The sequence below is a fragment of the Gordonia sp. UCD-TK1 genome (assembly GCF_001691435.1).
Taxonomy (GTDB): Bacteria; Actinomycetota; Actinomycetes; order Mycobacteriales; family Mycobacteriaceae; genus Gordonia; species Gordonia hongkongensis.
The window spans coordinates 1-115343 of record NZ_LZMP01000068.1; the positions used below are offsets into that span (position 1 = coordinate 1).

The 115343-nt window shown below is 68.0% G+C and carries 111 protein-coding genes and 3 pseudogenes (1 of these 114 running past the window's edge); 67 read left to right on the plus strand and 47 right to left on the minus strand.

All coding sequences use genetic code 11. From position 1 onward, the window contains the following. Positions 1–94: 94 nt before the first annotated feature. Positions 95–1450, plus strand: coding sequence for an IS110 family transposase (locus A9310_RS22275; protein ID WP_175401197.1), 1356 nt, complete (start codon positions 95–97; stop codon positions 1448–1450). Between the two features lie 277 nt (positions 1451–1727). On the opposite strand, the gene A9310_RS22280 is transcribed toward A9310_RS22275, so the two are convergent. Further along, positions 1728–3881: an acyltransferase family protein gene (locus A9310_RS22280; protein WP_254661319.1), complete on the minus strand. Its 2154-nt coding sequence runs from the start codon at positions 3879–3881 to the stop codon at positions 1728–1730. Positions 3882–4019: 138 nt separating this feature from the next. Here A9310_RS22280 and A9310_RS22285 point away from each other — a divergent pair, with 138 nt between their 5' ends. The 3 genes from A9310_RS22285 (at position 4020) to A9310_RS22295 (ending at position 7069) form a co-directional block, all read left to right on the plus strand. After that, a complete protein-coding gene (locus A9310_RS22285; protein WP_065632434.1) occupies positions 4020–4580 on the plus strand; it encodes a dihydrofolate reductase family protein in 561 nt (186 codons plus the stop codon). A gap of 127 nt (positions 4581–4707) precedes the next feature. Further along, positions 4708–6066 carry a styrene monooxygenase/indole monooxygenase family protein gene (locus A9310_RS22290; protein WP_065632435.1) on the plus strand — a complete coding sequence of 453 codons (1359 nt, stop codon included), beginning with the start codon at positions 4708–4710 and terminating at the stop codon, positions 6064–6066. Between the two features lie 70 nt (positions 6067–6136). Further along, a complete protein-coding gene (locus tag A9310_RS22295; protein WP_065632436.1) occupies positions 6137–7069 on the plus strand; it encodes an oxidoreductase in 933 nt (310 codons plus the stop codon). A 128-nt stretch (positions 7070–7197) separates the two neighbouring features. On the opposite strand, the gene A9310_RS22300 is transcribed toward A9310_RS22295, so the two are convergent. From A9310_RS22300 to A9310_RS22310, 3 genes are all read right to left on the minus strand, one after another. Then, positions 7198–8283: a dihydrodipicolinate reductase gene (locus A9310_RS22300; protein WP_065632437.1), complete on the minus strand. Its 1086-nt coding sequence runs from the start codon at positions 8281–8283 to the stop codon at positions 7198–7200. 27 nt (positions 8284–8310) lie between these two features. Beyond that, on the minus strand, positions 8311–9408 hold the full coding sequence (locus A9310_RS22305; RefSeq protein ID WP_065632438.1) for a Rieske 2Fe-2S domain-containing protein: 1098 nt from the start codon (positions 9406–9408) through the stop codon (positions 8311–8313). 64 nt (positions 9409–9472) lie between these two features. Then, positions 9473–10498, minus strand: coding sequence for an alpha/beta fold hydrolase (locus A9310_RS22310; RefSeq protein ID WP_065632439.1), 1026 nt, complete (start codon positions 10496–10498; stop codon positions 9473–9475). 392 nt (positions 10499–10890) lie between these two features. On the opposite strand from A9310_RS22310, the gene A9310_RS22315 reads away from it, so the two are divergent. The 7 genes from A9310_RS22315 (at position 10891) to A9310_RS22345 (ending at position 15986) form a co-directional block, all read left to right on the plus strand. Further along, positions 10891–11445, plus strand: coding sequence for a TetR/AcrR family transcriptional regulator (locus A9310_RS22315; RefSeq protein ID WP_223258919.1), 555 nt, complete (start codon positions 10891–10893; stop codon positions 11443–11445). Between the two features lie 113 nt (positions 11446–11558). Then, positions 11559–12101, plus strand: coding sequence for a hypothetical protein (locus tag A9310_RS22320; RefSeq protein WP_139104720.1), 543 nt, complete (start codon positions 11559–11561; stop codon positions 12099–12101). Positions 12102–12105: 4 nt separating this feature from the next. Beyond that, the gene (locus tag A9310_RS22325; RefSeq protein ID WP_065632442.1) at positions 12106–13335 is read left to right on the plus strand and encodes an Nramp family divalent metal transporter; all 1230 of its coding nucleotides are present in this window, start codon (positions 12106–12108) and stop codon (positions 13333–13335) included. Continuing rightward, positions 13332–13703: a PRC-barrel domain-containing protein gene (locus A9310_RS22330; protein WP_065632443.1), complete on the plus strand. Its 372-nt coding sequence runs from the start codon at positions 13332–13334 to the stop codon at positions 13701–13703. The genes A9310_RS22325 and A9310_RS22330 overlap by 4 nt, the downstream gene beginning before the upstream one ends. After that, on the plus strand, positions 13700–14038 hold the full coding sequence (locus A9310_RS22335; protein ID WP_065632444.1) for a PRC-barrel domain-containing protein: 339 nt from the start codon (positions 13700–13702) through the stop codon (positions 14036–14038). The genes A9310_RS22330 and A9310_RS22335 overlap by 4 nt, the downstream gene beginning before the upstream one ends. A gap of 115 nt (positions 14039–14153) precedes the next feature. Then, positions 14154–15542 (plus strand): cytochrome P450, encoded by a 1389-nt coding sequence (locus tag A9310_RS22340; protein ID WP_083207492.1) that lies wholly within the window; start codon positions 14154–14156, stop codon positions 15540–15542. A 162-nt stretch (positions 15543–15704) separates the two neighbouring features. After that, positions 15705–15986, plus strand: coding sequence for a hypothetical protein (locus tag A9310_RS22345; RefSeq protein WP_065632445.1), 282 nt, complete (start codon positions 15705–15707; stop codon positions 15984–15986). 7 nt (positions 15987–15993) lie between these two features. Here the strand turns inward: A9310_RS22345 and A9310_RS22350 are convergent, their stop codons facing one another. After that, complete coding sequence (locus tag A9310_RS22350) at positions 15994–16716, minus strand: cutinase family protein (RefSeq protein ID WP_083207504.1); 723 nt, start codon at positions 16714–16716, stop codon at positions 15994–15996. A 173-nt stretch (positions 16717–16889) separates the two neighbouring features. On the opposite strand from A9310_RS22350, the gene A9310_RS22355 reads away from it, so the two are divergent. From A9310_RS22355 to A9310_RS22365, 3 genes are all read left to right on the plus strand, one after another. Beyond that, the gene (locus A9310_RS22355; protein WP_137809529.1) at positions 16890–17615 is read left to right on the plus strand and encodes a GAF and ANTAR domain-containing protein; all 726 of its coding nucleotides are present in this window, start codon (positions 16890–16892) and stop codon (positions 17613–17615) included. 203 nt (positions 17616–17818) lie between these two features. After that, positions 17819–18448, plus strand: a complete 630-nt coding sequence (locus A9310_RS22360; RefSeq protein WP_249356148.1) for a CPBP family intramembrane glutamic endopeptidase — start codon at positions 17819–17821, stop codon at positions 18446–18448. A gap of 16 nt (positions 18449–18464) precedes the next feature. Next, entirely contained in the window at positions 18465–18866 is a 402-nt protein-coding gene (locus A9310_RS22365) for an SRPBCC family protein (RefSeq protein WP_139104721.1), read from the plus strand. 27 nt (positions 18867–18893) lie between these two features. Here A9310_RS22365 and A9310_RS22370 read toward each other — a convergent pair whose 3' ends face one another. Continuing rightward, positions 18894–19799, minus strand: coding sequence for a chlorophyllase (locus A9310_RS22370; protein ID WP_065632446.1), 906 nt, complete (start codon positions 19797–19799; stop codon positions 18894–18896). A gap of 98 nt (positions 19800–19897) precedes the next feature. On the opposite strand from A9310_RS22370, the gene A9310_RS22375 reads away from it, so the two are divergent. The 3 genes from A9310_RS22375 to A9310_RS22385 are packed head-to-tail and all read left to right on the plus strand — an operon-like array spanning position 19898 to position 22537. Continuing rightward, entirely contained in the window at positions 19898–20491 is a 594-nt protein-coding gene (locus A9310_RS22375) for a TetR/AcrR family transcriptional regulator (protein WP_223258918.1), read from the plus strand. A gap of 58 nt (positions 20492–20549) precedes the next feature. Beyond that, positions 20550–21068 carry an alpha/beta fold hydrolase gene (locus A9310_RS22380; RefSeq protein ID WP_065632448.1) on the plus strand — a complete coding sequence of 173 codons (519 nt, stop codon included), beginning with the start codon at positions 20550–20552 and terminating at the stop codon, positions 21066–21068. Continuing rightward, entirely contained in the window at positions 21065–22537 is a 1473-nt protein-coding gene (locus tag A9310_RS22385) for an MFS transporter (protein ID WP_065632449.1), read from the plus strand. Before A9310_RS22380 ends, A9310_RS22385 begins: the two co-directional genes overlap by 4 nt. Here A9310_RS22385 and A9310_RS22390 read toward each other — a convergent pair. After that, a complete protein-coding gene (locus tag A9310_RS22390) occupies positions 22534–22953 on the minus strand; it encodes a MauE/DoxX family redox-associated membrane protein (protein ID WP_058249658.1) in 420 nt (139 codons plus the stop codon). The two genes, A9310_RS22385 and A9310_RS22390, sit on opposite strands and share 4 nt — an antisense overlap. Positions 22954–23149: 196 nt before the next feature. Between A9310_RS22390 and A9310_RS22395 the strand changes: the two genes are divergently transcribed. Both A9310_RS22395 and lon read left to right on the plus strand, forming a co-directional pair. After that, entirely contained in the window at positions 23150–23332 is a 183-nt protein-coding gene (locus A9310_RS22395; RefSeq protein WP_065632450.1) for a hypothetical protein, read from the plus strand. A gap of 148 nt (positions 23333–23480) precedes the next feature. Then, a complete protein-coding gene (lon, locus tag A9310_RS22400; RefSeq protein WP_065632451.1) occupies positions 23481–25823 on the plus strand; it encodes an endopeptidase La in 2343 nt (780 codons plus the stop codon). Positions 25824–25904: 81 nt separating this feature from the next. On the opposite strand, the gene A9310_RS22405 is transcribed toward lon, so the two are convergent. After that, positions 25905–27701 carry an HNH endonuclease signature motif containing protein gene (locus tag A9310_RS22405; protein WP_065632452.1) on the minus strand — a complete coding sequence of 599 codons (1797 nt, stop codon included), beginning with the start codon at positions 27699–27701 and terminating at the stop codon, positions 25905–25907. Positions 27702–27802: 101 nt separating this feature from the next. Then, the gene (locus tag A9310_RS22410) at positions 27803–28621 is read right to left on the minus strand and encodes a DUF1353 domain-containing protein (protein WP_065632585.1); all 819 of its coding nucleotides are present in this window, start codon (positions 28619–28621) and stop codon (positions 27803–27805) included. Between the two features lie 470 nt (positions 28622–29091). Between A9310_RS22410 and dnaK the strand changes: the two genes are divergently transcribed. The 7 genes and pseudogenes from dnaK to A9310_RS22445 all read left to right on the plus strand — a co-directional run bounded on the left by dnaK (position 29092) and on the right by A9310_RS22445 (position 36211). After that, a complete protein-coding gene (gene dnaK / locus A9310_RS22415) occupies positions 29092–30936 on the plus strand; it encodes a molecular chaperone DnaK (RefSeq protein WP_065632453.1) in 1845 nt (614 codons plus the stop codon). Further along, complete coding sequence (gene grpE / locus A9310_RS22420; RefSeq protein ID WP_065632454.1) at positions 30933–31565, plus strand: nucleotide exchange factor GrpE; 633 nt, start codon at positions 30933–30935, stop codon at positions 31563–31565. The genes dnaK and grpE overlap by 4 nt, the downstream gene beginning before the upstream one ends. A gap of 237 nt (positions 31566–31802) precedes the next feature. Continuing rightward, positions 31803–33005 (plus strand): molecular chaperone DnaJ, encoded by a 1203-nt coding sequence (gene dnaJ / locus A9310_RS22425; RefSeq protein WP_058249666.1) that lies wholly within the window; start codon positions 31803–31805, stop codon positions 33003–33005. 3 nt (positions 33006–33008) lie between these two features. After that, positions 33009–33407, plus strand: coding sequence for a helix-turn-helix transcriptional regulator (locus A9310_RS22430; RefSeq protein WP_058249934.1), 399 nt, complete (start codon positions 33009–33011; stop codon positions 33405–33407). Positions 33408–33451: 44 nt separating this feature from the next. After that, positions 33452–33919, plus strand: a complete 468-nt coding sequence (locus tag A9310_RS22435; RefSeq protein WP_065632455.1) for an SRPBCC family protein — start codon at positions 33452–33454, stop codon at positions 33917–33919. Positions 33920–33931: 12 nt separating this feature from the next. Next, a complete protein-coding gene (locus tag A9310_RS22440; protein WP_065632456.1) occupies positions 33932–35035 on the plus strand; it encodes a hypothetical protein in 1104 nt (367 codons plus the stop codon). A 99-nt stretch (positions 35036–35134) separates the two neighbouring features. Beyond that, positions 35135–36211: pseudogene (locus A9310_RS22445) on the plus strand (hypothetical protein). Between the two features lie 37 nt (positions 36212–36248). Here the strand turns inward: A9310_RS22445 and A9310_RS22450 are convergent. Then, positions 36249–37412 (minus strand): annotated as a pseudogene (locus A9310_RS22450) (FAD-binding oxidoreductase); the annotation flags it as partial. Between the two features lie 123 nt (positions 37413–37535). Between A9310_RS22450 and A9310_RS22455 the strand changes: the two are divergent. After that, positions 37536–38669: an amidohydrolase gene (locus tag A9310_RS22455; protein WP_065632457.1), complete on the plus strand. Its 1134-nt coding sequence runs from the start codon at positions 37536–37538 to the stop codon at positions 38667–38669. Positions 38670–38673: 4 nt separating this feature from the next. On the opposite strand, the gene A9310_RS22460 is transcribed toward A9310_RS22455, so the two are convergent. Beyond that, the gene (locus tag A9310_RS22460) at positions 38674–39624 is read right to left on the minus strand and encodes a serine/threonine-protein kinase (protein WP_065632458.1); all 951 of its coding nucleotides are present in this window, start codon (positions 39622–39624) and stop codon (positions 38674–38676) included. Positions 39625–39671: 47 nt separating this feature from the next. Continuing rightward, complete coding sequence (locus A9310_RS22465) at positions 39672–40097, minus strand: nitroreductase/quinone reductase family protein (protein WP_058249935.1); 426 nt, start codon at positions 40095–40097, stop codon at positions 39672–39674. Between the two features lie 85 nt (positions 40098–40182). Between A9310_RS22465 and A9310_RS22470 the strand changes: the two genes are divergently transcribed. Beyond that, complete coding sequence (locus tag A9310_RS22470) at positions 40183–41547, plus strand: FAD-binding oxidoreductase (RefSeq protein ID WP_065632459.1); 1365 nt, start codon at positions 40183–40185, stop codon at positions 41545–41547. On the opposite strand, the gene A9310_RS22475 is transcribed toward A9310_RS22470, so the two are convergent. After that, complete coding sequence (locus A9310_RS22475; RefSeq protein WP_254661320.1) at positions 41495–42781, minus strand: diguanylate cyclase; 1287 nt, start codon at positions 42779–42781, stop codon at positions 41495–41497. The genes A9310_RS22470 and A9310_RS22475 overlap by 53 nt on opposite strands. A gap of 371 nt (positions 42782–43152) precedes the next feature. Here A9310_RS22475 and A9310_RS22480 point away from each other — a divergent pair, with 371 nt between their 5' ends. Then, the gene (locus tag A9310_RS22480; protein ID WP_065632460.1) at positions 43153–44064 is read left to right on the plus strand and encodes a LysR family transcriptional regulator; all 912 of its coding nucleotides are present in this window, start codon (positions 43153–43155) and stop codon (positions 44062–44064) included. A gap of 17 nt (positions 44065–44081) precedes the next feature. Here the strand turns inward: A9310_RS22480 and A9310_RS22485 are convergent, their stop codons facing one another. Continuing rightward, positions 44082–44873 (minus strand): glycoside hydrolase family 16 protein, encoded by a 792-nt coding sequence (locus tag A9310_RS22485; RefSeq protein ID WP_223258897.1) that lies wholly within the window; start codon positions 44871–44873, stop codon positions 44082–44084. Positions 44874–44954: 81 nt separating this feature from the next. On the opposite strand from A9310_RS22485, the gene A9310_RS22490 reads away from it, so the two are divergent. After that, positions 44955–45908: a proline dehydrogenase family protein gene (locus A9310_RS22490; RefSeq protein ID WP_083207505.1), complete on the plus strand. Its 954-nt coding sequence runs from the start codon at positions 44955–44957 to the stop codon at positions 45906–45908. On the opposite strand, the gene A9310_RS22495 is transcribed toward A9310_RS22490, so the two are convergent. Then, positions 45883–46482: a TetR-like C-terminal domain-containing protein gene (locus A9310_RS22495; RefSeq protein ID WP_065632588.1), complete on the minus strand. Its 600-nt coding sequence runs from the start codon at positions 46480–46482 to the stop codon at positions 45883–45885. The genes A9310_RS22490 and A9310_RS22495 overlap by 26 nt on opposite strands. A 51-nt stretch (positions 46483–46533) precedes the next feature. Between A9310_RS22495 and A9310_RS22500 the strand changes: the two genes are divergently transcribed. The 3 genes from A9310_RS22500 to A9310_RS22510 are packed head-to-tail and all read left to right on the plus strand — an operon-like array spanning position 46534 to position 51065. Next, a complete protein-coding gene (locus tag A9310_RS22500; protein ID WP_065632462.1) occupies positions 46534–47649 on the plus strand; it encodes a hypothetical protein in 1116 nt (371 codons plus the stop codon). 9 nt (positions 47650–47658) lie between these two features. Beyond that, positions 47659–48696 carry a TIGR03617 family F420-dependent LLM class oxidoreductase gene (locus A9310_RS22505; protein WP_065632463.1) on the plus strand — a complete coding sequence of 346 codons (1038 nt, stop codon included), beginning with the start codon at positions 47659–47661 and terminating at the stop codon, positions 48694–48696. Continuing rightward, positions 48693–51065 (plus strand): PEP/pyruvate-binding domain-containing protein, encoded by a 2373-nt coding sequence (locus A9310_RS22510; protein WP_065632464.1) that lies wholly within the window; start codon positions 48693–48695, stop codon positions 51063–51065. Before A9310_RS22505 ends, A9310_RS22510 begins: the two co-directional genes overlap by 4 nt. Positions 51066–51086: 21 nt before the next feature. Here A9310_RS22510 and A9310_RS22515 read toward each other — a convergent pair whose 3' ends face one another. Next, entirely contained in the window at positions 51087–52688 is a 1602-nt protein-coding gene (locus A9310_RS22515; protein ID WP_065632465.1) for a fatty acyl-CoA synthetase, read from the minus strand. Between the two features lie 202 nt (positions 52689–52890). Here A9310_RS22515 and A9310_RS22520 point away from each other — a divergent pair, with 202 nt between their 5' ends. Next, positions 52891–53583 carry a LuxR C-terminal-related transcriptional regulator gene (locus A9310_RS22520; protein ID WP_254661321.1) on the plus strand — a complete coding sequence of 231 codons (693 nt, stop codon included), beginning with the start codon at positions 52891–52893 and terminating at the stop codon, positions 53581–53583. Between the two features lie 32 nt (positions 53584–53615). Here the strand turns inward: A9310_RS22520 and A9310_RS22525 are convergent, their stop codons facing one another. The 8 genes from A9310_RS22525 to A9310_RS22560 all read right to left on the minus strand — a co-directional run bounded on the left by A9310_RS22525 (position 53616) and on the right by A9310_RS22560 (position 60060). After that, a complete protein-coding gene (locus A9310_RS22525; protein ID WP_065632466.1) occupies positions 53616–53981 on the minus strand; it encodes a hypothetical protein in 366 nt (121 codons plus the stop codon). Further along, complete coding sequence (ribB, locus tag A9310_RS22530; protein ID WP_065632467.1) at positions 53982–55238, minus strand: 3,4-dihydroxy-2-butanone-4-phosphate synthase; 1257 nt, start codon at positions 55236–55238, stop codon at positions 53982–53984. Next, positions 55235–55771 (minus strand): flavin reductase family protein, encoded by a 537-nt coding sequence (locus tag A9310_RS22535; protein ID WP_083207494.1) that lies wholly within the window; start codon positions 55769–55771, stop codon positions 55235–55237. Before A9310_RS22535 ends, ribB begins: the two co-directional genes overlap by 4 nt. A gap of 69 nt (positions 55772–55840) precedes the next feature. Beyond that, positions 55841–56254 (minus strand): SRPBCC family protein, encoded by a 414-nt coding sequence (locus A9310_RS22540; protein WP_065632468.1) that lies wholly within the window; start codon positions 56252–56254, stop codon positions 55841–55843. Position 56255: 1 nt separating this feature from the next. Further along, entirely contained in the window at positions 56256–57425 is a 1170-nt protein-coding gene (locus A9310_RS22545) for an LLM class flavin-dependent oxidoreductase (protein WP_065632469.1), read from the minus strand. Positions 57426–57534: 109 nt separating this feature from the next. Beyond that, positions 57535–57945, minus strand: a complete 411-nt coding sequence (locus A9310_RS22550; RefSeq protein ID WP_083207495.1) for a globin domain-containing protein — start codon at positions 57943–57945, stop codon at positions 57535–57537. A 136-nt stretch (positions 57946–58081) separates the two neighbouring features. After that, complete coding sequence (locus tag A9310_RS22555; protein WP_065632470.1) at positions 58082–58993, minus strand: hypothetical protein; 912 nt, start codon at positions 58991–58993, stop codon at positions 58082–58084. A gap of 200 nt (positions 58994–59193) precedes the next feature. Continuing rightward, positions 59194–60060 (minus strand): helix-turn-helix transcriptional regulator, encoded by an 867-nt coding sequence (locus tag A9310_RS22560; protein ID WP_065632471.1) that lies wholly within the window; start codon positions 60058–60060, stop codon positions 59194–59196. Positions 60061–60231: 171 nt separating this feature from the next. Between A9310_RS22560 and A9310_RS22565 the strand changes: the two genes are divergently transcribed. Together A9310_RS22565 and A9310_RS22570 are read left to right on the plus strand one after the other, a co-directional pair. After that, complete coding sequence (locus tag A9310_RS22565; protein ID WP_065632472.1) at positions 60232–61251, plus strand: zinc-dependent alcohol dehydrogenase family protein; 1020 nt, start codon at positions 60232–60234, stop codon at positions 61249–61251. A gap of 40 nt (positions 61252–61291) precedes the next feature. Then, positions 61292–61705, plus strand: a complete 414-nt coding sequence (locus tag A9310_RS22570; RefSeq protein WP_065632591.1) for a cupin domain-containing protein — start codon at positions 61292–61294, stop codon at positions 61703–61705. Positions 61706–61773: 68 nt separating this feature from the next. Here A9310_RS22570 and A9310_RS22575 read toward each other — a convergent pair whose 3' ends face one another. Beyond that, the gene (locus A9310_RS22575; protein WP_065632473.1) at positions 61774–62439 is read right to left on the minus strand and encodes an enoyl-CoA hydratase-related protein; all 666 of its coding nucleotides are present in this window, start codon (positions 62437–62439) and stop codon (positions 61774–61776) included. Further along, positions 62436–63095, minus strand: a complete 660-nt coding sequence (locus tag A9310_RS22580) for a helix-turn-helix domain-containing protein (RefSeq protein WP_065632474.1) — start codon at positions 63093–63095, stop codon at positions 62436–62438. Before A9310_RS22580 ends, A9310_RS22575 begins: the two co-directional genes overlap by 4 nt. Positions 63096–63413: 318 nt before the next feature. Between A9310_RS22580 and A9310_RS22585 the strand changes: the two genes are divergently transcribed. Then, positions 63414–68912 carry a carboxyl transferase domain-containing protein gene (locus tag A9310_RS22585; protein ID WP_065632475.1) on the plus strand — a complete coding sequence of 1833 codons (5499 nt, stop codon included), beginning with the start codon at positions 63414–63416 and terminating at the stop codon, positions 68910–68912. Positions 68913–69093: 181 nt separating this feature from the next. Here the strand turns inward: A9310_RS22585 and A9310_RS22590 are convergent, their stop codons facing one another. Both A9310_RS22590 and A9310_RS22595 read right to left on the minus strand, forming a co-directional pair. Further along, complete coding sequence (locus A9310_RS22590) at positions 69094–69594, minus strand: SRPBCC family protein (RefSeq protein ID WP_065632476.1); 501 nt, start codon at positions 69592–69594, stop codon at positions 69094–69096. Positions 69595–69641: 47 nt separating this feature from the next. Beyond that, positions 69642–70631, minus strand: coding sequence for an AraC family transcriptional regulator (locus A9310_RS22595; protein ID WP_065632477.1), 990 nt, complete (start codon positions 70629–70631; stop codon positions 69642–69644). 121 nt (positions 70632–70752) lie between these two features. Between A9310_RS22595 and A9310_RS22600 the strand changes: the two genes are divergently transcribed. The 8 genes from A9310_RS22600 (at position 70753) to A9310_RS25410 (ending at position 77098) form a co-directional block, all read left to right on the plus strand. After that, positions 70753–71988: a cytochrome P450 gene (locus tag A9310_RS22600; RefSeq protein ID WP_065632478.1), complete on the plus strand. Its 1236-nt coding sequence runs from the start codon at positions 70753–70755 to the stop codon at positions 71986–71988. A gap of 27 nt (positions 71989–72015) precedes the next feature. After that, a complete protein-coding gene (locus tag A9310_RS22605) occupies positions 72016–73029 on the plus strand; it encodes an NADH:ubiquinone reductase (Na(+)-transporting) subunit F (RefSeq protein ID WP_139104727.1) in 1014 nt (337 codons plus the stop codon). A 28-nt stretch (positions 73030–73057) separates the two neighbouring features. Next, positions 73058–73369 (plus strand): EthD family reductase, encoded by a 312-nt coding sequence (locus A9310_RS22610; RefSeq protein ID WP_065632480.1) that lies wholly within the window; start codon positions 73058–73060, stop codon positions 73367–73369. Position 73370: 1 nt separating this feature from the next. Then, positions 73371–74192 carry an IclR family transcriptional regulator gene (locus tag A9310_RS22615; RefSeq protein ID WP_065632481.1) on the plus strand — a complete coding sequence of 274 codons (822 nt, stop codon included), beginning with the start codon at positions 73371–73373 and terminating at the stop codon, positions 74190–74192. A 43-nt stretch (positions 74193–74235) separates the two neighbouring features. After that, complete coding sequence (locus A9310_RS22620; protein ID WP_065632592.1) at positions 74236–75039, plus strand: 2-keto-4-pentenoate hydratase; 804 nt, start codon at positions 74236–74238, stop codon at positions 75037–75039. Positions 75040–75071: 32 nt separating this feature from the next. Continuing rightward, on the plus strand, positions 75072–75869 hold the full coding sequence (locus tag A9310_RS22625; RefSeq protein ID WP_139104722.1) for a 2-keto-4-pentenoate hydratase: 798 nt from the start codon (positions 75072–75074) through the stop codon (positions 75867–75869). Position 75870: 1 nt separating this feature from the next. Next, positions 75871–76077, plus strand: a complete 207-nt coding sequence (locus A9310_RS22630) for a tautomerase family protein (RefSeq protein ID WP_065632482.1) — start codon at positions 75871–75873, stop codon at positions 76075–76077. A gap of 682 nt (positions 76078–76759) precedes the next feature. Next, positions 76760–77098, plus strand: a complete 339-nt coding sequence (locus A9310_RS25410) for a transposase family protein (protein ID WP_226514297.1) — start codon at positions 76760–76762, stop codon at positions 77096–77098. 215 nt (positions 77099–77313) lie between these two features. On the opposite strand, the gene A9310_RS22635 is transcribed toward A9310_RS25410, so the two are convergent. The 5 genes from A9310_RS22635 to A9310_RS22655 are packed head-to-tail and all read right to left on the minus strand — an operon-like array spanning position 77314 to position 82001. Next, positions 77314–77739: a tautomerase family protein gene (locus A9310_RS22635; RefSeq protein ID WP_065632483.1), complete on the minus strand. Its 426-nt coding sequence runs from the start codon at positions 77737–77739 to the stop codon at positions 77314–77316. A 43-nt stretch (positions 77740–77782) separates the two neighbouring features. Continuing rightward, positions 77783–78535 (minus strand): SDR family NAD(P)-dependent oxidoreductase, encoded by a 753-nt coding sequence (locus A9310_RS22640; RefSeq protein WP_083207498.1) that lies wholly within the window; start codon positions 78533–78535, stop codon positions 77783–77785. A 22-nt stretch (positions 78536–78557) separates the two neighbouring features. Beyond that, the gene (locus A9310_RS22645) at positions 78558–80051 is read right to left on the minus strand and encodes an aldehyde dehydrogenase (RefSeq protein WP_139104724.1); all 1494 of its coding nucleotides are present in this window, start codon (positions 80049–80051) and stop codon (positions 78558–78560) included. A gap of 4 nt (positions 80052–80055) precedes the next feature. Further along, complete coding sequence (dmpG, locus tag A9310_RS22650; protein WP_058249712.1) at positions 80056–81111, minus strand: 4-hydroxy-2-oxovalerate aldolase; 1056 nt, start codon at positions 81109–81111, stop codon at positions 80056–80058. Beyond that, positions 81108–82001: an acetaldehyde dehydrogenase (acetylating) gene (locus A9310_RS22655; protein ID WP_065632484.1), complete on the minus strand. Its 894-nt coding sequence runs from the start codon at positions 81999–82001 to the stop codon at positions 81108–81110. Before A9310_RS22655 ends, dmpG begins: the two co-directional genes overlap by 4 nt. A gap of 246 nt (positions 82002–82247) precedes the next feature. On the opposite strand from A9310_RS22655, the gene A9310_RS22660 reads away from it, so the two are divergent. The 7 genes and pseudogenes from A9310_RS22660 (at position 82248) to A9310_RS22690 (ending at position 87831) form a co-directional block, all read left to right on the plus strand. Next, the gene (locus A9310_RS22660; protein ID WP_065632485.1) at positions 82248–83336 is read left to right on the plus strand and encodes a VOC family protein; all 1089 of its coding nucleotides are present in this window, start codon (positions 82248–82250) and stop codon (positions 83334–83336) included. A gap of 16 nt (positions 83337–83352) precedes the next feature. After that, positions 83353–84614, plus strand: a pseudogene (locus A9310_RS22665) (acyl-CoA dehydrogenase family protein). 154 nt (positions 84615–84768) lie between these two features. After that, on the plus strand, positions 84769–85263 hold the full coding sequence (msrB, locus tag A9310_RS22670; RefSeq protein ID WP_065632486.1) for a peptide-methionine (R)-S-oxide reductase MsrB: 495 nt from the start codon (positions 84769–84771) through the stop codon (positions 85261–85263). Then, complete coding sequence (gene msrA / locus A9310_RS22675; RefSeq protein WP_065632487.1) at positions 85260–85808, plus strand: peptide-methionine (S)-S-oxide reductase MsrA; 549 nt, start codon at positions 85260–85262, stop codon at positions 85806–85808. Before msrB ends, msrA begins: the two co-directional genes overlap by 4 nt. A 123-nt stretch (positions 85809–85931) precedes the next feature. Beyond that, positions 85932–86315: a hypothetical protein gene (locus tag A9310_RS22680; RefSeq protein WP_065632488.1), complete on the plus strand. Its 384-nt coding sequence runs from the start codon at positions 85932–85934 to the stop codon at positions 86313–86315. After that, positions 86312–86887 carry a zeta toxin family protein gene (locus tag A9310_RS22685; RefSeq protein ID WP_065632489.1) on the plus strand — a complete coding sequence of 192 codons (576 nt, stop codon included), beginning with the start codon at positions 86312–86314 and terminating at the stop codon, positions 86885–86887. Before A9310_RS22680 ends, A9310_RS22685 begins: the two co-directional genes overlap by 4 nt. After that, on the plus strand, positions 86884–87831 hold the full coding sequence (locus tag A9310_RS22690; protein ID WP_065632490.1) for a PfkB family carbohydrate kinase: 948 nt from the start codon (positions 86884–86886) through the stop codon (positions 87829–87831). Before A9310_RS22685 ends, A9310_RS22690 begins: the two co-directional genes overlap by 4 nt. 24 nt (positions 87832–87855) lie before the next feature. On the opposite strand, the gene A9310_RS22695 is transcribed toward A9310_RS22690, so the two are convergent. Next, positions 87856–88488: a flavin reductase family protein gene (locus A9310_RS22695; protein ID WP_083207506.1), complete on the minus strand. Its 633-nt coding sequence runs from the start codon at positions 88486–88488 to the stop codon at positions 87856–87858. A 93-nt stretch (positions 88489–88581) separates the two neighbouring features. On the opposite strand from A9310_RS22695, the gene A9310_RS22700 reads away from it, so the two are divergent. Beyond that, positions 88582–89313, plus strand: a complete 732-nt coding sequence (locus A9310_RS22700; RefSeq protein WP_083207499.1) for a tyrosine-protein phosphatase — start codon at positions 88582–88584, stop codon at positions 89311–89313. Further along, positions 89306–89623 (plus strand): DUF2470 domain-containing protein, encoded by a 318-nt coding sequence (locus tag A9310_RS22705; protein WP_065632492.1) that lies wholly within the window; start codon positions 89306–89308, stop codon positions 89621–89623. Before A9310_RS22700 ends, A9310_RS22705 begins: the two co-directional genes overlap by 8 nt. 3 nt (positions 89624–89626) lie before the next feature. Here A9310_RS22705 and A9310_RS22710 read toward each other — a convergent pair whose 3' ends face one another. Further along, positions 89627–90634 carry a LacI family DNA-binding transcriptional regulator gene (locus A9310_RS22710; RefSeq protein WP_065632493.1) on the minus strand — a complete coding sequence of 336 codons (1008 nt, stop codon included), beginning with the start codon at positions 90632–90634 and terminating at the stop codon, positions 89627–89629. A gap of 131 nt (positions 90635–90765) precedes the next feature. Between A9310_RS22710 and A9310_RS22715 the strand changes: the two genes are divergently transcribed. Together A9310_RS22715 and A9310_RS22720 are read left to right on the plus strand one after the other, a co-directional pair. Further along, positions 90766–91953 (plus strand): acyl-CoA dehydrogenase family protein, encoded by a 1188-nt coding sequence (locus tag A9310_RS22715; RefSeq protein WP_065632494.1) that lies wholly within the window; start codon positions 90766–90768, stop codon positions 91951–91953. Between the two features lie 131 nt (positions 91954–92084). Continuing rightward, on the plus strand, positions 92085–92768 hold the full coding sequence (locus tag A9310_RS22720; RefSeq protein WP_065632495.1) for a GAF and ANTAR domain-containing protein: 684 nt from the start codon (positions 92085–92087) through the stop codon (positions 92766–92768). A 7-nt stretch (positions 92769–92775) separates the two neighbouring features. Here the strand turns inward: A9310_RS22720 and A9310_RS22725 are convergent, their stop codons facing one another. Beyond that, positions 92776–93222, minus strand: coding sequence for an STAS domain-containing protein (locus A9310_RS22725; RefSeq protein WP_065632496.1), 447 nt, complete (start codon positions 93220–93222; stop codon positions 92776–92778). Between the two features lie 439 nt (positions 93223–93661). Between A9310_RS22725 and A9310_RS22730 the strand changes: the two genes are divergently transcribed. After that, entirely contained in the window at positions 93662–94525 is an 864-nt protein-coding gene (locus A9310_RS22730; protein ID WP_065632497.1) for an RNA polymerase sigma factor SigF, read from the plus strand. Here A9310_RS22730 and A9310_RS22735 read toward each other — a convergent pair. Both A9310_RS22735 and A9310_RS22740 read right to left on the minus strand, forming a co-directional pair. Beyond that, the gene (locus A9310_RS22735; protein ID WP_065632498.1) at positions 94515–95693 is read right to left on the minus strand and encodes a zinc-dependent alcohol dehydrogenase; all 1179 of its coding nucleotides are present in this window, start codon (positions 95691–95693) and stop codon (positions 94515–94517) included. The two genes, A9310_RS22730 and A9310_RS22735, sit on opposite strands and share 11 nt — an antisense overlap. Before the next feature lie 3 nt (positions 95694–95696). Continuing rightward, complete coding sequence (locus tag A9310_RS22740) at positions 95697–96146, minus strand: hypothetical protein (RefSeq protein WP_065632499.1); 450 nt, start codon at positions 96144–96146, stop codon at positions 95697–95699. Positions 96147–96472: 326 nt separating this feature from the next. Here A9310_RS22740 and A9310_RS22745 point away from each other — a divergent pair, with 326 nt between their 5' ends. Continuing rightward, positions 96473–96898 (plus strand): anti-sigma factor, encoded by a 426-nt coding sequence (locus A9310_RS22745; protein WP_065632598.1) that lies wholly within the window; start codon positions 96473–96475, stop codon positions 96896–96898. Here the strand turns inward: A9310_RS22745 and A9310_RS22750 are convergent. The 5 genes from A9310_RS22750 to A9310_RS22770 form a co-directional block, all read right to left on the minus strand. Continuing rightward, on the minus strand, positions 96870–97730 hold the full coding sequence (locus A9310_RS22750) for a glycosyltransferase family 2 protein (RefSeq protein ID WP_065632597.1): 861 nt from the start codon (positions 97728–97730) through the stop codon (positions 96870–96872). The genes A9310_RS22745 and A9310_RS22750 overlap by 29 nt on opposite strands. Next, complete coding sequence (locus A9310_RS22755) at positions 97727–98707, minus strand: hypothetical protein (protein WP_065632500.1); 981 nt, start codon at positions 98705–98707, stop codon at positions 97727–97729. The genes A9310_RS22750 and A9310_RS22755 overlap by 4 nt, the downstream gene beginning before the upstream one ends. Then, entirely contained in the window at positions 98704–99810 is a 1107-nt protein-coding gene (locus A9310_RS22760) for a glycosyltransferase family 4 protein (RefSeq protein ID WP_065632501.1), read from the minus strand. Before A9310_RS22760 ends, A9310_RS22755 begins: the two co-directional genes overlap by 4 nt. Beyond that, positions 99803–100921: a glycosyltransferase gene (locus tag A9310_RS22765; RefSeq protein WP_065632502.1), complete on the minus strand. Its 1119-nt coding sequence runs from the start codon at positions 100919–100921 to the stop codon at positions 99803–99805. Before A9310_RS22765 ends, A9310_RS22760 begins: the two co-directional genes overlap by 8 nt. Positions 100922–101175: 254 nt before the next feature. Beyond that, a complete protein-coding gene (locus tag A9310_RS22770; RefSeq protein WP_065632503.1) occupies positions 101176–101844 on the minus strand; it encodes a PAS and ANTAR domain-containing protein in 669 nt (222 codons plus the stop codon). A gap of 231 nt (positions 101845–102075) precedes the next feature. Between A9310_RS22770 and A9310_RS22775 the strand changes: the two genes are divergently transcribed. Together A9310_RS22775 and A9310_RS22780 are read left to right on the plus strand one after the other, a co-directional pair. Next, positions 102076–102324, plus strand: a complete 249-nt coding sequence (locus tag A9310_RS22775) for a hypothetical protein (protein WP_065632504.1) — start codon at positions 102076–102078, stop codon at positions 102322–102324. Positions 102325–102388: 64 nt separating this feature from the next. Next, on the plus strand, positions 102389–103249 hold the full coding sequence (locus A9310_RS22780) for a glucose 1-dehydrogenase (RefSeq protein WP_065632505.1): 861 nt from the start codon (positions 102389–102391) through the stop codon (positions 103247–103249). 9 nt (positions 103250–103258) lie between these two features. Here A9310_RS22780 and A9310_RS22785 read toward each other — a convergent pair whose 3' ends face one another. After that, positions 103259–104545 (minus strand): lipase family protein, encoded by a 1287-nt coding sequence (locus A9310_RS22785; RefSeq protein WP_065632506.1) that lies wholly within the window; start codon positions 104543–104545, stop codon positions 103259–103261. 90 nt (positions 104546–104635) lie between these two features. On the opposite strand from A9310_RS22785, the gene A9310_RS22790 reads away from it, so the two are divergent. From A9310_RS22790 to thpD, 4 genes are all read left to right on the plus strand, one after another. Then, positions 104636–105310, plus strand: coding sequence for a FadR/GntR family transcriptional regulator (locus tag A9310_RS22790; RefSeq protein WP_083207500.1), 675 nt, complete (start codon positions 104636–104638; stop codon positions 105308–105310). After that, the gene (locus A9310_RS22795) at positions 105307–106494 is read left to right on the plus strand and encodes an MFS transporter (protein WP_065632507.1); all 1188 of its coding nucleotides are present in this window, start codon (positions 105307–105309) and stop codon (positions 106492–106494) included. Before A9310_RS22790 ends, A9310_RS22795 begins: the two co-directional genes overlap by 4 nt. A gap of 74 nt (positions 106495–106568) precedes the next feature. Next, positions 106569–107918, plus strand: a complete 1350-nt coding sequence (gene hpnE, locus A9310_RS22800; RefSeq protein WP_065632508.1) for a hydroxysqualene dehydroxylase HpnE — start codon at positions 106569–106571, stop codon at positions 107916–107918. A gap of 235 nt (positions 107919–108153) precedes the next feature. Further along, entirely contained in the window at positions 108154–109089 is a 936-nt protein-coding gene (gene thpD, locus A9310_RS22805; RefSeq protein ID WP_065632509.1) for an ectoine hydroxylase, read from the plus strand. Between the two features lie 210 nt (positions 109090–109299). On the opposite strand, the gene A9310_RS22810 is transcribed toward thpD, so the two are convergent. From A9310_RS22810 to A9310_RS22820, 3 genes are read right to left on the minus strand one after another with little or no spacing between them, the layout of a single operon-like run. Then, a complete protein-coding gene (locus A9310_RS22810) occupies positions 109300–110439 on the minus strand; it encodes a CoA transferase (protein WP_065632510.1) in 1140 nt (379 codons plus the stop codon). 42 nt (positions 110440–110481) lie between these two features. Continuing rightward, positions 110482–111486: a MaoC family dehydratase gene (locus A9310_RS22815; protein ID WP_065632511.1), complete on the minus strand. Its 1005-nt coding sequence runs from the start codon at positions 111484–111486 to the stop codon at positions 110482–110484. After that, positions 111483–112355: a CoA ester lyase gene (locus A9310_RS22820; RefSeq protein ID WP_065632512.1), complete on the minus strand. Its 873-nt coding sequence runs from the start codon at positions 112353–112355 to the stop codon at positions 111483–111485. The genes A9310_RS22815 and A9310_RS22820 overlap by 4 nt, the downstream gene beginning before the upstream one ends. Before the next feature lie 116 nt (positions 112356–112471). On the opposite strand from A9310_RS22820, the gene A9310_RS22825 reads away from it, so the two are divergent. The 3 genes from A9310_RS22825 to A9310_RS22835 form a co-directional block, all read left to right on the plus strand. Continuing rightward, a complete protein-coding gene (locus A9310_RS22825) occupies positions 112472–113623 on the plus strand; it encodes an acyl-CoA dehydrogenase family protein (protein WP_065632513.1) in 1152 nt (383 codons plus the stop codon). A gap of 35 nt (positions 113624–113658) precedes the next feature. Then, the gene (locus A9310_RS22830) at positions 113659–114402 is read left to right on the plus strand and encodes a GntR family transcriptional regulator (protein WP_065632600.1); all 744 of its coding nucleotides are present in this window, start codon (positions 113659–113661) and stop codon (positions 114400–114402) included. A gap of 126 nt (positions 114403–114528) precedes the next feature. After that, on the plus strand, positions 114529–115343 hold the 5' portion of the coding sequence (locus A9310_RS22835; RefSeq protein WP_065632601.1) for an enoyl-CoA hydratase/isomerase family protein. The gene runs 91 nt beyond the window's last position; only the first 815 of its 906 coding nucleotides appear in the window; the start codon lies at positions 114529–114531; its stop codon lies off the right edge, out of view.

The window sequence follows — 115343 nt, forward strand, 5'->3', positions numbered from 1 at the left end:
CCCCTAGTAATAGCTGGAAGGGCTGGTAACTGGGACATCCTCCTGATGTGGTCATAAGGGGCTTGGTTATCCCAACCACAAAAGGAGGATGTCAATGTCTAAGGCTAGTCGTTTGAGTCGTGGAGACAAGCGTCGCAACGATCGGTTGAGCAAGTTCCGGGGCATCGTGCGCCGTGACTACGCGGTCGCAGCGATTGATCTGGCGTCGAAAAAGCAAGTTGTCGCTGTGGTCGATCACGACTCCCGCATCGTGGCGCGCAGAACTTTTCACTGCGCGCCACCGCAGTTGGCCACCGCGATCGAGTGGAGCCGTACCGCCGCTACCGCTGCCGGGTTTGCCGGCATCGTCATCGCGTGTGAACCGACCGGGCATCGCTGGAAAACGGTCCGAGACCTGACCGCGGCGGTCGGGGTGCAGATGGTGTGTGTGCAGCCGATCGCGGTGGCACGGGCCCGAGAGACCGAAGRCTTCACCCACGACAAATCCGATGACAAAGACGCCCTGCTGATCGCACGRCTGACCACCCAACTTCATATCTATCTGCCCGAACACGCCGACGAGCAATGGACCCGGCTACGTCACCTCGGCGTACGCCGATCCCAGCAACTCACCCGCCGTGGTGCGGCGCAGCAACAAGCCCGCGACCTCCTCGAAGGCGCCTGGCCCCACGCCCTTGACTGCGCCGGGCAACCGTTCAAATCGGTGACCTGGCTGGCCGCGATGGCCGTCATCGGTTGCACCCCGGAAACGTTGACCGCCCAGGGCAGCCGGGAACAGGCGGTGGCGTGGCTCCGCGAACACGTACGCGCCGAACTGCCCTGCTGGGGTGGGCGTCGGGTCACTACCCGCATCCTGGTCGCGATCGTCGATGCCGCTTTCGCCGTCCAGACCGAGACCACGATCACCGCCGAGGCCGGTGCGCTGGAACGGGCCCGCTACGCCTTGGCCGACTTTCACCACGCCCGCACCGCCTGCGAGCAGGTCGAGGCGGCCATGATCGAGGTCCTCACCGGGCTGGGCCTGCACGAACTCGCCGGATCCATTCCCGGAGTATCGGCGGTCTCGGTGGCGGCGATCCTCGCCGAAACCGGTGACCTGACCCGCTTCGACTCGGCGCGGGCGGTAGTCAAACATGCCGGACTATGCCCCCGGGAGAACTCCTCCGGCGCCTACCGCGGCGCCACCCGCATCAGYGGTCGTGGCCGGCCGCTGTTGCGGGTCGCCGCCTGGCGAGCGGCGTTCGCGGCGTTGACCCACAACGAGGTATACGCCGCCCGCTATCGGCACCTGACCAGCCGAGAAGCAAACCGCCTCAACCCCAACCAGGCCCGGGTAGCGATCGCCGCGGCTCTGTTGCGGCAGCTATACGTCGTCATCACCACCGCCACGCCGTGGAACCCTGACATCGCTGCCGGCCGTACCCGACCCGTAGAAAGGACCGCCGCCTGACCCCTAAACCCCTTCCGGCCGGGACAAGCTCGCTGCTCCTTGGGCACATAAGCCCGACCCTGAGCCTGAGCAGTCCCACCCCGGCGCGAACCAAGCTCGAATGAAGGCTGTTGGGTACCAACCCGTTTGACCGCTAGGTAGAGCCCGCGCCAGGCAACGACCCCGGCCATCCAAAACCCCACCATCATCCATCCCGCAGCCACCACCGGCCGCCGGGCCACACCCCCACGCCCACACCCATCACAGGACCCTGTTGACACAAACCCTCATAGGCTGCTCAGGGAGCGTGCCACACCAGGATGTTCCCGACGACCGCGGGGCAGTACTCGTCGTCGCACATGGCGTCGGTGTAGTCGAGGAAGCTCATGTTGGGGAACTCGCCGGCGAGCGCGGCGGCGGGGTCGGCCGGCGCCATCGCCTGTGCTCGGGGCACGCCGCACACCTCGGGTTTGCGTCCGCTGGCGAGACACTCCGGCGGCTTGAGTTGTCCGGTCGCCCAGGGGTTGTCGCGGACCGCGACGACCCGCTGCCCGCGGTCGCGGAACTCGGCGAAGATCTCTTCGTAGTCCTTGGGGACGTAGTCGCCGTCGCCCGACTCGACGGGCCGGGTGCTGTTGGTGAACACGACATCCGGCTTGTCGACGGCGAGCCGCTCCATGACGCGACGCGACCAGTCGTTGCACTGGTAGTACTTCTGGCCGAACCACGTGAACACGTGCTCGGTCGTGAGGGCGCACCCGACCTTGAGGTAGGTGGTCACGCGGAAGTCGTGGCGCTTGCCGATGGCGTCGAGCGCGGTGATCCACTGTTCCGCATGCGAACCGCCGACCAGCGCGATGGTTCGGGTGGCGTTCACGTCGCCGTAGTACCCGACCTTGATGGACGGGTCCTTCCAGCCGCTGATGATCGAGTCGTAGGAGGTGATCGGCCAGTCCATGTCGACGACTTGGGGACTCGGTTGTGCGGTCACGTTCGGTACCGGAGCGCCGTCGAGGAAGGCCCGCGCACCCGGGTACAGCCGTGGGTCGAGGTTCTGGGTGTCGAGGGTGGCGTTGGCGGCGTCGCGCTGCCAGGTCACCGCGGCGGCGCCGGCTGCGACACTGATGACGACCAGTACCGCGACGAGGGCGCGCCGGTAGCCTCTGGTCTTCTCGAACGGCGGCCGCGCGACCACGCCATCGGCATCGGGCGGCACCGGGGACTGCTTCCGCTTCGCCGACCCGGCACGCAGCGGCGCCTCGACGTACTTCGTGGTCAGCCAGGCGAGCAGCACGGACACGGCCAGGATGGCGGTGCCCTCGAACCACGAGACATCGTCCTGATAGCGCCACGCCAGGTAGAAGATGAGCAGCGGCCAGTGCCACAGGTACAGCGCGTAGGCGATCGAGCCCAGCCACACCAGCCGGGGATGGGCGAGACCGCGGCTCACCCCGGATCGGATCGAGGTCTGGCCGGACGCCGTCTTCTGATCGACGGGGGCCTGATCGATGGGGGCGGTCTGGGACGAGCCGACCCAGATGAGGATCAGCGTCGCTCCCACGGGGACGAGCGCCCACGCCGCGGGGTATTCCTGGACGCCGGCGATCCACCAGCCACACGTCACGATGAGGCCCAGGGCCACGAGTCCGAGTAGGTCACGCACCCGCTGCGACAGCGCGATCCGCGGCATCCACACCGCGAGGAGTCCGCCCACGAGCGGTTCCCACAGACGGGCCACGGTGTCGTAGTAGGTGAAGGGCTGGTTGATCCCGTGGCGGTAGTTGGCCCACGCGAAGGAGCCCAGTGCGACGACGCCGAGCGCGATCCCGACGACTCCACGGACCACCTTGGGGTCGGCGAAGAATGCGGATCGCCGGCCGAGGGCACGCAGCACCGCGCCCAGTGCCAGCGCGCAGACGAGGGTGAGGACGAAGAACTGGCCCTGCATCGACATGGACCAGAGATGCTGCATCGGGCTGTTCGCGGAGTCGGCGGCCGCGTAGTCCTGCGACTCGAACGCGAGGTGCCAGTTCTGGTAGTACAGGGCACTGGCCTGCAGTTCGGCCCCGAGCGGTCCCCAACGCGTCGTCGGCATGATCAGCGCGATCAATCCGGCGGTGACCGCGAGGACCAGCAGCAGAGCGGGCAGCAACCGGCGCAGGAGCCGGGAGAATCGCGGCCACGGATTGATCGCCGCGCCCCAGGAACTCGTCGCGGGCTGGGTCGCCAGGACGTGCTTGAGCAGAGACGCGACGAAGAAGTAGCCGGACAGGGTCAGGAAGACGTCGACGCCGCCGGACACCCGGCCGAACCAGACGTGGAAGATCGCGACCAGCGCGATCGCGATGCCGCGCAGCCCGTCGAGGTCCAACCGGTACCCGGACGTGTTGCCGGTCGCGGCGTCCTCGTTCGGGGTTGCGACGGGTGTCGCATCGGTCAGGGGCGTACGCACAGAGGGCGATGGTACTTGCCCGCACCTGAGGGAAGCCTGGCACGAGCGGGGTGTCGTCGGACCTCACAGCTGACTCGTGGATTCACCTGCTGCGTCGGAGTCCGCGACTGTGTCGGCGAGGCGTCGTAACATCCCCGCATGCTGCTCTTGTCGATGGGCGTCTCGGTGGACGGCTTCATCTCCGACCGCGACGGCAACTTCAACTGGTCGGTCCCCTCTGACGATCTGTTCGCGTTCCACACCGAACGGGTCGGCGAGCTCGGCGCGTTCGTGTGCGGCCGCCGGCTCTACGAGACGATGCTGGTTTGGGAGACGGACCCGCGGATGCGTGAGAACGACGCGGATGCCGCGTTCGCCGACCTCTGGTCGGCGCTGCCCAAGGTGGTCTTCAGCCGCACCCTCACGTCGGTCGAGGGCAACGCGCGGTTGGCGCAGGGATCGCTGGCCGACGAGCTCACCGCGGTGCTGGACTCGACCGACGGCGACGTGGAGATCGGCGGCGCCGACTTGGCCCGGCAGGCAATCGAACTCGGATTCGTCGACGAGTTCCGCATCTTCCGCTACCCGGTCATCGTCGGTGGCGGTACCCCGTTGCTGCCGCCGGTCGCCGACACGCTCCGGCTGTCGCTCGCCGAGACCCGGACCTACGGCGGACAGGTGATCTACGAGCGGTACCGCCGGGTTCGCGACGACGCGTAGCGTCCTCACCCGAGCCGGCGCCGACGCACCGATTCGTTCTCGGTGCGTCTAACCCTTCAGCCACACCGATCGCCCCGGCACGCTGTCGAGCAGTCATTCCACGCCGACAACCAGGGGAGATCCATTCATGACAGCACGACGATCGGTCGCGATCATCGGGGCCGGGCTGGCCGGGACCAGCGCCGCCCTCGGCTTCCTCGACGCCGGGTTCGACGTCACGCTCTACAGCGACCGGGACCGCGAGTCGTTGCGCGACAAGGTGCCGCCGACCGGTGTCGGTGTCCTGTTCGGCAAGTCCCGCGAGTGGGATGCCGAGATCATCGAGGACCTGTACGAGGTCAGCAACACCACCGGCATCAGCGCCCGGTTGTACTCCGGCAGCGGCGACGAGCGCGCCGCGGTCCTCGAGTTCAACCCGGATTACGGCTACGTCGCCCAGGCCGTCGACCTCCGCCTCCGCGCCGACGACCGGCTCGCCCGGTTCCTCGACCGCGGCGGCCGATTCGAGGTCGGACAGGTCGGCCTCGACCGTCTCGACGCGATCGCCGCCGACGCCGACATCACCCTCGTCGCCACCGGCAAGGGCGGACTGTCGACGCTGTTCCCGGTCGACGAGTCACGCACGCATTACCGGGAACCGCAGCGTCGTCTGCTGCAGGTCACCCTGACCGGCGTCGACCACGGCCCGGAGTCCTTCGCCTACCGCAGCAGCGCGGGCGGCGACCACTCCCTGTTCAACCTGGATGCGCAGAACGGTGAGATCTTCGTCGGACCGTTCCTGCACAAGGACGCCGGCCCGACGTGGTCGTTCATCGTCTTCGCCAAGCCCGACGGGGCGTGGGCCGCCCGGATCGACGACGTCCACGACGCGGTCTCGGCCCGGCAGGCCATCTCCGGCATCTTCGCCGAATACTTCCCGGAGGATGCGCCGGTCATCGACCGGTTGCAGGTCATCGAGTCCGATCCGGTGTCGTGGCTCAAGGGTGCGGTCACCCCGACCGTGCGGCAGGCCGTCGCCACCACCGCGGGTGGACATCCGGTCGCGGCGATCGGTGACACCGCGATCGCCGTCGACCCGGTGGCGGGGCAGGGTGCGCAGAACTCGCTGATCCAGGTCGCCGAACTGGTGAAGGCCGCTCGCGGCCACGAGGGCGAGTTCACCGCCGAATGGCTGTCGGCGGAATTCGAGAAGCATTGGGAGCGACGCGGACGGGCTGCCGTCGAGGTCACCCGTCTCTACCTGGGCGACCCCGACTACGCGACCCACCTGGAGTTGTCGTTTCCGGCTGCCGCCGTCAGTCCCGCCATCGCGTCGGCCCTGTTCGGTCTCCTCTCCGAACCGAATCCGCTGCTCGGTCTGCGGACCCGCGAGGACGTGGAGGGCTTCATCGCCGCGGTGGCCGGAGAGCCGCACGACGAGGTCCTCGCCCGCTTCGCGCCGGCCGGACAATTCAGCAGCGCCGCCCCGGAGGCCGTGAGCGCCTGACTCTCGCTCCCTCAGGCGCCATGTGATACGAACAACATCGTCGTTCGAGCCGGTGCCGGAGGGGGCAGATGTGAAGTCGGGGTGGACGTTGGCCGACGCGCCTCCGCAAACCGGACGGGTCGCGGTGGTGACCGGGGCGAACTCGGGGATCGGGCGCGAGATCGCGCTCGGGCTGGCGACTCTGGGCGCGCGCGTGGTGCTGGCGTGCCGTAACCCGCAGACGTCGGCCGAGGCTCGCGACGACATCGTGGGCAAGGTCCCCGGGGCAGAGTTGGAGCTCGTCGATCTCGACCTTGCGAGTCTCAATTCCGTCCATGACGCCGCCGCCGAGATCCGGCGGCGTCATCCTCGGCTCGATCTGCTGGTCAACAACGCCGGGGTCATGCGGGCGCGGCGCGAACTGACCCCCGATGGTTTCGAGATGGACTTCGGCACGAATTATCTCGGTCACTACGCACTCACCGGGCTCCTGACCGATCGCCTGCTCGCCGCGGACTCGGCACGCGTGGTCACCGTGGGCAGCCATGTCCACCGGGCGGGCTCGATCGACTTCGCCGATCTGCCGATGGACCGCAGTTTCAGTACCGCCGCAGCGTATTCGCGTGCGAAGCTCGCCCAGATGCTGTTCGCAATGGAACTCGACCGCCGGATGAGAAGTGCTGAGGTGTCTGCGATCTCGCTGGCGGCCCACCCCGGAGGCACCCGGACCGGGGTGATGCGTGAGCAGAGCCGGTTCCTCCAGTGGGCCTACCACGCGCCGTCGCTGCGCTGGCTCACCGACCGGTTCATCATGGACCCGCCCGACGGTGCCCTGCCGGTTCTTCGTGCCGCCACCGATCCGAAGGCTCAGGGCGGCGACTACTACGGTCCGGTCGGCAGTCTCGGGCTCGTTGGTCCGCCCGTACTGGTCGAGCCGTCGGTGAAGGCCAAGGACCGCGACGTCGCCGCACGGCTGTGGGACATCGGTGCCGAGCTCACCGGGGTGACCATCGACCTCGGTTGACTTCTTGTCAGAGCTTGAACCGACCCCCATTGCTCCCTGAGGTGCGAGGAGCGAAGCGACCATTATTCTTGCTCCCTGAGGTGCGAGGAGTGCTAGCGACGAGCCACGAAGGGTCGCAACACGTTCCGTCAGATCGCGAACCGCCCGGCGAATGATCGCAGCGGGAGGTCGGCACTCGTCACGATGCCCGGAGGTGCCGCCACGACGGACCGGATCGAGTTGAGGGCCGGGAGTCCGGTGACGGTCATGCCGATGGATGCGAAGTTCTCCGGCTTGCTGAGGTCGAAGCCCTTACGCGGGAAGATCATGTGCTTGGAGTAGATGTTCGGGTCGCCGGTGACCTGGGTGATGTAGCAGGCCTGGATGTTCCACGACGGATCGGTGTGCGGTGTCATCTGCCATTCGAGGTGGGATTCGACGCGCGCGACGCCGTCGACCATGCCCTGGTACTTGATGTAGCTGCCGCCCAGCGAACCCTCCGGGAGCTGATACCAGCCGAGGTCGACGTCCTTGGTGCAGGCGCCCAGCTCGTAGGAGAACGCCACCTCGTCGAGTTCGAGGTCGAAGGCGTCGGCCATCAGGTAGACGGAGTCCGCGAACACCGCGGTGTACTTGTACAGCGAGTCGGGGATGCTCGGATCGTCCACGGGCAGGCCGTAACCCACCGCCTTCCAGGTGTCCACGGAGTGGTGGCAGGAGACGTCGACGGACTCGATGATCGTCACGTTCTCGATGTCGGCCACATCGGCGGTGTGCACGATGCCGAGGATCTGCGCGAGACCGGGGTTCATGCCGGTGCCGTAGAAGGTCGCGCCGCCGCGCTCGCAGGCCTCGGCGATCACCTCGCTGACCTTGCGTCCCGAATGGTGCGGGTGGTTGGTGTCGCGGTGGAAACCGGTGATCCAGTCCGCGGTGGTCACGACGTTGATTCCGGCTTCGAGGACCTGGACGTAGAGATCCTCGTCGGGGAAGACGCCGTAGAAGGTGAGGACATCCGGACGGGCGGCGATGATCTCCTCGACCGTGCCGGTGGCCGTCACCCCGATCGGGTCGAGCCCGACGATCTCACCGGCGTCGCGGCCGATCTTGTCTGGCGTATAACAATGCAGCCCAACCAGTTCGAGGTCGGGATGCGACTGGATGCGCCCGATCATCTCGGTGCCCAGATTGCCGGTGGCGACCTGGAAGACCCGGACTTGTTCGGTGGTGGTCATGACAGATCCTCTCGGGCTGAATGTATGTCAGGATTGCGTGGCGGCGCGTAGCGCCTCGAGCTCGGAACGGCGGATGCGGACGAAGTCATCGCCTTGTGGCAGCACCGCTCCACTCGACGACGACGGATCGGCATCGTCGGGCCCGCCGTCGGGGTAGAACTGTCGCGCCCACTTGCGAAGTGCGGTGAAGCCCTCGAACTCCTTGCGGGACAGTGCAGGTGGATCGGAGTAGCGTTGGTGTGCCCAGATGTCGATGTCGGCGGCGAACTGCTCGATGACGAGGTCGGCCATCACGGTCCCGTAGCGGGTGATCTCGCCGGTGCCCTCGCCCGGCTTGCGGCCGATCCACACGGTGAACCGGACGTCGGAGGTGTGCTCGTCGACCGGGGTGACCGCCGGCATCGTGCGGTTGTCGACCATGCCCCAACTCTTGGTGATCGAACAACCCAGCCCGGCGTTGATGGATTCCACTCCGCTGGTGGCGTTCTCGAGTGTTGCGCCCTCCTCGAAGGCGATGGTGAAGTCGACGTGCGACACCGGCCCGTCGAAGTCGTGCCGGGTGAACTCGGGCATGAACGGTGTCTTGTGGACGAACTTGAAGTGGGCGAAGTCGACGCCGTTCTCCATGATGTACTGCGGGTGGATCTCGAGTCCCGGACGGAAGAGGGTGGCCGCGGGGACCGGCGGATAGTAGTCGGCCGCGGTGCTGTCGTCGCCGAAGTCACCGAAGATGTCGGGAACATCGAAATATGGAGGGCGACCGTCGGTGTCGTGCCAGATCCAGACGGCCTCGTTGCGCTCGACGACCGGATAGCTGCGGATGCGGCGTCCCCGGTTGGGGTGTTTCTCGTACGGGATGCACACGTTGCGCCCCTCGCGGTTCCACTCCCAGCCGTGGAACGGACACACCAGGCTCTCGCCGTCGACGTGGCCGCCGTGCCCGAGATGGGCGCCGAGGTGTTCGCAGTAGGCATCGAAGACGGAGACCGCACCGGAGCGGGATCGCCAGGCGACCATCTCGCGCCCGAAGTACTTCATCGTGTGGACCGCCCCGACCGGGATCTCCGAGCACCAGGCGACCTGGAACCAACCGGTGGGTGTCATCGACAGCGGCGTTCTCGCCATGCGGCAACCGTAGGTCCCGCGCGACGAGAATACAAGAGGGCTCTATGAAAAAGGGCGTGCCTGGTCAGCTGGCGGTTTCGGCGAGCTCCGGACTCGGTGACGCGGAATGCATGACCCGATGGATCTCGGCCGTGAAGTCCTCGGCGGCCTCGATGTTCGACGCGTGACCGGTGTCGAGGACGACCAGGCGATCGAGGTAGCCGCGAACCGACAGGGCATGCGCGATGCGCTGGGTCATCGCGTGCGGGAGAAGGAGGTCGTGCCGCCCGCCGATGACCGTGGTCGGCACGGTTATGGCGTCGGCGCCGGCGGGTCCCATCGCCAACTGGAGAAGGGCCACGGCGGACTTCGCGCGGGAGCTGGGCGAGCACGAGCGGGTCATCGCGAGGACGAACGCGGCGTGATCGACGGTCGCCGATCGGCCGTTCAGGATGCGATGCCGGATGACGCTCCGCGTGAACCGATCTCCCGGGAACGGAACCGGTATGGACAGCGCCATCTGCAGCAGCCACAGCGGCGCCTTGATCGGGCCGTTGACGAGCGGCAGGACCCGGCTCTCGGTGGCGACCCCGCCCCAGGTGGTGTTGGCGAGAACCATTGCGGTGGCTCGTGACTCGGCCTGACCGCGATGCCGGTGAGCCCAGGCCTGCAGGGTGATGCCGCCCATGCTGTGCCCGACGAACACGGCTGTGGCTGCTTCCGGGAGCGTCTGGGAGACCACGGTGGACAGGTCATCGGCCAAGACGTCGGTGTCGAACGCGCGACGGCCCCAGGTGCTCTCGCCGTGGCCGCGCTGGTCGTAGGCGATGACGTGGTAGCGCTCGGCCATCGCATTGATCTGCGGATTCCAGTACTCGACACAACACGACCAACCATGCACGAGAACGAGTACGGGAGCGTCCGCGGGTCCGTGATGGACGACGCGCAGCCGCGCGCCGTCGTCGGTCACCGCCCATGAGGTCCGTTCGGGTTCGCGGCTGTTGAACAGCGTGTCCTTGTAGACGCGGTTGCGGAGTCGGCGACGCGCCTCGGCCGGCAGCAGGCCGGACAGGGCGTGGCGGGCGGCTCCGATGCCGGTCGCTGCATTCATGTCGTCCCCCTCGGACCACCGGTGACTTGTGTCACATCGGCTGCACAATGATACAAACTCTTGCTGTCTGTATCTACCGCTTCGGGTAACGGTTTGTGCCAAATGTCGGGTTGTGTCCGAACGGGCCGGCTGCCTCGTCGGACGATGGTCGTCCGCACTTCGTCGCGATCGACCCGACGGACGGGTAGCCGAGCGAACGATCGCCAAACATCGCGCCGGTCAGCGCATTGCCGCTACGCCATGACCGCGGTCAGCAGCGGCTACGATCGGCAGCCATGGTTCCCGGCGAATCCCGCACCTCCGACGTCCGCGTGGACGACGGATCCCCCGACGGCGGTACGGGCAGCGTCACCCGGCGGGTGAACAGGCGCGGCCAGGCGACGCGCGAGGCGATGCTCGACGCCGCGCTCGCCTCGTTGGCCACCGGCGACCCCGCCTCCGTGTCGGGCAATCGGATCGCCAAGGACATCGGCGCGACGTGGGGCGCGGTCAAGTATCAATTCGACGACATCGACGGTCTGTGGGCGGCGGTGCTGCATCGGACCGCGGAGCACCGCGGCGACCTCCCGATGAGTGTGAAACCCGATGCGCCGCTGGCGGAGCGGGTCGCGGCCATCGTCGACCTCATGTACGACGGACTGACCGCGCCCGAATCCCGTGCGATCGAGACCCTGCGGGCGGCCCTGCCGCGCGATCCGGACGAGTTGCGTCGGATGTTTCCCAAGACCGCCGCCGAGTTCGCGTCGTGGGGGCCGTCGTGGATCGATTCGTGCCAGCGCGCTTTCGCCGACCTCGACGTCGATCCGGAGCGGGTACGTGAGGTCGCGGCGTTCCTGCCCGGGGCCATGCGGGGCCTGGTGTCGGAGAAGCAGCTCGGCACCTTCCAGGATCAGCAGTTGGCCCGACGTGGCCTGGCGAGGGCCATCGTCGCGCTGCTCGCGGGCTGAGGAACCGCCCCGACGGGCCAAATCCGCGCTCGGGGGCATCGCCGACCAGTGGATTGCGCATGACCGGTGCCGGTTTCGCTCGCTGTCCCGCGGGCTATTCCACGAGGCGGCCTGTGGCGGACGCGGACCGCCTCGACGCCAGGACGCGACAGAAGGGGACGGTGATGCTGCTGCCGACCGGGCTGACGGCCGGATCGACCACGCTGCGCGCGGTTCTCGCGTGCGGACTGTGTCTGCTCCTCCTCGCCGGGTGCGCCCGGCAGCCCGGCGGCGTGACGGCCGAGCTGTCGCATTCGTCCGGCGACGTGGTGAGCTCGGTCGCCTCCGGCGAGGAGGGGCTGCGCCTGTGGACCGAGGACCGCGCACCGCGACAGTATGTGCGCGTCCTCTTCGACGACCTCATCGAGCAGTCACTGTCCGCCTACGGGGCGGTCGTCAACCTCGACATCGACAACGTGGCCGATGAACCGATGCGGGCGGGCGTCGAGGACGCCATGGGCGAGGCCACCCGGGTTCTCGTCTCCGCCCGCTCGGTGACGCTGCTCGACCGCGAGGACCCGCGGGTCGCCGAGTCGCTCGACGCGTTGAGCAAGGTCGGCGAGCGGCTGCAGCGGATCGTCGACGACCCCCGTTCCGCAGCCGGCGGGAGGGGATGAACCGGTGAAGACGATCTTCGGCGTCGCGCTCGGCATCCTGACCGCCATCGGCGGCTTCCTCGACATCGGCGACATCGTCACCAACGCGGTGGTCGGCTCGCGATTCGGTTTCAGCCTGGTGTGGGTCGTCGTGGTCGGCGTCATCGGCATCTGTCTGTTCGCCGAGATGTCCGGGCGGGTCGCCGCGGTGAGCGGACGCAGTACCTTCGAGATCATCCGGGAACGACTCGGCCCGCGGATGGGTGCGGCCAACCTCGTCGCCTCGCTGTTCGTCACCGGACTCACCCTCACCGCCGAGATCGGCGGAATCGCACTGGCGCTGCAACTGGCCAGCGGGGTCGCGCCGCTGCTGTGGGTGCCGGTCGCCGCGTTCGGTGTGTGGATAATCCTGTGGCGGGCCAACTTCAAGATCATGGAGAACGTGACCGGCCTGCTCGGCCTGTGCCTGGCCGTGTTCGGCGTGGTCTTCTTCCTGTTGCAACCGCCCTGGGGTGAGGTGTGGAGTCAGATGACGGCGCCCTCGATCCCGTCACAGGAGTCGGTACCCACCTACTGGTACTACGCCATCGCGCTGTTCGGTGCGGCGATGACACCGTACGAGGTCTTCTTCTTCTCCTCGGGCGGTATCGAGGAGGGTTGGCGGCGTAAGGATCTCGCCCGAGAGCGATGGAATGTGCTGGTCGGATTCCCCCTCGGCGGCCTTGGTTCGATCGCGATAGCCGGCGCCGCAGCGCTCTACCTGATGCCCGCCGACATCTCGGTGGACTCGCTGTCGCAGGTCGTCTTACCCGTGGCGCAGGCCGGCGGACAGCTTGCGCTCGCCTTCGCGATCATCGGGCTGGTCGCGGCGACGACCGGCGCGGCCCTCGAGACGGCGCTGTCGACCGGCTACTCCATCGCCCAGTACGCCGGATGGCCCTGGGGCGCAGCCAAGAAGCCGTTCCAAGCGGCACGGTTCCACCTCGTGATCATCGTGTTCCTCCTCGGGGGAGTGCTGATCCTGCTGACCGGCGTCGATCCGATCATGGTCACCGAGTATTCGGTCGTGTTCTCCGCGGTCGCCCTGCCGTTGACCTATCTACCGATCCTCGTGGTGGCGAATGATCGAGAATACATGGGAGACAGAGTGAACGGGCGAGTGATGAACTTCTTCGGAACCATCTACCTGGGCATCAGCGTGGTCGCCTCGGTGGCTGCGATACCACTGCTGATCGTGACGGGGGCGGGGCGGTGAGTGCGCGGGACGACGACCGCGGGTTGTCGCGCCGGGCCACGATCGATCTCCGACTCCATCTGCTGGACAGGCAGATCCATGATCGGGATGGGGTGCCGCTCGGCGTCGTCGACGACGTCGAGATCGAGATGCCGGAGGATGGTCCGCCGCGGGTCTCCGCCCTGCTCACCGGCCGCGCGCTCTTCTACCGACTCATCGGCGGCGGGCCGCACATCAGCGAACTCGACCGCATCCCCTTCGACCGCGTGCGCGACATCGATGTGCGCGTCGCGATCGACGACGCGCAGGAGGAACTCGAACTCGCGTGGCCGGAACGATGGTGCCGGGATCACATCGTCGCGCGCATCCCCGGGAGCGGGAAGCGATGATTGCCAGCGACCTGTTGAGCTGCACCGTCCGAGGATCGGACGGCGATCACGTCGGCCACGTGATCGACCTGCGCTTCGAGGTGGAGGACGACGCACTGAGGCTGGTCGGGTTGCTCGTCAACCGCCGGAATCGCGTGTCCTTCCTCGGGTACGAACGCCAGGGGGTCGTGCGGCCATGGGCGCTGAACCGGTTCTTCGCGTGGTTGCACCGCGGCACCGTGCTCATCCCATGGGACGACGTGGAGACCGTCGAGGACGGGACGGTCTACCTCCGGGACGGCTTCCATCGCCTCGACGCCTCGCTCGACACCGCCGGCGACCGCGGCTCGTCCTGAGAGTCCGGGACGCACAGACGACGGTTTGGTCAGCACGGTCGACGGGTAGACCGGGGGCAGCCGACGCCGCGGTCCGCCCGGCGTGAATCCGCTGTGGTGAGGAGAGCCGTCGTAGATGTCACGGGGACCCGATGATGACGTGCAGGAAAGCGCAGGCCAGGCGACCACGACGCCGCGGCTGGCGCGAGCAGGACTCCTCGACACCGGCCGCATCCTGGCCGGTGTGCTCGCCCCGGTGATCGCCGAAGGTGTTGTGGCGCGGCGCAAGTCGATGGTCCGTCTCGGTGGGCGATTGGACACCCACGGTCGGGCGGCGCGGGTGCTGAACGGTCTGCGGTCCAGATACGACGACGCCGACGCGCTGGCACTCACCTTCCCGCGTTCGATGGTGCTCGCGTTGCGACCTCCGGCGGTGACCGCGACCCTCGACGGCACGCCCGACCCGTTCACCCCGGCGTCCAAGGAGAAGGTCGCGGCGCTGTCGCGCTTCCAGCCGACGGGCGTGTTGATCTCGGACAACCGGCATCGCCGGGCCCGTCGTGAACTGAACGAACTGGCGCTGCAGACCTCCTCCGACGTGCACTCCCTGCACCGACGATGCGGACAGATCGTTGAATCCGAGATCGCGGAGCTGCTCCCCACCCTCACCGACGGCCGTCTGACCTGGGATGCATACGCCGTCGCGCACTGGCGCATGGTGCGCCGTTTCGTCTTCGGTGACGCGGCCCGCGACGACGAGAAGGTGACCGACCTGCTGACTGCGCTGCGTCGGGATGCCAACTGGGGCCCGGTCTTCCCGTACCGGTCCACCACCTACAACAACTTCCGGCGGCGTCTCGACCACCTGGTGGCCTCCGCGCCCGACGACTCGCTCGCCGGGGTCACGAGGGACGCACTGGACAGTCCGGGCTCGCTGGACCCGACCGGCCAGATCCCGCACTGGCTGTTCGCATTCGACGCGGTCGCGGTGGCCGTCCACCGATCGCTCGCGCTGTTGGCCGCCCACCCCGCGACCGCTGCGGCGGCGCGGAGCGAGATCGCCGACGGGGATCCCGGCGAGGCGCGCCTGCTGCCGACACTCCGTGCGACCGTTTTGGAATCGCTTCGCTTGTGGCCGACGACCCTCGCCATCCTGCGCCAGGCGAGCAGGGATGTCCCGTGGGACGGCGGCGCGGTCTCCGAGGGTGCGACCACGATCGTGATCGCGGAGTTCTTCCAGCGCGACGACGACGCGATGGACTTCGCCCAGCGTTTCACCCCCGAGGCCTGGACCGACGGTCGAGCGCAGAGACTCGCCGGTGTCGTCCCCTTCAGCGATGGCCCGGGCGAATGCCCGGGACGCAACGTGGTCCTGATGTTCAGCACGGCGGTGCTGGCGGCGATCTGCCGGGATCACGAACTCGACGACAACGTGCTCGCGCCACGTGTGCGCGGCGGCGACGTCGAGATGCCACGCGCCTTCGACCATTTCGATCTCACCGTCTCGCTCCGAGCCGCGCCCTGACATCCCGGGTCACGCAGGGTTGACGAGAGCCTGTCCTGGGTATGAACAGCGCACCGATCAGCGGTTGACGTCGGACGCCCGGACGCCGAGACAAGGACAGGGCGGTCCACGGACCGCGATGCCCAATGGTGGGTTTCGGTGCGGCACGATAGGAGACGACCGATGGGGTCTCACTGCAGGACGACGCGCGATCACGACGAGATCCGAGAGTGGGCGACCACCCACCGGGGTGTGCCCGCCCGCGTTCGCGACATCCGGAGCGTCGGCGGAACAGGAATGCTCCGCATCGACTTCGACGGTGCGGTCGACGGCGACCTCGAGCACATCACCTGGGACGAGTGGTTCCAGAACTTCGAGCGCGCCGAACTGGCTCTCGTCTACGAAGCGGAGAAGTCCGACGCCAGCAGGACCTTCGCGAAAGTCGTGCCTGCGCCGGACTTCTGAACCGAGCTCAGACCCGCCGGGCCGCGTACCGGGCGCCCTCGAGCGTCATGCCGTTGACCGAGTAGAGCACGTGCAGGGCATTCGGGCCGCCGACCGGCGCGCCGTCGCAGATGGTGTCGCCGGGGATGCAGTAGCGAACGGTGCGGCTGCGGTACGGTGCGGCCACCTTGACCGGGGGAGCGCCGATGTCGTCGATGAAGCGATCCGACGGCGCGCCGTAGAGCACGATCGCGGCGACGTTGCGCGCCATGTTCGCCGACAGCGGCGGCGGCACGAACCGGTCGTAGGCGGCGTACCGGGCGGGCAGGTCCAGCCCGGCGTGGACGGCGTAGCCGGCGACGACGGCGCCCTGGGAGTAGCCGCCGAGGACGACCTTGGTGTCCGGGCACTTCGCGGCCAGGTACTTGATGCGGTTCTGGGTGGTGCGGACGCCGTCGGCCACCGTGCGCGCGAACTTCAGCCGGTTGTTGAACTGGTCGCTGGCCGGGTACTTGACGCCGTAGGCGCTGACGGACTTGCCCGGCAGCTGCGAGCGAACGGCCTCGACGAAGGAGATCCCGGTGAGGCCCAGCGGCGGAGAGGTCTCCACGGTTCCGCGTGCGAACACGACCTCGACGTCGGAGCACGATGGTGCGGCCTGCGCCGTGGGCGTGCCGACGGCCACCGCCCCCGTGATCGCCGCGATGACACAGAGGACGGAGACACTGAACCGTTTGATCACCAGGCCAATGGTAGAGATCACCTCGCGCGGGGATAAGGGCCTGATCGTCCCAAAGATTGAGCCGATCCAGGGCCATCCGAGAGTCGGTTCGGCACGAACAACCGGGTTGAACGTATGAGAGGTTTGTAGAATCACGGGGTTCGCCGGGCTGATCCGGCGCATCGAATCGAGGTTGAGTGCCGGTGGCAACAGACGTCCATTTCAAGATCGCCGAGCTGGCGCGGCAGATGCATGCCGTTCCCGAGTCCACGGAGGACACGTCGGCCGAGGTGCTGCCCTCGGTCACCGCCGGTGCCGTCGAGTACGTCCCCGGTGCGCAGTACGCCGGCGTTCTCGTGGTCGATCAGAAGAACAACTTCGACACGCTGGCGCCCACCGACCCGCTGATGAACCTGGCCGACCGAATCCAGAAGGAAACGGGTGAGGGTCCGTGCCTGCAGGCGGCCTGGGATCACCACACCGTGCTCGTGAACGACATCGCCCGCGACGAGCGATTCCCCGCCTTCTCCGCTCGCATCCTCGACGAGAGTCCGCTGCGGTCCAGCCTGTCGTTCAAGCTGTTCACCGACAAGGGGACCATCGGCGCGCTCAACATGTTCGCCGATACGCCCGACGCCTTCGGCGACGAGTCCCTGGAAGTCGGCCTGTTGTTCGCGACCCACGCCGCCCTGGCATTGCGTGCCGCGCGGCAGCAACAACACTTCCGCAGTGCGTTGGCCAGCCGGGACATCATCGGTCAGGCCAAGGGCATGATCATGTACCGCTTCCGCATCGATGCGGTCGCCGCCTTCGCTCTGCTCCGACGCCTGTCCCAGGACACCAACACGCCGCTGGCCAAGGTCGCCGAACAGCTCATCGAGAGGGAACTGGCCGAGCCCACCGACGGGAGCGCGGAGTCGCTCTCCTGACCGGGCAGATCGGCGTCGGGGGCTGCTAGATTCCCCGGGTGAACCTCGAGCAACTGGGGCCCGGAGCCCGTCGGCGTCTCGGCTATGCCTGATTCGCCGGAATCGTCGTCGTCTACCTGGCCATCATCCAGCTCGGGGGCCTGGCGATCGCGCGTCTCGCCGACGACAGCGAGCCGGTCGCCACCGCGGGCGTGGTCTTCGGGATGATCCTCCCGCTCGGGGCGGCGCTCGTGTTCACGATCCTCGTCATCGTCATCCTGGGATGGCAGAGGCCCGTGCTGCGCGACGACCGGCCCGTCCGGCGCTGGGTCTGGATCGTCCCGGCGGTTTTCGTGGTGGCCATCCTGGTCGGCATCGACTACAGCTCGCTGGCCCAGAAGGACCTCCTGTTCATCCTGACCCTGTTGATCGCGACGCAGTTCGTCGGCTGGGGCGAGGAGGCGATGTTCCGGGGCATCGGTGTCACCACATTGCGCGATCACGGGCTCAGCGAGGGCAAGGTCGCCTTCTGGTCCAGTGCCGTGTTCGGAGCGGTGCATCTGACGAACGCGATCACCCACGGCGTGAGCGCGATTCCGCAGGCCATCGCCGTCAGTTTCGCCGGATACTTCTTCTACCTGATCCGGCGGGTGTCGGGCGGCAACGTCCTCAACTCGGTCATCCACGGGCTCTTCGACTTCACGATCATCACCGGCACCGTCATCCTCGTCGACCAGACGGCGTATGTCGGTGCGTTCGCGCCGATCCTGGTCTACGTCGTGCTCGGCATCGTGCTGTTCCTGGCCCGCCATCACATCGAGCCGGTGGACACGGTCGGCAGGCGTCTGCGGTAGCGACTACGTTGGCCACATGCGCAGCCGGCACGTGAGTGTGGTCATCAACGCCGAACCCGCGAGGGTCTACGACTTCGCGGCCGAACCCGACAACCTGCCGCGGTGGGCCGCAGGGCTGGCGAAGTCGGAGGTGGTCCGGCGGGGTGACGAGTTGCTCGTGGAATCGCCGATGGGCACCGTCACCGTCCGCTTCGTCCCGCGCAACGCGCTCGGCGTCGTCGACCACGAGGTGGTGCTCCCCACCGGCGACACCGTGCTCAATCCGCTTCGGGTGCTGGCGCATCCAGAGGGCGCCGAAGTCGTGTTCACCATCCGGCAGCTGGCCATGTCCGACGACGAGTTCGACCGCGACACCGAGATGGTGGAAAAGGACCTCGCACAGCTGAAGTCGCTGCTGGAGACGGCCGGTTCGGCCTAGTGTCCGGCCGGGCCGACCCGGCCGGCGTCACTTTCGCTGCAGTGTGAAGTCCGCGGAGTCCGCGTGCCGCAACGCTTCCCACGCCGCCGAGCTGCTGCCGAGTGCGTCGAGCAGATAGGCGGCGACGGCGTCGGCGACCAGGCCGACCCGGTCCGCGTCCTCATCGGTCGTCTCGCGTACCGCCTCGCCGGCGATGCCGCCGAGAGTGTGTTCGCCGTCCGGAATCCACAGCAAGTCCGTCGCGCCGGGGGAGAGGTGGAAGGCGTCGGTCAGCCATTCCGGGCCACGCGTCGACAGGGCCGAGTCGTCCTTGCCGCCGGCGACGACGAGTGCCGGGGTGGACATCCTCGAGAAGTCCGGCCGCATGAACGGCAGGTGTTCGCGCGCATACTCGCTCAGGCTGTCGCCGGTCCCCGCCGTCGCGATCAGTGCGCCCGCTCGCACGGCGGGATGTGCGAGATCCGGGCCGACGTCTCCGTCCGGCCCGACCACACGCGCGCCGAGGAGCGTGCCGACGGTCTGGCCGCCCCACGAGTGGCCGGCCGCGGCGAGCAGGCCGATGTCGACGCGAGCGCGGAGGTCGCCACCGGCCGCGACGAGTATCTCGTCGAGGTGATCGATCACCGCGTGCGCGTCTTGCACTCGCGTACTCCAGATGGATGCGAACCGCGGGTCGTCGAACCCGATACCGTATCGCCGGGAATCGAGGTGCGTCGGCTGCACGACGACGAAACCCGAAGCGGCCCATCGATCGACAAGCGGTGCATAACCGTCCATCGACCAGGCGTTGCCGTGGGAGAACACGAGGACGGGGAGGTGCTCGCCGGTGACCGGGGCGGTGACCTTCACCGTCAGCGGGAACGGTCGGTCCGAGGTGGGGACGACGATGGGCTTGACGGCGACGATCTGACCGGCGAGCGATTCCGTGGACATGAGAGTTCCTTCGGGACGGGGAGCGGGACGCGATAACCTGGACGGAACGATGTTCCGCCAAACTAGCGGAACGGTGTTCCGCGAGCAAGGGGTGGACGGTGTCCGCAGGAAAAACAGCACGTCAGATGCAGGCCGAACGGAGCCGTACGGCACTTCTGGAGGCGGCGGCCGCGGCCTTCGTCGATGCGGGCGTGCAGGCCCCGGTGCGGGACATCGCCACGCGTGCCGGGGTGGGCGTCGGCACCGTGTACCGGCATTTCCCGACCCGGGCGGAACTGGTCACCGCGGTCTACCGGCACCAGGTCGACGAATGTGCGGCACTGGCGGAACAGCTTCTGGCCGAACAGGTCCCGCCGCGTGCCGCGCTGTGCCGGTGGACGTCGGCGTTCACCGACTTCCTCGTCACCAAACACGGCTTGAGTGACGCGCTCAGCTCGGACGACCCGAGTCTCGTCGATCTGCACGCGCTCATCTTCGACACCCTCGTGCCGGCGTTCGCCTCGCTACTCGAACCGGCGCAGGCCACGGGAGAGGTCAGCCGGGACATCTGCGCGCTGACCTTCCTACGGGCGATCGGCAACCTGTGCATCATCGGACCCGGGTACACCGACGCCGACGCCAGGGCGATGGTCGGTCTGTTGCTGATCGGCTCCGGTGCATCGTCGGCAGGAGAGGAGGGCGCGGGGCGATGAGATCCGTCATACGTCGCGGTCAGCCTTCGAGAACGGAACGCGACTTCGAGGAGACCCAATGACGCACCGTCGGCTGTTCTTCATCCACGGCGCGGGCGGGTACGCCGACGACGGCCCGCTCGCCGAGGCGCTGGCCGCGGCACTCGACGCGTCGCTGGACATGCCTCGTTTCTCTGACGACGACATGTCGATCGAGGCGTGGGCCCGTCCGATCCGGGAGCGTCTCGAGGGGCTGGACGCCGACGATCACGTCGTCGCGCACTCGTTCGGGGCGACGGTGCTGATGCATGTTTTCGCCGACGCCGATGTCGCCTCGAGAAGTGCTGTGCTTCTTGCGATGCCGAACTGGGGACCGGACGGTTGGGATGTTCCGCAGTACGTGTTCCCCGGTACCGGCTCTCTGCTCCCTTCGTTCCACCACTGCGTCGACGACGACGTGGTGCCCGTTGAGCACCTGGACCTGAACGCGGCGTTCCTTCCGTCGGTGCCGCTGCATCGTCATCCGGTGGGCGGTCACCAGTTCGACGGGCTCGCCGACGTCGTCGCCGCCGAGCTCATCACCGCCGAGAACCGATGAGCGAGAACAGCGCGGCCGACGCCGACGCCCGAGGAGTGCCGGCCGCGTCGGCGGCGGGGCGGTGGCTGATCGTCGCCGCGGTGCTCGGTTCGGGTGTCGCCTTCATCGACGGCACCGTCGTCAACGTCGCACTGCCGGCCATCGCGCGCGACCTCGATACCGGTCTACGCGGTCAGCAGTGGGTACTCGACGGGTATCTGCTCACGCTGAGCGCGTTGTTGTTGATCGGTGGGGTCGCCGGCGACCGGTATGGGCGTCGGCTCGTCTTCGCCGGAGGTCTCGCCGTGTTCGCGGTGGCCACGGTCGCGTGCGGGCTGGCGCCGACCGTCGAACTCCTCGTCGCCGCACGGATCGTGCAGGGGATCGCCGCGGCCGCGGTCGTGCCGGGCAGTCTGGCGTTGATCAACGCCGAGATCCGGCCATCCGATCGGGGCGCCGCGGTCGGTCTGTGGGCCGGGATGTCCGGCGCGACCACGGCTCTGGGCCCGTTCCTCGGTGGCTGGCTCGTCGACGCGGCGTCGTGGCGGTGGACATTCCTGCTCAGTGTGCCGCTCGCCCTGGGAGCGTTGTGGATCGCGATCCGGCATGTCCCCGAATCGCGAGGCGCGCCGTCGAACGCCCGGCTGGACGTGGCGGGTGCCCTGGCGATGACCGTCGGGCTCGCGGGCGTGATCTACGCACTCATCGAGGGGCCGTCGAACGGGTGGAACGGGGTGACGGTTGCGGCGGGGGTGGTCGGAGTCGTCGCGCTGGTGGGCTTCGTGGTGATCGAGTCGCGGGTGCCGGCGCCGCTGCTGCCGCTGGGGCTGTTCCGGTCGTCGCAGTTCACCGGCGCCAATCTGACGACGCTGCTGGTCTATGCGGCGCTGGGCGGTGCGCTGTTCCTGCTGGCCCTGCAGTTGCAGCAGAGCCTCGGTTACTCGGCGTTCGAGGCCGGCGCGGCGATGTTCCCGAGCACGTTCATCATGCTGTTCGGGTCGCCGGTGGTCGGCAAGCTGGCGCAGCGGACCGGGCCACGGCTGCCGATGACGGTCGGCCCGCTCATCGCGGCCGGTGGTTTCGCGCTGATGTCCCGCGTCGAGCCGGGCTCGGGCTACGTCGACTCCGTGCTGCCCGGGGTGCTGCTGTTCGGCCTCGGCATGACGGTGACGGTCGCGCCGCTCACCTCAGCGGCGCTCGCCGCCGTCGACGACGCGCTCGCCGGTACCGCGTCGGGCGTGAACAACGCGGTGGCGCGGCTCGCGGGGTTGCTTGCGGTGGCGGTGCTGCCCGCCGTGGCGGGGATCGATGCGGGCCCCGGCGATCCGCTTGGCGACGGCTTCCGGACGGCCATGTACATCTGCGCGGCGTGCTGCGCGGTCGGCGGGCTGGTGGCGGCGTGCACGATCCGCTCGAGCACTGATGTGCGGCCGCAGGTCCGTGCGGGTGTGGACACCGCCTGTCAGGATGCGGCTACCCGGGCAGGTTAGGCCCGGCGTTCGCCCGTGCCGGCCGCGATGGCCCAGAGCACCAGGACGGGCTGGAAGAACAGTCGCGTCAGGCGCTTCTCGTCGGTGTCGAGTCCGAAGGCGTCGATGTGCTCGACGTACTGGTTGATGTTGCCGGGGAAGATGACCACGAAGAACGCGGCCACGATCCACGACACCACCTTGCGGTGGCGGGGCAGCGCGATCAACGCGGCGCCCAGGGCGATCTCGACGCCGCCGGAGGCCAGCACCACGAAGTCCTTGCTGAACGGCACCCAGTCGGGGACCTGTGCCTGGAACTCCTCGCGCTGGGCGGTGAGGTGGCCGACGCCGGCAATCACCAGCACCGCTCCCAGGGCGATCCGGGCGATGGCCCGGCCCAGCGGCTGACGAGTGGTGGTCGGCGTGACGATCGACATGTGGGCTCCTCGGGTGGGTGTCGGTTCGGTTCTACCGCACTTCGTGGCGGGCGGGGTTTCGGACGGTCAGCGCCGGAGAGTTCGGGTCGGGATGAGTCTTGATGACTATTTGTGGCACAGAAGTACTTACTTGTGATTGAGTGTTGTGACTGCGACCACAACGGTGTGGTCGCTCGTTGTATGCAGAGGACCGCCCATGACCCCCGATGTCGCACCCGCACACCGACTCTCCGTGTCCTGGCTGCAGGCTGTGCCGAGTGCGCTGCGCGGGGCGGCCGGTGTCGTCGTGACCACCGCGGCGTTCTTCGTCGCGGTCGCGGTTCTGGTGATCGCCCAGATCGTCGTCCTCGCCACCCGCGCCGCGGTCGACCTCACCTGAGGTTCGCCCGGCTGACGCTCACGCCCACCGTCCCGACCGGACGGCTTCACCTGGGCGGCCGCACCCCGTTCACTCCTGGCATAAATCGCCCGGGAACAAGATTCCTGCCACCTGGGTTGAGTCGGTCAGACTTAACTCTGGAGGTTTCATGTCGCAGACATATTCACTGCCGGTTCTCTTCGTTCCCGACGTCGTCGTCCTGCCCGGCATGGTCGTGCCCATTCCGCTCGACGATGCCGCACAGGCCACGGTCGACGCCGCCCGGGCGAGCGAGACCGGGAAACTGCTGGTCGCCCCACGTCTGGACGACCGGTATCCGACCTACGGTGTCATCGCGTCGATCGTGCAGGTCGGCCGTATCCCGGGCGGCGGGATGGCAGCCGTCGTCAAGGGTGAGCAGCGCGCGCAGATCGGGACCGGGACACCCGGTCACGGTGCGGCGCTGTGGGTCGAGGTGACCGAGGTCGACGCCGTTGACGCCACCGACGAAGAACGTGAACTCGCCGGCGAGTACAAGAAGCTCGTGCTGGCGATGCTGCAGCGCCGCGAGGCATGGCAGCTCATCGACGCCGTCAACAAGATGTCCGATCCGGCGGATCTCGCCGACACCTCGGGCTATGCGTCGTGGCTGTCCGACGAACAGAAGCGTGAGCTGCTCGAGACGCCGGTGACCGCGGCGCGGTTGCGGCTGCTCATCGAGTGGACCGGCGATCATCTGGCCGAGTCCGAGGTGACCGAGAAGATCGCCGAGGACGTCCGCGCGGGCATGGACAAGCAGCAGAAGGAATTCCTGCTTCGCCAGCAGCTCGCCGCCATCCGCAAGGAGCTCGGCGAGGACGAACCCGAGGGCGCCGACGACTACCGCGGCCGCGTCGAGGAAGCCGACCTGCCCGAGAAGGTGCGCGAGGCCGCGCTCCGCGAGGTGGGCAAGCTCGAGCGTGCCAGCGACCAGTCGCCGGAGACCGGATGGATCCGCACCTGGCTCGACACCGTCCTCGACCTGCCGTGGAACACCCGGACCGAGGACTCGACCGACGTCAAGGGCGCGCGCGAGATCCTCGACGCCGACCACCACGGCCTCGACGACGTGAAGGACCGCATCGTCGAGTACCTCGCGGTGCGTGCTCGTCGCGCCGAACGCGGCCTGCAGGTCGTCGGCGGACGCGGGTCGGGCGCCGTGATGGTGCTCGCCGGTCCTCCCGGTGTCGGCAAGACGTCGCTCGGTGAGAGCGTCGCCCGGGCGCTGGGCCGCAAGTTCGTGCGCGTCGCCCTCGGCGGTGTGCGCGACGAGTCGGAGATCCGCGGCCACCGGCGTACCTACGTCGGCGCGCTGCCCGGCCGGATCGTACGGGCGATCGGTGAGGCGGGATCGATGAATCCCGTTGTGCTGCTGGACGAGATCGACAAGGTGGGCTCGGACTACCGGGGTGACCCGGCCGCCGCGCTGCTCGAGGTCCTCGACCCCGCGCAGAATCACACCTTCCGCGATCACTACCTCGATCTCGATCTCGACCTGTCCGATGTGCTGTTCCTCGCGACCGCCAACGTCATCGAGAACATCCCGTCGGCCCTGCTCGACCGTATGGAGCTGGTCACGCTCGACGGGTACACCGAGGACGACAAGGTCGCCATCGCCCGCGATTACCTGCTGCCCCGGCAGGCCGAGCGGGCGGCGCTGACACCCGACGAGGTGACCGTCACCGATGCGGCGCTGCGGGAGATCGCGGCCAACTACACCCGCGAACCCGGTGTGCGGCAGTTCGAACGGCTGCTGGCGAAGGCGCTTCGCAAGGCCGCGACCAACCTCGCGGTCGAATCGGGAGAAAGAGGAACCGCGACGGCGCCCGTGACCATCGACGAGCCCGATCTGCGCGACTACCTGGGGCGTCCGCGCTTCACGCCGGAATCGGCGGAGCGGACGGCGGTCCCCGGTGTCGCAACCGGTCTCGCGGTCACGGGCATGGGCGGCGACGTCCTGTTCATCGAGGTGAACGCCACCGAGGGTGAGCCGGGTCTGAAGTTGACCGGCCAGCTCGGCGACGTGATGAAGGAGTCGGCGCAGATCGCACTGTCGTACGTGCGGGCGCACGCCGAGCAGCTCGGCGTCGACCCGAAAGCGCTCGACAAGGCCATCCACGTGCACGTTCCGGCCGGGGCCGTGCCGAAGGACGGTCCGAGCGCCGGCGTCACCATGGTCACCGCGCTGGTGTCGATGGCGACGGGACGTCAGGTGCGCAGCGATGTCGGGATGACCGGCGAGGTCACGCTCAACGGGCGGGTCCTGCCGATCGGTGGGGTCAAGCAGAAACTGCTTGCCGCACAACGCAACGGGCTGAAGACCATCTTCATCCCGCAGCGCAACGAGCCCGACCTCGACGACGTGCCGGCCGAGGTGCTCGACGCCCTCGACGTGCGGCCGATGACCGACGTCGCCGAGATCGTCGCGCAGGCGCTGGAAGTCGCCGTCGACGCGCAGGTGACCGCGGCGTGATCCCGCGCGCTGTAGCCTAGGCCCAGCCCAACACCCCGGTGGTACGTGGACGATCACGTTCCGCCGGGGTGTTGGCGTCTGTCAGAAGGGTGGCGGGCCGTCAGGCGTGTCGGGTTGATGGCTGGCTGCGTCGGTCCGGGCGCGGCGGTTCGCTTCGCGTTGTTTCTTGTTGCGGGCACGTTCTTCTCGCCGCTTCGCGTGTTTGGCGGCGGTGCGTTCGGTGATCGTGCGCGGTTGTCGGCCTTGTTGTTGTCTGCCTTGCCGTTCGGGCACGATGATCCGCGGTGTCGGTGGGGCTTTCGCGGCTTGTTCGAACCGGATGCGACGCAGGTTGGGGAAGAGGTCTTCGAGGGTTTCGGCCTCGCCGGGGATCACAAAGCCCTCGGGCGTGACGTATTCGGTGACCAGGCGGCCCTCGTCGTCGCGGTACTGCACATCGGTCCAGTCACCGTGGGTCTTGTGCAAATGACCGGGACGGCATTTGGCGTTGAGGTTCTCACTCGAGGTCGCACCCCCGCGGGCGGGTCGGGCGTGGTCGTACTCGGCGACGTGATCGACATCGGCGGTGAATGCCGAACGCGTGCAACCCGGCTCGGTGCAGTAGCCGTCGCGCACCCGCACGAACTCCGCACACGCACTCGTCGGACGATACGGGTCACCAGGCAGGGCAGCCGGGTAGACCACCACCATCTCCGACGACACCGGCTCCGCCGACGATGAGGTCGAAGTCGGGGGTGTCGACGCGTCACCCGCGCCGCCGGCATCGGCGTTGGTGTCGGTGTCGGCGTCATCTGTAGCCTGCTGTGGCGCGGCGATGTTCGCCTTCCGCGTGGGCTCGTCGTCGTATCCGCCCTCGCCGGCGACGACCTGCGTGGGTGGTGTGCGGATGGGGGTGACCGGCCTGATCGTCGCGTCGGGCCGGGCGGCAAGGTCGCGCACATGCTCGTCGGAGATGACTCCGTGCCCGTCGACCCAGCCGGGTTCGGACCCGCCGGCCAGGGTGTCGGCGTCGGTCACCACGTGAATCACGATCTCGGTACTCGCCGCCGAACCTCCAGGATCGACAGGTGTTGCGGTGCAGTTGGACTGACCGCACGCACAGGTGAACGCTGTTCGGGTGAGCAACGCGCACATGGCGTCGGACTTGCGTTCCCCGAGGGTGCGGCCATCCCGGTCGCACACTGATGCGGCCAACTCACGTACCGAGGCGTCGCAAGCCCGGATGTTCTCGGCAGCCATGACCGCGGTGATCTCACCGGTCCCGTCACCGTGGTTCTCGGTCCACACCCCGCGTTTGTCGAGCGCTTCGCGGCGCCGTTCCCGGACCGCGTCGGCGTCGTGGCCGAAGACCAGGCGGTCGATCATGTCGCGCAAACCCGACGTCGACCACGACCCGGACCGGGAGCGCAGCAGGTCGGCGATCGACTCGTCGAGCACCTCGATGATCCGGCGGCTGGCGGGGTCGTCGGGGTCGAGAAGGTGATCATCGGACACCAAGTGCGTGCGTCCGATGATCTCGCGGATCTGCTGCGGCCCGATGACACCGTCGCGCAACGTCTCCAACACCCGCGGCAACCGATCACGAAGACACAACGCCTCGTCGACCAGCATCCCCGCCCGGTAGCGGGTGATCCCGGCCTCGCGCGAGACCCGGGCGACGATGTCACCGAAACCGTCGGAGACGTAACTGTTGCCGACAGTGGTCAACAGCCGGTCGCAGAGCACCAGGATCGTCTGGTAGCGGCACCACGCCAGATACGATTCGCCCGCGCGGATCGACCCCAAGCGCTGCATATGGGTGGCGGTGTCGGCATCGGCCGGGCTGGCAGGATCGACCCCGGCGAGGAACTCGCCCGGCAGATCCGTCCATACCCCCACAGTGACTCCCCCCGAAGTCGTTGCCACCCGGCCTGGTTGACCGGTTCAACTGATACGTCCAAGGTAGACCCGACCACCGACAAGAATGCTCGGCCGAGCCGCTACGTGAGCCCGACGGTGCGAGCGATCCTCTCCGACAACAGATACAGCGCATAGGCGAAGTAGGCCACGATCGCGGCGGGCAGGACCCACAAGGCGGCCACGGCCGCAACGAGACTCGCCGCCCACTGGCGCCCCCACAGCGGCGCGGCGACGAAGATCATCAGCAGGGAGAGCAGGAGCGAGACCGCCGGCGATGATGTCGGCCACGACCAATCGAACAGCAGCGCCCCGCTCGAACCGACCGCCGCGCAGATGCCGACGAGGCTCAGCACCAGCCACCCGACCACACTGAGACGTCGCCATCCGCCGGCGACCCATCGCGTGCGAAGTGCCACGGCCGACCACATGATCCACCGCTTGAGCCAGGGGACGCCGGACGCCCGCATCATCTCGCGGAAGAACCGGTCGGACAGGGTGTCACTCCCGAGCGCGCCGGAGTTGACGGTGCCCGTGATGAGCTCGTCGTGGATGAGCGCCGCGAGTGAGTGTCTGCCGTAGGGGTTCTCAAACCAGCGCAGGAACCGGGGGATCGAGGCGAGGTCGGTGGGGTTGTCGTCGCCGGGCACAAACGTGCGGGCCGCGTCGACGGCGCCCCGCGCATGGGCTTCCGTCTGTCCTCGCTCGACCAGTTGTGTTACGAGGTACTCCTCGACCGCGGGATCGGAGAACCGAAAGGCGTTGCGCACGAGAAACTGTCGCTCGTCGATCTGCGCGATCTCGACCTCGCCACGCCCGGTCGGGTCGTCGACCTCGAAGCCAGACGCCGGCGCGACGCGCCACGGCACCCATCGCGGATCGCTCGGTGTGGTCTTGGTCATCGCCACCTCCGCGTCGAGGGGATGTATCGACCGTAGCCCCCACGCGACCGGGACCGATGGGTAACGGAGGCGCAGCGTGTTGGGGTGGTGGCGTACTGACCACCGTGGAAGTTGCGGGGCCGGGGCCCCGGCGATGGCGAGGTCGAAGAAGCCACGCATCCGTATGACGTTGTGCCCGGAAACCGGGCGCAACGTCATACGCGTTTGAGGCCCCGGCCGACATTGAGCGAACTCCGCTCAACTTTTTTGGCCGACCGGGGAACAATCCGTCGACCACCCCCGTTACACACTTCGAGAAACCTGAGCGACGAAGACTCAAGTCGGTTTGACTCGGATCTACTTTTTCAGTAGGACATGAGTCGGACGCACTGAAGTCCGGTCCCGCAGAGTTTCGCCACGACATCCCCGCGGTCGCGAGACCCCGGGACAAGGACTCGGGTGCACACCCGCAAACTAGGAGGAAGCCAAACATGTCTCGTGCTGTTGGAATCGACCTCGGTACCACCAACTCGGTGGTGGCCGTGCTCGAAGGCGGCGAAGCCGCTGTCATCGCCAACGCCGAAGGCGCGCGGACCACACCGTCCGTGGTCGCGTTCGCGCGCAACGGCGAGGTGCTGGTCGGTCAGCCCGCCAAGAACCAGGCGGTCACCAACGTCGACCGCACCATCCGCTCCGTCAAGCGCCACATGGGCGAGGGCGACTGGACCGTCGAGATCGACGACAAGAAGTACACCCCGCAGGAGATCAGCGCGCGCACGCTCATGAAGCTCAAGCGCGACGCCGAGTCGTACCTGGGTGAGGACGTGACCGACGCGGTCATCACCGTCCCGGCGTACTTCAACGACGCGCAGCGTCAGGCCACCAAGGAAGCCGGCCAGATCGCCGGCCTCAACGTGCTCCGCATCGTCAACGAGCCGACCGCGGCCGCCCTGGCCTACGGGCTCGACAAGGGTGAGAAGGAACAGACCATCCTGGTCTTCGACCTCGGTGGCGGTACCTTCGACGTCTCGCTGCTCGAGATCGGCGACGGCGTGGTCGAGGTCCGTGCGACCTCCGGTGACAACCACCTCGGTGGTGACGACTGGGATCAGCGCGTCGTCGACTGGCTCGTCGAGAAGTTCAAGAGCCAGAACGGCATCGATCTGACCAAGGACAAGATGGCCCTGCAGCGTCTCCGTGAGGCCGCCGAGAAGGCGAAGATCGAACTCTCGAGTTCGCAGAGCACCTCTATCAACCTGCCCTACATCACCGTCGACGCCGACAAGAACCCGCTGTTCCTCGACGAGCAGCTCTCGCGCAGCGAGTTCCAGAAGATCACCTCTGATCTGCTGGAGCGCACCCGCGCACCGTTTCAGGCCGTCATCAAGGATGCGGGCATCTCCGTCGGCGACATCGACCATGTCGTGCTCGTCGGTGGTTCGACCCGTATGCCGGCTGTCACCGACCTGGTGAAGGAACTGACCGGTGGCCGCGAGCCCAACAAGGGCGTCAACCCGGACGAGGTCGTCGCCGTCGGCGCCGCACTGCAGGCCGGTGTGCTCCGCGGTGAGGTCAAGGACGTGCTGCTGCTCGACGTCACCCCGCTCTCCCTCGGTATCGAGACCAAGGGCGGCGTGATGCACAAGCTGATCGAGCGCAACACCACGATCCCGACCAAGCGGTCGGAGACCTACACGACCGCCGAGGACAATCAGCCGTCGGTGCAGATCCAGGTCTATCAGGGTGAGCGCGAGATCGCCTCGCACAACAAGCTGCTCGGCAGCTTCGAGCTCGGCGGCATCGCCCCGGCGCCGCAGGGTGTCCCGCAGATCGAGGTGACCTTCGACATCGACGCCAACGGCATCGTGCACGTCACCGCGAAGGACAAGGGCACCGGCAAGGAGAACTCGATCCGCATCCAGGACGGTTCGGGCCTGAGCAAGGACGAGATCGACCGCATGATCAAGGACGCGGAGGCTCACGCCGACGAGGACCGCAAGCGCCGCGAGGAGGCCGAGACCCGCAACCAGGCGGAGTCGCTGGTCCACCAGACCGAGAAGTTCCTCAAGGAGAACGAGGACAAGGTCCCGGCGGAGCTGAAGGAGAAGGTCGAGGCGGCCGTCGCCGGGGCGCAGGAAGCGCTCAAGGGCAACGACACCGCGGCGATCAAGTCCGCGATCGAGAAGCTGTCGGAGGAGTCGCAGGCCCTCGGCCAGGCGATCTACGCCAACGCCGCTGCGGAGTCCCCCAACGGTGAGTCCGCCGCGGCCGACACCGATCCCGACGTCGTCGACGCCGAGGTCGTCGACGATGCCGACTCGAAGGAGAACAAGTGACCGCAGGAGCCCATTCGTCGAATGGGTCCGGCGAGGAGCCGGTGACGGTGACCGACCGTCGTCGTATCGACCCGGAGACGGGTGAGGTGCGCGACGAGCCGGCCGCCGGCCCCGGCCCGGCCGATGCCGGACCGGTCGTCGACGAGCAGACCAGTGACGAGCAGCAGGCGGACGGGGCAGCCGACGAGCCGGATGCCCGCGTCGCCGAGCTGACGGCCGACCTGCAGCGCGAACGCGCCCAGTTCGCCAACTTCCGGCGGCGTGCCGCCGAGGAGAAGCAGGGTTCGGTCGCCTACGGCAAGCAGATGCTGATCGACAAGCTGCTGCCGATCATCGACGACCTCGACCGTGCACGCGAGCACGGCGACCTCGACAGCGGTCCGCTGCGTGCGGTCGCCGACAAGCTGACCGGAGTGCTGGCCGCCGAAGGTCTCGTGGCCTTCGGTGCGGCGGGTGACGAGTTCGATCCCGAACTCCACGAAGCCGTGCAGCACGACGGCACCGGCGCGAACCCGGTGATCGGATCGGTGTACCGATGCGGCTACCGCCTGGGCGAGAAGGTGATCCGCACCGCGATGGTGACGGTCACCGATCCCGCTCCCGCGGGCGACGCGCCCGGTGCACAATAGAACGACCGTCGCTCGATCCTGAGTGGGCGAACTCACCACTGATCCCTGAGGTGCGAGGAGCGCAAGCGACGAGCCACGAAGGGCGACGAACCCTTCGTGGCTCGCTTCGCTCGCACCTCAGGGAGCAGGTGGTCGGCTCGCACCTCAGGGAGCAGGTGGTCGGCTCGCACCCCAGGGAGAGGGTGGCCCCAACTGAAACATCAATCCAGACAACAGAACTCAAGGAGGTGACGTCTGGTGGCACCACAACGTGAGTGGTTAGAACACGACTTCTACAAGGACCTGGGCGTTGCTTCTGACGCTTCGGCTGAAGAGATCAAGAAGGCCTACCGCAAGCTCGCGCGCGAGCTGCATCCGGATGCGAATCCAGGTGACAGCGCGGCCGAAGAGCGCTTCAAGCGGGTGTCCGAAGCCCACAGCGTCCTCGGCGATGCCGAGAAGCGCAAGGAATACGACGAGACACGCGCCATGTTCGCCGGCGGACGATTCCGCGGCGGCGGCAACGGCTTCCCGGGCGGCTTCCCCGGCGGGGGAACCACTTACACCACCGGCGGCGGTGGCGACTTCGACCTCGGCGATCTGTTCGGCGGGGCGCAGACCGGCGGCGGCGGTGGCGGTTTCGGCGACATCTTCGACGGCCTGTTCAACCGCGGCGGCGGAACGCAACGTACTTCGACGGCGAGCCGGCCGCGTCGTGGCAAGGACCTCGAGACCGAGACGACGCTCTCGTTCTCCGACGCCGCGCTCGGCACGACCGTCCCCCTGCGGGTGACCAGTCCGTCGCCCTGCACCACCTGCCACGGCTCGGGCGCCAAGCCCGGGACCAGTCCGCGGGTGTGCGCGAACTGCAACGGTTCCGGGTTCGTGAGCCGCAACCAGGGCGCGTTCGGATTCAGCGAGCCCTGCCAGGACTGCCAGGGCACCGGGTCGCGGATCGACGACCCGTGCACCGATTGCGACGGCAGCGGCGTGAAGGTCCGGGCGCGCACCATCAACGTCCGGATCCCCGCCGGCGTCGAGGACGGTCAACGCATCCGGCTCGCCGGGCAGGGCGAGGCCGGTCGTCGTGGCGCCCCGTCGGGTGACCTCTACGTCGTCGTGCACGTGACCCCGCACAAGCAGTTCACCCGCAGCGGCAACGACCTTCGGGTGCAGCTGCCGGTGCGGATCTCCGAACTCGTTCTCGGAGCGACGGTCTCGGTTCCGACCCTGGAGGGTTCGGTCGGGGTGAAGATCCCGCCGAACACCACCGACGGCCGCACGCTGCGCGTGCGCGGTCGTGGAGTGCCCAAGCGCTCCGGCGGGGCGGGCGACCTGCTCGTCACCGTGAAGGTCGCGGTCCCGAACAAGCTCGACGAGGCCGCGGTCGAGGCGATGCGCGCCTACGACCAGGCCGAGCGGGCAAGCGGTTTCGACCCGCGGGCGGACTGGGGGCGATGAGTCATGGCCGGTGCGAGCAACTTCGACGGCGACGGCGCGACCTTCCTGATCTCGGTGGCCGCCGAACTCGCCGGCATGCACGCCCAGACCCTGCGGACCTATGACCGACTGGGCCTGGTCACCCCGCAACGGACGAGTGGCGGTGGTCGCCGCTACTCGTCCCGCGACGTCGAACTCCTGCGCGAGATCCAGCGTCTCTCGCAGGAGGAAGGCGTCAACCTCGCGGGCATCAAACGCATCATCGACCTGAGCAATCAGGTCGAGGCGCTCCAGCACCGCGTGCGCGAGCTGACCGACGAGGTGCAAGCGTCGCGGACCCGCCGCGGCGGCGAACTCGTCCCGGTGCCGCGCACCAACGCCCTGGTCGTCTGGCAGCCGCGACGCAAACGCACCACCGACTGACGTGGTTTCGACGCGAGCCCACGGACGTGCGTAACGTTGAGCCTATGGCTTCTGAACCCGTCACCACCGTCGACTCCGGCCCGCACAAGGTCTCGCGCCGGGTCGTCGTGAACGCCCCGGTCGCCGATGTGTTCGCGCTCGTGTCGAATCCGCATCGGCATCCGGAGCTCGACGGTTCCGGCACGGTCCGCGACACCCCCGTGGACGGGCCCGAGACGCTGACCCGTGGGGCGCGTTTCAGCGTCGGGATGAAGCAGTACGGCGTGCCGTACAAGATCACCTCGACCGTCACCGACTTCGAACCCGGTCGGGTCGTCGAATGGCAGCACCCGATGGGGCACCGCTGGCGGTGGGAACTCGAGTCGACGTCACCGACCACGACCGCGGTCACCGAGACCTTCGACTACTCGACGCTCCGGGTACCGAAGATCATGGAACTCATCGGCTACGACAAGAAGAACGGCAAGGGGATCGAGGGCACCCTGCGGGCCCTCGCGGCCCGGTTCGCCTGAGCCGGACCGCCGATGGACTCCGCCACCGGTACGTCGACCGAGTCCGACGCCTCGGATGAACCCGTCGTCGTCCTCGGTGTCGTCGCCGCGCCGGGCCAGGCGATCGGCCTGGCGCGCAAACTCGTCGACGACAACCTCTCCGACCATGTCCAGACGAACTTCCCGGGCGCACGCTGGCAGGTCGAACTCGTCGAGGCCGGACTCGTGCAACCGCCCGCGGGTGATGCCGAGATCGTGGATGCAACGAGAGATCTACTGCTCGAACGCGAGTGGGATCTGGTGGTCTGTCTGACCGACCTGCCGCTGCACGTCGGCAAACGCCCGGTGGTGGCGCACGCCAACGCGGTCCACGGAGTGGCGGTGCTCTCGGTGCCCGCCCTCGGCGCGACCGGGGTGCGGCAGCGGACGCGCGGGATCATCACCGGGCTGGTCGGCCAGCTCCTCGGTGCCGACGCCGACGACCTCCGCGAACACCAGAAGTCGCCGACGCGATCGGCGCTGCGCCACCGTGTCCGTCAACTCGGGACCGACGTCGAGGACGAGGGCACCGCGTTCACCGCCCGCGTGCTGACGGGCAATCTGCGTCTGCTCACGGGCATGGTGCGGGCCAATCGGCCGTGGCGGCTCGCACTCGGGCTCACCCGCGCCCTCACCGGGGCGATCGCGGCCGGGGTCTTCGCACTCGTCACCGCCGACATCTGGCTTCTCGCAGACACTTTCGGTGGGATTCGCCTGACCGGGGTGGCGCTCGGCTCGATCATCGCAATCACCGCGACGCTGATCATCGGCGCCGACCTGTGGGAACGTGGCACCTCCCGTCAGACGCGCGAACAGGTGGCGCTGTTCAACATCGTCACCGTGATCACGGTGGTCCTCGGCGTCGGCGCCTTCTACGCGGCGCTGTTCGTATTGTCCGCCCTCGGCGCACTGTGCCTGGTGGTGCCGCAGGTCTTCGGTGCGACGCTCGGCCACCCGGCCGGTTTCACCGACTATCTGGAGGTCGCCTGGCTGACGTGCTCCCTCGCGACCGTCGGCGGTGCCCTGGGCGCCGGCCTGGAAACCGACGAAGCGGTGCGCGACGCCGCCTACACGCAGCATCCCGCGGAGCCCATCTGAGTCGGTGTACCTGCACAGCCGGGTGTACGAGGACCGCAGGCGAGCCGCTAGGCTTGCGGGTCAGAACGCCACAGCAAGGTCGGCGACGGGAGGTGAACCATGTCCGAGGTACCGGCAAACGGTCCGATGCCAGGGTTCGTGGTCCTGGGTATCTCCGTCGTCGACGACCAGATCAGCTCGGTGGTCCGCGACGCCGACGGCCATGTCCTGGCGAGCAATCTCGTCGACCTCCCGGACGCGTCGGCGGCCGGTGCCGAGGCCGCGATCCTCGAACTCGTCGATTCCGTCCCTGTGGAGGTCGACCGCATCGGCATCTCGGCGTCCCGCGCAGACGTCCGCGACCACCTGGCACGGGCCTTCGCGCCGGGCGCCGGCACCGGGCCGTCGTGGACGGAGAAGGTCGTCGTCACCGGCTATGCCGCCGCACTCGCCGAGATCGCATGCACGCATGCGACGCGCGGTGGGGTGGTGGCCGTCGTCGACCTGGATCGCGATGCCGCGCCGGCCGCCGGCACGACCCTCGCCACCGTCGACACGTCTTCCGGCGCCGTCCTCGGCACGACCGACTTCGCGCCGGGCGAGGTTGCCTCGGTCACCGACCCCGACGCGGCGACCCGGCTCGCGACGGCGGTCACCCGCCTGCCGCGCGGGCGTGACATCACGTCGGTCATCGTGGTCGGCCCCGGCGCGCAACTCCCCGGCATCGCGCCGGCCTTCGAGTACGCGGCGCAACGCCCCGTCACCGTCGCGGACAACCCGGCGCTGGCCTCGGCCCTCGGTGCGGCCGACGCCGCGGTGGTAGCCGCGGCAGCACCCCCCGTCGCCCGGCGGACGTCGACGGGACGTCGCTGGTGGTTCGTCGGCGCCGCCATCGGCGCGGCCGTGTTCCTGGCCGCCGTCGGGATGACGCTGATCGTCACAGCCGAGTCGACGGTCGCCGAACCCGCGCCCGTCACCGTGACCGAGACACCGGCAGCGGTCACCTCGACCTAGGAGGCGACGGTCACCGAGACCGAGACTGAGACCTCCGTCCGCACGACGACGGTCACCAGCACCCCGCGTCCGGTCACTCGAACGGAGACGGTGACCGAGTCGGCTCCCGAGACGTACACCGTGACCGAGACCGAAACGGTCACGGCTCCGGCCGGCGGCGAGCCGAGCCTCGAAGTCCCCTGAGCCGCAACCGGTTCGGGGAAGTCAACTCTTGTGCGGCTCAGAACACCGGGTCGTGCTGGATGCGGCTGGCCCGGACGCCCGCGATGATCAGCGTGCGTCGGGTGTTCTCGATCATCTGCGGTGATCCCGCGATGAGCACCTGACGGTCCTGCCAGTCACCGGACCGGGCCACGACGTCGGCGAGGGTGCCGATCTCGTGGTCGATGCCGAGCTCGGCGGGTGTCGCCACCGCGTTGATCCACCACGGATCGCTCTCCTCCTGGGACACGGCGGTGACCCGCAGCCAGGGATTGGTCGACGCGATGCGGCGCAGGACGGTCAGGTCGTAGAGCTCGCCCGGGTAGCGCATGCCGTAGAAGATGTGCGTCTCCGGCGAATCCGCGCGCATGGACATCTCGATCAACAACGCCCGCAGCGGTGCGAGCCCGGTCCCGCCCGCCACCATGAGGACCTTGCTGTCGCGGTCGACGTGAAGCGTCCCGTGCCCCTGGGCGAGGGTCCACACATCGCCGATGCTGGTCTCGCTCACGATCGCGGTGCTGACCGTTCCACGGGGGATCGCACGCACGTGGAACTCCAGTTCACCGGCCGGGTTGGGCGGGATGGCGGGGGACAGATTGCGCCACTGCTTGGGCCATTGCGGGGTGTGCACCTCGAGGTACTGGCCCGTGTTGAACGTGAGCGGCGAGTGGGCGAGGAGTCGGACGACCGCGAGGTCCCGGGTGATCCGGTACTTCTCGACGACCTCGGCGGTCCAGCGCGCAGGATGGGTCGCGCTCTCGGCCGCGCCCCGCATGACCCCGGTGACCAGCATCATCGCCTGCGAGACGGTCTGTTCGGTCTCGGCGTCCCAGTAACCGGCCATGAGGCTGCCGAACTCGCCCATCAGGGCGGCGTACATCACGTGGTAATGCTCGGGCTCGACCCCGAACTTGCGATGGTCGCGTCCGAGCTGCGCGAGGAACTCCACGAGTTCGGCGTGACCCGACTCGGCCGGGATCGCTTCCAGCACATGGTCGATGACCCGATGGAAGGCCACTCGCTGGGCCGCCATCGACACCCCGAACAGGTCACGCAGGTCGGGATCGATCGCAAACATCCGGGTGTAGACGTTGGTGACGAATCGGTCGGGCTGTCGATTGACAGCCGTCCGCAGCTGGTGCAGCGCGTGGCGCGTATGTGTCGCCATCTCGAAAAGATCACACCTCCGTCGCGGCTCGTCTCCCCACCCGGTTCAAGAGACCCACACTAGTCCTTCAACACGTCACAATTCAGGATCCGGCATCCCATGTCGGACAGTGATGAGGTATGGCAAGGTACGGGGATGACGTCCCTCGAAGGGGTCCTCACGGGCATCGTTGATGCCCATGTGCAGCACTGGAACCCGCGGCGCACCCCGTGGGCGGCGACGCGGGCGTCGCGGCTGTACGGGTTCGTCCCCACCTTGGGCGACCGGGTGTTTCCGCTCGTGGTCTCGCGCGCCGACCGCGAGTACATCCTGACCCCGCGCACCGTGGCCCGGGCCTACGAGCCGCGCCAGTACGCCACCGATGCGGCGCTGGTGCCGACCGTGGTGGGGGTACCGATCGACACGGTGGTGCACGTCGAGTCGCATTGGCGCCGCGAGGTCGCCGACGCCGCGGAGCCCCCGGTGGACAGCACCGCCGTCGAGGAGACCCGATATCTCGAGAGCCTGCCGTTCGGCCAGGCCGGTACCCCCCGCCTCGGCGCCGTCATCTCGCACGGCGATCCGCGGACCCGCACGTTCGCGACCATGCTCGACGAACAGTTCGCGGCCTCCCCGCGGTTCCGCGGCATCCGCATCGTCGCGTCCCGACATCCTGATCCGCGAGTCCGCGACGGCGGGGACGCCGACAACCTGCTGTCCTCGACGGCGTTCCTCGAGGGGTTCGCCGAACTCGCGAGCCGCGATCTGGTCTTCGAGGCGTCGGTGTACTCCCATCAGCTGTACGACGTCATCCTGCTGGCCCGGGAGTACCCGGACACGACGATCGTCCTCGACCACTTCGGCATCCCGGCGGGGGTCTTCGGTCCCGTCGGTGTCCGCACCGGCGCGACAGCCGCTGCGCGCGCGGACATCTGGCGATTGTGGCGAGAACGGATGACGACCCTCGCGAACCACCGCAACGTCGTCGTCAAGCTGTCGGGTCTGGCGATGCCGATACTGGGTTACGGTCACGAACGGTGGGGCAACATCGGCGGTCAGGCCACGCTCGCCGAGATGATCGGTCCCTTCGTCGAGCACATCGTCACCCATTTCGGGTCGGACCGCATCATGTTCGGGTCCAATTATCCGATCGACCGGCCCAACGCCGCGGTCGACGTGCTGGTCGGCGCGCTCGTCGACTGTGTGTCCCAGTGGGGTTCGGAGGCTCTGCGGAAGATCTTCCGCGACACCGCTGTTCGTGTCTATACGATCGATGACGCGGCGGGTTGACCGCTCACCGGCCGCGGGGCCACCAGGTCGAGCGTTGCGGCGACTCCGGCACGGGCACGTCCCGCATGAGCCGGGTCAGGATCTCGACGAGGGCGGTGCACGAGGGATACCGGTCCTCCGGTGACTTCGCCAGCGCCTTGGCGAAGATCGAGTTCATCGCCGACGGCAGCCAGGGGCGGCGCCGGGTGAGTTTCGGCGGGTCGTCGTTGAGGTGGGCATAGGTGATCGCGAAAGCGGTGTTCCGCGGATACGGCGGTGTGCCCGTGATGAGTTCGACGAGTGTGCACGCGAATGCGTAGAAATCGGTTGCGGGGGTGAGCTTCTGGGCCTGCAGTAGTTCGGGCGAGGCGTAGCCGATGGAACCCTGCACACGACCGTTGCGCGCGAGTGGACGGGTGTCGTCGAGGAACTGGGCGATCCCGAAGTCCGAGAGGTAGGCGTCGAGGGGTGTACCCACAGATCGCGGGGTGCGGGAGAGGAGGATGTTCGCGGGTTTGACGTCGCGATGCAGGATGTCCTGCGAATGCGCATGATCCAGCGCATCGGCGATCTGCATCGCCACCCGCAGGATGGTGTCCATGTCCGGCTCGTCGCCGCGCTCGGGGACGAGGGCGGTCGCCGCGGGGCCGCCGATGTACTGCATGGTCAGCCACATCGATGGCAGGTGCCGCGGCCCGAGCGACCCGCGCGGCGAGGCGATCTCGCCGTGCTCGATCATGCGCACGATGTGCGGATGGTCGAGCAGCGAAGCGATCCCGAATTCCCGTTCGAAGCGCTCCCGGACCCGCGCGTGGTCGGACGCCTTCGGGTGCAAAACCTTCAGGGCCAGCGGTCCATCGCACGACGGGGCCCCGTCGTCGCCGGTGCGATGGACCCGGAACACATCGGCGCTCGCCCCGCCACCGAGGAAGTCGTCGATGGTGAAGCCGGCCACGCTCTCGCCAACCTCGAACACCCTGCCAGGGTAGTGGCGTTCGCGGGCCGACGGCGGTAACCGCGGGGTCAGCGAGCCGGTGTCAGCCGGAAGATCGGGAACCGGCGGCCCTGCGCGGTCTCGGTGTACTTCAGGAACTGCTCGGATGCCGAGATGAACTTCTGCCACGCGGGTTCCCAGTCGTCACCCTCGACTTCGGTCACCGCGGTGTCGAGCCGTTCGACGCCGTTCTCCGCCGGCGCCTCCACGGCGACCGATTGGGGATGTGCCCGCAGGTTGTGCACCCACGCCGGGGCCTTCGGCGAACCGGCGTACGAGCCGATCACCAGCCAGCTGTCGGCGTCGGGCAGGGCGAACAGGGGACTGATCCGCGGCTCGCCGGACTTGGCGCCCAGCGTGTGCAGGAGCACCAGGTTCTTGCCGAAGCCGGCGGTGTCCACATGCCCGTTGTTGGAGCGGAACTCGTTGATGACGGTCGCGTTGAAATCGTTCACGTCGCTCATTGTCGCGGTGCCCGGCGTTTCCGGCCATGTATCAATCTGAAACCGTGGTCGTTCGGTCTGCGAATACTCTGAACAGATGAGTGCCGACCCGAGTTCGCTGGCCGCTTCCCTTCCCGACGGCATGGTGGTCACCGACGCCGACATCCTCGCCGGCTACCGGCAGGACCGTGCCGCCGATCCGACGGCCGGCACCCCGCTCGCGCTGGTTCGGCCGACCACCACCGCCGAAGTGCAGGACACCGTTCGCTGGTGTGCCGCCAACGGTGTCCCGGTCATCACGCGGGGTGCGGGTACCAGTCTGTCGGGCGGGTCGACGGCGGTCGACGGCGCGATCATGCTGTCCACCGAGAAGATGCGGGACATCGACGTCGACCCGGCGACGCGCACCGCCGTCGTCCAACCCGGACTGTTCAACTCGGAGGTGAAGGCCGCGGCCGCCGCGTCGGGGCTGTGGTATCCGCCGGACCCGTCGTCGTTCGAGATCTGCTCGATCGGCGGGAATGTCGCCACCAACGCGGGCGGACTGTGCTGCGTCAAGTACGGCGTCACCACGGACTACGTCCTGGGCCTGGAGGTGGTGCTGGCCGACGGCCGGGCGGTACGCGTCGGCGGCAAGCAGCTCAAAGACTCCGCGGGCCTGCCGCTGACCAAGCTGTTCGTGGGCAGCGAGGGGCTGCTCGGGATCATCACCGAGGTCACCCTGCGGCTGTTGCCACCGCAAGGCCCCGCGAGCACCGTCGTCGGTGTGTTCGGTTCGGTGCACGACGCCAGCCGAGCGGTGCTGGCGGTGACCGGGGAAATGCGTCCCGCGATGCTCGAGTTCATGGACTCGGTGGCCATCAACGCCGTCGAGGACCTGTTGCGGATGGGCCTCGACCGAGAGGCCGGGGCGCTGCTCGTCGCCCAGTCCGACGCCCCGGGTGCGGCCGGCGCGGCCGAGGTCGAGTTCATCCGGAAGGCGTTCGAGTCCAATGGCGCCGGCGAGGTCTTCGCGACCGACGACCCCGTCGAGGGCGAGGCGTTCACCGCGGCCCGCCGCGCGGCGATCCCGGCGGTGGAGAAGCTGGGATCGTTGCTGCTCGAGGACGTCGGCGTACCGCTGCCCTCGTTGCCCGACCTCATCGACGGTGTCGCCGAGATCGCGGCCGGCAACCGGGTGATGATCTCGGTGATCGCCCACGCCGGCGACGGCAACACGCACCCGCTGATCGTCTTCGACCCCGCCGACGCGGACGAGGCAGAACGCGCGCAGGTCGCCTTCGGTCAGATCATGGACCTCGCGATCGAGTTGGGCGGCACCATCACCGGCGAGCACGGGGTGGGGCGACTGAAGAAGGGCTGGCTGCCCGACCAGGTGGGGCCCGACGTCATGGAACTGACGGCTCGGATCAAGCAGGCTCTCGACCCCGACGGTCTGCTGAACCCGGGCGTGCTGTTGTAGCCGGGCGTCCTCCGGTGGACCGGGAGGCCGCGGTGCGCCCCGCCACCACATAGGTGTCGCGGCCTGCGGCCTTGGCGTCGAAGAGCGCGTGGTCGGCGACGTCGAACTCGTGCCGGATGAAGGCGTCGGCGTCGTCGGCGGACATGTGGCCGCCTGGTGTGGCACCCACGGCGATCCCCAGGCTCATCGTCGCGGTCGCACCACCGGGGATCGTGATGCGCCGCGCGCGGATGCGTTCGGCGAGCGCGCGCACCGAGGTCTCGTCGGCAAGCGTCGCGATCGCGAACTCGTCACCGCCGAGTCGCGCGACGATGGCCTGCTCGTCGGTGGCCCCCTGCAGAATCGCCGCGACCCGCTCCAGGACGTCGTCACCCGTCGCGTGACCGTGTTCGTCGTTGATGGCCTTGAACCGGTCGACATCCGCGGTGACCAAGGCGAACGGTTGAGCGGGGCTCCGACGGAGCATTGTCGTCGTCGCGTAGATGAAGCCGCGACGATTCAGCAATCCGGTGAGCGAATCGGTATTTGCCATGATGAGCTGATGTTTCAGCGATCGCTGGAAATCGGATGTGTAACTGCGATGAAGGGCCGTTGTGCCATTGGTGACGACCAACAATGCGAGGGTGGTGAACAGGACGTTCAACACCGGAGTGCCATCTGCCCACGACATGAGGCCCATCGCGCAGACCGCGATGCTCGAGTAGATCATGTGGGCGTACGCGACCGGGGACCGGACGAAATGCGCCACATATGACCCGATGACAGCGAAGATCAGGGCGCAGAACTGGGCCAGGATGATGTCGGAGATGGCGAGGATCGCAACGGTCAGCACAGCGTCGGCCCATAGGACGAACAGGGTGTTGAACCCCCTTATCGACGACTGCTTGGTCCACCAGATCACGCCGAGGTGGACCCGGCTGACCACGAAAGCCATCGGGATCGTGGTGGCGGCGACGATGCCGAGGGCGATCGAGCGCGGGACGGATCCCTGTGTGCCACTCGGCGTGAAGAGCGCGATCGTACCGAGCGCTCCGCAGACCGCGACCAGTACGGCGATGGTGACGCGGACATGCCATTCGCGCATCCGGACCTGTTTGAGGACGTGATCGGCGTTGTCGTAGAAAAGGTGATGATGGCCGGATATCTCATCGGTGGCCGGCCCGTGGCGAAGAGCCCGGAAACGTGCGGCGGGCCGTTCCTCGTGGTCTCCGCGTTGTCGGTGCTCGATGGCCACGTCCTCTTTCACTCGTGATGCGCGTGACGCGCATGCATGTCGCGACGACGAATCGTCGAACACACGTTACGGAGTTTAGAGGACGATTAAAGATCGTTTCTTCTCGAAATCCGCGATATGACCCAACGGAGCGAAAGATGGAAGAATCGGCAGAATTGCCGTCGATCTGATGCGCGCTGAGACGGTCGTGCCGATCGGGCCCGATCAGCCGCCTCCTGCTGGGGTCCTCCCGTCCCCTCCGCGGGAGGGACCCCAGCAGGTAGTCCGAATGCGATGTGGCCGGCGCGAACCTGGCCTCGCGGAATTCAGCATATTGGCTCGATGGTCAACCTACAATCACATCAATCGGGATAACTGACAGGAGATCGTTGATGAATGGTCCCGGGGAGCCCGGACTACGTGATATCGACCTCCGACGACTGCGAATGTTCGTCGTCGTGATGGAGGCGCCCAGCCTTCGTGTCGCCGCGGATGACCTGTTCATCAGCCAGCAAGCGCTCTCCTCGGCGATCCGCGAACTCGAGCGACACCTGGGGGTGGAGCTCTTCTCGCGGTCGCGCCGAAGCCTCACGCCGACGCCTGCCGGTGAGGCGCTCTACCGTGGTGCAGTGCCGTTGCTGGCCGGTGGCGAACAGCTCGCGACGCAGGTACGACGGGTGGACGCCGGCTCGCCTGCGCCGTTCGTGATCGGTCACGCCCCGGACCTCGCCTCCTCCGAAGTCTTCCGGATCATCGAACCGGTGGTGCTCGCCGACTCGTCGGTGCCGATCACGGTACGACCGGTCTTCGCCGAACTCATTCGCGACGAGTTGCTGTCGGGAGCCATCGACATGGCTCTCGGACGAGGCGTGGCGGCCCCGCCGGACATGGCCACCACCATCGCGACACAACACGAACTGCGTCTGGCGGTGCGTGCCGATCACCCGCTGGCCGCGCACGACCGGGTCGACATGGCCGACCTCGCCGGCTACGAGATCGTCGTCTGGGGTCCCGAGCACGAGTACGAGTACACCGACATCCTCGTCGGCATGTGTCGGCGTGCCGGGTTCGAACCGAAGATCATCCTGTCGACGCTGCTGGGGACGCCCCCGCACACGGCGGTGATCGCACACCCCGACGCGTGCGCATTCGTCACCAATGAACCCGGCTGGATCTACGTCAACCGCATCCGGATCGTCGAGTTCACCGATCCGCCGTTCGCACCCGTCCGCGCGATGTGGTTGCCCAACACCTCGTCGACCCTTCGGCGACAGATACTCGCCGCGGCCGAGAACTCGCTCTGAGGTTCCGGCCGCAGGCCTCAGGCGCCGTCTCGTCTGCTGACCTGCACCGCGGCCACGTCGAAGATCCGCGGGTACCCGATCGTCGAGTCGGGGACGGCGCGGTCCGGGAAGTCGAAGACGCTCAGCATCAACTGCACCGGGTAGTCGATCGACTGGTCGACCGTCTTGACCGGGTGCCCGTCGACGCTGAACACGAGCCGTCCCGGTTCCCAGTCGACGGCGTACTCGTGCAGGTCGGCGAGATCGTGCGGGATCTCGATGACCGAGAAATCGTCGACAATCCGAGGGTCACGGTGCGGATGGACGCCCACCCCGACCGTCCAGGGCTCGCCGGGCCGCGGGCCGAAGATCTCGGCGACGCAGATCTCGCCGGACTCGTCGGGTCGCTCCTCGGTGCCGAGAAGCCAGAACGCCACCATCGACGCCGGATCGCGGATCGCGCGCATGGTCACCTCGAACCGGCCGTGGGCTTGGGCGAAGCGGATCTCCGAGGCGCGATCGGTGGTGACGGTCAATCCGTCGCGGTGGGCGTGCTGACCGACCGGGCTGCCGATCGGACCGGCGCGATGCCCGGTCTGCAGGCTCGAGACCCGCATCCCCGACTCGGACGGCCGCCAGGCGGGCTGGTCGTCGTCGATGCACAGCCGTGAGCGTCCCTCCGATGTGCTCCACCGGGCGGCGGAGTTCTCGGGTGTCGACCAGTGCGGCAGATACGCGGCGATCCACGTCCGGGGGTCGAAACCGTCGCCGGTGAAGTCGTCGTGCAGGGTCGTCGTCAGGCCCATCAGATCCGCGGCGTGTCGGTCCATGGGATTACGGTACAACGACTTTCGAGGGCCACACGCGTAGTGTGTGCTGGTCAGTACGTGCGTGATCAGAGGTGGGATGACTTGGAGACGACAACTGCGGCCGACACTCTCCGGCGATGGGCGCTCGACGAAGAGCTGAAGTCCCGGGTCATGGCCGACCCCGCGCTCGCCGACTGTGCGCGGCGAGTCGCCGACCGCTACACCGCGGGAGAAGATGTCGAGTCCGCGATCCGCGCCGGCGCGCGCGCCGTGGAACGCGGGCACCGGGTGAGCATCGAGTACACGGGCGAGAGCGTTCGCGATGCCGCCGAAGCGGCCGCGGCCACGGACGTGTTCGTGTCCGTCGCCGAACACATCGGCCGGACCGGGCTGCCGTCGACGGTCTCCGGCGATCTGTCGCACATCGGCCTCCTCGTCTCGGAGGAACTGGTGCGCGACAACGCTTCCCGCCTGGCGCAAGCGTGTGCCGCGGTGGACTCGGTTTTCATGATCTCGGCCGAGGGATCGGACCGGGCCGACCAGGTTCTCGAGGTCTACGACTGGCTGTCACAGCGATTCGACAATGTGGGCATCACACTTCAAGCACGGCTCCATCGCTCGGAGGGCGACGTCGAACGCCTCCTCGCGATCGGTGGCCGCATCCGGCTCGTCAAAGGCGCGTTCTACGAATCGGATTCGACCGCGCTGTCGCGAGAGGACCCGGAGTTGCCCCATCGCTACGGACGGCTTGCGCGGCGCATCGTCGAGGGCGGTGGCTCCCTCACACTCGCGACCCACGACGAGGTGCTGCTGACGCGCGTCCTCGACTCGGTCGGCGCCGCCGACGCCCTCGAGGTCGAGATGCTGATGGGTCTCGGAACCGACCTCCTCGATCGGTTGGCGGCGAACGGGCTTGCCACGCGCGAATACTGCATCTTCGGCTCGGAATGGTGGTTGTACGTGCTCAACCGCATCGCCGAAGACCCGACCCGGGTGTTCCAGGCCATCGTCGACCTGGGGCGGGGGACGGTCAGCCCGCCGGCCACCGCTCGGTGATCAGCTCGACCATCTCCTCGACCCAGGCATCGTCGAGCGCGGCGTCGCTGCGGATGAGGATGCGGAAGATCGCGGTGCCCGCGACGACCTCCGCGAGCATCGGCAGCCGGTCGTCGTCACGGCGTTCCTGGCCGAAGCGGGATTCGAAGGCGGTGAGGTCGCCGGCGAGCCGAGCGATCATCTGACTGTGCACCTCGGGTGATGCGACGGTGTCGGCGATCAGGCCGGGGAGTGCGACGCGTACCTCGGGGCGGTTGAACATGGTGCGCACGATCTCGACGAGCGCCCGGATGTCCTGTCGGGCGTCACCTGAACCCGTTGGCGGTTCCAGGGTTTCGGCTGCCAGCACCGCTTCGTGGACGAGTTGGGCCTTGCCGGACCAGCGCCGGTAGATGGCCGCGGTGGTGGTGCCCGCGCGGGCCGCGATCGCCGAGAGGGACAGCGCCGGGTAGCCCGTCTCGAGGATGAGTTCGCGGGTGGCCGCGATGATCGCGGAATCGATCCGCCCGTCGCGGGGCCGTCCGGGCGACGCAGGGTTCGACCTCTTGTGTTCCCTTCGGCCATCTGCTGTCATGAGTCCCAGCATAGTTGCAATACGGTGTGCATCGTATTTATGGGAGGGTCCGTGGAACTCAGTCCACTCGACGAATATCCGATCCATCAGGCCCCGGCGCCGATCACCTGGCCGGCGACCTCCGACCGGAACTTCTACGACCGTTCGTACTTCAACGTCCTCGACCGCGAGGGCCGGTTCATGGCGCTGACCGGCATCGGCTACTACCCGCGGCTCGGGGTCAAGGACGCCTACTTCGTCGTCCGGCGCGGCGACACCCAGACCGCGGTGCACCTGAGCGACGCCATCGACGACGACCGCCTGCGGCAGAACGTCAACGGCTACCGCCTGGATGTGCTGGAGCCGTTGCAGGAACTACATCTGACGCTGGCCGAGACCGAGGGGATCTCCGCCGATCTGACCTGGCGCGGTCTCTTCCCCGCGGCGCTGGAGAAGCCGCACGACATGCTCACCGAACGGCGGGTCACCCTGCAGGCGTGCCGGTTTGCGCAAGTGGGCAGCTGGCAGGGATGGATCGATGTCGACGGGGAGCGGTTGACGGTCGAGCACGACACCAGCGTGGCGAGTCGTGACCGGTCGTGGGGCATCCGCCCCGTCGGTGAGTCCGAACCCGCGGGCCGGCCCGACACCGCCTTCCGCGGTATGTGGTGGCTGTACCTGCCGTTGGCCTTCGACGACTTCCAGTTGTTCCTGATCCTGCAAGAGGATCCCGACGGTCATCGCAGTCTCTACGACTGCACGCGGCGCTGGCGGGACGGCCGCGTCGAGCAACTCGACGGTGTGCGCGTCGCCATCGACTACACGCCGGGCACACGGATCCCCCGGGGCGCGCACGTCGAGTTCCTGACCCGTGCCGGTGACCGGGTGGTCCTCGATGTCGAGTCGAAACTGTTCGCTCCCATTGCGTTCGGATCGGGGTACGGCGGCGACTCGTCGTGGGGACACGGCACATGGAAAGACGGACCGTTCGCCGAACGCGTCAGCTTCGACCTCACCGACCCGGAGGTGATGGCGCGGGCGCCCTTCAGTCTGATCGACCACGTCGGGTCGGCCGTCTGTACCGAACCGGACGGCACCGTCCGGCATGGTGCCGGATTGTTCGAGCACGGCGTCATCGGTCCCCATCATCCGTCGGGTTTCTCCGACTGGACCGATGTGATCGGCTAGGACATCGACATGAAGATCATGACGGCGTTGTTCGATCCGGTCGGAGCGGTCGATCGCGCGCGGGCGTTGCAGGAGGCCGGCGCGTCGGGGGTGTTCACCTTCGAAGGTCCGCACGACGTGTTCACGCCGCTCGCGCTCGCGACAGCGGTCGACGGGCTCGACATCATGTCGAATGTGGCGATCGCGCTCCCGCGCAACCCGATTCAACTCGCCCACCAGGCCAACGACCTGCAGCTGCTCAGCGAGGGCCGATTCATTCTCGGACTCGGTACCCAGGTGCGCGCCCAGATCGAGAAGCGATACGGCGCCGAATTCGACCGTCCTGTGGAGCGGATGAAGGAGATGGTCGGTGCCCTGCGGGCCATTTTCGCCACCTGGAACGACGGTGAGCGTCTGGACTTCCGGGGCGAGTATCACCGGCACACCCTGATGACGCCGACCTTCGTACCCGGCCCGAATCCCTACGGGCCGCCGCCGATCTACCTGGGCGCGTTGGGCCCTCGACTCACCCGTGCCACCGCCGAAGTCGCGGACGGTCTGCTGGTGATGCCGTTCGGGTCGAAGCGGTTCCTGCACGGCACGACGCTGCCCGCCGTGCGGGCCGGCCTCGCGGCCGCCGGTCGTGGCGAGAACGACTTCGAGGTGGTGCCGGAGATCATCGTCTCGGTCGCCGGAAGCGGAGCGAGCGGGCCGAATGTGACGGTCGCGAAAGACCGCGACGCCGACCACGCCTCGACGCGAATGCTGTTGGCGTTCTACGGTTCCACTCCGGCATACCGGCCGGTCCTCGATGCGCACGGGTGGGGAGACCTGCAGCCGGAACTCAACGCGATGTCCAAGCAGGGCCGCTGGCAGGAGATGGCCGGACTCATCGACGACGAGATCCTCCACACCATCGCCGCCTGCGGCACTCCGGCCGAGATCGCCTCACACATCCGCGACCGCGTCGACGGTGTGTCCGACCGCATCTGCCTCTATCAACCGGGACCCATCGGTGTGGAACCGCTGGCCGAGATCGTCGACTCCCTCGCCGGTGACGCGAGATGAGCGCGAAGACAGTCGAATTCGAGGAGATCGCCGACGACCGGTACGGCGGCAAGGCGGCCGGACTCGCACGTCTGCGGCGCCTGGGTCTCCCGGTGCCGCCCGGGTATGTGATTGCCGGCGTGTCGGGGGTGTCCGACGCTGCGACAGCACGATTCGACGAGATGGACGCCGCCGGATGGACACCAGTGGCGGTCCGGTCCTCGGCCGTGGGGGAGGACGGGGACGACCAGTCCTTCGCCGGACAGTACGACACCGTGCTGGGGGTCGATTCGGTCGACGACTTCGTCGCCGCGGTCCGCGCCTGCGCCGACTCCGTGCACTCGCGACGTGCGTCGTCATATTCTGGAAACGGCGCGGCCACCATGAATGTGGTGGTCCAGCGGATGGTCGATGCGCGCGCCGCGGGCGTGGTGTTCACCGCGGACCCGGTCTCAGGTCGGCGGGACCTGACGGTGATCGACGTCGTTTCCGGACTCGGCGAGGCGCTCGTTGACGGGACGGTTGCTCCCGATCACGTCGTGCTCGATGCCGACGGAACCGCGGTGGTCAACGAAACTGTTGCGGCGCCGGTTCTGTCGCCGGTCGAGATCGCGGCGATCCAGTCCGGCGCCCGCCGGGCCGAGCAGGAGTGGGGCCGGCCGATGGACCTCGAATGGGCCATCGACAAATCCGGTGAACTCTGGTGGTTGCAGGCTCGGCCGATCACCACGCTGCCCGGTGACCTGAACGAGATGGACTCGCCGCTGGCCGGCGCCGACCATGTGTACACACGATGCAACATCGGCGAGATGATGCCGGGCGCGTTCTGTCCGCTGACCGCATCGGTCTCCGGATTCGCGATCGACTACGCGATGCAGATGGTGCAGGTGGTCGCCCGGGCACAGGAGCGATACGAGAAGCCCTGGCTGCAGGTGGGTTACTTCTACGGGCACATGTTCCTGAACCTGACCGAGGGCACGGCACTGAGTTCCGGCATCCTCGGGAACTCGCTGGAACAGTTCTCGACCTCGATCTGCGGGCGGGTCATCGACGAACTCGAACCCAAGCCGCCACAACCGTTCCGGCGCAAGCTCGGGAACACCATCCGGCTGACCTCGCACGCGCTGTCGGTCGGTCCGGCCATCCGTCGACTGCCCGGTGAGATCGCCGGGTTCGCGGTGCCGACGAGCCGCGACCCCCGGGTCGTATGGGAGGAGCTGGAAGCCGGGGTCGCCCAGTACTGCGATGTCACCCTCATCCATGTGCGGTCGTCCTCACGCGCTGCCGTCGCGGCTAATGTGCTCGAGAGCGTGCTGGTCCGGCGGGCGGAGAAGGACGGCCGCACCGAGGACGACGGCAAGGCCGAGGCCGCCCGGCTGATGGCCGGCGCCTCGGAGGTGGAAAGCGCGCTGATGCTCGTCGAACTCGACGCGGTGGTTCGGGCCATCGCCACCGACCCCGCGGTCGCCGACGCGTTCCTCGATGCACCGCCCGACGATGCGGCCACGACGTTGCAGTCGTCCGACGGAAGTGCCGGCTCGGCCCTGCGGAGATTCCTCGAGCGCCACGGACATCGCGGGTACCGCGAACTGTGCATGCGCGACCCGTCCTGGGCCGATGACCCCGGTGGTCTGGGGGCGATGATGCAGGTGATGCTGCGGTCGGTCGGGACCCGGACCGTCGCGCGACCTGACCGTGCGCCCGCCGACCCGCACCCCGCTCGGGCGATCCGAGTCCTGGCCCGGTTGGCGCAAGGCGGTGCGCGCGGGCGGGAGGAGACGAAGTCGCGGATGGCGCTGATGGCCCATCGGCTCAAACGAGGTTACCGGCACCTCGGCGAGGTGTTGGTCGAGACCGGGCGGCTTCCCGACGCCGATCTCGTCTTCTTCTTCGACCGTGCGGAGCTGCAACGGATCGTCGGCGCCGGCGACGTCACCGACCTCGTCGAGAGTGCGCGGAAGCGTCGAGAAGCGTTGTCGTACCAGGATCGGCTCGAGTTCGACGATGTGTCGGTCGGCCGCCCGTCCCCGCGCGTCGTGGCTCCTGAGCGGAATGTCGGCGATGGCCGGATCGTGGGTCGACCGGCGGGCCGGGGAACCGTCGAAGGCGTGGTGCGCGTGGCGAAGTCGATCGTGGAGGCGCGTGATGTCCAGCGCGGTGAGATCCTCGTGGCACCTGTCACCGACGTCGGCTGGACGCCGTACTTCACCGTCATCGGTGCACTGGTCACCGACATCGGCAGTTCGGTCTCGCACGGTGCGGTGGTCGCCCGCGAGTACGGACTGCCGTGCGTCGTGAACACCCTGGTGGGCACCCAGGTGTTGCGGACGGGAGACCGCGTGCGGGTCGATGGAGATCGCGGGATCGTCGAACGGCTCGAGGCGAGCTGAACCGGTTGAGAACCAGCGGGTTCAGCCTTCACCCGAGGCGATGTCGGCGTAGTGGTCACGGAGGTCGCGCTTGAGGATCTTGCCGCTGGGGTTCTTGGGCAGGGACTCGCTCGCGATCACGATCTTCGGGATCTTGTACGGCGCGAGCCGGTCTCGGCAGTGCTGGGTGATCGATCCCGGGTCGATCGTGTACCCGGAGGCCGGTACCACCACCGCCGCAACGGCTTCCACCCAGTAGGGATGCGGAACGCCGATGACCGCTACTTCCTGCACGGCAGGGTGTTCGAACAGCACTTCCTCGACCTCGCGGCTCGACACGTTCTCGCCGCCGGTCTTGATCATGTCCTTCTGCCGGTCGACCACCCACAGGTATCCGTCGCCGTCGAAGTAACCGAGATCGCCGCTGTGGAACCAGCCCCCGCGGAACGACTCGGCCGTCTTCTCGGGCAGGTTGAGGTAGCCGACCGTCACCTGGGGACTGCGGTGCACGATCTCCCCGACCGTGCCGGCCGGCACGCCCCGACCGTCGGAGTCGACGATCCGGGTCTCGACGTTCAGCGCGGGACGCCCGGCGGAACCCCCGCGGGTGGCCTGATCGTCGGGCGCCAGGACCGTTGCCAGCGAACCCATCTCGGTCTGGCCGTAGAAGTTCCGGAGACGGAGGCCGGGCAGGGCTGCGCTCAGTTCACCCAGCACCTCGACGGGGAGCGCGGAGGCCCCGTAATACCCCTTCCGCAGCGACGACAGGGCATCCGGGTCGAAGTCGGGGGAACTCAGCAACGAGATCCACACGGTCGGCGGGCAGAAGAGTTTGGTCGCACCCTCCTGGGCCACCGTCCGGAGCAGCGTCGCGGTGTCCGGACGGTCGAGGATGATGCTGGTCGCGCCCAGCATGATGTCGGTGATCAGGAAGTTGTCCAGTTGCGCGCAGTGGTAGAGGGGGAGCGAGTGCACCTCGATGTCGTCCTCGCTCATCCCGCCCGAGACGACGCAACTCATGTACTGCCACATGAGCGTTCGGCTCGTGTGCATCGCGCCCTTCGGCCGGGATTCGGTGCCGGAGGTGTACATGATGCGGATGACGTCGTCGTCGGCGACGCGGACGTCGGGCAACGGCCCGGCGGGTTCTCGCACCCAGTCGTCGACGGACGGCCATCGGGAATCGGAAGGCCTGGTGCTCAGCGGGATCGACCGGCGTACGGTCACCGGTGCGGTCGATGCGGCGATCGCCTCGTCGGCGGTGGGCACGAGCGCGTCTTCGACGATCAGGCCGGACGCACCGCAATCGTCGAGGATGTACGCGATCTCCGACGCGGTGAGCATGAAGTTGATCGGAACCGAGATGACCCCGATCCGCGCGGCGGCGAAGATGACCACGGGGAATTGCCAGCAATTGTGCGACAGGATGCCGAGGGTCTGTCCCGGCCGCAGGCCGGCGGCGTGCAACGCGGCGGCGACCCGGTCGACCGCGTCGTCGAACTCCCGGAAGGTCAGGCGGGTGTCGCGGTGGATGACGGCCGGCTTGTCGGGCGTCCGAGCGGCCGACCTGCGCGGGATGTCGCCGAGCGAGTGCGACCGCGCCGCGCCGATCAGGTCGGTGCCGAGGGGAGGAGTCGTCGTCATGGGCGGGTGCCTCTCGATCCGGTGGGATTGGGCGACCCGGACCGCTGGTCACGGGTCGATGGGTACTGTTCGTAGCTATGCGCGGTAGTTCTGAGCCGGGCGCCCGACGCAGGCCCGGCGCCGATCCGGTGTCGCCTCGCGGGGGATGGCAGGACCTGCTGTCGCGTCGGCAGATGCTCGGGGTCCTGGCGGTGCTCGAGCAGTGCGAACACGCGGCCGGCGGTCAGGACTCAAAGAGGGCCTGGTCGAGGCCATCTCCACGTACTTCGGGGTTCGTGACGTGACGTTCTTCCACGGCCGCACCTACAGCGAGATCTTCGACGACCCGGCACCGCTGCTGACCGGCGCCGCGGCCCCGCTGCTGCGGGACTACCGCGAACGATGGCGCGACAAGGACATCTTCGCGCTGCCGCGTGCCCGGCGGGTCCTCACGGCCGAGGGATTCGCGACCCTCGAAGAACTGTCGCGCCTGCCGGTCCCGCAGCGCTCCTATGTCGTGGACTATCTGCACCCCAACGACATGGAGACCGCGTCGGCCCTGCACCTGCCGCTCTCCGACGGTGAGGCCCTCGTCGGCATGTTCGACCGCGTCCGGAAGTGGGACGAATCCGACCTGCTCGCGATGCGCATCCTCGCGCGTCAGCTGCGGGCTCGATCCACGACGGTGTCCGCGGCGCACGAGCCCGTCGACCCGTTGGCCGCGCTCACACCGCGACAGCTGGAGGTCGCCGAACTCGTCAGCGACGGCCTGAGCAACGCCGAGATCGCCCAGCGCCTGTCGCTGTCGGAGCTGTCGGTGAAGAAGTACGTGAGTCGCATCTTCGACGCCGCGGGACTGCGCAACCGGGCCGAGCTCGCGACCGCGGTGCTGCGTTCTCGCCGCCGCGCTCGCTGAACGGGCTGCTTCCGAGACGACTCCGGGCGCGGTCACGGGGCAGGCGTCGGTGTGTACGCGATGACGGTCAGCCCGCTAGGCGAACGCAGGGGCACGCGAGTCTCGTGGCCTCCCACCGACTTCTGGCCGACATGCCAGCCCAGTGAGCGCGCGACGTCGATCGTGGCTGCCAGATCGGCAGTCCGCGCGAGGAGTGACCAGGCCGGCCCGTCCGTCTCGTCGGAGACGCTCAGCGCATCCCAGGCCGCCCAGGCGGACCCGTCGGAGAACCTGGGTGATCCCATGACGGCTTCGACGTCACCGGCGACGCCGGCCCACCGGTCGGTCGCGTGCATCACCGTCACCCGCTCGAACAGTGAGCCGAATCCGGCTCTCTCCGTGCTCTTGTCGTCGGACATTCAGACCACCGCCGTCGATGTCGCTGCCACGGACGGCGTCAGCCGGTGGCCGAGCCGGTCGCGCTTGGTGGCGAGGTATCCGGCGTTGTCCGCGGTGGCCTCGATCTCGAGTCCGAACGTCTCGACGACCTCGATGCCGTTGGAGGCCAGCCCGTCGACCTTGGCCGGGTTGTTGGTCAGCAACCGGACCCGTCTGACGCCGAGATCTGCCAGCACCGCCGCCGCGTCCCGATAGTCCCGGCTGTCGACGGGCTGACCGAGGCGCAGGTTCGCGTCGACGGTGTCGACTCCGTCGAGGTCCTGGAGTCGGTAGGCGGCGATCTTGGCCGCCAGACCGATGCCGCGTCCTTCGTGTCCGCCGACGTACACCACGACCCCGGCTCCGGCGTCCGCGACGTGCTGGAGTGCGGCTCGCAGTTGGGCGCCACAGTCGCATCGGCGCGAGCCGAGCGTGTCTCCGGTGAGGCATTCGCTGTGGATGCGCACGAGCGGTTCGCCCTGCGTGGGCTCGCCGCGCACGAGTGCGAGATGTTCCGCGCCACTGGATGATCGGTACACGGTGGCCTGGAAGATGCCGTGATCGGTCGGCAGCGCGCAGGTCGCGCCCCGTTCCACCGAGCGGCCTGCGCGGCGGTGGGCCACCAGATCGGCGATGGAGATCACCGCGAGTCCGTGACGCGCGGCGAAATCCCGGACGTCTGCCCCGCCGAGCATCGCGCGCCGGTCGGGGCTGACGAGTTCGCAGATGAGACCGGCAGGTTCGAGACCGGCTGCGGCGCAGAGGTCCACGGCTGCCTCGGTGTGTCCGCGACGCTCCAGGACCCCGCCCGGCCTGGCACGCAGTGGCATCACATGGCCCGGCCGGGTGAGGTCTGCCGGACCGACCTCGCGGTCGGCAAGGGCGCGGATGGTCCGGGCCCGGTCGGCCGCGCTGATCCCGGTCGTGACACCGACCGCGGCATCGACGCTGACGGTGAACGCGGTGCCGAGGGGGTCGGTCGGGTCGTCGACCATCGGGGGCAGTTCCAATGCGGCAACACGATCCGCGGTCATCGCGACGCACAGGAAGCCGGAGGTGCACTCGAGGAAGAAGGCGATGTCGTCGACGTCGGCGAATTGTGCCGGCATCACGAGATCGGCCTCGTTCTCGCGGTCGGCGTCGTCGACGACGATGACCGGACGCCCGAGGCGGAGCTGGTCGAGACACCGTTCGACGGCGGCGGTGCTGTCCGTGGGCACCCGGTCCTCGTGGCTCATCGGTGTGCCCGCAATCCGTGGAACAGCGAGCGATGGAAGATCAACGGTTCGCTGGCGGCGGGAACGCCGAGGGCGTCGACCCGTCCCACGACGAGCTCGTGATCGCCGATCGGGCGGTGCTCGTCGATGGTGCACTCGATCCACGCATGCGCACCCGCCAGCCGGGGGGAGCCGTTGCCGGACGGGGTCCATTCCACGCCCGCGAACTTGTCGGCGCCGCTCCGGGCGAAGGTGCGCGCCAGGACATGCTGATCCTCGGACAGCACGTTGGCGCAGAAGGAGCCGTTCGCCACGACCGACGGCAGCGTCGTCGAGGTGATGCCGGCGAAGAAGCCGACCAGCGGCGGCTCCATCGAGATCGAGGTGAAGGAGCCGACGGTCATGCCCACGGGCGAACCGTCCGGGCCGGCCGACGTGATGACCACGACGCCGGAACCGAAGTGCGCGAGCACTTCACGAAATCGGTCGCGGACCGACGCCTGGTCGTCGGCGTGCACGGACTCGACGTCGTCGGCGATGTGACTGGTGTTCATGGAAGTCCTTCCGATGCGGCCGCGGCGGGTGCGGGGTCAAGGACGCACGCACCCGCCGGGCAACCGGGATCAGGCCGGGACGGCCTTGGTGGCCAACTCGTCGAGGGCGGCCGCGTAGATACCTTCGATCGCGGTGGCGAGTTCGGCTTCCACCGTTGCGGATTCGGCGCCGAACTTCGCTGACCAGTGAACCGAGCAGGTGTCGTCGCCGACTGCCGTGACCGAGATGGTCGAGCGGTAGTGCTCGAGCGGAAGCGGGCCGTCGATGTACTCGTAGGAGTACGTACGTGCCTCCTCGTCGAAGGCGACGATGCGCTCGCGCGCCGGTGCGCCGTCGGTGAAGACCACGTGACGGACGTCGCCGTCCATCCGCGATGCGTCGATGGCCGGAATCCACGCCGCCACACCGCCGGTGTCACCGATCCACGACCACACGTCCCCGGCGGACAGCGGGAAGTCCTTGGTCACTTCGATGCTCGACATGTCACACCCGTCCCAGTTCGGCTTCGTACTTCTTGGTCATGTGCTCGACGGCCTTGACGTGTTCGGCCGCTTGGCCTTCGCGGACCGCCTGGGCGCGCGCCGCGGCGTCGAWCATCGGTTGCGCCTGCCCCTGGAAGTACGGCATGACGTCCTGGGCAAACAGCTCGTAGGAACGCCGGGTGGCCTGCGGGTTCGCCCAGTCGTGACCCTGGATCAGCAGCGTGCCGAAACCGCCGGACTGGTCGATCAGGCGCTGGACCTGTGCACGTGCCTCGTCGGCGGTGCCGATGACGCCGATGCCGGAGGTGTTGATGAAGTCGATCATCTCGTGCTTGTTGGTGCCGCGGACGTCCATCTGCGGGAAGGCCGCCACGTGCTGGAGGTAGTTGAACCAGTACTCGATGCCGTGTTCGACGTCCTGGTAGGCCTGCTCCTTGGTCTCCGCGATGTGGAAGGGCCCGACCAGTCGCCAGGTCGATCGGTCCACCTCGTCGCTGCGTCCTGACTGGGCGGCGAACTCTTCGAGCAGACCCCAATGATGTTGCAGTGCACTGAAACCGTCGGCGGTCAGCGTGGCAGCGATGGACAGCAGGCCGATGCCGTACTTGCCGGCGAGTCGCGCACCGGTCGGCGACGCGATCGCGGCGACCACGACGTCGAACAGCGGATCCGAATAGGGGGCCATCTGGATCTTCGCGTCGAACAGTTCGTGGGTGCGGGTCTTGGCGGTCACCGTCTCGCCGCGGAGGAGGCGCATGATGATGTCGGTGTTCTCCGCGAGCAGTTCACGGGTGTCGATCTGGGAGAGGCCCAGCATCGCGGCGTCGGTCGGGAGCGATCCGGGCCCGAGGCCGAACAGGGCGCGGCCGTGGGTCAGGTGATCGAGCATGATCATGCGCTCGGCCGCCCAGAGCGGGTTGTGGTACGAGACCGAGGTGACGCCCGTGCCGAGTTTGATGCGACTGGTGCGTTCTCCTGCGGCCGCGATCATGATCTCGGGCGACGCGTAGATCTCGGCGCCCGCGGAATGATGCTCGCCGAACCACGCCTCGTCGTATCCCAATTGCTCGAGGTACTGGACGAATTCGAGATCCCGCTGCAGCAGCAGCGTCGGGTTCTGTCCCGGTTCGTGGATCGGGGCGAGGAACGTGCCGAACTTCAGTCTGGTCATCGGAACTCCTGTGTGACGTGAGAGGTACACATCAGAAGCTATGACTCACGACACAGCGAGATAAGTCCGCAAAAGTAGACATTCGGTGGCGGCGACCGGCCGCCCCGGTTCAGTCGGCGACGGCCGGATAGGCGTCGAGCATCAGGCCGGCGACCGCACCGAGAGCGTCGTTCCAGGCGGCGGTCATCTCGTCGGTCCACTCCGCGCCGCCGCGCTCGGCCATCGTCGCGATGAGCGCACCGGCCACCCAGTCGTACATCTCGGGCGTCACGCCGAGGTCGTTGTGCCGGCGTCCCAGCGCGCCGAGTGTGCGGCCGAGCCACTCGGCGTCGTCGAGGTGGTCGAGGACCGCGGCTATGGCCTGCTGCAGCATCGTGGCCTGTGGTCGGAGGTCGGCGCCGAACATCAGCCGGACCTCCGGATGTTCGGCGAACAATCGGTCGTAGAAGTCGCGCATCAGCTTGTGCTCGTCGTCGACGACCAGGGACAGACTGTCCTGCAATACTTCTCGATTCAACATGGTGGGGCTGCACCTCGTCGGGTTGGAAGATGTGTCAATGACACACAATGTGTATCCCTGTAACATCTAGCACGAGGTGACGCGAGTCACAACTTGTTCCGAGTAGTGCTGTCTGTCCCTGGCCGACGACTGGTCGTCAGTCCTCGAAGGTCAACGGTGTCGTCGTCGACGGGCCCTGACGGTAGCGGCTCATCGTGGCTGTCTGCCAGCGGCCGTTGTACTCCGGGATCGGCAGCGGGAACCAATAGCTCGAATCGAGCCACATTTGGCCCAGCAGCGGGACGGGCTGGCGCGAGATGTCGGTCCACTTGCCGGTGGGTGCGCCGTCGAACGTTCCCACCTCCTTACCGTCGACGAAGAACTCGACCTGTTTGCTGCCGAGTTTGACGGCATAGTCATGCTGCTTGTCGAGGATGCTCATCGGTAGCAGTCTGGCCTGCGGGACAAGGGTTCCCGACTTCTTGACCATCATGAAGAAGCCCTTGGGAAAGTCTTGTCCGAGAGCCTGCGCGAGCGGTGCGGTGAGCGTGCTGGCCTGGCCGACCAGGCCGGCGGAGCCGTTGTACATGAACCAGGCGATCTCCAGTCCCAGTGGGTCGATGGAGCGATTCGAGACTCCCCAGCCGGTGGTGCCGTTCCATGTCTTGATCTGCTCGGTACCGCCGACGCGCATCGTCATGGTCTGGCCCGGCTCGAACACGGGCTTGGCAAGGATCTCCGCATTGTTGTACGGGAACAGCCCCTCGACGGTCGGCGGCGCCTTGAATGTGACGCCGTCGGGGCCGTACGACGTCTTGCTGTAGCCGACATTCGTGTTGCACCAGTCGCTTGGTGCCGTGGCGAAACGTTCGTCGATCGGCCGGGTCGGTTGCGGGTCACCGGTGCCGATGTACCCCGCGAAGGCCCGCCCGTCGAGGACAGCACAGTTCGACGTGCCGTCGTCTCGGCCGGGAAGCTGGATGTTCGGATCGGCCACCGCGGCGCCGACTCCCGTCCATGTCAGCATCGCGGCCACGGTGGCGGCGACCAGCGCTCTGCCTCGGATCATCTGCTTCTCCTCTGAAAATGCGGACTGGAACAGGTATCTGATACCACATGTAGTCAGAAGTGAGGCTGCCCAAAAGTGCTGGAAAAGGCACTATTCGGACAGGGTTTCAGCGCGCGGGTCCGGCGTGAGCTGCACAGGGGGCACTGAAAGAAACGAACAGTGATTGTCGTCTCAACGACGGGATTCGGCCACCGCGGTCCTCAGAACTCGGCGACCTCACTGGCGGCGTAGGAGGCCAGGAGTTGGAGTCGCTCGGCGCTGGGGGAGCCGGGCTCGGCGGCGTAGATCATCAGGATCGTCCCGGGATCGGCGGTGACGGCGAGCTCTTCATAGGCCAGCGTCAGTTCGCCGATCACCGGGTGGTGGAAGCGTTTCGTCCCGGTGCCGTGTGTCCGGACGTTGTGCGCGGCCCAGAGTGTGCGGAAAGTGTCGCTGCGCGTGGACAATTCGCCCACGAGATCCTGGAGCGCTTTGTCGTGCGGATCGCGTCCCGCCTCGGCCCGCATGATGGCGACGCACATCTCGGCGAACAATTCCCAGTCCGGGTAGAAGTCACGACTGGCCGGGTCGAGGAACTGGAAGCGGGCCAGGTTCGGCGTGCGGCCGCCGTCGCCGATGACCGGCGAATAGAAGGCGCGGCCGAGGGCATTGGTGGCCAGCAGGTCCTGATGCGAGTCGCGCACGAAGGCGACGGCGTCGGTGATGGCGGCGAGTGCCCAGGTCAGGCTGTGGCGAGAGGCCGTGGCCTTCGCCGAACGACGCCTCGGCCGTCCGGAGGCGGGTATCCCGTCGGCGGCCCGGGCGAGGTCGAGAAGGTGGGCGCGCTCCGTGTCGTCGAGTTGCAGGGCTCGCGCGAGTGATTCGAGAACCGACGACGACGCACCGGCGATGGTGCCCCGTTCCAGGCGGGAGTAGTACTCGACGCTCACCCCGGCGAGGGTCGCCACCTCGCTGCGTCGAAGACCGGGTACGCGGCGATTACCGCCGGCCGGGAGCCCTGCGGTCTCGGGCGAGATCTTCGCGCGTCGCGACATCAGGAATTCGCGGACCTCGGCTCGGTTGTCCATGTGCCCAGCGTAGGACGGTCGGAAGCGTGCAGGGGTGCCCTGTCAGTACACCTCCCGACAGGAACTGTCGCGGACGCGACGCATGCGGTTGCCTTGATGGGTGACCGCATCTGCCGTCGTGCTCGTCTCGTGAGGCGAGCAGGTGGCGGAACCGACTGACGAGGAGAACACATGCGCGGAGTGATCATGGATGCCCCCGGCACCATCCGGGTGGACGATCGCGAGAACCCGACCATCCAGGAACCGACCGACGCGATCATCAAGGTCGCCGCGACCTGCGTCTGCGGGTCGGATCTGTGGCCGTACCGCGGCATCGAAGACGTCGATCACGCGCCGATGGGCCACGAGTACGTCGGCACCGTCACCGAGGTCGGCGACCAGGTGTCGTCGATCAAGGTGGGCGACTTCGTGGTGGGTTCGTTCTTCGCCTCGGACAACACGTGCGAGATCTGCCGTGCCGGCTATCAGTCCCGGTGTGTGCACGCCGAGCCGATGGGCGCCCTCGGTACGCAGGCCGAATACGCCCGGATTCCGCACGCCGACGGCACGCTCGTGGCAACACCCGGTCAGCCGGATGCCGACCTCATCCCGTCGCTGCTCGCGGCGTCGGACGTGCTCGGCACCGGTTGGTTCGGTGCCGTGGCGGCTGAGGTGGGTCCGGGTAAGACCGTGGCCGTCGTCGGCGACGGCGCGGTCGGACTGCTCGGTGTGCTGGCCGCGAAACACCTGGGCGCCGAACGCATCATCGCGATGAGCAGGCACGCGGACCGGCAGGCGCTTGCGCGCGAGTTCGGGGCGACCGACATCGTGTCCGAACGGGGCGACGAGGGCGTGGCACGTATCAAGGAGCTCACCGACGGGCTCGGTGCGCATTCGGTCATCGAAGCCGTCGGCACGCAGGAGTCGATGATGCAGGCCATCCGGTCGACCCGGCCGGGCGGCCACGTCGGTTACGTCGGCGTCTCGCACGACGTCGAACTCCCCGGCCTGGAGCTGTTCTTCTCCGGCGTCCACCTGCACGGCGGACCCGCCCCGGTCCGACGCTTCCTGCCCGACCTGATCGACCTCATCTGGACGCGGGAGATCGATCCCGGCAAGGTCTTCGACCTCGCCCTCCCGCTCGACGACGCCGCCGAGGGATACCGCGCCATGGACGAGCGCCGCGCGACCAAGGTACTGCTCACCGTCTGACCTCGGTCGGTACCCTCACGGCAAACGAAAGGTGTTCAGCATGAAGATCACTCGCAGTTCCATCGACACCGTCAAAGGTCCCGGCGACTGGTTCACCGGCGACGTCTACATCGATGCGGCGGCCGCCTCGCCACCGCCGTCCCGGGTGTCGGCAAGCCTCGTCCATTTCATGCCGGGGGCGCGGACGCACTGGCACCGGCACCCGCTCAGCCAGACGGTCTTCGTCACCGAGGGGATCGGCCTGTGCCAGCGGCGCGGTGGCCCCATCGAGGTCATCCGCCCCGGCGATCGCGTCCTCTTCGAAGCCGACGAGGAGCACTGGCACGGAGCCGCCCCCACGCGCCTGATGGTCCATCTCGCGATCAACGAGGGCGACGACGACCACGATGTCGTGCAGTGGCTGCAACCGGTCACCGACGAGGAGTACGGGCAGGCGCCGGATCTCGGGATCTGATCAGTCGAACCCGACGGTGGCCGGGGTCTTCGGGGTTGCCTGACACGTCAGCAGCCTGGATCGTTCTGTCATGATCGAGCTCGGCCATGCCGCAATGCCGTCGTCACCGACTCGAACATCGTCGACTTGATGGCCCCGAGGGTCGCCCGGTCCTTGCCGACAATCGGAGACAGCGTCTCCAGGGCTGCCCCGACAATCTCCCCCTCGGCCGCAGTGCCGTCGATCAAGCCGGCGTCCAGAGCTTCGGCGGCGCCGTACCGGTGGCCGGTGCTCATCGCGGTGAGCGCAGATCGGGGGGAGAGCTTGGCCTGGATGAGCGCGGCCATCCCGGGGGTGAACGGGATGTTGATGTCCACTTCCGGGAAGCAGTAGTAACCGCGGTCGGCGCGCATGATCCGGAAGTCATGAGCGATGGCGAACATCGCTCCCGCCCCGAAGGCGTGACCGTTGACCGCTGCAACGGTCGGCAGCGAGAACGTGAGGATGCGCGCGAGCAGCGTTTGCACGGCCTCGACGTACCAGTCGGCTCGATCGCCGTTGGCGATGAGCCAGTCCAGGTCCAGACCATTGGAGTAGAACTTGCCGTCGCCCACGGTGATCAGGCCTTTGGCGTTCGCCTCGGCGTCGTTGAGGAGTGAACCGACGGCGTCGAGCCAATCGGGGGAGAACCGGTTCTCGTCGTCGCCGATGGTCAGGATGGCGATGTCGTCCCGATAGTCCAGTGAAGCTGTCATGACGGGTCCTTTCGCGAAGAAGTGGACTGATGCGATGGTTCGGTTGGGGTGAGGGACAGTACGGCGCGGACCGCCGTTGCAATGCGTTCGCGGGTTGCGGCATCGGGGGTTCTCCTGCCGCGCAGAAGCAATGCAGTCGGAAGTTCGACCACGCAGTCTCTGATGACGGACACGGCGTCACGGTCTGCGCGCTGCCAGACCGCCTGGGACAACTCGACGAACAACGACGTCAACGACCGGTCGAGACCGCGGAGCTCCCTCGCGAGGTCGTCGGGAAGGTCATTGGACCCAAGCAGTTCTCCGCGATCGACCGTGAGTAGGAAGCCACCCCGCACAGGAGCTTCGAGCAAGAACCGTGCGGGCGCATCCGCGGCGACGACGACGGCTTCGACTGCGGAGTCACTGCGGCCGTCGCCGCCGGTGAGGACCGCGTCGACCGCTTCGCGCTGAGCGGCGAGGAATTGCTCGGCAGCGCGCAACCACACCCTTCCCACGAGACCCGCGCGCGACCCGAACGCGTGATAGATCGCGCCGTTGGACATCGAGGTGAGCTCCGACAGCGCACGAACCGTCACCGCCGCAGGGCCGGCCCGGACCGCCAAGCCCTCGGCCGCATCCATCAACTGCTCGAGGTCGTGCGTGCGAGGACGAGGCATGACGAAACTCTAACAGAGCACGCGCTCTGTAATGCCACCGCAGCCCGGGTCGACCCCGACTCGGGTTCGATGCCGTTCTTCCCGGCGACTGTCGCCGAGGTGCCCGTGCTTCGAGAAGCCCGACGGTTGCGCGAAAAGGCCGCCTGAAGTCCGGATCGCGTGGTTTCACCCACCTCGCGACGCGCCGTACTCGCGCGTAGCGATTTGACTCGTAAGAATCACAGCGTCGAACCACCCCGCGCGTCCCGGATCGCCACTGAGCTGGGCCGCTGCGCTGTACCGTACCTGCGGACCTTCAACCGCACGACGACGACGTGAATGGAGCCGGTGTTGTTTTCTCGTATCGCCATCGTGAACCGAGGTGAGGCCGCGATGCGGCTCATCCACGCCGTTCGGGGCCTCTCGGAAGAGACCGGGCAACCCATCGAGGTCATCGCGCTGCACACCGATGTGGACCGCAACGCGACGTTCGTACGTGAGGCGGACGTCGCATACGACCTCGGGCCCGCGGCGTCGCGTCCGTACCTGAACATGAAGGTGCTCGAGCACGCCTTGCTGGAGACCGGCGCCGACGCGGCATGGGTCGGCTGGGGCTTCGTGGCCGAGGACCCGCTGTTCGCCGAACTCTGCGACCGCATCGGCGTCACCTTCGTCGGGCCGTCGGCCGAGGCGATGCGCAAACTGGGCGACAAGATCGGCGCCAAGCTCATCGCCGAAGAAGTCGGCGTCCCGGTGGCGGCGTGGAGCCGCGGCGGTGTGGACACCCTCGACGAAGCCGTGGCCGCGGCAGCCCAGATCGGCTATCCGCTGATGCTGAAGGCCACCGCCGGCGGTGGTGGCCGCGGCATCCGCAAGGTCACCAGCGACGCCGATCTCCGTGACGCCTACACCCGCACCCGCGAGGAGGCCGAGCGCGCCTTCGGTAGTGGCGTGGTGTTCCTGGAACGACTCGTCACCGGCGCGCGCCACGTGGAGGTCCAGGTCATCGCCGACGGCCAGGGCACCGCGTGGGCGCTGGGCGTCCGCGACTGCTCGGTTCAGCGACGCAACCAGAAGATCATCGAGGAATCCGCGTCGCCGGTACTTCCCGCCGACCGGGTCGCCGAGCTCAAGGCGTCGGCCGAGCGGCTCGCCGTGGCCGTGGGATACCGCGGCGCGGCCACCGTCGAGTTCCTCTACCACCCGGGCGAGAACCTGCTCGCGTTCCTCGAGGTCAACACCCGCCTGCAGGTGGAACACCCCATCACCGAGGCGACGACCGGCTTCGACCTGGTCCGTGCCCAGCTGCACGTGGCGTCGGGCGGCCGCCTCGAGGGTGAGCCCCCGGTCGAGCGCGGGCATGCCATCGAAGCCCGCCTCAACGCCGAGGATCCCGACCGCGACTTCGCCCCCGCGCCCGGCCGTATCGACCTGCTCGAGCTGCCCGCCGGCCCCGGCATCCGCGTCGACACCGGCGTCAGCGAGGGCGACACCATCCCCGCCGATTTCGACTCGATGATCGCCAAGATCATCGCCTACGGGCGGAACCGCGACGAGGCCCTCGGCCGCCTCCGCCGGGCCATGCGCGAGACCCGCGTGATCATCGCCGGCGGCGCGACCAACAAGAGCTTCGTGCTGGAGCTGCTCGCGCAGCCGCAGGTCATCGACGGTAGCGCGGACACCGGCTGGATCGACCGCGTGCGTGCCGAAGGAGGCCTCGTCGCCAACCGGCACTCGGCGATCGCGCTGATCGCCGCCGCCATCGACGCGTACGAGGAAGAGGAACTCGTCGAGCGGCAGCGGCTGATGTCGACGGCCTCCGGCGGTCGTCCGCAGGTACAGCACGACAGCGGCCGTCCGCTCGATCTGAAGTTGCGCGGCGTCGCCTATCGCGTCCGGGTCGGGGCCATCGGCGCGCATCGCTTCCGCGTGACCATCGAGGCGCCGGGCGAGATCCGCACCGCCGATGTCGACCTCGAACGCTTCGACGAGCACGCCGCGCAGCTCGTGGTCAACCGGGTGCGCTACCGCCTGCTCACCGACACCCACGGACCGATCCACCTCGTCGACGTGGACGGCGTCACCCACCGCGTCAGCCGCGACGAGGGCGGTGTGGTGCGCTCGCCCGCGCCGGCGCTCGTCGTCGCGACGCCGCTGCAGGCCGGTGACGAGGTCGACGCGGGCGCCCCCATCCTCGTGCTGGAGAGCATGAAGATGGAGACCGTCCTGCGCGCGCCGGTGCGCTCACGTGTCAAGGAATGCGCGGTGTCGGTCGGCACCCAGGTGGAGACGGGCGCGACCCTGATGCGCCTCGAACCGCTCGCCGACGACGAGCACGACGCCGTCGAGGAGGTGGCCGCCGACGCCGTCGACCTGGAGCTGCCTGCCGAGCTCGAGGTCGATCCCACCGAACGCACCACCCGCAGTCAGGAAGACCTCCGCAGCCAGCTGCTCGGCTTCGACGTCGACCCGAACCACCGGATGCGCCTGCTCGACGAGTACCTCGCCGTCCGGCGCGCCGCGTTCGACAGCGGCCGCCGTCCGCTTGCCGACGAGCTCGAACTGGTGACGGTGTTCGCCGACCTGGCCGAGCTGAGCCAGAACCGGCCGTCGAGTCATGAGGTCGGTGTCGAGCACGTGCACAGCGCACGCGAGAACTTCCACACCTACCTGCAGAGTCTCGACGTCGAACGCGACGGGCTGCCCGCGGCGTTCCACGACCAGCTGAGCCGCGCGCTCAGCCACTACGGCGTGACCGACCTCGAGCGCACCCCGGAGCTCGAGGCCGCGGTGTTCCGGATCTTCCTCGCGCTGCAGAACCCGAACGACTCGGCCGCGGTGATCAGCTCGCTGCTGTTGGAATGGCTCGACGAGCCGACCCCGCGCGACGAACTGCGCGACGCGGTGGGCACGGCCCTCGACCGCCTCGTCGCCGCCACCCAGGTCCGCTTCCCGGCCGTCGCCGACCTCGCCCGCGGCGTCATCTACGCCTGGTACGGCCAGCCGCTGCTGCTGCGCGACCGCGCCCGCGTCTACAGCAATGTGCGCAAGCAGCTCAAGTACCTCGACGAGAACCCCGACGCCGCCGACCGCACGAGCCGCATCGACGACATGGTGCGCAGCACCGAACCGCTCGTCCGGCTTCTCGGCCAGCGCATCGAGCGGCACGCCGACAACACGGTGATGCTCGAGGTGCTGACCCGGCGTTACTACGGCAACCGCGGCCTCGCCGACATCCGGATCCGGGAGGCCGGCGGGGCGACGTTCGTGGTCGCCCAGCGAGATGCCGGTGACATCGCTTCGGCCGCAGTCGGTTTCGACGCCCTGCCGGCGACGATCGGCGGACTCGCCGAACTCGCCCGCGACACCGCCGCGGTCGATGCCGACATCTACCTGGCGTGGGAGCAGCAACCCGACGACTTCGACGTGCTCGCCGGGACACTGCACGACATCGTCGCCACCAGTTCGCTTCCGCCGCAGGTGCACCGCGTCACCATCACGGTCGCCGGCAGTGCCGATGCGCGGATGCATCACCACGTGACCTTCCGGCCGTCGGCGACCGGTATGGCCGAGGAACGCCTGATCCGCGGACTGCACCCCTACATCGCGCAGCGCATGCAGATGGAACGGCTCCGCAAGTTCGACCTCACCCGACTGCCGTCGTCGGACGACGAAGAGGTCTACCTCTTCCGTTGTGTCGCACGGGAGAACGCGTCGGATCGCCGTCTCGTCGCCTTCGCGCAGGTCCGCGACCTGACCGCACTGCGCGACCAGGACGGCCGCCTGCTGACGCTGCCGACCGCCGAGGCGGCGCTCGCGTCGTGCGTCGACTCGATCCGGCGCGCGCAGCGCGGTTCCACCAACCTGTCCAGCGCCAACCGGATCATCATGTACGTGTGGCCGCCGATCGACGTCGACGCCGACGTCCTCGACGCGATCGCCGACCACATCCGCGGCACGACACAGGGAGTGGGGCTCGAAGAGGTCCAGCTCATCGCGCGTCGCCGCGACCGCGACACCGGCGAGCTGAGCAAGGTCTCGGTCCATTTCTCGGTCAACCCGACCGGCGGGTTCGACGTCCGGGTCGTCGACCCGACCGACGAGCCGATCGAACCGGTCGACGAGTACCGCCAGAAGGTGCTGCGGGCAGCGAAGCGCAACACCGTCTATCCGTACGAATTGGCCGCCATCCTGGGCGATTTCACCGAGTACGACCTCGACGCCGAGCAGCGTCTGGTGCCGGTCGACCGGGCCAAGGGTCGCAACTCCGCGGCGATCGTCGCCGGTGTGGTCACCACCCCGACCGAGAAGTACCCGCGCGGTGTCACCCGCGTGGTCCTGCTCGGCGACCCGACGAAATCGCTGGGCGCACTGGCGGAACCGGAGTGCAGCCGGCTGGTCGCGGCGCTCGACCTCGCCGAGCAGATGCAGGTCCCGCTCGAGTGGTACGCACTGTCGTCGGGCGCGCGGATCTCCATGGATTCCGGCACGGAGAACATGGACTGGATCGCCCGGGCGCTGAAGCGCATCGTCGAGTTCACGCAGGCCGGCGGTGAGATCAACATCGTCGTGGCCGGGATCAACGTGGGCGGGCAGCCGTACTGGAACGCCGAGGCGACGATGCTCATGCACACCAAGGGCATCCTCGTGATGACACCGGAGTCGGCCATGGTGCTCACCGGCAAGCAGTCGCTGGACTTCTCCGGCGGTGTGTCGGCGGAGGACAACTTCGGCATCGGCGGTTACGACCGCGTCATGGGCCCCAACGGTCAGGCGCAGTACTGGGCGCCGAATCTCGGTGCCGCACGGGATCTTCTGATGGCTCACTACGAGCACACCTACGTGGCGTCGGGCGAGCAGACCCCGCGTCGCGCGATCACGAGCGACCCGGTGGACCGCGACATCTCCGACTACCCGCACGTCCTGGCGGGCAGCGACTTCACCACGGTCGGGCAGATCTTCTCGGCGGCCACCAACCCGGACCGCAAGAAGCCCTTCGACATCCGCACGGTGATCCGCGCCGTCGCCGACCAGGACCACCCGGTGCTGGAGCGCTGGGCGGGGATGGCCGACGCGGAGACCGCGGTGGTGTGCGATCTGCACATGGGCGGAATCCCGGTGTGCCTGTTGGGTATCGAGTCGAGGGAGGTGCCGCGCCGGGGATACACCCCCACGGACGGTCCCGACACCTACACGGCCGGCACGCTGTTCCCGCAGTCGTCGAAGAAGGCGGCGCGCGCGATCAACGTGGCCAGCGGAAACCGACCGCTCGTGGTGCTGGCCAACCTGTCCGGGTTCGACGGATCGCCGGAGTCGTTGCGCAAGCTCCAGCTGGAGTACGGCGCGGAGATCGGGCGGGCCATCGTGAACTTCGAGGGCCCCATCGTGTTCTGCGTGATCTCGCGCTACCACGGTGGTGCATTCGTGGTGTTCTCGAAGGCGTTGAACCCCAACATGACCGTGCTCGCGATCGACGGGTCGTTCGCGTCGGTGCTCGGCGGTGCCCCCGCGGCGGCGGTGGTCTTCGCCGGCGACGTGGCCAAGCGGGTCAGTGCCGACGCACGGGTGCGCGAACTCGAGGCGGAGACCGCACAGGCCACCGGCCCCGACCGCTCACGGCTCAACGCCGAGCTGGCCGATCTGCGTCAGTCGGTGCGCGCGGAGAAGATCAGCGAGATCGCCGCGGAGTTCGACGCGGTGCACAGCATCCGACGCGCCGTCGAGGTGGGTTCGGTCGACGCGGTCATCCAGGCCGACGAGCTCCGGCCCCAGATCATCGGCGCGATCGAGAAGTCGCCGGCGTGGGGTCGGCAGGACTCGCAGGTGGCCAGCTCGTAGAGCCTGCGCTCCTTGATCTGAAAGAGCCTGTTTGTGCTAGGAGCGAGCCCAACTACTGCTCCCTGAGGTGCGAGGAGCGCAAGCGACGAGCCTCGAAGGGCCTGGTGAGACGCCTTGCGGGACCCTTCGTGACGCTCGCAAGCTCGCTCCTCAGGGAGCGGGGCCAGGTCGTTCTTCCGGATCAGGGAGCAGAGACGCGTTCGACGATCTCCTTGATCGCCGCGAGGGTGACCGGGATCCCCGACAACGCGGCGTCGCGGCGCTGCTCGAGTTGGGCGTCGGCGTCGTCCCCGAACCGCCGCGCGAACAGCTCGAACCCGGCCGGCTGCACGGCCCACGATTCGGTCAGCGTCGTCCCGTCGTCGTCGGGTTCGATCGTGTACGACCACCGCACGGCGTCGCCGTTGACCATCCAGGCGAACTCGACGGGCTCCTGTGCGGCGACCACCCGCGACTGGGTCTCCCACACCCGCTCGGGTGTCTCGTTGCGGCCGAAGAACCACGCGCCCACCTCCGGTCCGGTCGCGGGCTCCTTCCACCAGCACGCCTTGCAGATCGGGCTCCACTCGCCGGTGCGAGCGATGTCGGTCACCACGTCCCAGACCTGCTGCGGCGTGGCGTCGACGGCGATGGACTCGGAGTGGGTGAATCGGGCACTGCGGTCGATGTCGCTGGTCGTCATGGGCCCTTCCTGCGGTCGCGTACCGACCATCCTAGGGAGGGCGCCGCTCAGGGCGCGATGGTCCGGTACCGGGACGGGCTGACCCCGAAGGTCCGGCTGAACGCACGACTGAAGTGCGACGGGTCGCGGAACCCGACCTGTGCGCAGATGTCGGCGACGCCCAGATCGCTCTGGACGAGCAGGTTACGGGCCCGGTCGAGCCGCCGGGCGTAGAGCCACGCCCGAGGTGTGGTGCCGGTCGTGCTGAACAGCTTGTGGACGTAGCGCACCGACATCCCGAGCTCTGCGGCCACCAGTGCGATGGTGTGGTCGGGATCGTGGATGTGATCGGCCATCGCGTTCTGGACCGCGCGGAGGTCGGCGGCGTGTATCCGGTCGGTCGCGGTGCGGGGTGAGACCTGCTCGGTCATCGCGCCGGCGACCATGTCGAGGACCGCGCTCGCCACCGTGCTCGACGACGGCACGGAGATGCCCTGGACCTGGGCCGCGACATCGACCAGGAAGTTCGACACCAGCCGTCCGATGCCCGAGTCGACCGCGATGGCCCGGCCCGTCGCGTCGTCGACGACGTCGTGGGTTGCCCGCGCGATGAGCTGTTCCCGCGGGGCGCGCACGACGATCTGCTCGAACTCGGTTGCGCCACTGACGACGAAAGGTGCAGTGGCGTCGATGATCCCGAAGGCGCCGTGTTCCAGCAATCCGGTGCGCTCACCCTGTGAGATCGTCGCGGCCCCCTGGGTGATGAGGCACAGCAGATAGTCGTCGGCCGGATCGGATTCGATCATCGCCGGCGTGCGCACGACGGTGTGCGGATCGGCGCGGACCACGCTGACCGACAGGGCGCCGACGGGTCGGGCGACGATCTGTGCGGTGAACGGGCGTCGGTCCTGGGGCCAGTCGATGTCCATCTCGCAGAAGGTGGCGTCGAGGGCCTCGGCCCACCGCACCCGGCCCTCGGCACTCGCAAGCTCGCGGGTGCTCAGTTCCACGGATCCGGCGGTGCGCGCGGAGTCATCCATCGGTGCGTTCGCAGTCATTCTCTCCCACCACCTCCACCCATAGTGTTCCAGATCACAAGACATCGCCGACGTGGCCGGCGGCATGACCGAACGAGCCGGCCCCAGACAACAGATATCCGGAACGACAACGGAGAGTCACATGACCGCAGTACAGCCCTCCCACGAGGTCACCCCGAAGTTCGTCGAAGAGATCACGATGGCCGAGCTGGAGGCCGATCCGTACCCCTTCTACGAGCGGCTCCGAAAGGAGGCGCCGGTGGCGTTCGTGCCGTCACTCGGGATGTACATCGTCTCGACCCGCGAACTCTGCATGCAGATCGCGAAGGACTCGGACACCTGGCCTGCGGTGATCTCCCCGGCCGGCGGACGCACGTTCGGCCACGGTGCGCTGCTCAACTCGAACGGCCCCGAGCATCGCGACCTGCGCGACATGGTCGAGCCGCATCTGCAACCGTCGGCTGTCGACGACTACATCGACGATCTGGTGCGTCCGTTCGCACGCGAACTGCTGGAGCGGATCGAGGACAACGGTTCGGCCGACATCGTCGCCGAGTACTGCGAACCGGTCAGTGTCCGTGCCCTCGGCGACCTGCTGGGCCTCGGGGATGTGAGCACGGACAAACTGCGGGAGTGGTTCCACAAGCTCAGCGGCTCGTTCACCAACTCCGCGATGACGCCCGACGGCGAGTTCGCCAATCCCGACGGCTTCGTCCCGGGGGACGAGGCGAAGGCCGAGATCATCGCGCACGTCGACCCCAAGATCGACGAGTGGATCGTCAACCCGGATCACAGCGCGATCTCGCACTGGCTCCACGACGGGATGCCGGAAGGCCAGACGCGCAGCCGCGACGTCATCTACCCCAACCTGTATGTGTTCCTTCTCGGGGCGATGCAGGAGCCGGGACATGCGATGGCGACCACACTCGCCGGTCTGTTCAGCCGGCCGGAACAGCTGGAGCGGGTCGTCGACGATCCCGGCCTCATCCCCAGGGCGGTCGGTGAGGGTATGCGGTGGGTCGCGCCGATCTGGTCGGCGGCCGCGAAGATCGCCACCGACGAGGTCGTCGTCGGCGGTGTGACGATCCCGCAGAACTCCGTGGTGATGCTGTCCTACGGGTCGGCGAATCAGGACGAGAACGCCTACGACGCCCCGACCGCCTACGACCTCGACCGGGCCGTGATCCCGAACATGACCTTCGGTGGCGGCGTCCATGCCTGTGCCGGAACCTATTTCGCGAACAACGTGATCCGGATCGCGCTCGAGGAACTGCTGGAGACGATCCCGAACATCGAGCGAGACACCGACCACGAGGTCAACTTCTGGGGCTGGGGCTTCCGCGGTCCCAAGGAGCTCCACGTGAAGTGGGAGGTCTGAGCCGTGACCAGCACACATCGGGTTCGTATCCAGGGCTCGGACACCCCGTTCGAGGTCGCCGACGACCAGTCGGTTCTCGACGCGGTCCTACGTGCGGGGGAGTGGCTCCCGCACTCCTGCACGCAGGGTACCTGCGGGACCTGCAAGGTGCGGGTACTCGACGGCCAGGTGGCGCACAATGATTCGCCCGAGTACACGCTGACGCCGGCCGAACGGTGTGCCGGCCTGGCGCTGGGCTGTCTGGCCACGCCGTGCTCCGATCTGGTCGTCGAACCACTGGGCACCGCGTCGGACGATGGCGCACCACGGCATCCGCTGCGCGATTTCGACGGCACCGTCGTCGCCCTGGACGACATCGCCACCGACACGCGGCGACTCGTCGTCGACCTGGATGAACCGATGTCGTTCAACGCCGGTCAGTACGCGGAACTGCAGATCCCCGGTACCGGTCTCGGACGTCAGTATTCGATGGCCAACCCGCCGTCGGAACCGAAGCGCCTGGAGTTCCACGTCAAGCGCACCGTCGGTGGAAGGGCAACGGACGGTTGGATCTTCAGCGCGCTGTCGGTGGGGGAGCGGGTGGAACTCCGTGGACCGCTGGGCCAGTTCCACCTCGTCCGCGAACAGAGCGAACCGGCCATCCTCATCGGTGGGGGCACCGGACTCGCCCCACTCAAGTCGATCGCCCGACATGCGCTCGATCACGGTCTGGTCCCCGAGCTGTACCTCTACCACGGTGGCCGACGCCGCGACGACCTCTACGACGTCGACTTCTTCCGCGACCTCGAGGCCGAGCACGGCAACTTCCACTACCGGCCCGTCCTGAGCGAGGAGCAATGGGATGGGTCGACCGGGATGGTCACCGACGCGGTCGTCGAGGACTTCCGGAGCTGTAAAGGGCTGAGCGCGTACCTGTGTGGCCCACCGGCCATGATCGAGGCCGGAGTCCGGGCGCTCAAACGTCGCCGGATGGCGCCCCGTCTCATCTTCCGCGAGGAATTCACCGTGGCGGCACCCGTGGCGACCACTGCAGCGTCGTGACATCCCGCTCGAACCCGAAAGGCAAGCCATGTACCGACTCACCGTGATCTACGGACACCCGCTCGACCCGGCGGCCTTCGACCGGCACTACGAGAACGAGCATGCCGAGCTGGTTCGCCGCATCCCCGGACTGCGGCGGTTCGCCGCAGGCAAATGCGAGTCCCTCGACGGCACCGAACCCGCCTCGTACAGTGTGGCCGAGCTGTACTTCGATTCAAAAGAGTCTCTTGGGCAGGCACTCGGCTCGCCCGAGGGGCAAGCCGCGGCCGGCGATGTCGCGAACTTCGCCACCGGCGGTGCCACCATGTTGTTCAGTGACGAGTCGACGGTGGGGCCCTGAGATGGCCGCGTTGCAGACCGTCCAGAAGATCGGCCCGGTGCTGGATCTGTTCACCGTCGAACGTCCGGAGTGGGGTGTGTCGGAGGTCGCGGGTGAGCTCGGCGTCCCCCGGTCGAGCGCACACGCGCTGCTGGCCTCACTGGTCGACATCGGCCTGCTCCAGTGCCGCGCCCGCGGCCGCTACCGCATCGGCTGGCGGGTCGTCGAGCTGAACCAGGCGTTGCAGGGCACGGTCGACGTCAAATCCTGTGCCGCACCGGCTTTGCAGGCGCTGTCGGAGAAGTTCGGCGAGACCACCCATCTCGCGGTCATGGAACGCTACCGGGTGATCTACGTCGACAAGGTGCTCGGCAATCACGTCATCAACGTGTCCGGCGCCCGGATCGGCGCCCAGCTCGACGCGCACTGCAGCGCGGTCGGCAAAGTGCTACTCGCGCACTGCGACCCGGCTCAGCTGGCCCGCAACGTGACCGACAAGCAGCTCCGGCGGTACACGTCGTCGACCGTCACGGACCCGGACGAACTGGCGGCCGAACTGAAGGGTGTGCTGCGTCGGGGGTGCGCCTTCGACCTGGCCGAAGCCGTTCCCGACGTGCATTGCGTCGCGGCTCCGATCCGCGACGAGATGGGGGTGGTCGTGGCGGCGATGTCGATCACCGCGCCCGCGACGAGATTCATCCCGGCCCAACACGAACTCCGGCGTGCGGTGATCGCGGCCGCCGCCGACGCGTCACGCGCGCTGAACACCTCGTCCGGCGACGTGTCCACGCCCATCCGGCTGCCCGAGCGCGAGGTCTCCGTCCTGCACGCGGTGGCGGGATGACCCCGCGGTCGCTGTCCCTCATCCCAGAAAGACCATGCCGCTCATGACCGACCATGCCGACGACGCCGACCTCGTCCGCACCGCCGCCGAGGCACTCCTCGACGCCTACCGCCACCACACCACGATCGAACCCCTGGCCTCGCGGTTCGCAGGCCACCCACTGTCGACCGCGTACGAGATCGCGCTCGCGCAGGTTCAGGACTGGGAGAAGAACGGCGATGCGGTGAAGGGCCACAAGGTCGGACTGGCCTCCCGCGCCATCCAACGGCAGATGGGCGTCGACCAGCCGGACTTCGGGCACCTCACCGCGAGCATGTTCCATCTCGAGCACGCTCCGATCCCGGCGGGCACCTTCATCCAGCCGCGCATCGAGCCAGAGGTCGCCTTCGTCCTCGCCAAACCGCTTCGCGGGCCGGGGGTCACGGTCGCAGAGGCCGCCGCGGCCGTCGACTTCGTGCTCCCCGCACTGGAGATCGTGGACTCGCGCATCCGCGGCTGGCAGATCGGCATCTTCGACACCATCGCCGACAATGCGTCGTCGGGCGGGGTGATCCTGGGCGGACGGCCGGTGCCTCTCGTCGACGTCGACCTGCGGATGGCCGGTTGCAACCTGCATGTGAACGGTGAACTCGTCGACACCGGCGCCGGTGGTGCGGTGCTGGGATCCCCTATCAACGCGCTGGTGTGGCTGACGAACACGGTCGGGCCGCTGGGTGTCACCCTCGAACCAGGCCACGTGGTCCTGCCCGGTTCGATGACCGCGGCCGTGCCGGTCGCACCGGGGGACACCGTGGTCGCCACCATCGCCGGACTTGGCAGCGTCACCGCGGTGCTGGCCGGCGCGTGAGTGCTCGTGTCCTCGAACCATCAGGAGAAGACGTGACAGACAACGCAATCGGCGATTGGAGTGCGGCCCGCGTCGCCGGCACGCTGCTCGCCGCCGAACGCTCGCGGACGGCGCGGACCTCGATCCAACACGAGTGGCCGGGCCTGACCCTCGACGTAGCCTATGCGGCTCAGGACATCGCGCTCGCCGATCGGCGCTCGCGCGGAGAGACCGTGACCGGGATCAAGCTGGGCCTGACATCGCGGGCCAAGCAGAAACAGATGGGCGTCGACGAACCGTCGGTCGCCTGGCTCACCGACGCGATGGTGCTGCCCGCCGGTCTGCCGGTTCCGCGTGAGCGACTCATCCATCCGCGCGCCGAGCCGGAGATCGCCTTTGTGCTCGGGCGGCCCCTCACCGGTCCCGGTGTCACCGCGGCCACAGCACTCGCCGCGGTCGACTATGCGATGGCCGCCATCGAGATCATCGACAGCCGGTACTCCGGATTCAAGTTCACCCTCGAGGATGCGGTCGCCGACAACAACTCTTCCGGCGTCTACGTGACCGGCCCGGTCATCCGCGACATCGCGGACGTCGACTTCGGGCTCGAGGCGTGCCTGTTGGAAGTCGACGGTGACATCGTCGCCACCGCGACGGGTTCAGCGGTGCTCGGTCATCCTGCCGAGGCATTGGCGTTCGCCGCCAAAACCTTCGGCGCGCGGGGCGTCACCCTGGAAGCGGGCTGGGTCGTCCTCACCGGGGGGATGACCGACGCCGTCGCGGTGGAACCGGGCAGCCGGGTCGCAGCGCACTTCACCACGCTGGGCTCCATCACGATCGCCGGAGGTTGAGATGCCGTTCATCGATGTGACCATCGCCCAGGGGCGTTCACCCGACGAGGTGCGAGCACTGATGCGGGAACTGACGGCGGCCGCCCATCGTGCGATCGGTGCCCCGGTCGCGAACATCCGCGTGTGCGTGCGCGAGGTCCCGCCCACCCACTGGTCGGCGGGTGACGTCACCGTGGCCGAACGCCAGGCGGCGATCACGGAATCGTGAGGCGCGGGAGACCATCTTGCGCCCACACCCCCGCTCCCTGATCCGAAAAGACCGCTATACCTGCGGTCCGGCCGGCGACGGGCAGACTTCAACTCGACCGATGGACTTCGATCGAAGTCTAGGAGTCGAGTTGAAGTCTGTTGGTGACGCGGCGCGTCAGCTCTGCTCCCTGAGGAGCGCGCGGAGCTTGCGGAGGGCGCGTCAGCTCTGCTCCCTGAGGAGCGCGCGGAGCTTGCGGAGGGCGCGTCACGAAGGGTCTGGCGAGCCGGATGCGTTGCAGCGACTGGCCAGGTTGGCGGAAGTACTTCGTTCCAGCTCCAGGACGATGGTTGGTGGGTCGTAGACGTGACTCCTGTGTGACTGGTGGGGTTTCTGTTCACTACAGTCCACCACGGTTCACCGCTGGGGCGTGTGTGACATACATTGCCTGACAGGCACATTCGTCGGCAATCGGGTTGTGGATAAGTCTCGTCGTCGAACGTTTTGGGCTCTTCTGACGTCGAAGTGGGTTCCTTTTCGCGAGCCTAACGCACGCAACGCCCAGTCTCGCTTAGGTTTTGATTTGCGAAGAACAAGACCAAAGGAGTGGGCGTTGCGCACTGTCAGAGTACTGCAGAAGTTGCTCGGAATCGAGCGTGCCCGTGTTGTGGGTGTCAGGTTCGATGAGGATGACCGCGGGCAGATGGTGGTCGTGTCGCTGGAACTGCACAAGAACGCACGATCACGGTGCCCGCACTGTAAGAAGCGCTGCCCTGGTTACGATCAACCTGCGGCGCCGCGACGGTGGCGACATCTCGACATGGGCGGTTGGCGGTGCTTCCTCGAGTTGCCCGCCAAGCGTGTGCAGTGTCCTCGCCATGATGTGAAGACTGAGTTGGTTCCGTGGGCACGTCCGGAAGCGAAGATGACCAGGGCGTTCGACGACACCGTCGCACCGACGCGCCATGCGACTCGACGACGCCCTCGTCTAGTCACTGCCCCGACCACCAGACCCGCCGGCGTCGACTCCGATGCCACATGACCTTTGACAACTCCACAGTGTGAAACGCGCCGTGGCCGCGGGGATCGTGTAGCGAAAGATGCTAGTTAGCAGAAAGTTTCGCTACAGATACCAGCAGGTGCGGTTGTCGGCCCTTCGAGGCTCGTCGCGTGCGCTCCTCGCGCCTCAGGGAGCGGGGGTCGCTCGTCGCTAGCGCTCCTCGCACCCCGGGGACCAGTGGGTGTGGTCCTTGCGGCTCAGGGAGCAGTATGGCGAGCAGCACGAATCGAGATCTCCGACGCCCGGACATCACTCGCCGGCACGCCGGCGATGCCCCAATTCTCCGGCGCCACCTCGACAATCTGTCCACGGACGCCCGAGCGTTCAACGTCCAGGTGCTCGACGACGAGATCGGTGAACGCGGCCAGAAGTTCCGAACGCTGCTGCGCCGGACGGCCTGCGAGCACGATGGCGGTGAAATAGGGGGCTGCTGACCCGCCGTCGGCGACGAGCTGTCCGCCGACGGCGAGGTCGGTCGGGTCGTACTGCACGACGAAGGCGCGTACCCGCTCGATCGGTGAGTCGAGGATGCGGGAGTAGGCCGCACTCGCGGCGGTCAGCAGAGCGGCGCGCTGCTCGGTGGACGCGCTGCCGACGGGGATGTGGAAGTGTGCAACCGGCATGTTGGCTCCGTTCGGGAAGTGCCTGCGTCCGTTTCGGACCGGGCTACTGGATGCCGTGGCGAGTTCCGCCGTCGGCGTTGAGGACGCTGCCGTGCAGCACGGCGGCCTGGGGCTCGAGCAACATCTCGACGAGCCAGGCGATCTCGTCCAGTGTGGGCAGGCGACCCAGCGTGGTCTTGGCCGTGTACCTGTCCCAGATCTCCTGCGGCGCGGCACCGGTCTCACGCGATTCGGTGTCGACGAAGGCGCGGAGCCGAGGGGTGTCGATGGGCCCGGGCGCGATGGTGTGCACGGTGACACCCCGGGGTCCATAGAGTGCCGAGATCTGTCGCATCAGATTGAACAACGCGGCATTGGCGGTGCCCGGGCCCGCGTCGAGGGGGCCCGGCTCGAGTCCGAGTGAACCCGCGACCGCGACGAACCGCGAGCCCTCGGCGAGATGGTCGCGGACGGCTCGCAGCAACCGGACAGTGCCGGCCACCTTGATGTTGGCGGCGGTGGCCAGCAGCGACGGCTCGATCGCGTCCGCGGAGCCTCGGACCGGCAGGCCGGCCGCGAACACCGCGAGCCGCACGGTTCCTTCGAGATGTCCGCGGATCGAGTCCACGGAGCCGTCCTCGGCGATGTCGGCGACGCACGAGACGATGAGATCGTCTGTCGCGGACAGCCGTTCGAGTTCGTCGGCACGACGCCCCACCGCGAGAACCCGCATCCCCCGCGCCACCAGGCGTCGTGTGATCACGGTCCCCATCGCGCCGGTCGCGCCGACGACGACGCATGTCTCGGTTGCCGGCACGGTTCCTGTTCCCAACACGGGCCTACTTCCGGATGCGGAGCGTCACCGCGCGCGGCTCGGTGAAGAACTCCCGGGAGTACTGGCCACCCTCGCGACCCAGGCCGCTGATGCCCTCGCCGCCGAAGGGCAGTCGGAGATCGCGTTCGAAGAAGGTGTTGATCCACACCGTGCCGGCCTTCCAGCGAGCCGCCATCCGATGAGCCCGATCGAGGTTCTGCGTGAACAGGATTCCGGCGAGACCGTAGGGGGAGTCATTGGTGATGCGCAGCGCCTCCTCTTCGGTGTCGAAGCCCAGAACCGTCTCGACGGGACCGAAGATCTCCTCACGTGCCGTACGGGAGTCGTTGGTCAGGCCGGTGATGACGGTCGGCGGATAGTAGAAGCCGCCCGCCCGATCGGAGTCGGTGAGTCGTTCGCCGCCGGTGATGATCTTGCCGCCTTCATCCTGCGCGAGTTCGACGTAGCTGTGCACCTTGTCGAGGTGCCGCTGCTCGATGAGCGGCCCCATGAACGTCGTCGGGTCCTTCGGGTCCCCGACCACGAGCTTCCGCGCCTCCTCGACGAAGCGCTCGACGAATTCCTCCCGGATCGAGTTCTGCACCAGCAGTCGCGAACCCGACAGGCAGACCTGCCCGTTGCCGCCGAAGATGGCCCGAAGGGACATCGGCACGGCCACATCGAGATCGGCGTCGGCGAACACGATGTTGGCCGACTTGCCACCCATCTCGGCCGAGACCGGCGTGTGGTTCGCCGCGGCCGCCTGCAGGATCTTCACGCCGGTGGCGCTCGACCCGGTGAAGGTGATGCGGTCGACGCGTGGATCGGACGTCAGCGGCCCCGCGACGGCCTCGCCCCCGAAGCCGTGGACGACGTTGAGCACCCCCGGGGGCAGGCCGGCTTCGAGTGCGATCTGTGCGAACCGATTGGCGGTCAACGGGGTCTGGGGCGCGGGTTTGAGGACGACGGTGTTGCCGAAAGCCAACGCGGGCGCGATCTTCCACGTGGCCAGCATCAGCGGTGCGTTCCAGGGACTGATCGCGGACACGACCCCGGCGGGGGGATAGAGGACGTAGGACAGCAGGTCGCCGTCCGGATAGGCCTCGTTCGCGGCCATCGAGACGTAATCGGCAAAGAACCGCAGATTGTGGGCCACCCGCGGGATCTCGGCATGCAGCGACTGCGTGATCGTCTTGCCGCCGTCGCGGGTCTCGAGCTGCGCCAGCTCTTCTCGGTGGTCGTCGACTGCGTCGGCGACCGCATGCAGGATCGCCGCGCGTTCCTTGGCCGACATCTGCGGCCACGGCCCGTCGTCGAAAGCTGCTCGGGCAGAGTCGATCGCAGCGAGACCGTCGTCGGCGGTGCCGCGCGCCACCCGCGCGAGCAACGTGCCGTCATGCGGGTCGCGCGACTCGAACGTCGCACCGTCCGAAGCTGTGCGCCACTCATCCCCGATGAGGTGGCGGACCTCGGCGGTACCGTTCTGATCGGTGCTTGTCAGATGGCTGGAAAGAGTCATTGCGTCACACCTCTGCCGCGACGGGCGTCTCGTACGTGCGGCCCGCGAGTTCCGAGGCCACATCGATGATCATGTCTTCCTGGCCGCCGATCACCCCGCGCCGGCCGAGTTCGAGCAGGATGTCCCGGGCCGGGACCCCGAACTTCTTCGCAGCGCGCTTGGTGGGGTGGAAGAACGTCGAGTACACCCCGGCGTATCCCAGTACGAGAGCGGTCTCGTCGACGATCTGCGGCTCGGTCATCAGTGGGGCCACGACGTTCTCGGCGGTGTCGATGAGCGGGAACAGCTCGACGCCGGTGTCCCAGCCGGCGCGTTCGAATGCGGCGGCGAGGACTTCGGTCTGGGCGTTGCCCGCGCTCGCGCCGAGCCCTCGGAGCGAGCCGTCGATGTAGGTGGCGCCGTTCTCGGCGGCGGTGAGCGCGTTGGCGATCCCGACACCGAGGTTGTTGTGGGCATGGAAACCGATGTCCGCGGAGATCGCCTCGCGCAGTGCCGCGACCCGCTCGCCGGCCTGCCGCGGGACGAGCGCACCTGCGGAGTCGACGACGTACACGACGTCGGCGCCGTAGGAGTCGAGCTTGGCCGCCTGCTCGGCGAGTGCGTCGGGTTCGAGTTTGTGGCTCATCATGAGAAAGGTCATCACGGTGAGACCGTTCTCCTTCGCCCATTCGACAGGCTGCTGCCCGCAATCGGCTTCGGTGCAGTGGACGGCGACGCGGACGGTCGAGATGCCGGCGTCCACCGCCGCCTGCAGTTCGTTCAGCGTCGCGATGCCCGGTACGTAGAGGGCCGCGATGTCGGCGTTGTCGACCGCGTCGACGGCGGCGCGCACGTACTCGGGGTCGGTGGCCGCGGCGAAGCCGTACTGGACCGACGACGCACCGAGACCGATGCCGTGTGCCACTTCGATTGTCGGGACGCCGGCCCGGTCGAGGCCGGCCGCGATGGCGGCGACGTCGCGTGTGGTGAACCGGTGCGAGACACTCGACATCCCGTCACGCAGCGTCGTGTCGACGAGGGTGACCGATCGTGGCCCGCGGGCCGGGGACTGGCTGGTCATCGCAGTGCTCCTGTCTGAAGTGCCGCTGTCGCGGCCCTCTCCTGCGCCATCACCTCGGCGACCTGCACGGCGGCCGCGGTGATGATGTCGAGATTGCCTGCGTACGTGGGTAAGAAGTCGCCGGCGCCGACGACCTCGAGCATCACGGTCACCAGATCGCCATCGGTGTCGACGAGCTTGAGGGTGTAACCGGGGACGTAGCGCTGGACCTCGGCGACCATGTCGACCACGGCGCGTTCGATGGCCACGGGATCAGGGTTGCGCACTTTCGCATACACCGTGTCGCGCATGTTCATCGGCGGTTCGGCCGGGTTGATCACCGAGATCGCCTTGGCCCGGTCCGCTCCCGCGACCTGCGCCAGGGCGCGCCCCGTCTTCTCGCTGAACTCGCTCAGATTCTGCCGCGTTCCCGGACCCGCACTCGCCGACGCGATGGCCGCGACGATCTCTCCGTAGGCGGCGTCGGCGGCCTGGTTGATCGCGTAGAGGATCGGGATGGTGGCTTGCCCGGCGCAGCTCACCATGTTCACGTTGGGCGCGTTCACGTGTTCGCGGAGGTTGACCGCGGGGACGACGTAAGGGCCGACCGAGGCGGGCGTCAGATCGATCGCGGTGATCCCCGCGTCGGCGTAGCGGGGCGCGACGGCGGCGTGGACCTTGGCGGAGGTGGCCTCGAAGACGAGGTCGGGGGGCGAGGACTGCCGTAGCAACCAGTCCACGCCCTCGGCCGACGCCTCGAGTCCTTCCTCGCGCGCCCGGCGCAAACCCTCACTGGCGGAATCGATCCCGACCATGTGGACCGGTTCTACGTACTCGGACCGCAGCAGTTTGTACATCAGGTCCGTCCCGATGTTGCCCGATCCCACAATGGCGGCGGTCAACCGGCTCATCGCATGTCTCCTCTGCTCGTGCTCACGTTCGGTCTCGGTCGCCGTCGGCGTGCTCGACACCGAACCTAAGGAGCGGTTGCCGTCTCCGGGGCCAAGGCACGGGCAGTCCGAACGCGGAGCGCATCGGCGGCACCGTTGTTCGGATATCCCGAATGGCGGTGACGGCAGTCACAACTCGTCGCCATGCTGAGGCCCATCAGCCAGCAGCCACCGAGATCCGGTGTCGCACGATCCACAGGAGAACCGATGACCGAGAACGCCGCACGCTTCGATGTCGCGCACCTCGCGCGAGCCGAACTGTTGAGCCCCAAGCCCCAGGAGACCCTCGACTTCTTCACCAGGTTCCTGGGCATGTATGTCACCCAGCGCGAAGGCCAGTCCGTCTACCTCCGGGCCTACGAGGACCCCTACCCGTGGAGTCTGAAGATCACCGAGTCCGCCGAACCCGGGATGGGCCATGCCGGCATGCGGACCAGCTCCCCCGAGGCGCTCGAACGCCGTGCCGCCTCGCTGCAGGGCGGGAACATCGAGACCTCGTGGCACGAGGACGAGTTCGGCTACGGCAAGACGCTCGCGTACAAGACCGCCGACGGTCACGACTTCGCGCTGGTGTGGGAAGCCGAGACCTACGTCGCGCCACCGGAACTGCAGAGCAAGATCCTCACCCGGCCGTCGAAGAAGCCGTTGCAGGGGATTCCGGTCAAGCGCATCGACCACCTCAACCTGATGGCCTCGGACGTCACCGCGCTCAAGACCGAGTTCGAACGCCACCTCGGGTTCCGAACCACCGAGCGCGTCGTCGACGGTGACGTCGAGATCGGCGCCTGGATGAGCTCGAACATCCTCGGCCACGAGGTCGCCTGCATGCGCGACATGACCGGCGGGCGCGGCAAACTGCATCACCTCGCCTTCTACTACGGCACGGGTCAGCACAACATCGACGCCGTGGAGATGTTCCGCGAGTACGACATCCGCATCGAAGCCGGTCCGGACCGGCACGGGATCACCCAGGGGCAGTTCCTCTACGTGTTCGAACCGGGTGGCAACCGCATCGAGTTGTTCGGCGAGTCCGGATATCTGCATCTCGATCCGTCGGCCGAGACGAAGACCTGGCAGATGTCCGACATCGACACCGGTCTGGCCGTCGGCGGCGCGAAGCTGCCGTGGGAGACCTACTTCACCTACGGCACCCCCAATCCGCTTCCGCTCGACGAGCACATCACGGCGTTCGCCGACTTCGGGCCGGGTGCACCCGCGCCGGAGGTCGAGGCGGTCGTCGAACTGGTGCCCGACGAGATCGAGAGGTCGCGTGCCGGGGCCGACGCACCGGTCTGATCGGGAGATTCCCTGACTGTCATCGACATCGCCGCGGTGTCGTCGTCCGACGAACGTGCCCGACCAGCCACCGCGGATCGCCGACACCCTGTACCACGACCTCGTGTCGCCGGCGAGGTCGCGGTGGTCCGCCGCCGGGTTCGGGAAGTCGCGCTCCGCGACGTCGCCCCGGTGGCCGATCGGATCGCGCGGGGCGACGAACGGCTCGACGGCTTCCCGCGCGACGTGTTCGATCGGCTGGCCGCGGCGGGGATCTACCGCATCCCTTTCGCGGCCGACGTCGGCGGCGACGGACTGGCCCACCCGGCGACCGCGACGGCCACCGCCGTCGAAGAACTGGCGTACTTCTCCAACAGCGTCGCCGCGATCTTCGACGTCCATTGCATCCTCGCGGGCAACGCCGTCAACCGGGGCACGCCGGAGCAGCGCCGCCGGTGGCTGGCACCGGTCGTCGCCGGCGAGATCGTGGGCGCGTTCGCCACCAGCGAGCCGGCCGCGTCGAGTGATCTCTCACCCGAGGCGGTCCGGCCCGTGGCGCACCGCCGCGGCGACGGCTGGGTGCTGAACGGACGCAAGCGCTGGATCACCAACTCCGTTGTCGCCGCGTTCGTCGTGGTGCTCGCGCGCACCGGTGACCGGCTCTCGACGTTCATCGTCCCGACCGACACCCCGGGCGTCCGGGTGGGCACGCCCGATCGCAAGCTCGGGAACAAGGGGCAGATCACCGCGGACGTGCACCTCGACGACGTGGGGCTGGGACCGGAGGCCCTTCTCGGGACCGAGGGAGGCGGGCTGAAGGTCGCATTGCAGACGCTGACCTACGGGCGCATCGGGATCGCGGCCGCGGGTGTCGGTATGGCGCAGGCCGCCTTCGACCGGACGGCGGCACACCTGAGCACCCGGGTGGCGTTCGGCGCACCGCTCGCAGCCCGGCAGCACTGGCAGTTCCTCATGGCCGACCGCGCGACCGAGATCGCGATCTCGCGGGACCTCTACATCAAGGCGGCGATGCGGCTCGATTCCGGCACGCGCTTCCCCGAACCGGAGGCGGCGATGGCCAAGCTGCGCGGTACCGAGGTCGCGGTCCAGATGGCGCGCGACGCGGTCCAGGCGTTCGGCGGGTCCGGGTTCACCCAGGAGCTGGGCGACGACGACTCGTCGGGTCCGGTCGAGGCGGTGTACCGGGACAGCAAGATCGGCGAGATCTACGAGGGTGCCAGCGAGGTGCAGCGCTGGGTGCTCGCTCGGCAGATCTTCGGGCGTGACGTCGTGGGCTGACGGTGGTCCGCCGCGGCGCGGGGCCGCCGTCCACCTGGTGGGCGGCGGCCCTCTCGTGTGTCGGGACCAAATCGGGGCATCGTGGTGTTGTGCACGGTGACGCCCTCCGAGCGCCGTCGAACGACGGAGCCGGGGAGCGTCGGCAGGAGGAGAAGTGAGCAACACCTACCGCAAGACCCCCGAGGCACTGAGCCGCCTCACCGACGTCCAATACCGCGTCACCCAGGGTGACGGGACCGAGCGCGCCTTCGACAACGAGTACTGGGACAACCACGAACCCGGCCTGTACGTCGACGTCGTATCCGGACAGCCGCTGTTCTCGTCGACCGACAAATACGACAGCGGCACCGGCTGGCCGAGCTTTAACAAGCCGATCGAGCCCGACGCGGTCGCCACCAAGACCGACCGCACCCTGTGGATGCGACGCACCGAGGTGCGCTCGTCCGGCGCCGACAGCCACCTCGGGCACGTCTTCGACGACGGGCCGCGCGAGGCCGGCGGACAGCGCTACTGCATGAATTCGGCCTCGTTGCGGTTCATCCCGGTCGGCGAGCTCGAGGCGGAGGGGTACGGCGAGTACGCCGGCCTGTTCGGCGGCACGCACGCCACGGATTCCCACACCACCGACACCCAGGAGGAGAACGCATGACGACCGACACCGGCCAGATCACCGTCCGTCCCGGCACCGAGACCGCGGTCCTCGCGGGCGGGTGCTTCTGGGGGATGGAAGACCTGATCCGCAAGCAGCCCGGCGTCCTGGACACCCGGGTCGGCTACACGGGCGGACAGAACGACCACGCCACCTATCGCAACCACCCCGGTCACGCGGAGGCCGTCGAGATCGTGTTCGACCCGACGCTGACGTCGTATCGCGACATCCTGGCGTTCTTCTTCCAGATCCACGACCCGACCACGCGCAACCGGCAGGGGAACGACGTCGGTACGAGTTACCGCTCGGCGATCTTCCCGGTGACACCGGAGCAGGAGCTCATCGCCCGGGACACCATCGCCGACGTCGATGCGTCGGGGCTGTGGCCCGGCAAGGCGGTCACGACGATCGAGGAGCTGGGTCCGTTCTGGCAGGCCGAGCCCGAGCATCAGGACTACCTCCTCAACTTCCCGAACGGGTACACCTGCCACTTCCCGCGACCGGGATGGGTGTTGCCGAAGCGGGACGCGGCGTCCACGCGGTGACGCGCGAGGCCGACTGACAGTGCCGCGGCCCGTCGACGGTCGTGCGACAACGACCGTCGACGGGTTCGTCGGCGTATGCTGAGGCGATGTAGCACTCTGCTACAGACGCGCGGGAGGTGTGGGATGAGCACTGGTACGGACAAGGTGACCCGGCTGTCTGCCGCGTTGGTGTCCGATGCGGCCCGGGAGGGTGCGCGAGAGCAGCGGTCGGCGCGGCAGCAACTCGAACACTGGGCGCGACTCGGGCGCAGCGTCTCGCAGCGCACCACCGCGTCGCGTCAGCGGGTCGAGGCCGCGCTGGCGGGCGATCTGCCGGGAGAGGTGCTGACCGTCGAGGAAGCCGTCGTCTACGACGCCGAGATCGACGCACATCTCGAAGCGCGGCTCGCGACCGACGACCACGTGGTTCGTCGTGCTTCGGCAGGGTTGTCCTCGGTGGTCGTCGATGACGCCGGACGGCTCGTCGAACACCGCCCCGACGGGACGAGTGTCATCCTCGGGCAGTGACTCCTCGGCTCGATCTGGTCGTCGGATGCAACGGCGCGGGTAAGTCGACGCTGGTCGAGCGTCATCTGCAACCCCTGCTGCATGTGCCCTTCGTCAACGCCGACCTGATCGCCCGGCAGCGGTGGCCCGACTCCGCGGAAGCCCATTCCTACGACGCCGCCCGGTTGGCKGCGGCGACCCGCGACACTCTCATCGAGCGCGGCACCTCGTTCATCGCCGAGACGGTCTTCTCGCATCCCTCGAAACTGGAGCTCATCGAACGTGCGCATACCGCCGGATACCGAGTCGCGCTGCACGTCGTGATGATCCCCGAGGCTCTCGCCGTCCATCGCGTCCGATTGCGCGTGGACAGTGGCGGGCACGCGGTCCTGGAGGTCAAGATCCGCGAGCGCTTCCGACGCCTGTGGCCGCTCGTCCGGACGGCCATCGCGCGGAGTGACCTGGCAACCGTGTACGCCAACGAGCGACCGACCACGCGCATCGTCGCGCGGTACGTCGACGGTCTGGTCGCCGGCGTACCCGACTGGCCGGACTGGACGCCGGGTGCGCTGACGGATACGAAGGCACGATGACTTCCCTCGATCGAGCCGGCCGACTTCTCGTCGTCGGCGCTGTCAACGTCGATCTCGTGGTGGCGACCGACCGTCTGCCGGGGCCCGGTGAGACGGTCGTCGGTCCGAGCGTGACTCGTCACGGCGGCGGGAAGGGCGCGAACGCCGCCGTCGCCGCGGCGCGTGCGGGTGCCGAGGTGCGTTATTGCGGCGCAGTGGGTTCTGACGACATGGGCGCGAGCGCACTCGCCGAACTGCGGGACTCCGGTGTCGACGTGACGGACGTGGACGTGCTCGACGGCGTCGCCACCGGGCTGGCGCTGATCGTCGTCGATCCGCACGGGGAGAACCAGATCGCGGTCGGGGCAGGCGCGAATGCCGTCCTTGGTGCCGATGAGGTCCGTGCCGCGGTCGACCGCGCGGCGGGGTGGGCCGGCTGTGTCCTCGTCAGCACCGAGATCCCGGCCGACGCCGTTGCCGCAGCCGCGACGACGGCGGCTGCGCGGGGTATGCGATGCGTCGTCAACCCGGCCCCGGTGTTGCCGTCGACGGTCGACCTGATGGGCTCGGCGCCGGTGCTGACGCCCAACTCGTCGGAACTCCTGGACCTGTGCACGTTGATCGCCGACGGTCGGGTAGCCGCGGAGCTCCCGGCAGCCGAGCGGGCAGCGGCGGTCGCGTCCCGAACGGGCGCACCGGTTCTCGTGACCCTCGGTGCCGACGGCGTCCTGATCGCCGATCCCGCGTCCGAGGTGATCTCGCTTCCCGCCGGACGGGTCGGGCGGGTCGTTGACACGACCGGCGCGGGTGACACCTTCAACGGCGTGTTCGCGGCCGCGCTCGCCGCCGGCTCGACGGTCGTCGAGGCGGCGAGACGTGGTGTCGCGGCGGCGTCGTTGTCCGTCGCCGCGGTCGGCGCCCGGACCGGGATGCCGAGCAACGAACAGATCCGCCACGCGATGTGAGCGGAACCGGCCGGGAGGGAGCCGCTAGCGGGTGGCCGGTTTCGGCCGCTTCATGAACCGGTGATGGTCGTCGCTCGGCAGGAAATAGTCGCCCTGCCCGCCCGCGCGCAGCAGCGGCCGGGCGCCGGCCGTGTCGTAGGTCTGGTCGTCGCGCAACAGATGGGTGGCGATGTGGATCTTGACCACCTCGCCCAGCACCATCCAGGTGTCGACGAGGTCGCCTGCAGCCGTGCGCAATTGGAACGACTGGGTGGTTCGGCACTCGAAACTCACCGGACTCTCGCCGACCCGGGGCGGGGCCACGAGATCAGAAGCCAGGGGCGTCAGACCGGCGACGACGAACTCGTCCTCGCCGGCGGGCACCGCAGCCGAGGTGGCGTTCATCTGCTCGCCGAGGCCGTCGGTCGCGAGATTCCAGACGAACTCGCCGGACCCGACCGAGTTGGCGACGGTGTCCTTGTAACCGACGCTGGCGAAACCGACGACCGGCGGCGTGTAGTTGAAGAGGTTGAAGAAGCTGTAGGGAGCCAGATTGCCGACGCCGTCGTCGGACACCGTCGAGATCCAGCCGATCGGCCGCGGCGCCACGATGGCATTCACCGGGTCGTGGGAGAGCCGATGGCCGTGCGACGGCTCGTAGGAGTGGTAGGTCGTCACCATGGCCACGGTACGTCAGCCCGCCGCCCGTTCCATCGCGTGCGTAAGGTGAGGTGCGACCGACCACCGCGCACATCGACGATCGGGACCGCCGTGACCCTCTCCTCCACCTCTGACCTGCGGACCTTCGCCAACATCCGGGACCTGGGCGGCATGCGGGTCGCCGGCGGCGGCGTCACTGCCGCCAACGTCCTGATCCGCAGCGACGCCCCCTATCCCGACGACGAGGACCCCGTCGGCCTGCCCTGGCCGCCGGCGACCGTCGTCGATCTGCGTGACCCCACCGAGCTGGGTCGGATGGCCGTCACGTGGCCGCCGAACGTTCGCGTCGTGCATCGTCCGGTGTCCTCGGGTGCCCGCGTCGACCGGCTCGCCGACACCGCGCTCGTCGAGATCTACACCGCGATGATGCGCACGGGCGGGCATCGACTCACCGCCGCGCTGAACGAGTTCGACTCCGAGGGCGCGACGCTCGTGCACTGCGCTGCCGGCAAGGACCGGACCGGGGTGATCATCGCGATCGCCCTGCTGTTGGCGGGCGTCGACGAGGAAGCGGTCGTCACCGACTATCACCGGACCGAGGACGGCATCGCCGGGGTGTTCGCGCGTCTGCGGTCCCGCAAGCGGATCCCGGCGGGCACCACGCTGGACGCCCCGATCCTGCGCACCCCGCGCGAGGCCATCGAACTCGTCGTCGGGGACGTGACCGGTGCGCGCGGCGGTGCGTGGGGATGGTTCGAGGAGCACGGCGGCGACGTCGACCACTTCCGGGGCTGGGTCTCGAGGTTCGTGCGTCCCGAGGGCGAGGAGGCCGGGCGTGACTGACGAGAACACTTCGGAATCAGCCCAATTCAGCCCGGGTGTCGTGGCAGCCGTGCTCGCGCACATGAACGACGATCATGCCGACGACTCGCTGCTGATCTGCCGTGTGCTGGGCGGGCGGCCCGATGCGGTCGCGGCGCGGATGACCGGATTCGACCACGAGGCAGCGACGTTCGACGCCACGGTTCCCGAGGGGGTCGTCGGGGTGCGGCTCGCCTGGGATCGCCCGGTCCGCGATCGTGGCGACGTCCGCACCGCGGTCGTCGCGATGTTCCGTGCGGCGCAAGAACGTTCGGGTACCTCTGCGCCCTGAGGGTCACGTGCTCCCGCGAACCATCAGTTCGACCGGGAGGCGGCGGGATTCGACGTCCCGCCCGGCGGCGAGGTCGAGGAGGCCGCGCACCGCGGTCTCGCCGATCTCCCGAGCGGGGGAGCGGACCGTCGTGAGCGGCACGGGGAGCTGGGCGGCCACCGGGATGTCGTTGTAGCCGATCAGGGCGAGGTCGTCGGGGATGCGGAGTCCGAGGTCGCGGGCGACACCGAGGACTCCGATGGCGATGGTGTCCGACACCGCGAAGATCGCCCGGGGACGGTCCGGACGATCGAGCAATGCACGCCCGGCCGCCGTCCCGCCGTGAACCTCGAAGTCGGAAGCGACGATGCGGTCGTCGGACAGCGTGATCCCGGCATGAGCCAGCTCGGTGCGGAACCCGCGGAGCCGGTCGGTGGCCGTCGTGGCGTGGCCGGGCCCGCCGATGACGGCGAGGTCGGTGTGACCGCGCTCCAGGAGATGCCGGGCGGCGATGCGTCCGCCGCGCACGTCGTCGCCGCCGACGAAGGGGAGTCCGGCCTCGGCGTGCCGGGTGAGGGTGAGCATCGGGAGGTCGCCGACCCGCAGGGACTCCACGAAGTCCCGGCCCGGCAGGTGTAGTCCGCTCAGCAGCAGACCGTCGACCTGCCGGCCGACGAGGAGTTCGATGGCCCGTCGCTGAGCGGCTTCCTCGTCGGGCGGGGACGACAGCAGGACCGAGTACCCGGCCCGGGTGGCGGCCTGTTCGATGCCCTGGTAGGTCGTGGCCACGACGCCGTCGGTGAGGCGGGTCATCGCGACCCCGATTGTGGTGGTTCGGCGGGTCCGCAGGCTGGCCGCCCACACATTGCGCTGGTAGCCGAGTTGGTCGGCGACCTCCCGCACCCGCAGAGCCGACGCCGACCATCCGTCGGCGGGCTCGGACTGTCGCAGCACCCGGGAGGCGGTGGACACGTGTACGCCGGCACGCCGGGCGATCTCCTTCAGCGTGGGGGCGCGCTGACCACTGACCACGCTGATCCTCTCTCTTGCTGATTGACCCGACGGCCGTCGAACACCTACCTTAGGCGATGCAAACGTTCGTGCAAACGTTCTCGTCGACGGCCCCCGCCCGCCGCGAGTCCCATTCTCGACGGAGGTCCGCCATGTCCCGCACCAGCACGTTGCCCCAGCTCTTCGCCCTGGACTCGTTGCTCGACGCCGACGAGATCGTTATCCGTGACAGCGTGCGGGACTTCGCGGCCTCGAAGTTGCGTCCGCACATCGCCGACTGGTTCGAGGATGCCCGGCTGCCGGCCCGCGACATCGCCCGCGAGCTGGGCGGACTCGGAGCGCTCGGCATGCACCTCGAGGGCTACGGCTGCCCCGGGATGAGCGCGATGTCCTACGGATTGACGTGCCTGGAACTCGAGGCCGTCGACTCCGGCATCCGCAGCCTGGTCTCGGTGCAGGGCTCGCTGGCGATGTTCTCCATCCACCGCTGGGGTTCGGAGGAGCAGAAGAACGAGTGGCTGCCGCGGATGGCGGCGGGCGAGGCGATCGGCTGTTTCGGCCTGACCGAGCCCGACTTCGGGTCCAACCCGTCGGGGATGCGCACCCACGCCAAGCGGGACGGCGACGACTGGGTGCTCAACGGGACGAAGATGTGGATCACCAACGGTTCGATCGCCGACGTCGCGGTGGTGTGGGCGCAGACCGACCTCGCCGACAGTCCCGGCGGCATCCGCGGGTTCGTCGTCCCGACCGACACACCGGGGTTCTCGGCGCCGGAGATCACCAAGAAGATGTCGCTGCGCGCCTCGGTCACCTCCGAGCTCGTGTTCGACGACGTGCGCCTTCCCGCCTCGGCGATGCTGCCGAAGGCGGAGGGGCTGCGCGGACCGCTGACCGCTCTCGGCGAGGCGCGCTTCGGGATCATCTTCGGGGCGATGGGTGCCGCCCGCGACTGCCTCGAGGCGGCCATCGAGTACGCGCAGTCCCGCCAGGTGTTCGACAAGCCGCTGGCCGGCTACCAGATCACCCAGACCAAGATCGCCGACATGGCGCTCGAGGTGGGCAAGGGTCACCTGCTGGCCTACCACCTCGGCCGTCTGAAGGACCGCGGCGAACTCACGCCCGAGCAGGTCAGCACCGGCAAGCTGAACAGCACCCGCGAGGCGATCGCGATCGCCCGCGAATGCCGAACCATCCTGGGCGCGAATGGCATCACTCTGGAGTATCCGGTGATCCGGCACGCCAACAACCTGGAGTCGGTGCTCACCTACGAGGGGACCTCGGAGGTCCACCAGCTCACGATCGGGCGCGCACTCACCGGGTCGGCGGCGTTTCGCTGAGGCAGTCAGGCGCCTGGCGGTAACCACCGGCGCCCACGGAACGTGGCGCAGTGGGTTACGTTGGACGAGCACGCCGAACAATGCGCGTCCGTGGTCGTTCGCTCACGTCGGGCGTCGAAAGGGGTTCGACCATGACCGATCCGGCTGACGATGACGTTCACCGCAAGATCGCGGATCTGGCGCGTGAATTACACGGCGACGACTCCGACGAGCAGGTTGCGAAGACGATCGTCGAGAACGCGCTGGTCGACATCCCCGGAGTCGCGTACGCCGGCCTCACCGTCGCAATCGACCGAAAATCGATCGCGTCGTTCGGGTCCACGCACGACGTTGCCGACGTACACGACCGTATTCAAGCGGAACTCGGTGAGGGACCGTGCATCTCGGCAGCGCTCGCCGATCGCATCGTCCGAGTCGACGACCTCGAGAACGAGCAGCGCTGGCCCGAATACCGCCGCCGCGCGCTCGTCGAGACGCCGATTCGTTCCGTCCTGTCGTTCCAGCTCTTCGCCGACACCACGTCGATCGGGGCGTTGAACCTCTACGCCGACGAGCCGTTCGCCTTCGACCTTCACGCCGAGGACATCGGGGTGGTCTTCGCGACGCATGCCGCCCTCGCGTGGAACAAGGTGAAGAAGGACAAGCAGTTCCACAGCGCCCTGGCCAACCGGGACGTCATCGGTCAGGCCAAGGGCATGCTGATGGAACGGTTCGACATCGACGCGGTGGCCGCCTTCGACCTGCTGAAGCGCCTGTCGCAGGACTCGAACACCAAGCTGGTCGACATCGCGCGTCAGATCACGACAGCACGGTGATCAGAGCTCACTCGGTGACGGTGAACTCCATCGTGCTCGGCCCGACCTGATCCTGGGTCAGAGCGCGTCCCGCGTCCTCGATGGACTCGAAAGTCTTGACATACGGCGCCATTCCGCAGAGTTCGAGGGGGCGGGTCACCGCGCGGCCACCCACGACCACCACTGGGACGAATCGGCGACCGGCGTCGTCGATGAACGAACGCAGTAGCACCAACCCGACGGTTCCGAAGAAGTTCAGGCCCGAGAAGTCGAGGACGATGCCGTCGACGGGGCCGCTGATCACGCGGTCGAGAGCGGCGGCGAAGTCGGCCGCCGAGTCGCGGTCGACGCTGCCGGAGAAGCCTTGCACGCAATACGATTTCGGGGAGACCAACTGGTGGGAATGGGCCTTCGGCGCGGACTCCGCAGTGGGATCGAACGCCGAACGAAAGATGGTTGAAGAGGTGAGAGCCATGATGTTCTCAATTCAGTCAAGTGCGTCTGGCCACGACCGTTACTTCTGGATCGGAAGCCTTGGTGCTGCACCGAATCGGCGTCAGTACCCCAAGTTCACGATCACCCGGTCAGAGGGATTGAGCGTGATGGTGGAAAGCGAGAAGGCCCTGGGCGCCCAACGCTCTAGAACGCAGCTTCTACCTGAACCGCATCTCTTACCCTACGTTGCACAAGAGCGACCTACAAGGTTGTGCCCACTTCGGCAGTTTCTATGCGGTGTGTTCCTGCCACGCGACGCCCTGACCAGCCGAGGGCCGCCGTGGCTGGACGCCGCCGGGCGACCGTGGTTGGGTGGACTCGGATATGCGTCGAACCCGGTGCGCACATCAGTCCTGTTCTGGATGCGGCACGAGGTCTGCGCATCGATCTCGAGCTGTCTTCGAAGTCTGGTGGTGAGAATGGCGTCGGGTGACCGGGGCGATCACGACGATTACAGTGATGTCCTTCCGGCTCTGCGGACCATGCACGAGGAGAAGGACGACGCTCGTCGTGCCCGGCTGCGGGAGGACGTCATCGCGAGGTGCCTGCCCCTGGCAGACCATGTCGCCAGGCGCTTCTCGGAGCGCGGGGAACCCATTGACGACCTGCGTCAAGTGGCGCGGATCGGTCTCATGCATGCCGTCGACCGTTTCGACGTCGAACGAGGCAACAATTTCCTGGCCTTCGCGGTCCCGACCGTCATGGGCGAGGTCAAGCGCTACTTCCGCGACAGCACCTGGTCCATCCGCGTGCCACGCCGGGCCCAGGAGGCGTCGCTCAACATCGCCAAGGCCAGCGAGGAGTTGCTGCAGTCCCTCGGACGGTCGCCGCGCCCGAGTGAGATCGCCCAGCACCTCGGGCTGCCCGTCAGCGAGGTGATCGAGGGCATGGTCGCCCGGTCGGCTTACACGGCGAGCTCGATCGATGCCGAAGCCGGTTCGTCGACCGACGGCTGGACGCTGGCCGACACCCTCGGCGACGAGGACGCGCGACTGGAACTCGTCGAAGAATTCGTCACGCTGCAGCCGGCCCTCGAGCGGCTGACCGAACGTGAGCGCACCATCCTCACGTTGCGGTTCTTCAAGTCCATGTCGCAGAGCGAGATCGCGCGTCAGGTGGGGATCTCCCAGATGCACGTGTCGCGCCTGCTGACGCGGATTCTCGAAACCCTGCGGTCCGAGGTCGTCGTCGACGAGGACGACACCGGCGGCGGCACTTCACAGGGCGACGGCGAGCGTGCCGCGACGAAGGGCCGCGGCACGCCACGCGGGTTCACGGCTTGAGGATCACCTTGACCATTCCGTCGTCCTTCTTCTGGAATGTCTCGTAGGCCTGCGGGGCCTCGCTGAGCGGTAGTTCGTGGGTGGCGAAGGTGTCGACGCCCAACGGGTCGTCGTCGGTCAGCAGCGGCATGATGTCGTCGACCCAGCGCTTCACGTTCGCCTGACCCATGTGCAGCCGAATCTGCTTGTCGAACATGGTCAGCATCGGCAGCGGGTCGGCCGCGCCGCCGTACACCCCGGAGAGCGAGATCGTGCCGCCGCGTTTGACGATGTCGATCGCTGAGTAGAGCGCGCCCAGCCGATCGGTACCCACCTCCGACATCGCCTTGCGGGCGACGGCGTCCGGTAGCAGGCCGACGACGCTCTGCAGCGCCTTGTTGATCGGCGACCCGTGGGCCTCCATGCCGACGGCGTCGATGACCGAATCGGTACCCAGTCCTCCGGTCAGGTCGCGGATGGCGTCGCCGACGTTGTCGACGGCGTCCAAGTTCACGGTCTCGATGCCGCGGGCCTCCGCCCGCGCGAGTCGCTCGGGCACGCGGTCGACGCCGATGACCCGCACTCCCTGGTGCGTGGCGATGCGGGCAGCCATGTCGCCGATGGGGCCGAGGCCCAGCACCGTGACGGTTCCGCCCTGGGGGATCTCGGCGTAGGCGACGGCCTGCCAGGCCGTCGGCAACACGTCCGAGAGATAGACGAACCGCGAGTCGGGCTTCTCCAGCGGCACCTTGATGTGGGTGAACTGGGCCTGCGGCACCCGGAGGTACTCGGCCTGCCCACCGGGCACGGAGCCGTAGAGCTGGGAATAGCCGAACAGCGCGGCGCCCATCCCTTGCTCGGTGACGCGGGTCGTCTCACACTGCGTCATGAGGCCCTCGTTGCAGAAAAGGCAAGAGCCGCAGGAGATCTGGAAGGGGATGACCACACGGTCGCCGACCCGCAGGTCGCCGGTGTCGCTGCCCACCTCCTCGACAATCCCCATCGGCTCGTGCCCGAGGATGTCGCCCGCCTGCATGAACGGACCGAGAACCTCGTAGAGGTGGAGGTCCGACCCGCAGATGTTGGTCGAGGTGACCTTGATGATGGCGTCGGTCGGTTCGATGATCTTCGGGTCGGGCACCGTCTCGACCGAGACGTTTCGCTTGCCCTGCCAGGTCACTGCACGCATTCTCTAGGCCTTTCCGTTGTCGGCTCGACGTTCTTCGCGAATCTCCGCGAGGCGGTCGTCTCGTCCTCGTTCACTCTTTCCGGCGTGTTCCACCGGGAAGTCGTGGAACCGCTCCTCGTAGCGTTCGGCTTCCTCGGCGGTGGTCTCGGGCTGGATCGGATCCTGATGGGCACGATCACCGTCGCGGGCCGCGCGACGTCGCAACAGGACGCGGCTGCCGATCAGCAGTCCGATCGCGAGCAGACCCATGACAACGGCGCCCACCGCCAGCCATACCGTGCCGTCGCGGTCACTCGCACCGGCGGCGATGGCGAGTCCGGCGAGCACCAACATGAGTCCGAGGCAGACGAAGCCGAGCAGGCCGACGGCCTTCAGTCCTCGCGACTTTCGTGCCGGGCGCCGCGCGATGGCCTCACGCGACGCGACTTCTCGTTCGGGTGTCAGATCTGGCATGGTTCACTCCCTGCGCTGTCTGGTAGTGGCTCGGTGGCCGGTGTGCTCGACACCGGCCTCGGTGCGGAGGGTTTACCGCGAGCGGCCGGCGATGAAACGTCGCCCCACCGCGCCCGCGTCGGTCATGGGACGGATGGAGACGTGAATCTCATCGAGTCATGATCTGGGTAAACGCTCTGCTAACGTGTCGACACGTGCTCGGGGGGGGGTACGTTCAGCGCGGCAAGGTCCTCCGGCCGCGGTTTGGAACACGGAATCACGGGGCACTCATGACCAGACCAGCCGAGATCGGCACCACCAATCAACGGGCGAAGAAGACTCATTTGATGACCGATTCCGACGCGACGTCCCAGCTATCGATCGACGGCGGTACGCCGACGGTCCTGCGGGTTCCGGCCGCCACCGATCGTCTCGCGCTGGTGCGCGCTCTGGTCGAGACCGCGCTGTACATCGACGACTGGGCGCTCGACGACGTCATCGACGCCAAGGTCGCCGTGGACGAGATCTGCTCGCAGATCATCTCCGCCGCCGCGGACGACTCGTCGATCGAACTCACCCTGCACATGTCGTCGCAGGGCGTGATCGGCGAGATCCGGGGCGAACTCGTACCGGACGTGACCCTGAAGCAGTCGACCTTTGGATGGCGAATCGTGCAGACCGTCACCGACACCCACACGATCTCCTACGACGAACCGCGCCCGGGTGCCGCCTCCCGCGGCGTCGTCATCGGGTTCTCGAAGTTCCGTCGCTGACCCGGAGCCACTCGTCGCCTGCGGTGTCGTAGGCGACCAGGCCGCGGTCGGCGAACGCGCGCAGCCACCCCTCCATGGGCCAGGTGCCCCATCGCCGGTGGAACACTCGTGCGTTGCGGAGGATGTCCGCGAGGTGTTCGACCGGCGGGTTCGAGACCGGATGGTGCTGGTGGTAGGCGTGCGCGCCGCCGACCCAGGCGATGCGAAACCCGTTGTCGCGCGCGGACATCGCGAAGTCCGTGTCCTCGCCGCCGTAACCGCGGTAGCCGGGGTGGAAGCCGCCGAGGGCGAGCCAGTCGGTGGCCCGGACGGCGAACGACAGCGACCAGAAGAGCATCAGCTCCGACGAGAGTTGTGTCTGCCCGGTTCCCGGTGACGGACGCGCAGGGTGTGGATCGGTGAACCGGGCGAGCTCGCGTGCATCGAAGGTCGGCTGGTCGCAGGGGAGGTAGGTGACCGGGCCGCAGTAGAGGACTTTGAGGTCCGGTGTGGCCGTGCAGGAGCGGAGGTAGCGCTCGAGCATGTCCGGGCCGGGGATGCAGTCGACGTCGAGGAACACCAAGAGCGAGGCCCCCGCGGTCATGGCGGCCGTGGCGCCGGCGTTCCGGGCATCGGCGAGTTGCAGCGTGTCCGGGTCGTCGTTGGCGAACCGGATGACCTCCACCGGGTGACCGTCGGTGACAGATGTGATGTCGGGGTCGTCCATGGCCACCACGAAATGCAGGTCGGGCCGCCGGGTCGAATGGGCGAACGCCTCGAGTTGTCGTCGAAGGTGGCGGTGCCGCCCCGACACGATTGTGATGACGGCGACCACCTCGGGGACGCCGGTCATCGGTGCGCGACCGCCTCGATCGCCCGCGCCGCACGTTCGGCGGCGCCGGCGGTGTGCCACCGCGACCACTCCGGCGACGAACTCCCGGCGGTGTCGAGAATCGAGCGCCAGCGTTCGGTGGACGGCCATGACGACGTGACGAGGGCGAGTTCGGAGCGTGCGAGGGTGTTGCCGGTTGCCCGTTGTTCAGCGAAGGGTCGGTCCTCGGGGATGACCACCGCCGGGCGCCCGGCCGCGGCGGCGTCGGCCACGCTTCCCTGACCCGCGCCGATGACGGTCACCCGCGCACTGCACAGGAAGGGCCACGGGTCGTCGACCCAGGTGCCGAAGGCGGGTCCGAGTCCGACGACGGTGTGCTCCGGGAGCTCCTCGCCGAGTGTGGTCGCCGGATGCGGGGCACCCGGTACCCCGCCCGCGCCGGTGACGACGAGGATGTCGGCGGCGAAGGTGGGGTGGGACACGGGGAGTCGTCCGTCGAACCGCGAGATACCGCCGGTGAAGACCGTTTTCGGCAGATGCTCCCGGAGCCAGTCCGGTTGATACAGCTCGGCGGGCCAGGGCGCGATGATCGCATCGGCCGCCCGGTAGGCGAGCTGATGCGGCAGATCGTCGCGAACGCCGGGCTGCGCCGTCACGATCACCGGCACGCCCATCAGCCGGAGAAAGAGGGTGACTTCCACCGATACGTCGACGACGACGGCGGCCGGTCGGCGCGTCTCGACGAACTCGGCCAGCTGCGCCATGCGTGTGCGTAGTCCGCCGTCGTGCCGTGGTGCCCAGTGCAGCAGGCCGCCGGCGTCGACGTCCCGCGGCTGCGGGTCGGAGTCGTCGCGCTCGAGCGTGATCACCTCGCCGAACACCGGGGCGGTCAGCGATGCGCTGGTCAGCGCGACGACGTCGGTGCCGATGTGGCCGGCGACGGCGGTGGCCCGGGAACAGTGTCCGCGGCCCTGATGGTGGACGTAGTAACCGATCACACCCCGACCTCCGGGCGGAGCGAGGAGTCGGCCAACGGCCGCCCGGCGACCAGATCGGCGTAGAGGTCGAGGTACCGATCGATCATCGCGATGTCCGAGCAGTGGTCCTCCGCGCGCCGACGCACGAGGCCCCGGTCGAGGGTGAGCGCATCGTCCACCGCGAGTGCCAGCGCGTCGATGTCGCCCGGCGGCACGAGGACTCCGGCGTGCTCGCCGACGATCTCGGGGATGCCGCCACGGGCGAAGCACGCCACCGGGGTGCCGCAGGCGAGTGATTCGGCGACGACGAGACCATAGGGCTCGTCCCACACCGGGGTCACCAGGGTGGCACCGCAGGAGCCGACCAGCCGCGCCAGGTCGTGCTGGTGGAGGTGTCCCTCGTAGTGGACGAGCCCGCCCAGCGACGGGGCGATCTGTTGCTCGAAATACCTTGTATCGCTGATGGGTCCGGCCAACCGGAGCCGACGCCCCGCGCGCTGGGCGGCCTCGATCGCGAGGTGGGCGCCCTTCTCCGGTACGAACCGGCCGAACCAGACCAGGTCGTCTCCGCCGGGGCCGGCGGGCCAGCGGTCCAGCTGAACTCCGTTGTGCACCACCGGGATATCGCCGAGCACATGCGACCAGGACTGTGCCGTGTGCCGGCTGACGGCGACGCAACGCGTAGCCGGCGCGAGGGTCAGAGCCGACTCGAGCCATGGCGTCGGCGGGGTGTGCAGCGTGGTGACCATCGGGGTCTCGACGGCCGGACCCATGGCGACCGGGAGGTAGTGCAGGCTGTGATTGTGGATCACGTCGTAGTCGCCGGGGTTGTTCGTGAACGACAGCATCAGCGACAGGTAGGCGTGATGATCCTGCAGCGCTTCGAGTTGGGGCATCGACACATCCGAGCGTGCGGCCGCGGAGGGCTCGAACAATTCGCCGCGCAGGCGATCCGAATCGACCGGCAGATCGCTACCCGCGCCCGCGAACAGCGTGACCTCGTGACCGGCGAGGGTGAGGGCGCGAGTGAGATGCCAGACGTGGGCCTCGAGTCCGCCCGCGAACGGCTGGGCGATCGGGTAGCGGCTCGACGCGACGATGGCGATCCTCAACGTGTCACGCATCCAGAGCCCGGGTGTAGAGGGCGGCGWGCTGCTCGGCGAGCGACTCGCGCTGCGCGCGCCGGTCGGGCCATGAGGCCGCCGCGGGACGAGCCGAATAGGCCTGTGCCAGGGCAGAAACGAGTGAGTCCGGATCGAAGGTGTCCTCGGTGAACTCGAAGGACAGGCAGTCCTGCTGCTCGCGGTAGAAGCCGCAGCTCGGCGCGATCACGGTGGTACCGAGATCGTGGCAGGCCTCGAGCCACCCGGAATGGGTTCCGAATCGGTACGGCAGTACCGACACGTCCACGCTCCGCAAGTAGTCCCACAGCTGATCGTCGGAGAAGTACTCGTGCACGAGCACGCGGGCATAGGGGTGCCGGGAGAGTGCCAGCGCCGTGGTGCCGAAATCCGCGTTGTACGCGTGCTTCCCGGGGACGAACACCTCGTCGTGGAGGTTGATCTGAACCGTCATGTCCGGGTAGTCCGCGGCCGCCTCGAGAAGGGTCATGATCACCGGCAGCGGATCCATGTTGGCGCGGATGCTCTTGGCGTGCACCCCCACCACGAAGTCGTCGGCGTGCGGCGCGCTCGGACCGAATCGGCCGGGCGGCACGACATGCGGGTGAGGCAGCACGGTCGCCTCGCGCTGCCAGCGGCGCGCGATCTCCCGGGAGACGCCGGGGGTCAGGGTGATGACCTCATCCGCCGCCGGTACGAGGATGTCCAGGACCTCCTCGTGGCGTCCCGGTTCGGGGTGATGCGGATTGCGCAGATCGTGGAGCGTGTACACGAGTGGTTTGCCGTGGGTGCGCAGCTCGTCGATCACCTTCGACATCACGGCCGGCTCGACGGCGTCGAACCCGAAGTGTAGGTGGAAGACGTCGAACTCGTTGTGATTCTTGGCGATCCACGCGGGATCGAGCATGAGCGGGGGCCACCAGCCGCCCGGCACCTTCGCGCCGTCGGCCGGGACCGGGTCGGGTAGACGCACAACCGAGACGGGACCGGCCTCGAGGCTGCTGACCGTTCCGTTCAGCGGCGACAGGTGGCGGACGTACACGTGGGAGCGCGGCACCGACGCGACGCGCACGCGGGTCGCACCGCCCCTCCCCGAACCGAGGCCCGCCGACATCGTCGACAGACCTCGCGTCGTGTTCGACCCCGTTGTCTCGAGGGTTGCTGTTCCGCCTGGCTGCGCACTGCTCACTGCCACATCCGTTCACTAGGGTCGCGACGGCTGTGTTCTCAACCGGGCCTGCACGATCGCGGCTTCGGCGAGCCGCAGATGACTGCCGGTTTCCGGCACCTATCTCGTGCCGGTGCGGATACCCCGGAATGTCGGCGGTGAAACCGCCCGTGGACGCGATGAACGGTGGTGCGTCGGTGCTACTTCGAGGACGAGGCGTTCTCGTTGTCGGAGAGGTGTGCGTTGAGCAGCAGATGATCGAACGACTGCCGGACCGGGTCCGGTAGCACCACGTATCGGTGGACGCCGGTGACGATCGACCGCGCGAGCTCGTTCACCTTGACGTTGGCCGTCTGCGAACGCCAGCGCATGACCTCGAACGCGCGATCGGCGCTCACGCCGTAGGCCAGCGAGATCATGCCCTTGGCCTGCTCGATGACGCCCTGGTGCTCGCGGAATCGCGCGACGTGCTCGTCGACGCGGTCCTTGACGGCCTTCTCCTCGATCGCCGTCAGATCGAGATAGAACCCCTCGGCGCCGATCACGGCGCCGGATTCGTCGGTGAGTTGCTGCGACACCACCGCGACGTGGCGGACCTCACCTTTGGTGTCGACGATGCGATGACGGCTCGAGAACGGGATCCGGCGGTCGAGCATCGTCGCAAGCAGCTCTTCGAACGACTGCCGGTCGTCCGGGTGCTTGTGCCCCGCGATCAGCTCGGTCGTCGGAGTGACCTCACCGGGCCGGTAACCATGCATCTCGGCGACCTCGTCGGACCACTCCCATCCCTGGGTGTCGAACAAGAACCGGAAGCTGCCGACGTGACTGATACGGGACTCGCCGGCGGTGTGATCGTTGGCGTCTGTCACCCTCACCCCTACAAACCACAAATCAACAAGAATGCCAGCGGTCTCGGGCGAAAGATGAGCTTACCTGGCTGGCGCACCCGGGGGGAATCGACCCGGTGCGCGTTGTCGAAGCCGGACTCGCGGAGATCGTTTCGGCGCCGTGTCGCGCGGGTATCCGCCGTACTCGCAGGGGCCGACCGTGAGACCCCGGCCCGACCGACACCGATCTCGGCTACGGCCAGGAGGACGAGAATGAGTACCGACAACGTGGGCGACAGTGCGACGGCGGCATCAGAGGGCATCAACCCCGATCTGACGTCGACAGCCGGTTTCGAGGATCTCGACGAGGACCGGCTCGGTCAGGACCCGCTCGAGGAGGGGATGGATCCGCCCGAGGACTGGTCGGCCAGCGATCGGACCGGTACGACCGCCCGGGAACAGCGGGAAGGCGAGTCCCTCGACGAGAAACTCGACCAGGAGATCCCCGACCAGAACCCCTGACGACGTCCGCTCCTCGGTCCGCGCCGATGTTTCCGCACGCTTCTCAGCGGGCACCATCTCGATCATGAGCGACCAGAACCCTGAGCACGAACCGAAGACGATCTCCTACCCCGGTGAGACCGGCGAGATGGGCGAACGTCCCCGGGACGAGATGCGTGACTATCGCGGCCGCGATCTGCTGGCCGGCAAGACCGCCCTCATCACGGGCGGCGACTCGGGTATCGGCCGTGCGGTCGCGGTCGCCTTCGCCAAGGAGGGCGCCGATGTCGCCATCGCCTACCTGGAGGAAGACAACGACGCCCGCCACACGGTCGAGCTCATCGAGGCCGAAGGACGGCAGGCCCGCGCGTACCGCGGCGACCTCGCCGACCCTGCGCACTGCGCCGACATCGTGAAGCGGACCGTCGACGAGCTCGGCGCATTGGACATCCTGGTGAACAACGTCGCCTATCAGGAGATCGTGGACGACTTCCTGGAGCTGACGCCGGAGCAGTGGCGACGCACCTTCGACGTCAACATCGACAGCTTCTTCCACACCACGCGAGCGGCGGTGCCGCATCTGACCGGCGGCGGCGCCATCATCAACACGTCGTCGATCAACGGTCTGCGTGGCAACGACAGCCTCATCGACTATTCGGCGACCAAGGGCGCGGTGCTGGCCCTGACCTACTCGCTGGCGCAGGCGCTGATGGAACGGAAGATCCGCGTGAACTGCGTCGCGCCGGGCCCGGTCTGGACGCCGCTGATCCCGGCGACGATGCCGGCCGAGGCGGTCAAGGACTTCGGCACCCAGGCGCCGATGGGACGGGCGGCCCAGCCCGACGAGATCGCACCGTCGTACGTGTTCTTCGCGGCCGAGCAGCTCTCGTCGTACTACACCGGCGAGGTGCTGGCCCCGATCGGCGGCGAGACGCTGCCGGGGTAGGCCGCCGGGTCAGGGCACCGGCAGCGGCGCCAGGCTGTTCCCGTGCGGCAGCGAGCCGCAGTTGCTCTGTGTCGGGGCACCCGCGAACCGCTCGGTGAGGTACTGCAGTGCCAGCGGTTCGAACGGGAGGAACGCCTCCTGATGGGTCAGGCCGTTGAGCTGCCGGTAGGTGATGTCCACGCCGCGTGAGCAGTACTCGTTCGCCAGGCCGATCACGTCACCGGTGATCATCAGGGTGTCCCCGATCGCGTTGTAGTGGCCCACCGCGAGAAGCATCTTCGTCGACGGGGTGCCCGACCGTCCCATGATGTTGTCGTTGATCGCCCGCACCACCTGCGGGACGTCGAGCAGGCCGGTGTACGGCGGCCTGACCATGTCCGCGCTGGTGAGTCCCGGATACTTCGACGCGAACTCCGAGATGCACTCGTCGCTGACGTCCTGGGCGACCTGTCGGCCGCGGGTCGAGAGGAACGTCGAGGTGTCGAGCCGGTAGGTCCGTTGGTAGGCGACCACGAGCGCCGGGATGACACCCGCCCACTTCGCACTGCCGTTGATGTAGGGCAGGTTGTGCGCGAGGTCCACCGGCAATCCGCCCGCGGCGGCGCCGACGATGTTCAGTTCGGGCGCGTAGCGCGGCGCGACCTCGGCGCCGAACTGCGTGGGGATGGACCCGCCGGAATATCCGACGAGGCCGACCGGGGTCGACCGCGGCAGCCGCAGGAACGACTGTGCGGCGCGGACGCCGTCGAGTGCGGCATAGCCCGACTGCCGGCCGATGGTCCACTGCAGCTTCTCACCCTCGTAGTCCGGGACCACGACGGTGTACCCAGCGGCGAGATAGCCTGCGATGACGCCCTGTTCGGCGGTCGCGGTGCCGTTGGTGTAACCCCCGCTGAGCGTGTACGACGGATCGCACTGAGACCCGAGCGCGTCGTAGGCCATGTGGTACGAGACCAGGCGCGTCGGGCCCGGGATCAGCGGTCGCAGCACGGTCGCGACCGTCACCACGCTCCCGCCGAACTGGTCGGTGGTGCGATAGAGCACCTGGGAGCCGGTGATCGGGGTGGACATCGTGGGCGTCTGGAACCGCATGGGACGGCTGCGGAGCACCGCTCCGGGAGCCACGCCCGACAGTGAGGCGTCGTAACGGTAGAACGGGTCGGCCGACGGCAGTGGCGAGCCCGGCCCGGGTGCGGCCTGGGCGGGGGGCGTGCCCGCGAACACGCCGAGCAGCACGCCGACGACCACACCGATGACACCCACGCGCAGCCAACTCGTGCGCACCCCGAACGACATGGCTCATCTAAGCATCGAACGGGCCGTCCCGTCCGGGAAAGGCATGCTGCCGGTCGGGTCGCTCAAACATGGGATGTTAGGTTGTTTGGCGTGTCCGGACCCATCAACCCGCCCCAGCGAACGAGCGAACTCGTGGTGCAGCGCATGCAGGAGTTGATCGCAGCCGGTACCTGGCCCCTGGGCGAGCGGATTCCTGCTGAGCCCGAGCTCGTGGCGCAGTTCGGCGTCGGGCGCAACACGATCCGGGAGGCCGCGCGCGCACTGGAACACGCGGGCATGCTCGAGCCCCGGCGGGGCGACGGCACGTATGTGCGCGGCCGGAGCCCACTCGCCGGTGCGATCGCGCGGACCTCCGCGCCGTCGGAGCTCCGCGATCTGCTCGAAGTGCGACGTGCACTGGAGAGCGAGGCCTCGGCCGGTGCGGCCGCCCGGGGCGACGCCGCCGACGTCGAACGTCTCCGCCTGTTGCTGGCGTGCACCGAGGACGCTATGGCCGACGGTGATCTGGATCGATACACCGAGGCGGACATCGCATTCCACGCCGAGCTCGTCGTCGCGTCCCGCAACGCGCTGCTCATCGCGATGTACGACGGAATCGCCGAGGCGATCGCCCGGACTCATCCGTCGGTCTTGCGACGTCCGCTGGCCGAGCAGTCGCACCCGCGCGGTCATCGGGACGTCGTCGACGCGATCGAGCGCGGCGACGCCGACGCGGCGCGCGCGGCGGTGTATGCCTACGTCGACTTCACCGAGGTGTCGGGATGAGTGCGCAGGCGCTGTCCACGCGCGAGAAGTCCGGCGTCGGGGTCATCGTCACCGCGGTCGGAGTGATGCTGGTCGCCGCGAACCTGCGACCGGCCGTGGTGTCCGTCGGACCGCTCATCGGGGTGATCTCCGACGACGCCGGCTTCAGCAGCGCCGTCGCCGGTCTGCTGACTGCGCTGCCGGTGCTGTTCTTCGGGATCTCGGCGCCGGTGGCTCCCCGTCTGGCCAACCGGTTCGGCATCGAACGGGTCATCTTCGGGGCCCTGCTCGTCTTGATCGTCGGCATCCTCGTCCGGCTCATCCCGTCGCCGGCCGCCCTGTTCGGGGGTTCGGCGGTCATCGGCGCCGCCATCGGCACCTGCAACGTCGTGCTCCCGGCGCTGATCAAACGCGACTTCGCGCACCGCTCCGGGCTCATGACCGGCCTCTATTCGATGACTCTCTCCGGCGGGGCGGCGGTCGCGTCCGGGGTGAGCGTGCCCATCAACGACGCACTCGGCGGGGACTGGCGGCTGGCGTTGGCCGCGTGGTCGCTGCTCGCGGTGGTCGCCGTGGTCGTCTGGATTCCGCAGCTGCCCCTGGTTCACCGGGTGACCTCGGCGGCGCCGACATCGTCGTTGCTGACGAACCCGATCGCGTGGGCGATCACGGTCTTCATGGGAACGCAGTCGCTGATCTTCTACACGTTCGTGGCCTGGCTGCCGCAGTACCTCGTCGACGACGGCATGTCGCCGTTGCGGGCGGGTGCGGTCCTGGCGTCGGCGCAGGTGGTCGCCCTGATCATGTCGCTGGTCGCGCCGATCGTCGCCGGCCGCTTCGCCGGTCAGCGGGTGGTGACCCTGTCGGTGATCGCGGTCTGCGCCGTCGGCTTCGTGGGTCTGCTGAGCACTGATGTCTGGCCGGGATTCTGGGCGGCCTGTGTGATGGTCGGGCCCGGTTCGTCGATCAGTCTGGCCCTTCTCTTCATGGTGCTGCGCAGCTCGGGATCCGAACAGACGGGCCAGGTGTCCGGGATGGCGCAGTGCGTCGGCTACCTGGCGGCGGCGGCCGGCCCGATCATCATCGGCGCCATCCATGACGTCACCGGCTCGTGGACCCTGGCCATGGCGGTGCTCGGTCTCGTGCTGGTGCCCCAGGCGCTCTCCGTCCTCGGCGCCGCCAAGGACGTCAAGATGACCGGTTGACGAGGTCTGCGCCGGGACCCGGACAATTCGTCGCACAGTCGGTATCGGTCAGCCCTGACCGCTAATCTGTCGCCATGCATTGTGTGGTCGTGGGTGGGGGACTGGCCGGACTGGCGTCGGCGGTCTGGCTGTCGGAGGCGGGGCAACGCGTCACCCTGCTCGAACGGCGGGGTTCACTCGGCGGACGCACCATCTCGATGCCGCTGCACGCCGTCGACGACGTGCCCGACAACGGGCAGCACGTCTTCGCCAGCGGGTACGAGCACCTTATGCGCTATCTGGACAGCGTCGGTACGCGGGAGCACGTGGCCTTCCCGGGTCACATGACGGTGCGAATGCCCGGTGGGGCGACGCGCCGATCGGCGTTCACCGGCCTGCCCGGACTGCGGGCCGCGCTCGGCGACCTGCCCGGGGTGACCGGCCTCGACCGGTTGCGCACGGCGCGTGCGCAGATGAGGTTGATACGGCAGGCATTTCGGCAACCCGACTGGCTCGACGAGGTCACCGCCGACGAGTGGTTCCGTCGCATCGGACTGCCGCAGTCGGCCCGGGATGCGTTGTGGGACGGCATCGTCATCGGCCTCACCGGCGACAAGCCCGACATCTCCTCGGCCAAGGTCCCGGCCGATCTGCTCGTCACGGGAGCCCGCCGGGCGCGCGAGACGCGTACGCCGATCTCGATCGGGTATCCCACCGTCGATCTCGACACGTTGTTCATCGACGGCGCCGAGAAGCGCTTCGCCGACGCCGGTGTGGAGGTCCGACACCGGGCGGTGGTCTCGTCGATCGACGTCACCGACGGGACGGTGAGCGGGGTGACGCTGGCCGACGGCGAGAAGATCGCAGCCGATGCCGTCATCTGCGCGGTACCGGTGTGGAGCGTGAAGGGTCTGCTCGACCAGGTACCCGGGCACGAGCGGATCTATCGCGCCGTCGAGAACCTGACCCCGGTGCCCATCGTCAGTGTGAACCTCTATCTCGACCGCTCGATCGGGATGACCGACTGGGGCGAGATCCTCTACGGCGGTGAGGGAGTGCTCGAACAGGTCTGGGACCGCCAGCGCATGCACGGGCGCGAACCACGCGACAACTACTTCTACTCGACGACGGTGTCGGCGTCCTACGATCTGATCTCGAAGACGAACGCCGAGATCACCGAGATCCAGATGGACATGCTGCGCCGCTACTTCCCGCAGGCGGCGAACGCGCAGGTGGTCCACAGCCACGTGGTCCGGATGCCGAAATCGACCTTCGCGCAACGACCCGGGACCGCCGGCCTCCGCCCAGACCAGCGCACCGAGGTCGACGGCCTCGCCCTCGCCGGTGACTGGACCCGCACCGACTGGACCACGACGATGGAGGGCGCGTGTCAGAGCGCGGCGCGGGCCGTCGACATCATCCTGGAGTTCGCCCGGCTCGGTTGAGTCGAGGACTTTCTCCGCGGCGCATACCAGCATGGTTGCGGGGGTTTGTCGTCCCTGGCAGGGTGCACATATACGGCCGTTTCCCGAAGGGCGTGCAGAACTCCGCGCCGCGGACGCCGTACCTCGCGACGCGTCGTCGTGCGACGGTCGCGCACAACACAATCACCTTGCCTGCCGCCGGGGCAGAACTGCTCCGCGAGCGGCCCGCCGGATGAGGGAAAGGATCGTTGCGATCGTGGTAACTCACACAGCAGCCAGAACTCCAGAAGCCGCCGATGTCTCGCCCGGCGCGCAGTCGACGAGCACACCCGTCGACGTCTACCGCACCCGGCTCGCGCAGCGCAGCCAGATCGAACCGCGCCCACACAACACCGTGTGGGGGAGCATGGGAAACCCGGGCCCGCTGTCCGCGCCCGAACTCCGGCACTATGCCGATCGCGGATACCACACGGAGACAAACATTCTCTCGGACGCCGACATCGCCGACTGCCTACGCGAGGTGGAGTCCATCACCGAGCGGCTCGGCGACGACGATCGGGTGATCCGCGAATCATCGAGCGGGCAGGTGCGATCGCTGTTCGCGGTGCATCAGCTCAGTGACGTCATCGCCGAGATATGTTCGCGTGAAACGATTGCCGGGGTGGCCCGGCAGATCCTCGACGACGACGTCACGATCCACCAGAGCCGCATCAACCTGAAACCCGGGTTCGCGGGCGGTCCGTTCTACTGGCACTCGGACTTCGAGACGTGGCACGCCGAGGACGGCATGCCCGCCCCACGTGCGCTGAGCGTCTCGCTGGCCTTGACGCCGAACCACACCACCAACGGTCCGCTGATGATCATCCCGGGATCACACCGCCGGTTCGTCAGCTGCGTGGGCGAGACACCTGATGACTACCACCGGGAATCGCTGACGTCGTATCGGCCGCCATTCGGGACACCGGAGGAGGAGGATGTCGCGAGCCTCGCCGACGAACTGGGCATCGACACGATCACCGGCCCCGCCGGGTCCGCACTGTATTTCGACTCGAACTGCATGCACGCGTCCGGCGGGAACATCACGCCCTTCCCGCGCAGCAATCTGTTCGTCGTCTTCAACGCGAAATCGAACGCCCTCCAGGCGCCGTTCGGCGGGACCGAGCCACGCCCGGATCATCTGGCGCACAGGTGAGTTCGTCGTCCCCTGCTCCCTGAGGTGCGAGCGGCACGGCCCTGCTCCTTAACCCGAGAGAACGACCTGCCCCCTGCTCCCTGAGGAGCGCCCGGAGCTTGCGGAGGGCGCGTCACGAAGGGTCCCGTAACGTGTCTCGCCAGACCCTTCGTGACGCTCGCAAGCTCGCTCCTCAGCTCAGGGAGCGGAGGGGTCACAGGTGAACGACCTTCAGAACCCCGTCGACGAGCCCAGGTCCGGGGCCGGCCCGGCGAAGTAGTGCTCACCGTCGAAAATGGCCGGCAGGCCGGCGGCCAGGTAGGTGCCGATGCCGGGCTGCTCCAGCTCGGTGAAGAGCGGATTGCGCTGCAGAACACCTGATTCGACGACCTCGTCAAAAGTCCGGTAACGCTCCCAGAGCACGGAGGTCTGCGCCAGCGCGGCCTCGACCTCGACAGACGTGTGTCGCGCGAACCACGCCGCGAACAGCGGTGTGAGGACACCGCGGTGAATGTACCGGTCGTCCTCCCTGACGAAGTCCGCTCCCAGCGCCCGTTCGACGGCCGCGACCGCCTCGCCGGTCCCGGTCATCTCGACCAGCCCGCGGAAATGCCGCGGGGTCAGGGCGACGAGCATGAAGCGAGAGTCATCCGCGGTGACGAAATCGGTTCCGTAGGTGCCGTATACGTCGTTCCCGGTGGCCGGTCGGGTGTCGCCACTCAGCTGCGGTTCGGTGAGATAGCCGAGCGTCCCGGCGATGGCGAGAGCGGTGTCCTCCAGGGGCAGGGTGATCTGCGCCCCCATCCCGTTCTGGTCGCGGCGCCGGACGGCGGCCGTGATCGCCAGTGCGGCATAGAGGCCGCACGCGACATCCCACGCCGGCAGTACGTGATTGACGACGCCGGCGTAGTCGGTGGGGCCGGTGATCGACGGGAATCCGAGTGCCGCGTTGACTGTGTAGTCGACTCCGGGAGTGCCGTCGGTCCGGCCGAGCAGTTCCAGGGTGATGACGTCGGAGCGCCGCGCCGACAGCGTCTCGTGACTCATCCACGACCGTCCGCCCGCGTTGGTGACCAGGATTCCGCCGCCCGGCCCGCTGTCGATGACAAGATCCTGGATCATTCGCTGTCCCTGGGGGTCACGGAAGTCGACGGTGACGGACTTCTTGCCGCGGTTGAGCCCGGTCCAGTAGATCGAGTTGCCGTCATCGGTGACCGGCCAGCGGTTGATGTCGGCGGCCCCGCCGATTGGGTCGACCCGGATCACCTCGGCGCCGAGCTGCGACAGGGTCAGGCCGCACAGGGGTGAGGCGACGAAGCTCGACACCTCCACGACGCGGAGGCCTTCGAGCGGACGGGGATGCGAGCTCATGCGCGGAAACTCCTGGAGTGGAATGGGGGATTCGGCAGACGATCAGGCCATCAGGACGCGGAAACGCCAGTCGAGGACCTCGCGATCGGAGTCGTCGCCGTGTGCGACGACGGTGGAGCGCAGGCGCAGGACGCCGCCGGCGGCGAGCGGCGTCGCCTCCTCGACGAGGATCGTCGAACTGAGGGTGTCGCCCTCGTGCACCGGTCCGGTGTGGTCGCACGAATCCCAGCCGGTCACCGTCACCAGGTTCGGCAGCGCCCGGTTCGCCTGCGCGAGGGCCAGTCCGATGGTGTGCCCGCCGTAGACCAGCCGACCGCCGGCGGCCGCACCGGCCACCCGCTCGTCGTGGTGGGTGGCTGCGATGTTCAGCGAGAGCCGGGCGAGTTCGGGTGCGCTGGACACCACGTCGGCGCTGGAGGAGAAGGCGCGTCCGGCAAACTCGGATGAGAAATGTTGTCCGCGTGCGGATTCGCGATAGGTGTCGAGGTCCCATTCGGGGATGAACGGTTGCGCATCGTCTCCCGGTCCGATGGTGCTCAGGTCGTCAGCGTGCACGGTCCGCCCGGGATCGGCGTCGGGTGACAACGGCAGCATCGCGCACCGGTAGAAGTCGAGGACGGTGACGCCGGTCTGATCGGTGGTGACCATGTGGAGCGCGGCGAGCCCGGTCGGCGCACGTCCTGGCTTCGGTGTGTTCTCGCGCAGCCCGACCACTTCGGTGACGGTCGTCAACGTGTCGCCGATCCGGGGGTGGCTCAGGAACCGCAGGCCGCGGTAGAAGAGGTTCGCCTTCACGTGGTGGGTGGCCAGCGTGGATTGACCGATCGCGACGTCGGTGACCAGGCCGGGATGGGCGAGGACGCCACCCACCACGCGATCCGAGAGATGGGCGTCGAGCGAGAGTCGAAGGCGGTCACCGAGAATCGCTTGGTGCGTCGCGGCGAGACCGGATGTCAACGTGAGCGACGGCGCGTCGTCGAACAACTGTCCATGGGACAGTTCGTCGAAGAACGGGCCGCCCACGGCGACCGGCTCGGACGCGCTCATTCGGACGCAGCCTTGGCGAGGACGCGCCGCGCGGAGACGGCGAGCGCCTCGTCGAGCATTCGGCCGTCGAGCTCGGCCGCACCGGCACCCGCGGCGGCTGCCTGCTCGAGTGCGTCGAGCACCCGTCGTGCGTCCTCCACGGCGGCGGCGTCCGGGGTGAAGATGTCGATGGCGGACTGCAGTTGAGCCGGATGGATCACCCAGGTGCCGTCGAAGCCGAGGTCGCGGACCCAGCGCTTGGCGTCGCGGAAGGTGTCGTCGTCGGCGATCGTCAGATGCGGTCCGTCGATGACGTCCACGCCGGCCGCGCGCGCGGCGAGCAACACCGAGTCCTGGACGACGTGCCACGTCCGCATCGGCAGGTCGGGGCTGCGTCCCAATGATGCGGCGAGATCGGCGTAACCGATGAGGACGGCATCGAGCCGGTTTGTGGCCGCGCAGATGGCGCCGGCGTCACGGATGCCGCGCGGTGATTCGAGCAACGCCTGCAGGCGGACCGACGCTCGGCCGAGCTGCTCGTCGGCCGACCGGAGGTCGGCGGGCGAGTCGGCCTTCGGCAGCACCACCGACGTCAGGTTCGGCATCTGGGCGCAGGCGGCGAGATCGGCGCCGGCCCAAGGCGTGTCGATCGCGTTGATGCGCAACGAGATCGCGCGGTCGGCGCCGAACTCGGCGACCAGGTCGGCGGCCGCTGCGCGTGCGGAGTCCTTGTTCGCCGGGGTCACCGCGTCCTCGAGGTCGAGCACGACCTCATCGGCGATCGAAGCCAGCGCCTTGCGGGCCTTGCGGTCGTCGGAGGCGGGCGCGACCAGGACGGCTCGTCTTCTCTGCACGGTTGCTCCAGGGGTCGAGATCAAATGTGCGGCCATATGTGATGCGGTTCCGGTTGTATCAGACCGCGCCGAGCTTTGGGAAGTGTTGACAGGTCCGACGGGGATCGACAAAATGGCCGTACAAATCCGCCGTAGATCGTAGGGGCACCGTCATGAGCTCACTTTCCGCCGAAGAGGCATTCCTGGTCGACACTGTGCGGTCCTTCGTCGACCGCGAGGTGAAGCCGTCGGTCCAGGAGGTCGAGCATGCCAACGAATATCCCGAGAAGTGGATCGAGCAGATGAAGCAGATCGGCATCTACGGGCTGGCGGTGCCCGAGGAGTTCGGCGGTTCGCCGGTGTCGATGCCGTGCTATGCGCAGGTCACCCAGGAACTCGCGCGCGGCTGGATGAGTCTGGCCGGCGCGATGGGTGGGCACACGGTTGTCGCGAAGTTGTTGACGCTGTTCGGCACCGACGAGCAGAAGCTCGAGTACCTGCCGCGGATGGCGACCGGTGAACTGCGCGCCACCATGGCGCTCACCGAACCGGGCGGCGGGTCGGATCTGCAGGCGATGTCGACCGTGGCGAAGACCGATGGCGACGAGCTGGTCATCAACGGTGCGAAGACCTGGATCAGCAACGCCCGGCGTTCCGGGCTGATCGCGCTGATGTGCAAGACCGATCCCGGCGCGCAGCCGCGCCACAAGGGCATCTCGATCGTGCTCGTCGAACACGGACCCGGGCTGACCGTGTCACGCGACCTGCCCAAGCTCGGCTACAAGGGTGTCGAGAGCTGCGAGCTGTCCTTCGACGGTTACCGCATCCCGCAGACGGCGATCCTGGGCGAGGTGCCCGGCAAGGGATTCGGTCAGATGATGAAGGGCTTGGAGACCGGTCGAATCCAGGTCGCCTGCCGAGCGCTGGGCGTCGCGACCGCGGCACTCGAGGACTCGCTCGCCTACGCGCAGCAGCGGGAATCCTTCGGACAGCCGATCTGGAAGCATCAGTCGATCGGCAACTATCTCGCCGACATGGCGACCAAGCTCACCGCAGCGCGCCAGCTGACCTGGCACGCGGCCGAACAGTACGACCGGGGTGAGCGCTGCGACATGGAGGCGGGGATGGCCAAGCTCTACGCCTCCGAGGTGGCGATGGAAATCGCCCTGAACGCCGTCCGCATCCACGGTGGTTACGGGTACTCCACCGAGTTCGACGTCGAGCGATACTTCCGGGACGCGCCCCTGATGATCGTCGGCGAGGGCACCAACGAGATCCAACGCAATGTCATTGCGGCACAACTCGTGTCGCGCGGCGGGATCTGAGCGGCACGCCGTCGTCCGGCGGGAGAGTGGGTTTCATGCGCGAGTCCGAGCAGTCCGCACCTGCGTACAAGACGTTGGCCGCGGAACTGCGCGAGCACATCGTCGCGGGCAGATACGCCGGCGGTGTGCGGCTGCCGACCGAATCCGAGCTCTCCCAGGAGTACGGGCTCAGCCGGCAGACCGTCCGCCGCGCGTTCCTCGAATTGGTGAGCGAGGGCTCGGTGTACCGCGTGCCCGGCCGGGGAACGTTCGCGACCGAGACCGCGGGTCAGTACCTGCGCCAGCTGGGTTCGATCGAGGACCTCATGAACCTGTCGACGGACACCGAGATGCAGGTGCTCGAATCACCCTCGCGCCGCGTGGATCTCGAGGCAGCGGGTCGCCTGCGACTGGACACCGACGTGGTGTACCGCATCGTCTTCCAGCGATTCCACGACGGTGTCCCTTTCGTCGTGACCACCGTGTGGTGGCCGGAGTCGGTCGCACGCCTGGTGATCGACGCCCCCGAGGTCGAGGCCGGAGCGCGCAGTGACCACACGATGATCGGCCTGCTCGAACCGCATCTGGCGCACCCGATCGAGGAGTGCGCGCAATCGATCACCGCCACCGTCGCCGACGCCGAGACCGCTGCCCGCCTCGGCTGCCCCGTGGGGCACACGGTGCTGCGCGTCGACCGGTTGTACACCGATTCACGCGGCCGCGCAGTCGAACTCGCGGTCAGTTACTTCCTCCCCGAGCACTACACCTATCGGGTGACGCTCCGCCGCAGCGGGCTCTGACCGGGTGCGCATCTCCGACCGCGTTCGGTCTAGGATTCTGCCGTGACACATGTCCTGACGATCTTGGATCTCACCGATGCGGATGTTCCGACTGAGCACTGGCGGCTTTCCGGACCCACCGTCGGCGTGTGCAGAAGCGGCGTCATCGGCTCCGACCGCGCAGACAGGGTGGTGGACCGGGCGACCTTCACCCTCACCGACACACCGTCCGACGATCGACGGCTGGTGTACACCGCCGACATCGAGGGCACCATCGCCGTGCTCACCGACAGGATCTCGGCGCATCCGGTGGCGGCGTCTGTGGGCGACGACGTGTTACGTGCAGTGTCGGATGCCGGCAGTACCGTCAGCGGGTTGATCACCGAGTCGCTGGCCTATTCGGCGCTGCAGGCCGGGACCGAATTCACGGATTGGCTGGCGTCTCAGGGCAGCCGTCGGCGTCACCAGCAGGACGACGCCGTGGTCCTCACGCGCGAGGACTCGCACCTCGACATCGTCTTCAATCGGGGGGACCGGCACAACGCGTTCAGCGACGTGTTGCGGGCGGGCCTGATCGACGGCTTGACCGTGGCGCTCGCGGACACCTCGATCGAGTCCGTGAGGTTGAGCGGCCGGGGCCGGTCGTTCTGCAGCGGCGGTGACCTCGCCGAGTTCGGGTTGTTCGCGGATCCGGCCAATTCGCACCTGGCGCGTACTCGGCACAGTCCCGCGCTTCTCCTCGACGCACTGACCAGCCGGCTGGGCACCGCCTGCCGAGCCGATGTTCATGGTGCCGTGCTCGGCAGCGGGTTGGAGATGGCAGCGTACTGCGGGTTCATCACGGCTCGACCGGACGCGCGGTTTGGACTACCGGAACTCGAGCTCGGCCTGGTTCCCGGTGCCGGGGGAACGCTGAGCGTTCAACGCCGTATCGGCCGATGGCGGACGGCCTACCTGCTCAT

Bases quoted from the DNA above. Each gene is read 5' to 3' on its own strand.
- A9310_RS22780 (WP_065632505.1), top strand. From the start codon at position 102,389: ATGAGCGACCAGAACCCTGAGCACGAACCGAAGACGATCTCCTACCCC.
- A9310_RS22290 (WP_065632435.1), top strand. From the start codon at position 4,708: ATGACAGCACGACGATCGGTCGCGATCATCGGGGCCGGGCTGGCCGGG.
- A9310_RS22785 (WP_065632506.1), bottom strand. From the start codon at position 104,545: ATGTCGTTCGGGGTGCGCACGAGTTGGCTGCGCGTGGGTGTCATCGGT.
- A9310_RS22510 (WP_065632464.1), top strand. From the start codon at position 48,693: ATGAGCGCGAAGACAGTCGAATTCGAGGAGATCGCCGACGACCGGTAC.
- A9310_RS22820 (WP_065632512.1), bottom strand. From the start codon at position 112,355: ATGGCCGCACATTTGATCTCGACCCCTGGAGCAACCGTGCAGAGAAGA.
- A9310_RS22315 (WP_223258919.1), top strand. From the start codon at position 10,891: ATGCTCGACGCCGCGCTCGCCTCGTTGGCCACCGGCGACCCCGCCTCC.
- A9310_RS22300 (WP_065632437.1), bottom strand. From the start codon at position 8,283: ATGACCACCACCGAACAAGTCCGGGTCTTCCAGGTCGCCACCGGCAAT.
- hpnE (WP_065632508.1), top strand. From the start codon at position 106,569: ATGCATTGTGTGGTCGTGGGTGGGGGACTGGCCGGACTGGCGTCGGCG.
- A9310_RS22540 (WP_065632468.1), bottom strand. From the start codon at position 56,254: ATGTCGAGCATCGAAGTGACCAAGGACTTCCCGCTGTCCGCCGGGGAC.
- A9310_RS25410 (WP_226514297.1), top strand. From the start codon at position 76,760: ATGGTGGTCGTGTCGCTGGAACTGCACAAGAACGCACGATCACGGTGC.
- A9310_RS22470 (WP_065632459.1), top strand. From the start codon at position 40,183: ATGAGTGCCGACCCGAGTTCGCTGGCCGCTTCCCTTCCCGACGGCATG.
- A9310_RS22795 (WP_065632507.1), top strand. From the start codon at position 105,307: ATGAGTGCGCAGGCGCTGTCCACGCGCGAGAAGTCCGGCGTCGGGGTC.
- A9310_RS22620 (WP_065632592.1), top strand. From the start codon at position 74,236: ATGACCGACCATGCCGACGACGCCGACCTCGTCCGCACCGCCGCCGAG.
- A9310_RS22560 (WP_065632471.1), bottom strand. From the start codon at position 60,060: ATGGACAACCGAGCCGAGGTCCGCGAATTCCTGATGTCGCGACGCGCG.
- A9310_RS22730 (WP_065632497.1), top strand. From the start codon at position 93,662: ATGGCGTCGGGTGACCGGGGCGATCACGACGATTACAGTGATGTCCTT.
- A9310_RS22615 (WP_065632481.1), top strand. From the start codon at position 73,371: ATGGCCGCGTTGCAGACCGTCCAGAAGATCGGCCCGGTGCTGGATCTG.
- A9310_RS22360 (WP_249356148.1), top strand. From the start codon at position 17,819: ATGATCCTCCCGCTCGGGGCGGCGCTCGTGTTCACGATCCTCGTCATC.
- A9310_RS22435 (WP_065632455.1), top strand. From the start codon at position 33,452: ATGGCTTCTGAACCCGTCACCACCGTCGACTCCGGCCCGCACAAGGTC.
- A9310_RS22590 (WP_065632476.1), bottom strand. From the start codon at position 69,594: ATGACGACCAGCGACATCGACCGCAGTGCCCGATTCACCCACTCCGAG.
- A9310_RS22285 (WP_065632434.1), top strand. From the start codon at position 4,020: ATGCTGCTCTTGTCGATGGGCGTCTCGGTGGACGGCTTCATCTCCGAC.
- A9310_RS22660 (WP_065632485.1), top strand. From the start codon at position 82,248: ATGACCGAGAACGCCGCACGCTTCGATGTCGCGCACCTCGCGCGAGCC.
- A9310_RS22390 (WP_058249658.1), bottom strand. From the start codon at position 22,953: ATGTCGATCGTCACGCCGACCACCACTCGTCAGCCGCTGGGCCGGGCC.
- A9310_RS22565 (WP_065632472.1), top strand. From the start codon at position 60,232: ATGCGCGGAGTGATCATGGATGCCCCCGGCACCATCCGGGTGGACGAT.
- A9310_RS22825 (WP_065632513.1), top strand. From the start codon at position 112,472: ATGAGCTCACTTTCCGCCGAAGAGGCATTCCTGGTCGACACTGTGCGG.
- A9310_RS22550 (WP_083207495.1), bottom strand. From the start codon at position 57,945: ATGTTGAATCGAGAAGTATTGCAGGACAGTCTGTCCCTGGTCGTCGAC.
- A9310_RS22815 (WP_065632511.1), bottom strand. From the start codon at position 111,486: ATGAGCGCGTCCGAGCCGGTCGCCGTGGGCGGCCCGTTCTTCGACGAA.
- A9310_RS22810 (WP_065632510.1), bottom strand. From the start codon at position 110,439: ATGAGCTCGCATCCCCGTCCGCTCGAAGGCCTCCGCGTCGTGGAGGTG.
- A9310_RS22595 (WP_065632477.1), bottom strand. From the start codon at position 70,631: ATGACTGCGAACGCACCGATGGATGACTCCGCGCGCACCGCCGGATCC.
- A9310_RS22505 (WP_065632463.1), top strand. From the start codon at position 47,659: ATGAAGATCATGACGGCGTTGTTCGATCCGGTCGGAGCGGTCGATCGC.
- A9310_RS22715 (WP_065632494.1), top strand. From the start codon at position 90,766: ATGTCCCGCACCAGCACGTTGCCCCAGCTCTTCGCCCTGGACTCGTTG.
- A9310_RS22395 (WP_065632450.1), top strand. From the start codon at position 23,150: ATGACCCCCGATGTCGCACCCGCACACCGACTCTCCGTGTCCTGGCTG.
- lon (WP_065632451.1), top strand. From the start codon at position 23,481: ATGTCGCAGACATATTCACTGCCGGTTCTCTTCGTTCCCGACGTCGTC.
- A9310_RS22575 (WP_065632473.1), bottom strand. From the start codon at position 62,439: ATGACAGCTTCACTGGACTATCGGGACGACATCGCCATCCTGACCATC.
- A9310_RS22725 (WP_065632496.1), bottom strand. From the start codon at position 93,222: ATGGCTCTCACCTCTTCAACCATCTTTCGTTCGGCGTTCGATCCCACT.
- A9310_RS22430 (WP_058249934.1), top strand. From the start codon at position 33,009: ATGGCCGGTGCGAGCAACTTCGACGGCGACGGCGCGACCTTCCTGATC.
- A9310_RS22585 (WP_065632475.1), top strand. From the start codon at position 63,414: ATGGAGCCGGTGTTGTTTTCTCGTATCGCCATCGTGAACCGAGGTGAG.
- A9310_RS22455 (WP_065632457.1), top strand. From the start codon at position 37,536: ATGACGTCCCTCGAAGGGGTCCTCACGGGCATCGTTGATGCCCATGTG.
- A9310_RS22370 (WP_065632446.1), bottom strand. From the start codon at position 19,799: ATGTCCACGGAATCGCTCGCCGGTCAGATCGTCGCCGTCAAGCCCATC.
- A9310_RS22750 (WP_065632597.1), bottom strand. From the start codon at position 97,730: ATGACCGGCGTCCCCGAGGTGGTCGCCGTCATCACAATCGTGTCGGGG.
- A9310_RS22830 (WP_065632600.1), top strand. From the start codon at position 113,659: ATGCGCGAGTCCGAGCAGTCCGCACCTGCGTACAAGACGTTGGCCGCG.
- A9310_RS22385 (WP_065632449.1), top strand. From the start codon at position 21,065: ATGAGCGAGAACAGCGCGGCCGACGCCGACGCCCGAGGAGTGCCGGCC.
- A9310_RS22480 (WP_065632460.1), top strand. From the start codon at position 43,153: ATGAATGGTCCCGGGGAGCCCGGACTACGTGATATCGACCTCCGACGA.
- A9310_RS22380 (WP_065632448.1), top strand. From the start codon at position 20,550: ATGACGCACCGTCGGCTGTTCTTCATCCACGGCGCGGGCGGGTACGCC.
- A9310_RS22720 (WP_065632495.1), top strand. From the start codon at position 92,085: ATGACCGATCCGGCTGACGATGACGTTCACCGCAAGATCGCGGATCTG.
- A9310_RS22630 (WP_065632482.1), top strand. From the start codon at position 75,871: ATGCCGTTCATCGATGTGACCATCGCCCAGGGGCGTTCACCCGACGAG.
- A9310_RS22745 (WP_065632598.1), top strand. From the start codon at position 96,473: ATGACCGATTCCGACGCGACGTCCCAGCTATCGATCGACGGCGGTACG.
- A9310_RS22655 (WP_065632484.1), bottom strand. From the start codon at position 82,001: ATGAGCCGGTTGACCGCCGCCATTGTGGGATCGGGCAACATCGGGACG.
- A9310_RS22690 (WP_065632490.1), top strand. From the start codon at position 86,884: ATGACTTCCCTCGATCGAGCCGGCCGACTTCTCGTCGTCGGCGCTGTC.
- msrA (WP_065632487.1), top strand. From the start codon at position 85,260: ATGACGACCGACACCGGCCAGATCACCGTCCGTCCCGGCACCGAGACC.
- A9310_RS22645 (WP_139104724.1), bottom strand. From the start codon at position 80,051: ATGACTCTTTCCAGCCATCTGACAAGCACCGATCAGAACGGTACCGCC.
- A9310_RS22740 (WP_065632499.1), bottom strand. From the start codon at position 96,146: ATGCCAGATCTGACACCCGAACGAGAAGTCGCGTCGCGTGAGGCCATC.
- A9310_RS22440 (WP_065632456.1), top strand. From the start codon at position 33,932: ATGGACTCCGCCACCGGTACGTCGACCGAGTCCGACGCCTCGGATGAA.
- A9310_RS22735 (WP_065632498.1), bottom strand. From the start codon at position 95,693: ATGCGTGCAGTGACCTGGCAGGGCAAGCGAAACGTCTCGGTCGAGACG.
- A9310_RS22410 (WP_065632585.1), bottom strand. From the start codon at position 28,621: ATGACCAAGACCACACCGAGCGATCCGCGATGGGTGCCGTGGCGCGTC.
- dmpG (WP_058249712.1), bottom strand. From the start codon at position 81,111: ATGACCAGCCAGTCCCCGGCCCGCGGGCCACGATCGGTCACCCTCGTC.
- A9310_RS22570 (WP_065632591.1), top strand. From the start codon at position 61,292: ATGAAGATCACTCGCAGTTCCATCGACACCGTCAAAGGTCCCGGCGAC.
- A9310_RS22495 (WP_065632588.1), bottom strand. From the start codon at position 46,482: ATGACAGCAGATGGCCGAAGGGAACACAAGAGGTCGAACCCTGCGTCG.
- A9310_RS22515 (WP_065632465.1), bottom strand. From the start codon at position 52,688: ATGACGACGACTCCTCCCCTCGGCACCGACCTGATCGGCGCGGCGCGG.
- A9310_RS22775 (WP_065632504.1), top strand. From the start codon at position 102,076: ATGAGTACCGACAACGTGGGCGACAGTGCGACGGCGGCATCAGAGGGC.
- A9310_RS22345 (WP_065632445.1), top strand. From the start codon at position 15,705: ATGGGGTCTCACTGCAGGACGACGCGCGATCACGACGAGATCCGAGAG.
- A9310_RS22340 (WP_083207492.1), top strand. From the start codon at position 14,154: ATGTCACGGGGACCCGATGATGACGTGCAGGAAAGCGCAGGCCAGGCG.
- A9310_RS22555 (WP_065632470.1), bottom strand. From the start codon at position 58,993: ATGATCCGAGGCAGAGCGCTGGTCGCCGCCACCGTGGCCGCGATGCTG.
- A9310_RS22760 (WP_065632501.1), bottom strand. From the start codon at position 99,810: ATGCGTGACACGTTGAGGATCGCCATCGTCGCGTCGAGCCGCTACCCG.
- ribB (WP_065632467.1), bottom strand. From the start codon at position 55,238: ATGAGCCACGAGGACCGGGTGCCCACGGACAGCACCGCCGCCGTCGAA.
- A9310_RS22535 (WP_083207494.1), bottom strand. From the start codon at position 55,771: ATGAACACCAGTCACATCGCCGACGACGTCGAGTCCGTGCACGCCGAC.
- A9310_RS22365 (WP_139104721.1), top strand. From the start codon at position 18,465: ATGCGCAGCCGGCACGTGAGTGTGGTCATCAACGCCGAACCCGCGAGG.
- A9310_RS22610 (WP_065632480.1), top strand. From the start codon at position 73,058: ATGTACCGACTCACCGTGATCTACGGACACCCGCTCGACCCGGCGGCC.
- A9310_RS22680 (WP_065632488.1), top strand. From the start codon at position 85,932: ATGAGCACTGGTACGGACAAGGTGACCCGGCTGTCTGCCGCGTTGGTG.
- dnaK (WP_065632453.1), top strand. From the start codon at position 29,092: ATGTCTCGTGCTGTTGGAATCGACCTCGGTACCACCAACTCGGTGGTG.
- A9310_RS22580 (WP_065632474.1), bottom strand. From the start codon at position 63,095: ATGCCTCGTCCTCGCACGCACGACCTCGAGCAGTTGATGGATGCGGCC.
- A9310_RS22600 (WP_065632478.1), top strand. From the start codon at position 70,753: ATGACCGCAGTACAGCCCTCCCACGAGGTCACCCCGAAGTTCGTCGAA.
- A9310_RS22305 (WP_065632438.1), bottom strand. From the start codon at position 9,408: ATGGCGAGAACGCCGCTGTCGATGACACCCACCGGTTGGTTCCAGGTC.
- A9310_RS22635 (WP_065632483.1), bottom strand. From the start codon at position 77,739: ATGCCGGTTGCACACTTCCACATCCCCGTCGGCAGCGCGTCCACCGAG.
- A9310_RS22485 (WP_223258897.1), bottom strand. From the start codon at position 44,873: ATGGACCGACACGCCGCGGATCTGATGGGCCTGACGACGACCCTGCAC.
- A9310_RS22310 (WP_065632439.1), bottom strand. From the start codon at position 10,498: ATGAATGCAGCGACCGGCATCGGAGCCGCCCGCCACGCCCTGTCCGGC.
- A9310_RS22525 (WP_065632466.1), bottom strand. From the start codon at position 53,981: ATGTCCGACGACAAGAGCACGGAGAGAGCCGGATTCGGCTCACTGTTC.
- A9310_RS22335 (WP_065632444.1), top strand. From the start codon at position 13,700: ATGATTGCCAGCGACCTGTTGAGCTGCACCGTCCGAGGATCGGACGGC.